This is a genomic window from Cellulosimicrobium marinum (assembly GCF_020551945.1).
In the GTDB taxonomy this organism is placed as follows: Bacteria; Actinomycetota; Actinomycetes; order Actinomycetales; family Cellulomonadaceae; genus Cellulosimicrobium; species Cellulosimicrobium marinum.
Window position 1 is genome coordinate 1 of the sequence record NZ_JAJBZH010000006.1, and the last position, 114925, is coordinate 114925.

At 74.9% G+C, this 114925-nt stretch carries 105 protein-coding genes (1 of these 105 cut by a window edge); 77 read left to right on the forward strand and 28 right to left on the reverse strand.

The window, feature by feature from the left end:
• Positions 1-60: 60 nt before the first annotated feature.
• Together valS and LGQ04_RS13890 are read right to left on the reverse strand one after the other, a co-directional pair.
• Positions 61-2856, reverse strand: a complete 2796-nt coding sequence (gene valS / locus LGQ04_RS13885; RefSeq protein ID WP_229244539.1) for a valine--tRNA ligase — start codon at positions 2854-2856, stop codon at positions 61-63.
• A gap of 64 nt (positions 2857-2920) precedes the next feature.
• Positions 2921-3886 carry a hypothetical protein gene (locus LGQ04_RS13890; protein ID WP_229244540.1) on the reverse strand — a complete coding sequence of 322 codons (966 nt, stop codon included), beginning with the start codon at positions 3884-3886 and terminating at the stop codon, positions 2921-2923.
• 55 nt (positions 3887-3941) lie between these two features.
• On the opposite strand from LGQ04_RS13890, the gene LGQ04_RS13895 reads away from it, so the two are divergent.
• The 3 genes from LGQ04_RS13895 to LGQ04_RS13905 are packed head-to-tail and all read left to right on the forward strand — an operon-like array spanning position 3942 to position 6276.
• On the forward strand, positions 3942-4940 hold the full coding sequence (locus tag LGQ04_RS13895; protein WP_229244541.1) for a TIGR03557 family F420-dependent LLM class oxidoreductase: 999 nt from the start codon (positions 3942-3944) through the stop codon (positions 4938-4940).
• Positions 4937-5839, forward strand: a complete 903-nt coding sequence (cofE, locus tag LGQ04_RS13900; protein ID WP_229244542.1) for a coenzyme F420-0:L-glutamate ligase — start codon at positions 4937-4939, stop codon at positions 5837-5839. The genes LGQ04_RS13895 and cofE overlap by 4 nt, the downstream gene beginning before the upstream one ends.
• A 50-nt stretch (positions 5840-5889) precedes the next feature.
• Entirely contained in the window at positions 5890-6276 is a 387-nt protein-coding gene (locus LGQ04_RS13905) for a hypothetical protein (protein ID WP_229244543.1), read from the forward strand.
• A gap of 13 nt (positions 6277-6289) precedes the next feature.
• Here LGQ04_RS13905 and LGQ04_RS13910 read toward each other — a convergent pair whose 3' ends face one another.
• The 5 genes from LGQ04_RS13910 to LGQ04_RS13930 are packed head-to-tail and all read right to left on the reverse strand — an operon-like array spanning position 6290 to position 10100.
• Positions 6290-6655: a VOC family protein gene (locus LGQ04_RS13910; protein WP_229244544.1), complete on the reverse strand. Its 366-nt coding sequence runs from the start codon at positions 6653-6655 to the stop codon at positions 6290-6292.
• A gap of 43 nt (positions 6656-6698) precedes the next feature.
• Positions 6699-7943, reverse strand: coding sequence for an AI-2E family transporter (locus LGQ04_RS13915; protein WP_229244545.1), 1245 nt, complete (start codon positions 7941-7943; stop codon positions 6699-6701).
• Between the two features lie 10 nt (positions 7944-7953).
• Positions 7954-9036 carry a glutathione S-transferase family protein gene (locus LGQ04_RS13920; protein ID WP_229244546.1) on the reverse strand — a complete coding sequence of 361 codons (1083 nt, stop codon included), beginning with the start codon at positions 9034-9036 and terminating at the stop codon, positions 7954-7956.
• A gap of 8 nt (positions 9037-9044) precedes the next feature.
• Positions 9045-9641 (reverse strand): HhH-GPD-type base excision DNA repair protein, encoded by a 597-nt coding sequence (locus tag LGQ04_RS13925; protein WP_229244547.1) that lies wholly within the window; start codon positions 9639-9641, stop codon positions 9045-9047.
• Between the two features lie 12 nt (positions 9642-9653).
• Positions 9654-10100 carry a PNPOx family protein gene (locus LGQ04_RS13930; protein WP_229244548.1) on the reverse strand — a complete coding sequence of 149 codons (447 nt, stop codon included), beginning with the start codon at positions 10098-10100 and terminating at the stop codon, positions 9654-9656.
• Positions 10101-10181: 81 nt separating this feature from the next.
• Between LGQ04_RS13930 and LGQ04_RS13935 the strand changes: the two genes are divergently transcribed.
• A complete protein-coding gene (locus tag LGQ04_RS13935) occupies positions 10182-10685 on the forward strand; it encodes a metallophosphoesterase family protein (RefSeq protein ID WP_229244549.1) in 504 nt (167 codons plus the stop codon).
• A 7-nt stretch (positions 10686-10692) separates the two neighbouring features.
• Here LGQ04_RS13935 and LGQ04_RS17815 read toward each other — a convergent pair whose 3' ends face one another.
• Positions 10693-11664: an AraC family transcriptional regulator gene (locus tag LGQ04_RS17815; protein ID WP_229244550.1), complete on the reverse strand. Its 972-nt coding sequence runs from the start codon at positions 11662-11664 to the stop codon at positions 10693-10695.
• Between the two features lie 132 nt (positions 11665-11796).
• Between LGQ04_RS17815 and LGQ04_RS13945 the strand changes: the two genes are divergently transcribed.
• The 4 genes from LGQ04_RS13945 (at position 11797) to LGQ04_RS13960 (ending at position 14105) form a co-directional block, all read left to right on the forward strand.
• Positions 11797-12705 (forward strand): Rossmann-fold NAD(P)-binding domain-containing protein, encoded by a 909-nt coding sequence (locus LGQ04_RS13945; protein ID WP_229244551.1) that lies wholly within the window; start codon positions 11797-11799, stop codon positions 12703-12705.
• Positions 12702-13160 (forward strand): anthrone oxygenase family protein, encoded by a 459-nt coding sequence (locus LGQ04_RS13950; protein ID WP_229244552.1) that lies wholly within the window; start codon positions 12702-12704, stop codon positions 13158-13160. Before LGQ04_RS13945 ends, LGQ04_RS13950 begins: the two co-directional genes overlap by 4 nt.
• A gap of 82 nt (positions 13161-13242) precedes the next feature.
• Complete coding sequence (locus LGQ04_RS13955) at positions 13243-13680, forward strand: CoA-binding protein (RefSeq protein WP_229244553.1); 438 nt, start codon at positions 13243-13245, stop codon at positions 13678-13680.
• Complete coding sequence (locus tag LGQ04_RS13960) at positions 13677-14105, forward strand: TIGR03667 family PPOX class F420-dependent oxidoreductase (RefSeq protein ID WP_229244554.1); 429 nt, start codon at positions 13677-13679, stop codon at positions 14103-14105. The genes LGQ04_RS13955 and LGQ04_RS13960 overlap by 4 nt, the downstream gene beginning before the upstream one ends.
• Before the next feature lie 50 nt (positions 14106-14155).
• On the opposite strand, the gene LGQ04_RS13965 is transcribed toward LGQ04_RS13960, so the two are convergent.
• From LGQ04_RS13965 to LGQ04_RS13980, 4 genes are all read right to left on the reverse strand, one after another.
• The gene (locus tag LGQ04_RS13965; protein WP_229244723.1) at positions 14156-15025 is read right to left on the reverse strand and encodes an ATP-binding cassette domain-containing protein; all 870 of its coding nucleotides are present in this window, start codon (positions 15023-15025) and stop codon (positions 14156-14158) included.
• 5 nt (positions 15026-15030) lie between these two features.
• On the reverse strand, positions 15031-16113 hold the full coding sequence (locus LGQ04_RS13970) for a putative F420-0 ABC transporter permease subunit (RefSeq protein ID WP_372470077.1): 1083 nt from the start codon (positions 16111-16113) through the stop codon (positions 15031-15033).
• Positions 16110-17165, reverse strand: coding sequence for a putative F420-0 ABC transporter substrate-binding protein (locus LGQ04_RS13975; RefSeq protein ID WP_229244555.1), 1056 nt, complete (start codon positions 17163-17165; stop codon positions 16110-16112). The genes LGQ04_RS13970 and LGQ04_RS13975 overlap by 4 nt, the downstream gene beginning before the upstream one ends.
• A gap of 170 nt (positions 17166-17335) precedes the next feature.
• Entirely contained in the window at positions 17336-18580 is a 1245-nt protein-coding gene (locus LGQ04_RS13980; protein WP_229244556.1) for a glycosyltransferase family 61 protein, read from the reverse strand.
• 216 nt (positions 18581-18796) lie between these two features.
• Between LGQ04_RS13980 and LGQ04_RS13985 the strand changes: the two genes are divergently transcribed.
• The 5 genes from LGQ04_RS13985 (at position 18797) to LGQ04_RS14005 (ending at position 25288) form a co-directional block, all read left to right on the forward strand.
• On the forward strand, positions 18797-21163 hold the full coding sequence (locus LGQ04_RS13985; RefSeq protein WP_229244557.1) for a glycosyltransferase family 29 protein: 2367 nt from the start codon (positions 18797-18799) through the stop codon (positions 21161-21163).
• Positions 21160-22245 (forward strand): polysaccharide pyruvyl transferase family protein, encoded by a 1086-nt coding sequence (locus LGQ04_RS13990; RefSeq protein WP_229244558.1) that lies wholly within the window; start codon positions 21160-21162, stop codon positions 22243-22245. Before LGQ04_RS13985 ends, LGQ04_RS13990 begins: the two co-directional genes overlap by 4 nt.
• A 43-nt stretch (positions 22246-22288) precedes the next feature.
• Complete coding sequence (locus LGQ04_RS13995; protein WP_229244559.1) at positions 22289-23137, forward strand: SDR family oxidoreductase; 849 nt, start codon at positions 22289-22291, stop codon at positions 23135-23137.
• Positions 23138-23210: 73 nt separating this feature from the next.
• On the forward strand, positions 23211-24794 hold the full coding sequence (locus LGQ04_RS14000) for a molybdopterin-dependent oxidoreductase (protein WP_229244560.1): 1584 nt from the start codon (positions 23211-23213) through the stop codon (positions 24792-24794).
• A 290-nt stretch (positions 24795-25084) separates the two neighbouring features.
• A complete protein-coding gene (locus LGQ04_RS14005) occupies positions 25085-25288 on the forward strand; it encodes a hypothetical protein (protein ID WP_229244561.1) in 204 nt (67 codons plus the stop codon).
• Here the strand turns inward: LGQ04_RS14005 and LGQ04_RS14010 are convergent.
• Together LGQ04_RS14010 and LGQ04_RS14015 are read right to left on the reverse strand one after the other, a co-directional pair.
• Positions 25275-25781 (reverse strand): hypothetical protein, encoded by a 507-nt coding sequence (locus LGQ04_RS14010; protein WP_229244562.1) that lies wholly within the window; start codon positions 25779-25781, stop codon positions 25275-25277. The genes LGQ04_RS14005 and LGQ04_RS14010 overlap by 14 nt on opposite strands.
• Positions 25778-28675 (reverse strand): hypothetical protein, encoded by a 2898-nt coding sequence (locus LGQ04_RS14015; RefSeq protein WP_229244563.1) that lies wholly within the window; start codon positions 28673-28675, stop codon positions 25778-25780. Before LGQ04_RS14015 ends, LGQ04_RS14010 begins: the two co-directional genes overlap by 4 nt.
• A 334-nt stretch (positions 28676-29009) precedes the next feature.
• Here LGQ04_RS14015 and ileS point away from each other — a divergent pair, with 334 nt between their 5' ends.
• From ileS to LGQ04_RS14160, 29 genes are all read left to right on the forward strand, one after another.
• Positions 29010-32483 (forward strand): isoleucine--tRNA ligase, encoded by a 3474-nt coding sequence (gene ileS, locus LGQ04_RS14020; protein ID WP_229244725.1) that lies wholly within the window; start codon positions 29010-29012, stop codon positions 32481-32483.
• A complete protein-coding gene (locus LGQ04_RS14025; protein WP_229244564.1) occupies positions 32480-33880 on the forward strand; it encodes a bifunctional folylpolyglutamate synthase/dihydrofolate synthase in 1401 nt (466 codons plus the stop codon). The genes ileS and LGQ04_RS14025 overlap by 4 nt, the downstream gene beginning before the upstream one ends.
• A gap of 112 nt (positions 33881-33992) precedes the next feature.
• Complete coding sequence (gene dhaK / locus LGQ04_RS14030; protein ID WP_229244726.1) at positions 33993-34988, forward strand: dihydroxyacetone kinase subunit DhaK; 996 nt, start codon at positions 33993-33995, stop codon at positions 34986-34988.
• An 82-nt stretch (positions 34989-35070) separates the two neighbouring features.
• A complete protein-coding gene (dhaL, locus tag LGQ04_RS14035; protein ID WP_229244565.1) occupies positions 35071-35706 on the forward strand; it encodes a dihydroxyacetone kinase subunit DhaL in 636 nt (211 codons plus the stop codon).
• Positions 35707-35713: 7 nt separating this feature from the next.
• The gene (gene dhaM / locus LGQ04_RS14040) at positions 35714-36478 is read left to right on the forward strand and encodes a dihydroxyacetone kinase phosphoryl donor subunit DhaM (protein WP_229244566.1); all 765 of its coding nucleotides are present in this window, start codon (positions 35714-35716) and stop codon (positions 36476-36478) included.
• A 66-nt stretch (positions 36479-36544) separates the two neighbouring features.
• Positions 36545-37198 (forward strand): TetR/AcrR family transcriptional regulator, encoded by a 654-nt coding sequence (locus LGQ04_RS14045; protein WP_229244567.1) that lies wholly within the window; start codon positions 36545-36547, stop codon positions 37196-37198.
• Positions 37199-37321: 123 nt separating this feature from the next.
• Entirely contained in the window at positions 37322-39061 is a 1740-nt protein-coding gene (locus LGQ04_RS14050) for an MDR family MFS transporter (protein ID WP_229244568.1), read from the forward strand.
• Between the two features lie 4 nt (positions 39062-39065).
• Positions 39066-39566 carry a DUF4233 domain-containing protein gene (locus LGQ04_RS14055; protein WP_308016409.1) on the forward strand — a complete coding sequence of 167 codons (501 nt, stop codon included), beginning with the start codon at positions 39066-39068 and terminating at the stop codon, positions 39564-39566.
• Positions 39567-39613: 47 nt separating this feature from the next.
• Entirely contained in the window at positions 39614-40066 is a 453-nt protein-coding gene (ndk, locus tag LGQ04_RS14060; protein WP_229244569.1) for a nucleoside-diphosphate kinase, read from the forward strand.
• Between the two features lie 182 nt (positions 40067-40248).
• The gene (gene smc / locus LGQ04_RS14065; RefSeq protein WP_229244570.1) at positions 40249-43827 is read left to right on the forward strand and encodes a chromosome segregation protein SMC; all 3579 of its coding nucleotides are present in this window, start codon (positions 40249-40251) and stop codon (positions 43825-43827) included.
• A 155-nt stretch (positions 43828-43982) separates the two neighbouring features.
• Positions 43983-44438 carry a hypothetical protein gene (locus tag LGQ04_RS14070; protein ID WP_229244571.1) on the forward strand — a complete coding sequence of 152 codons (456 nt, stop codon included), beginning with the start codon at positions 43983-43985 and terminating at the stop codon, positions 44436-44438.
• Between the two features lie 70 nt (positions 44439-44508).
• On the forward strand, positions 44509-45699 hold the full coding sequence (gene ftsY, locus LGQ04_RS14075) for a signal recognition particle-docking protein FtsY (protein WP_229244572.1): 1191 nt from the start codon (positions 44509-44511) through the stop codon (positions 45697-45699).
• Between the two features lie 239 nt (positions 45700-45938).
• Positions 45939-47252: an ammonium transporter gene (locus LGQ04_RS14080; RefSeq protein ID WP_229244573.1), complete on the forward strand. Its 1314-nt coding sequence runs from the start codon at positions 45939-45941 to the stop codon at positions 47250-47252.
• On the forward strand, positions 47249-47587 hold the full coding sequence (locus tag LGQ04_RS14085) for a P-II family nitrogen regulator (RefSeq protein WP_229244574.1): 339 nt from the start codon (positions 47249-47251) through the stop codon (positions 47585-47587). The genes LGQ04_RS14080 and LGQ04_RS14085 overlap by 4 nt, the downstream gene beginning before the upstream one ends.
• Before the next feature lie 16 nt (positions 47588-47603).
• Positions 47604-49451, forward strand: coding sequence for a [protein-PII] uridylyltransferase (locus LGQ04_RS14090; protein ID WP_229244575.1), 1848 nt, complete (start codon positions 47604-47606; stop codon positions 49449-49451).
• A 101-nt stretch (positions 49452-49552) separates the two neighbouring features.
• On the forward strand, positions 49553-51163 hold the full coding sequence (gene ffh, locus LGQ04_RS14095) for a signal recognition particle protein (RefSeq protein WP_229244576.1): 1611 nt from the start codon (positions 49553-49555) through the stop codon (positions 51161-51163).
• 117 nt (positions 51164-51280) lie between these two features.
• The gene (locus LGQ04_RS14100; protein WP_229244577.1) at positions 51281-52408 is read left to right on the forward strand and encodes an amidohydrolase family protein; all 1128 of its coding nucleotides are present in this window, start codon (positions 51281-51283) and stop codon (positions 52406-52408) included.
• 220 nt (positions 52409-52628) lie between these two features.
• On the forward strand, positions 52629-53057 hold the full coding sequence (gene rpsP / locus LGQ04_RS14105; protein WP_229244728.1) for a 30S ribosomal protein S16: 429 nt from the start codon (positions 52629-52631) through the stop codon (positions 53055-53057).
• Complete coding sequence (locus LGQ04_RS14110) at positions 53057-53296, forward strand: RNA-binding protein (RefSeq protein WP_229244578.1); 240 nt, start codon at positions 53057-53059, stop codon at positions 53294-53296. The genes rpsP and LGQ04_RS14110 overlap by 1 nt, the downstream gene beginning before the upstream one ends.
• A 140-nt stretch (positions 53297-53436) precedes the next feature.
• Complete coding sequence (gene rimM / locus LGQ04_RS14115) at positions 53437-53976, forward strand: ribosome maturation factor RimM (protein WP_229244579.1); 540 nt, start codon at positions 53437-53439, stop codon at positions 53974-53976.
• Position 53977: 1 nt separating this feature from the next.
• Positions 53978-54796: a tRNA (guanosine(37)-N1)-methyltransferase TrmD gene (trmD, locus tag LGQ04_RS14120; protein WP_229244580.1), complete on the forward strand. Its 819-nt coding sequence runs from the start codon at positions 53978-53980 to the stop codon at positions 54794-54796.
• A gap of 187 nt (positions 54797-54983) precedes the next feature.
• Positions 54984-55337: a 50S ribosomal protein L19 gene (gene rplS / locus LGQ04_RS14125; RefSeq protein ID WP_229244581.1), complete on the forward strand. Its 354-nt coding sequence runs from the start codon at positions 54984-54986 to the stop codon at positions 55335-55337.
• 120 nt (positions 55338-55457) lie between these two features.
• Complete coding sequence (lepB, locus tag LGQ04_RS14130; protein ID WP_372470078.1) at positions 55458-56291, forward strand: signal peptidase I; 834 nt, start codon at positions 55458-55460, stop codon at positions 56289-56291.
• On the forward strand, positions 56288-57115 hold the full coding sequence (rnhB, locus tag LGQ04_RS14135; RefSeq protein WP_372470079.1) for a ribonuclease HII: 828 nt from the start codon (positions 56288-56290) through the stop codon (positions 57113-57115). The genes lepB and rnhB overlap by 4 nt, the downstream gene beginning before the upstream one ends.
• A 44-nt stretch (positions 57116-57159) precedes the next feature.
• Positions 57160-57459, forward strand: coding sequence for a DUF2469 domain-containing protein (locus tag LGQ04_RS14140; protein WP_229244582.1), 300 nt, complete (start codon positions 57160-57162; stop codon positions 57457-57459).
• A gap of 124 nt (positions 57460-57583) precedes the next feature.
• Positions 57584-57943, forward strand: coding sequence for a YraN family protein (locus tag LGQ04_RS14145; protein WP_229244583.1), 360 nt, complete (start codon positions 57584-57586; stop codon positions 57941-57943).
• Positions 57943-59475 carry a YifB family Mg chelatase-like AAA ATPase gene (locus LGQ04_RS14150; RefSeq protein ID WP_229244584.1) on the forward strand — a complete coding sequence of 511 codons (1533 nt, stop codon included), beginning with the start codon at positions 57943-57945 and terminating at the stop codon, positions 59473-59475. The genes LGQ04_RS14145 and LGQ04_RS14150 overlap by 1 nt, the downstream gene beginning before the upstream one ends.
• A complete protein-coding gene (gene dprA / locus LGQ04_RS14155; RefSeq protein WP_229244585.1) occupies positions 59468-60700 on the forward strand; it encodes a DNA-processing protein DprA in 1233 nt (410 codons plus the stop codon). Before LGQ04_RS14150 ends, dprA begins: the two co-directional genes overlap by 8 nt.
• Before the next feature lie 92 nt (positions 60701-60792).
• Positions 60793-61803, forward strand: a complete 1011-nt coding sequence (locus tag LGQ04_RS14160) for a tyrosine-type recombinase/integrase (RefSeq protein WP_308016410.1) — start codon at positions 60793-60795, stop codon at positions 61801-61803.
• A gap of 80 nt (positions 61804-61883) precedes the next feature.
• Here LGQ04_RS14160 and LGQ04_RS14165 read toward each other — a convergent pair whose 3' ends face one another.
• Positions 61884-62498 carry a murein hydrolase activator EnvC family protein gene (locus LGQ04_RS14165; RefSeq protein ID WP_229244586.1) on the reverse strand — a complete coding sequence of 205 codons (615 nt, stop codon included), beginning with the start codon at positions 62496-62498 and terminating at the stop codon, positions 61884-61886.
• 376 nt (positions 62499-62874) lie between these two features.
• Between LGQ04_RS14165 and rpsB the strand changes: the two genes are divergently transcribed.
• From rpsB to LGQ04_RS14200, 7 genes are all read left to right on the forward strand, one after another.
• Positions 62875-63795 carry a 30S ribosomal protein S2 gene (gene rpsB / locus LGQ04_RS14170; RefSeq protein WP_229244587.1) on the forward strand — a complete coding sequence of 307 codons (921 nt, stop codon included), beginning with the start codon at positions 62875-62877 and terminating at the stop codon, positions 63793-63795.
• 122 nt (positions 63796-63917) lie between these two features.
• Positions 63918-64757, forward strand: coding sequence for a translation elongation factor Ts (gene tsf, locus LGQ04_RS14175; RefSeq protein ID WP_229244588.1), 840 nt, complete (start codon positions 63918-63920; stop codon positions 64755-64757).
• A gap of 166 nt (positions 64758-64923) precedes the next feature.
• Positions 64924-65670: a UMP kinase gene (gene pyrH, locus LGQ04_RS14180; protein WP_229244589.1), complete on the forward strand. Its 747-nt coding sequence runs from the start codon at positions 64924-64926 to the stop codon at positions 65668-65670.
• Positions 65671-65709: 39 nt separating this feature from the next.
• Complete coding sequence (gene frr / locus LGQ04_RS14185; RefSeq protein WP_229244590.1) at positions 65710-66267, forward strand: ribosome recycling factor; 558 nt, start codon at positions 65710-65712, stop codon at positions 66265-66267.
• A 28-nt stretch (positions 66268-66295) separates the two neighbouring features.
• Positions 66296-67186, forward strand: a complete 891-nt coding sequence (locus LGQ04_RS14190; protein ID WP_229244591.1) for a phosphatidate cytidylyltransferase — start codon at positions 66296-66298, stop codon at positions 67184-67186.
• 55 nt (positions 67187-67241) lie between these two features.
• Complete coding sequence (gene rlmN / locus LGQ04_RS14195; protein WP_229244592.1) at positions 67242-68399, forward strand: dual-specificity RNA methyltransferase RlmN; 1158 nt, start codon at positions 67242-67244, stop codon at positions 68397-68399.
• Positions 68396-68947, forward strand: coding sequence for a DivIVA domain-containing protein (locus LGQ04_RS14200; RefSeq protein WP_229244593.1), 552 nt, complete (start codon positions 68396-68398; stop codon positions 68945-68947). Before rlmN ends, LGQ04_RS14200 begins: the two co-directional genes overlap by 4 nt.
• Positions 68948-69068: 121 nt before the next feature.
• On the opposite strand, the gene LGQ04_RS14205 is transcribed toward LGQ04_RS14200, so the two are convergent.
• Positions 69069-69458 carry a MerR family transcriptional regulator gene (locus tag LGQ04_RS14205; RefSeq protein WP_229244594.1) on the reverse strand — a complete coding sequence of 130 codons (390 nt, stop codon included), beginning with the start codon at positions 69456-69458 and terminating at the stop codon, positions 69069-69071.
• Between the two features lie 72 nt (positions 69459-69530).
• On the opposite strand from LGQ04_RS14205, the gene LGQ04_RS14210 reads away from it, so the two are divergent.
• From LGQ04_RS14210 to LGQ04_RS14230, 5 genes are all read left to right on the forward strand, one after another.
• Positions 69531-70835 carry an MFS transporter gene (locus tag LGQ04_RS14210; RefSeq protein WP_229244595.1) on the forward strand — a complete coding sequence of 435 codons (1305 nt, stop codon included), beginning with the start codon at positions 69531-69533 and terminating at the stop codon, positions 70833-70835.
• Positions 70832-72010, forward strand: coding sequence for a 1-deoxy-D-xylulose-5-phosphate reductoisomerase (gene dxr, locus LGQ04_RS14215; RefSeq protein WP_229244596.1), 1179 nt, complete (start codon positions 70832-70834; stop codon positions 72008-72010). Before LGQ04_RS14210 ends, dxr begins: the two co-directional genes overlap by 4 nt.
• Positions 72011-72041: 31 nt before the next feature.
• Positions 72042-73352, forward strand: a complete 1311-nt coding sequence (locus tag LGQ04_RS14220; protein WP_229244597.1) for a M50 family metallopeptidase — start codon at positions 72042-72044, stop codon at positions 73350-73352.
• A 69-nt stretch (positions 73353-73421) separates the two neighbouring features.
• Positions 73422-74561: a flavodoxin-dependent (E)-4-hydroxy-3-methylbut-2-enyl-diphosphate synthase gene (gene ispG, locus LGQ04_RS14225; RefSeq protein WP_229244732.1), complete on the forward strand. Its 1140-nt coding sequence runs from the start codon at positions 73422-73424 to the stop codon at positions 74559-74561.
• A gap of 5 nt (positions 74562-74566) precedes the next feature.
• The gene (locus tag LGQ04_RS14230; RefSeq protein WP_229244598.1) at positions 74567-75496 is read left to right on the forward strand and encodes a GNAT family N-acetyltransferase; all 930 of its coding nucleotides are present in this window, start codon (positions 74567-74569) and stop codon (positions 75494-75496) included.
• 101 nt (positions 75497-75597) lie between these two features.
• On the opposite strand, the gene LGQ04_RS14235 is transcribed toward LGQ04_RS14230, so the two are convergent.
• Entirely contained in the window at positions 75598-76500 is a 903-nt protein-coding gene (locus LGQ04_RS14235) for an Fpg/Nei family DNA glycosylase (RefSeq protein WP_229244599.1), read from the reverse strand.
• A gap of 33 nt (positions 76501-76533) precedes the next feature.
• On the opposite strand from LGQ04_RS14235, the gene LGQ04_RS14240 reads away from it, so the two are divergent.
• Complete coding sequence (locus LGQ04_RS14240; RefSeq protein ID WP_229244600.1) at positions 76534-78393, forward strand: proline--tRNA ligase; 1860 nt, start codon at positions 76534-76536, stop codon at positions 78391-78393.
• A 43-nt stretch (positions 78394-78436) separates the two neighbouring features.
• Here the strand turns inward: LGQ04_RS14240 and LGQ04_RS14245 are convergent, their stop codons facing one another.
• Positions 78437-79600, reverse strand: a complete 1164-nt coding sequence (locus LGQ04_RS14245; protein ID WP_229244601.1) for a DUF4439 domain-containing protein — start codon at positions 79598-79600, stop codon at positions 78437-78439.
• Positions 79601-79725: 125 nt separating this feature from the next.
• On the opposite strand from LGQ04_RS14245, the gene rimP reads away from it, so the two are divergent.
• The 15 genes from rimP to LGQ04_RS14320 all read left to right on the forward strand — a co-directional run bounded on the left by rimP (position 79726) and on the right by LGQ04_RS14320 (position 97725).
• Entirely contained in the window at positions 79726-80346 is a 621-nt protein-coding gene (rimP, locus tag LGQ04_RS14250) for a ribosome maturation factor RimP (RefSeq protein WP_267494935.1), read from the forward strand.
• Between the two features lie 3 nt (positions 80347-80349).
• Positions 80350-81423 carry a transcription termination factor NusA gene (gene nusA / locus LGQ04_RS14255; RefSeq protein WP_229244603.1) on the forward strand — a complete coding sequence of 358 codons (1074 nt, stop codon included), beginning with the start codon at positions 80350-80352 and terminating at the stop codon, positions 81421-81423.
• Between the two features lie 50 nt (positions 81424-81473).
• Positions 81474-81827: a YlxR family protein gene (locus LGQ04_RS14260; RefSeq protein ID WP_308016411.1), complete on the forward strand. Its 354-nt coding sequence runs from the start codon at positions 81474-81476 to the stop codon at positions 81825-81827.
• A gap of 168 nt (positions 81828-81995) precedes the next feature.
• On the forward strand, positions 81996-84842 hold the full coding sequence (gene infB / locus LGQ04_RS14265) for a translation initiation factor IF-2 (protein ID WP_229244604.1): 2847 nt from the start codon (positions 81996-81998) through the stop codon (positions 84840-84842).
• A gap of 314 nt (positions 84843-85156) precedes the next feature.
• The gene (gene rbfA, locus LGQ04_RS14270) at positions 85157-85615 is read left to right on the forward strand and encodes a 30S ribosome-binding factor RbfA (protein WP_229244605.1); all 459 of its coding nucleotides are present in this window, start codon (positions 85157-85159) and stop codon (positions 85613-85615) included.
• Positions 85616-85619: 4 nt separating this feature from the next.
• Positions 85620-86606 (forward strand): tRNA pseudouridine(55) synthase TruB, encoded by a 987-nt coding sequence (truB, locus tag LGQ04_RS14275; RefSeq protein WP_372470080.1) that lies wholly within the window; start codon positions 85620-85622, stop codon positions 86604-86606.
• Positions 86607-86696: 90 nt separating this feature from the next.
• Entirely contained in the window at positions 86697-87707 is a 1011-nt protein-coding gene (locus LGQ04_RS14280) for a bifunctional riboflavin kinase/FAD synthetase (RefSeq protein WP_229244607.1), read from the forward strand.
• Between the two features lie 3 nt (positions 87708-87710).
• The gene (locus tag LGQ04_RS14285; RefSeq protein WP_229244608.1) at positions 87711-88388 is read left to right on the forward strand and encodes an ABC transporter ATP-binding protein; all 678 of its coding nucleotides are present in this window, start codon (positions 87711-87713) and stop codon (positions 88386-88388) included.
• Complete coding sequence (locus tag LGQ04_RS14290) at positions 88385-89956, forward strand: DUF6297 family protein (protein WP_229244609.1); 1572 nt, start codon at positions 88385-88387, stop codon at positions 89954-89956. The genes LGQ04_RS14285 and LGQ04_RS14290 overlap by 4 nt, the downstream gene beginning before the upstream one ends.
• A gap of 208 nt (positions 89957-90164) precedes the next feature.
• The gene (locus LGQ04_RS14295) at positions 90165-92108 is read left to right on the forward strand and encodes a peroxidase family protein (RefSeq protein WP_229244610.1); all 1944 of its coding nucleotides are present in this window, start codon (positions 90165-90167) and stop codon (positions 92106-92108) included.
• Between the two features lie 165 nt (positions 92109-92273).
• Complete coding sequence (gene rpsO, locus LGQ04_RS14300; protein WP_229244611.1) at positions 92274-92543, forward strand: 30S ribosomal protein S15; 270 nt, start codon at positions 92274-92276, stop codon at positions 92541-92543.
• 281 nt (positions 92544-92824) lie between these two features.
• Positions 92825-95053, forward strand: a complete 2229-nt coding sequence (locus LGQ04_RS14305) for a polyribonucleotide nucleotidyltransferase (RefSeq protein ID WP_229244612.1) — start codon at positions 92825-92827, stop codon at positions 95051-95053.
• A 1-nt stretch (position 95054) separates the two neighbouring features.
• Positions 95055-96386 (forward strand): M16 family metallopeptidase, encoded by a 1332-nt coding sequence (locus LGQ04_RS14310; protein ID WP_229244613.1) that lies wholly within the window; start codon positions 95055-95057, stop codon positions 96384-96386.
• A gap of 47 nt (positions 96387-96433) precedes the next feature.
• Positions 96434-97237 carry a 4-hydroxy-tetrahydrodipicolinate reductase gene (gene dapB, locus LGQ04_RS14315; RefSeq protein ID WP_308016412.1) on the forward strand — a complete coding sequence of 268 codons (804 nt, stop codon included), beginning with the start codon at positions 96434-96436 and terminating at the stop codon, positions 97235-97237.
• Complete coding sequence (locus LGQ04_RS14320; RefSeq protein ID WP_229244614.1) at positions 97234-97725, forward strand: tetratricopeptide repeat protein; 492 nt, start codon at positions 97234-97236, stop codon at positions 97723-97725. Before dapB ends, LGQ04_RS14320 begins: the two co-directional genes overlap by 4 nt.
• Before the next feature lie 13 nt (positions 97726-97738).
• On the opposite strand, the gene LGQ04_RS14325 is transcribed toward LGQ04_RS14320, so the two are convergent.
• From LGQ04_RS14325 to LGQ04_RS14345, 5 genes are all read right to left on the reverse strand, one after another.
• Positions 97739-98197, reverse strand: coding sequence for a hypothetical protein (locus LGQ04_RS14325; RefSeq protein WP_229244615.1), 459 nt, complete (start codon positions 98195-98197; stop codon positions 97739-97741).
• Between the two features lie 81 nt (positions 98198-98278).
• Positions 98279-98788, reverse strand: coding sequence for a GNAT family N-acetyltransferase (locus tag LGQ04_RS14330; RefSeq protein ID WP_229244616.1), 510 nt, complete (start codon positions 98786-98788; stop codon positions 98279-98281).
• 52 nt (positions 98789-98840) lie between these two features.
• The gene (locus tag LGQ04_RS14335) at positions 98841-99161 is read right to left on the reverse strand and encodes an AzlD domain-containing protein (RefSeq protein WP_229244735.1); all 321 of its coding nucleotides are present in this window, start codon (positions 99159-99161) and stop codon (positions 98841-98843) included.
• Positions 99161-99910, reverse strand: a complete 750-nt coding sequence (locus LGQ04_RS14340; RefSeq protein WP_229244617.1) for an AzlC family ABC transporter permease — start codon at positions 99908-99910, stop codon at positions 99161-99163. The genes LGQ04_RS14335 and LGQ04_RS14340 overlap by 1 nt, the downstream gene beginning before the upstream one ends.
• Complete coding sequence (locus LGQ04_RS14345) at positions 99907-101391, reverse strand: NAD-dependent succinate-semialdehyde dehydrogenase (RefSeq protein WP_229244618.1); 1485 nt, start codon at positions 101389-101391, stop codon at positions 99907-99909. Before LGQ04_RS14345 ends, LGQ04_RS14340 begins: the two co-directional genes overlap by 4 nt.
• A 103-nt stretch (positions 101392-101494) precedes the next feature.
• Between LGQ04_RS14345 and dapA the strand changes: the two genes are divergently transcribed.
• Positions 101495-102418, forward strand: a complete 924-nt coding sequence (gene dapA, locus LGQ04_RS14350; RefSeq protein WP_229244619.1) for a 4-hydroxy-tetrahydrodipicolinate synthase — start codon at positions 101495-101497, stop codon at positions 102416-102418.
• 49 nt (positions 102419-102467) lie between these two features.
• Positions 102468-104153 (forward strand): ribonuclease J, encoded by a 1686-nt coding sequence (locus tag LGQ04_RS14355; RefSeq protein WP_229244620.1) that lies wholly within the window; start codon positions 102468-102470, stop codon positions 104151-104153.
• Between the two features lie 89 nt (positions 104154-104242).
• On the opposite strand, the gene LGQ04_RS14360 is transcribed toward LGQ04_RS14355, so the two are convergent.
• Entirely contained in the window at positions 104243-104833 is a 591-nt protein-coding gene (locus LGQ04_RS14360) for a TetR/AcrR family transcriptional regulator (protein ID WP_229244621.1), read from the reverse strand.
• A gap of 18 nt (positions 104834-104851) precedes the next feature.
• Between LGQ04_RS14360 and LGQ04_RS14365 the strand changes: the two genes are divergently transcribed.
• Positions 104852-105376, forward strand: coding sequence for a hypothetical protein (locus LGQ04_RS14365; RefSeq protein ID WP_267494936.1), 525 nt, complete (start codon positions 104852-104854; stop codon positions 105374-105376).
• A gap of 10 nt (positions 105377-105386) precedes the next feature.
• On the opposite strand, the gene LGQ04_RS14370 is transcribed toward LGQ04_RS14365, so the two are convergent.
• On the reverse strand, positions 105387-106184 hold the full coding sequence (locus tag LGQ04_RS14370) for an MBL fold metallo-hydrolase (protein WP_229244622.1): 798 nt from the start codon (positions 106182-106184) through the stop codon (positions 105387-105389).
• Positions 106185-106273: 89 nt separating this feature from the next.
• Here LGQ04_RS14370 and LGQ04_RS14375 point away from each other — a divergent pair, with 89 nt between their 5' ends.
• Positions 106274-109105 carry an FtsK/SpoIIIE family DNA translocase gene (locus LGQ04_RS14375; protein WP_229244623.1) on the forward strand — a complete coding sequence of 944 codons (2832 nt, stop codon included), beginning with the start codon at positions 106274-106276 and terminating at the stop codon, positions 109103-109105.
• Positions 109106-109149: 44 nt separating this feature from the next.
• Here the strand turns inward: LGQ04_RS14375 and LGQ04_RS14380 are convergent, their stop codons facing one another.
• Positions 109150-110457 carry a CapA family protein gene (locus tag LGQ04_RS14380; RefSeq protein WP_229244624.1) on the reverse strand — a complete coding sequence of 436 codons (1308 nt, stop codon included), beginning with the start codon at positions 110455-110457 and terminating at the stop codon, positions 109150-109152.
• A 53-nt stretch (positions 110458-110510) separates the two neighbouring features.
• Here LGQ04_RS14380 and pgsA point away from each other — a divergent pair, with 53 nt between their 5' ends.
• The 3 genes from pgsA to LGQ04_RS14395 all read left to right on the forward strand — a co-directional run bounded on the left by pgsA (position 110511) and on the right by LGQ04_RS14395 (position 112323).
• Positions 110511-111131, forward strand: a complete 621-nt coding sequence (gene pgsA / locus LGQ04_RS14385; RefSeq protein WP_229244625.1) for a CDP-diacylglycerol--glycerol-3-phosphate 3-phosphatidyltransferase — start codon at positions 110511-110513, stop codon at positions 111129-111131.
• The gene (locus LGQ04_RS14390; RefSeq protein ID WP_229244626.1) at positions 111128-111607 is read left to right on the forward strand and encodes a CinA family protein; all 480 of its coding nucleotides are present in this window, start codon (positions 111128-111130) and stop codon (positions 111605-111607) included. The genes pgsA and LGQ04_RS14390 overlap by 4 nt, the downstream gene beginning before the upstream one ends.
• 374 nt (positions 111608-111981) lie before the next feature.
• Positions 111982-112323, forward strand: coding sequence for a helix-turn-helix domain-containing protein (locus LGQ04_RS14395; protein WP_229244627.1), 342 nt, complete (start codon positions 111982-111984; stop codon positions 112321-112323).
• Positions 112324-112327: 4 nt separating this feature from the next.
• Here LGQ04_RS14395 and LGQ04_RS14400 read toward each other — a convergent pair whose 3' ends face one another.
• Both LGQ04_RS14400 and LGQ04_RS14405 read right to left on the reverse strand, forming a co-directional pair.
• Complete coding sequence (locus LGQ04_RS14400) at positions 112328-113161, reverse strand: DNA-formamidopyrimidine glycosylase family protein (RefSeq protein WP_229244628.1); 834 nt, start codon at positions 113159-113161, stop codon at positions 112328-112330.
• A gap of 17 nt (positions 113162-113178) precedes the next feature.
• On the reverse strand, positions 113179-114925 hold the end of the coding sequence (locus tag LGQ04_RS14405; protein ID WP_229244629.1) for an Lhr family helicase. Its footprint extends 3191 nt past the window's final position; 1747 of the gene's 4938 nt are visible here — the last part of the coding sequence; its start codon lies off the right edge, out of view — the gene reads right to left on this strand; the stop codon is at positions 113179-113181.

Sequence of the window (114925 nt, forward strand, 5' to 3'; positions counted from 1 at the left end):
GCACGACGACGCCCTCCTCCCGATCGGCTCGGGGGAGGGCGTCGTCGTGCGGTCGGTGGGTCAGCCCTTGCGGCGCTGCTCCGGCTCGCCGAGCTCGGAGGAGACGACGACGATGCCGCCCTGGACGGCCGGGTCGCCCTGGCCGTCCGCCGCGGCGACGAGGTCGAGCGATCCGGTGACGCGGCCGCCGTTGCGGACGTCGACGACGGCGGCCTCGACCCCGGGCAGCGAGGCGGCCGGGACGGCGACCTGGGCGGCGAGGATGGGGGTGCGCATCGACACCTTGGCCTCGGACTTGATCTTGCGCAGCGCGGCGAGCGCGTGCCCGGCGGCCGTGAGGATCGTCGGGTCCGCGTCGCCCGCGGCCGACCGGGCGACGTCGGGCGTGGGCCACGGCGCGCGGTGGATCGACCCCTCGGACGCGCGCCACCAGGACCAGACCTCCTCGGTCGCGAACGGCACGAACGGCGCGAAGAGGCGCAGCAGGGTGTCGAGCGCGATCGCGAGAGCGACGCGCGCGGACCGGGTCTCGTCGGAGACCTCGGACGCGGCGGCACCCGCACCGTACGCGCGGTCCTTGACGAGCTCGAGGTAGTCGTCGCAGAACGTCCAGAAGAACGTCTCGGTGACCTCGAGGGCGCGCGTGTGGTCGTACGTCTCGAACGCGTCGGTCGCCTTCGCGACGACGTCGGCGAGCCCGGTGAGCATCGCGCGGTCGAGCGGCTGCGTGACCGCGGCCGGGTCGAGCACGACCTCCCCGGTGCCCGTCGCGGGGTCGACCCCGAACGAGAGGGCGAACTTGGACGCGTTGAGGATCTTGATGGCGAGGCGACGCCCGATCTTCATCTGGCCGACCTCGAACGCCGCGTCGGTGCCGAGGCGGGCGGAGGCTGCCCAGTAGCGGACGGCGTCGGACCCGTGCTCCTCCAGCAGCCCCATGGGCGTGACGACGTTGCCCTTGGACTTCGACATCTTCTTGCGGTCGGGGTCGAGGATCCAGCCGGAGATCCCGGCGTTCTTCCACGGCAGCGAGCCGTGCTCGAGGTGCGAGCGCACGACGGTCGAGAAGAGCCAGGTACGGATGATGTCCTGGCCCTGGGGGCGCAGATCCATCGGGAAGACGCGCTCGAAGAGGTCCGGGTCGGACTCCCAGCCGCCGGCGATCTGCGGGGTGAGCGACGACGTCGCCCACGTGTCCATGATGTCGTTCTCGCCGACGAAGCCGCCCGGCTCGCCGCGCTGGTCCTCGGTGTACCCGGCGGGCACGTCGGAGGACGGGTCGACGGGCAGGGTGTCCTCGGCGGGCACGATCGGGTGGTCGTGGTCGACGTTGCCGACGTCGTCGACGGCGTACCACAGCGGGATGGACACGCCGAAGAAGCGCTGGCGCGAGATGAGCCAGTCGCCGTTGAGGCCGCCGACCCAGTTCTCGTAGCGCACGCGCATGAAGTCGGGGTGGAAGTCGAGCTCCTTGCCGCGCTGCAGCAGCTCGCCGCGCAGGTCGCGGCGCGTGCCGTCCGCGGTGGTCCAGTCGCGGCCGCCGTTGCGGATGTACCACTGGCGGGACGTGACGATCTCGAGCGGCTTGTCGCCGCGCTCGTAGAAGTTCGCCATGCGCTGCGTGGGGACGGGCTCGCCGGCGAGGTCGCCGGAGTCGCGCAGCGCGTCGACGACGACCTGGCGGGCGGAGAACGTCGTCTTGCCCGCCATCTCGGCGAACAGGCCCTGACCGGTGCGGGAGGTGACCCACTCGGGCGTCTCGCGCACGATGCGGCCGTCGCGCTGGATGATCGAGCGCGTCGGGAGCTGCAGCTCGCGCCACCACTGCACGTCGGTGAGGTCGCCGAACGTGCAGCACATCGCGATGCCGGCGCCCTTGTCGGGCTCGGCGGCGGCGTGCGCGAGGACGGGGATCTCGACGTCGAACAGGGGGGAGCGCACGGTCGTGCCGAACAGGTGCTGGTACCGCTCGTCGTCCGGGTGCGCGACGAGGGCGACGCAGGCGGCGAGGAGCTCGGGGCGCGTGGTCTCGATGTGCACGACCTCGCCCGTGGGGGCGCCGTCCGCGGTGCGGTGGAAGGCGACCTTGTGGAAGTGGCCCGGGTACTCGCGCGCCTCGAGCTCGGCCTGCGCGACGGCGGTCTGGAACGTCACGTCCCACAGCCCGGGCGCCTGCGCCTGGTACGCCTCGCCGCGCGCGAGGTTGCGCAGGAAGGCGCGCTGGGCGGCGGTGCGGGAGCGGGCGTCGATGGTCTGGTACGTCTGCGCCCAGTCGACCGACAGCCCGAGGCGGCGCCAGACCGCCTCGAACTGCTTCTCGTCCTCGACCGTGAGGCGCTCGCACAGCTCGATGAAGTTGCGGCGGCTCACGGGCACGTCGGGGGCCTTCGACGACTTCCCCTGGTCGCCCTCGCGCGGCGGCTCGAAGCCCTCGACGTACGCGAGCGTGGGGTCGCAGCGCACGCCGTAGTAGTTCTGCACGCGGCGCTCGGTGGGCAGGCCGTTGTCGTCCCAGCCCATCGGGTAGAACACCTCGCGGCCGCGCATGCGCTGGTAGCGCGCGACGACGTCCGTGTGCGTGTAGGAGAAGACGTGACCCACGTGCAGCGAGCCGGACGCCGTGGGGGGCGGGGTGTCGATCGAGTAGACCTCCTCGCGCGTCCTCGTCCGGTCGAACGCGTAGGTGCCCTGCTCGGCCCAGCGGGCCCCGTGCACGTCCTCGAGACCGTCGATGGTCACGCGGTCCGGTACTCCCGCGACCACCGCGCGGACGACGCCTACCGTGCCGGTGGCGGGGGTCGTTGCTGCAGCGGGGTCTGCCGCGCCCGCGGGCGCGTTCGTCGGGAAGTCGCTCATGGTCGCCCATTCTCCCAGATGCGCGGGCCGTGCCCGACGGCGTCTCGCGCGCCGGTCGGGCCCGTCATCCCTCGGCGTCGTCCGCCTCGGGAAGAGTCGGCCCGTCGGCCCGGGACAGGCGCGCGGCCACGTGCTCGGTCGCGCCGAGGAGCCGGTCCCAGACGACGGGGTCGAGCAGGTCGAGCGGGCGCTCGGAGAAGAGGAACAGCCTGTCGCCGACGACCTCCGCGGCGAGCGGCACCCGGCCGCGGACGAGCAGCTCGACGTCGGGCCCGAGCACGTCCTGCGCGGTGCTCGCCGGGGACCGCGGCGGCCCGTAGGCGCGGTGGCGGTCCCCGAACGGCCCGTCGAGCGGCAGCTCCCACACACGCTGGACGCCGCGCGGTGCCCGCGCGCCGTACGTCCCCCGGGCGGGCAGCGTCTCGACGACGACGTGCGGCCACGACCGGTCGAGCGACGTCGTGGCGTAGGTCCAGGCGAACGGCTCGGCAGACCGGTACCCCGCGCTGTACCGGTAGGTCGCGACCTCGACGGGTCGGGGGCCGGGCGTGCGGACGACGTCGGTCGCGCGCCGCAGGATGCCGACGTCGAACGCCCTGCTCGGGTGCTGCGGGTCGTCGACGCGGGGCACGTGCTCGAACCCGTTCGCCGCGGCGAACCGGCTGAGCCGGTAGGCCTGCTCGTGCTGGTGCGCGGAGGACCGCCGGACCCCCACGACGACGAGGAGGACCACCACGGCGGTGCCGGCCGTGGTGAGCGCGGCGGCGAGGGGTGCGGCACGCAGTCCCAGCAGCAGGAGGGTGTAGACGGTGCCCAGGCAGACCGCCGCGACGGCGAGCAGGAGCGCGAGGAGGACCACGCGGAGCACGACCGCGAGCACGCGCGACCCGGCCGACGTCGTGCCGGGCGTCCGGGACTGTGTCGTCTCGCGCCGCCGCGCTCGACGGAAGGCGCGCACGGCCGCGGCGTCCACGGTGTCGACGAGCGCGCTCGTGTCCAGGGGCGGTCGGTCCGCAGGGGTGGCGCTCACGACGCGAGGGTAGCTGGCCTGCGACCCTGGCCGACCGGGTACTAGGGTCGGTCCCATGGGTCTGACGATCGGCTACGCCGCGATGCTCGAGCAGTTCCACCCGACCGAGGCCGTCGCGCTGTCCGCCTACGCCGAGGAGCACGGCTTCTCCGGGACGATGGCCGCCGACCACTTCCAGCCCTGGGTCCCGCAGCAGGGCGAGTCGTCGTTCGTGTGGAACGTCCTCACGGCGCTCGGCGAGCGGACGCGCGGTGACCTCGGGCCGGGTGTCACGGCGCCGACGTTCCGCTGGCACCCCGCGATGGTCGCGCAGGCGTCGGCGACGCTCGCCGCGATGTACCCCGGGCGCCACTGGCTCGGTCTCGGCTCGGGCGAGGCGCTCAACGAGCACGTCGTCGCCGGGTACTGGCCCGAGGCCCCCGAGCGCATCAACCGCATGTTCGAGGCGATCGACGTCATCAAGAAGCTGTTCCAGTCCGGCCTGGACAACAAGGACGTCAAGCACTCCGGGCAGTTCTACAAGCTGGAGTCCACGCGGCTGTGGACCATGCCGGAGGTCGCCCCCGAGATCCTCGTCGCGACCGCCGGCCCGGTGACCGCGAAGCGTGCGGGCCGGCACGCCGACGGCCTCATCACCGTGGGCGCCCCGCTCGAGAAGATCTCGATGCTCTTCGGCAAGTTCGACGACGGCGTCCGCGACTCGGGCCGTGACCCCGACGCGATGCCCAAGGTTCTCCAGCTCCACCTGTCGTGGGCGCCCACGGACGAGGAGGCGCTCACGAACGCGATGACCGAGTGGCCCAACGGCGGCATGAAGTTCCCCAAGGCCGACATCCGTTCCCCCCACGACTTCGAGCAGATGGCGAAGCTCGTGCGCCCCGAGGACTTCGAGGGGCGCATGGTGATCTCCTCCGACCCGGACGAGCACCGCGCGTACATCCAGAAGTTCGTCGACCTCGGCTTCGACCGCGTCTACCTGCACAACGTGGGGCGCAACCAGCGCGAGTGGATCGAGGTCTTCGGCCGCGACGTCCTGCCGAAGCTCTCGCGATGAGCGGACCGACGAGCGGGAAGCGCGAGCCCGACGACGCGCGCCTGGCCGTGTGGGCGCCGTCGGGCCTGGGCGAGGTGCGGCCCGGGGACGACCTCGCACGCCTCGTCGGCGACCTCCTCGCGCAGGGCGACCAGCTCGCCGAGGGTGACGTCGTCGTCGTGTCCAGCAAGGTCGTGTCGAAGGCCGAGGGGCGTGTGCTCGACGCCGACGACCGGGAGCAGGCCATCACCGACGAGACGGTCCGCGTCGTCGCGACGCGGGAGCGGCCGGGCCTGCCGCCGCTGCGGATCGTCGAGAACCGCCTCGGTCTGGTCATGGCCGCCGCGGGCGTCGACGCGTCCAACACGCCCGACGGGACCGTGCTGCTGCTGCCGCTCGACCCGGACGCCAGCGCCCGGGCGCTGCGTGCGGCGCTGCGGGCGAGGTTCGGGCTCGACCGGCTCGGCGTCGTCGTCACGGACACGGCGGGCCGCCCGTGGCGCGAGGGCCTCGTGGACGTCGCGATCGGCGCGGCGGGGATCAGGGTCGCGGACGACCTGCGCGGGGGTGTCGACGCCCACGGGCGCCCGATCTCCGTCACGGTGACGGCCGTCGCCGACGAGGTCGCGTCCGCGAGCGAGCTGGTCCGCGGCAAGACGGGCGGTCGACCGGTCGCCGTGGTGCGCGGGATGGGCGCCCACGTCACGGAGGACGACGGTCCGGGGGCCCGGTCGCTCGTGCGCGCGTCGGCCGACGACCTGTTCCGCGAAGGCAGCGCGGAGGCGTACGCGCGCGGCGTCGAGGACGGCCGCGGAGATGGTGCGGACGAAGGGTACGAGGACGGGTACCGCGAGGGGTTCAGCGACGGGTACCGGCAGGCGAGCCAGGACGCGGAGCCGGAGACCGTGCCCGACGAGTGACGGCGGCGCGGGCTCTGGTGCTGCGCGTCGCGCGCGGCTACGGTGCTCGGATGCTTCCCGAGTCCTGGATCGAGCACCGCCGCCCCGACGACCGCGAGCCGGTGGGATGGATCCGCCCCGAGGGTGACGACTGGGTCGCCGTGTCCCTCCTGGGCCGCGACCTCACCGGACCGGTCGACTGGCTCGCCGCGGAGGAGGCGCTCGAGGAGACGGGTCTGTCGTGGCTCGCGGACGCCTGGACGCTCGAGCAGGACGACGCCGGTCCGGTGCGGGTGCGGATCGTCGAGGTGACCCCCGACGGCGTCGTGGTCCAGACGGACGACTTCGGGGCGATCGACGCCCCGGTGACCCGGTACTCCCTGCCGTGGCCGGCGCCGGCGGCGTTGCGGCCGCGCCGTGCCACGGACCCGGACGGACGCGTGCTGGGCGTGCGCTGACGAACGGTGCGCGTCACCCGGCGTCGGTCGACCCCTCGTACAGCCCGACGACGTTGCCGTCGGGGTCGGTGAAGATCGCCCACCACGAGGTCGGGCTGATCTCGGAGCGTTCCATGACGACTGTCCCGCCGCTCTCGCGGACCTTCGCGAGCGTGTCGTCGATGGAGTCGACCTCGACGTAGCTGCGGGGCTGGGTGAAGCCCTCGGAGCGCGGGGCGAGGCCGCCGCCGCTGATCTTGTTGGGTGCCTGCCACATCGGGTACCCCTCGAACCCGGGCACCTCCGCGATCTGCCACCCGAAGAGCCCGCCGTAGAACTCCGCGGCGGCCTTGAGGTCCGTGACCGGGATGTCGATGTGCGTGATGTCGCCGTGCGGCATGGTTCCTCCCGTGTCGAGGTCGGGCAGGACCGCCCGCCACCCGTCAGACTAGGCCTGGCGCGTGCGCAGCACCACCGTTCGCGGTGGGCCCGTCCTCCGGCGCGTCCGCGGGGGCGCTCTCGGGGGCGTCCCGGGCCTCGCCCGCCGGGTCGTCGGCGCCGTCGCGGACGCCGGCGCGGTCGGCGGGGTCGTCCGCGCGGTCCCCGACGTCGCCCGGCCGGTCGTCGGCGGTCCGTGGCGGCGCCGCGACGTCGTCCCCCGAGAGCCAGCGCAGCCACCCGGAGCGCGGGTCGCCCTCCAGGAGGACGGCACGCACGAGGAGCGTGAGCGGGATGGCGAGGATGGCGCCGAGCGGGCCGATGACGAACGTCCAGAACACGACGGACACGAAGCTCAGGGTGAGGCTGAGGTTCACGGCGTCGGCCACGAACTTGGGCTGCACGAGCACCTGCAGGACGACGTTCACGACGCAGTACACGGCGACCACCGCGAGGGCGAGCGGCCAGCCGCCGACGACGAACGCCATGACGGCGGGCGGGACGAGGCCGAGGACGAAGCCGATGTTGGGCACGAAGTTCGTGACGAACGCGAGGATCGCCCACACGACGGGTGCGGGGACGCCGAGGAGCGCGAGGGCGATCCCGTCCACGACCGCGACGACGGCGCCGAAGGACGCGTTGACGACGAAGTACCGGCGGACGCCGCCGCTGAAGCGGGTGGCGCGCCCGATCTCGTCCGCCCGCCCGGCGCCGAAGACGCGCGACGCCGTGGAGTACCGCGCGGCGTCGGCGGCCATGAAGATCGCGTAGGCGAGGACGAAGAAGAACGCCGTGGCGATGCCGAGCACGGTCCCGCTGATCCCGCCCGCGAGGGACAGCACGCGCGACGGCTCGAGCCACGACGACACGGCGGCGGCGAGGTCGGTGTCGATCCCGAGCGCCGCGAGCCGGTCGACGGCGTCGAGCACGGACGCCTCGAGCTGGGGCAGGTACTCCCGCACGAGCGCCGCGAACTGGAACCCGGCGAACACGAGCATCGCGAGCAGGACCGCGAGGACGAGGTACGCCACGACGATCACCACCGTCGTCGCCCCCCAGCGCGGCCAGCCGCGGGCCTCGAGCCCGAACCGCACGGGGTGGCAGATGATGACGATGACGGCGGCGAGGAGGATCGGCGCGACGACCTCGCGCGCCGCGTGCAGGCCGGCGAGCACGACGATCCCGGCGGCGAGCGCGAGGAGCGTCCGGGTGGCCGGGGCGAGCGCTGCCGGCGTCTGGGGCGTGGTCACCCCGCAGACCCTACTGGGGTGCGTGGTCGGGCGGGACGCGCTCCGTGTCGCGGACGGGTCCGGGCGGCGTGCCGTCGCCGAAGGGCCGCCCGCCGAGGGCCTCGCGACCGTGCGGGTCGAGCCAGCCCGACAGGTCGGGTCCCTGCGGGACGATCCCGGACGGGTTGAGGTCGCGGTGCACGACGTAGTAGTGCTGCTTGATCTGCGTGAAGTCGACGGTGTCGCCGAAGCCGGGGGTCTGGAACAGGTCCCGCGCGTAGGCCCACAGCACGGGCATCTCGGCGAGCTTCTGCCGGTTCGCCTTGAAGTGCCCGTGGTAGACCGCGTCGAAGCGGACGAGCGTGGTGAAGAGGCGTACGTCGGCCTCGGTGATCGTGTCGCCGACGAGGTAGCGGCGGTCCGCGAGCCGTCCCTCCAGCCGGTCGAGCGCGGCCCACAGCCGGGTGTACGCGGCGTCATAGGCGCGCTGGGACCCGGCGAACCCGCACCGGTACACCCCGTTGTTGACCTCGGTGTAGACCTCCTGCATCACCGCGTCGAGCTCGTCGCGGTGCGCGGCGGGCAGCAGGTCGGGCGCGCCGTCGCGGTGGTAGGGACGCCACTGCGTCGACAGGTCGAGCGTGATCTGCGCGAAGTCGTTCGTCACGACGGCGCCCGTCGTGGTGTCGACCACGGCGGGGACCGTGATGCCCCGCGGGTAGTGCGGGTCCCGGCGGAAGTACGCCTCCTGGAGGCGCTCGATGCCGAGCACGGGGTCGCGCCCGTCCGGGTCGAGGTCGAACGTCCACGACCGCTCGTCGTGCACGGGCCCGGCGAGGCCCATCGACAGCGCGTCCTCCAGGCCGAGGAGCCGGCGCACGATGATCGCGCGGTTCGCCCACGGGCACGCGCGGGCCGCGATCAGCCGGTACCTGCCTGGCTCGACGGGGAAGCCGTCGCGGCCGTCCGCGGTGACGCGCGTCGTGATGTACCGGGTGTCGCGCCGGAAGTCCTTGCCCGGCACGGAGTACGTGCCACCGCGCGAGTGCTCCTCGCGCTCGCCCTGCTCGTCGGTCGGCTCGTCGGGCGTCGCGTCCGTCGGCTCCACGGTCATGGGCCCGCTCAGCCCTTCGCGGCGCGCGCGGCGGCCTTCGCCGCCTTCTTCGTCGCGCGCACGGCGTCGAGGGAGTCCTGGTCCGTGACGTCCGCGATGGACCGGCGCGACCCGTCCTCGCCGTAGTCGCCCGCGGCCTCGCGCCAGCCGGAGGGCTGTACGCCGTACTGCTTGCCGAGCAGCGCGAGGAAGATCCGCGCCTTCTGGTCGCCGAACCCCGGCAGGGCCTTGAGACGCTTGAGGACGAGCGCGCCGTCGGGGGCGTCGCCCGCCGGGCCGGGGTCGGTCCACAGGCGCGTCACGTCGCCGTCGTAGTCGTCGACGACGGCGCGCGCCACCGCCTGCACCCGGCCCGCCATCGAGCCGGGGTAGCGGTGGATCGAGGGCGGCGTGGACGCGAGCGCGGTGAACTGCTCGGGGTCGGCGTCGGCGATGCGGCGCACGTCCCAGCCGTCCATGCGCGACGCGATCTTCGCCGGCCCGGCGAACGCGGTCTCCATCTGCACCTGCTGGTCGAGCAGCATGCCGACGAGCAGCGCGAACGGGTCGCTGGACAGGAGCTGGTCGGCCTCCGGGTCGCCGGTGAGCCACAGGTCGCGTGCCATGGACCCATCCTCTCAGGGTGTGCCCGACGGCGCGGCGCGGGCCGCGTCGTCGGGCCGCCCGGGTGCGCGGCGCAGGCTGCCGGTGCGGAACTCGTCGACACCGGTGCGGCGCAGGACGGCGCTCGTCCACCCGGGCAGGAGCCGCAGCCCGGCCTCGCCGGTGACGCGCCGCACGTCGTCGACGACGAAGTCCTCACCGCGGCGCTCGAGCACGAACGACCCGGCCGCCTCGACGTTGCGCAGCCAGTCGACGTCGGGCCCGTAGGTGAGCGCGAGGACCGTGCGGACCTCGTCGCCCTCGCGGTACGCGAACGCGAACACCGGTGTGCGGTACGTGCGGCCGCTGCGCCGTCCCACGTGCCGCACGACCGCCATCGGCCCCACGCCGGTCGCGACGCGCAACATCACGGGGTTGAGCACGAGCTTGTTCGTCCGGGTGACCCAGTGCGGCATCGGCATCCGTCCATCGTGGCGCGCCCGCGTCGGGACGCAACGCGGGGACGCGCGGCCGGCCCGGGCAGCGCGGCCTATCGTGAGCCGGTGCCCACCCGACTGCTGCTGATCAGCGACACCCACGTCCCGGCGCGCGCCCGGGCCCTCCCGGACCAGGTGTGGCGCGCGGTCGACGCGGCGGACGTCGTCGTGCACGCGGGGGACTGGGTGACCGTCGACCTCCTCGACGCGCTCGAGGCGCGCGCCGCGCGGCTCGTCGGGGTGGCGGGCAACAACGACGGCCCGGACCTGCACGCCCGGCTGCCCGAGGTCGCGCGCGCGACGATCGACGGGCTTCGGGTCGCCGTCGTGCACGAGACCGGCGGCAAGGACGGGCGCGAGCGGCGCGCGGACGCCGCCTACCCGGTCACCGACCTGCTCGTGTTCGGGCACAGCCACATCCCGTGGGACACCGTCACCCCTGCCGGGATGCGGCTGCTCAACCCCGGCTCGCCGACGGACCGGCGCCGCCAGCCCGTCGGCACCTACCTCACCGCGACCGTGGACGACGGCGCGCTGCACGACGTCGAGCTCGTGCCCGTGGAGCGCTGACCCACCCTCAGGCCACGCCACCCGCCACCCTCGCGGCGCGCTCGCGGTGCGCGGACGGGCTCACGCCGCGCACGCGCGTGAACGCGGCGCTCAGGGCGAACGGCGTGCCGTACCCGACGGCGCGCGCCACGGAGGCGAGCGTCGCGCCGTCGGTCAGGAGGAGGTCGGCGGCGAGGTCGAGCCGCCACCCGGTGAGGTACGTCATGGGCGGCTCGCCGACGAGCGCGGTGAACCGTCGTGCGAACGCCGCGCGGGACAGCCCGACCTCACGCGCGAGGGAGTCGACGGTCCACGCGCGCGCCGGGTCGTGGTGGACGAGGCGCAGCGCCGCACCGACGACCGGGTCGGCGTCCGCGCGGTACCAGCCGGGGGCCTCGGGGCGCGAGAGCCACGTGCGCAGGCACGAGATGAGGAGCAGGTCGAGCAGGCGGTCGAGCACCGCCTCCTGTCCGGGCAGGTCCTGCACGACCTCGCGCGCGAGCATCTCGACGAGGCCGCCGTCGACCTCGTCGCGCCGCAGCACGACACGCTGCGGCAGGACGCGCAGGATGCGGCGACCGACCTCGCCGTCGAGCGGGTACGTGCCCGTGACGATGACGGTCTCGCCGTCGGGATCGTTGCCCCACGACCGCACGCCGAGCACGGTCATGGGGGAGGGCCCGCCGTCGACGGATCGGCACATGTCCGACGCCGGACCGACGACGACCTGCGGCGCCGTGCCGGGTGAGTCCGCGACGACGTAGTGGTCCGGGCCGCGGAGGAGCACGACGTCGCCCTCCTCGACGACGACGCCGGGGTCGTCGGTGCGGGCCGGCGCGTCGCCGACAGGACCGACCCAGCCCGAGCCGCGCAGCACCGGGACGATCGTCAGGGGCGCCTCGTCCTCGATCCGCATGGCCCACGGCGCGCGCAGGTGGCTGCGCAGGAGGAACGCGCCCCGCGCACGGGGTCCGTCGAGCAGCCCGGCGACGACGTCCACGCGGCCAGGCTAACCCTGTGACGCCGGGCAGGTCGAGACGGTCGCGCATGCGTGCGAGCGTCTCGGCCATGGATCGTCTCGTCGGGCGCGGAGTTGACTGATCTCGACACCCCCGTCAACCAGGAGACGACCATGACCGCGCACCTCCCGCACGACACCTCCCCGACCACCGACCCGGCCACCAATCCGGCCACCGCCCCGACCACCGCGCTCGGTCCCGTCCTCGTGCTCGGCGCGACGGGCAAGTCCGGACGACGCGTCGCCGACCGCCTCGACGGGCTCGACGTGCCCGTGCGTCGCGCCTCGCGCAGCGGCGCGCCCGGCACCGTGCCCTTCGCCTGGGACGACGAGTCCACGTGGCGGCCTGCGCTCGACGGCGCGCAGGCCGTCTACGTCGCGTACGCGCCCGACCTCGCGGTCCCCGGCGCGCCCGAGACCGTCACGCGCCTCGCGGCGCTCGCGCACGACGTCGGTGTGCGGCGTCTCGTGCTGCTGTCCGGGCGGGGCGAGGTCGAGGCGCAGCGCGCCGAGGCCGCCGTCGCCGCCGTCTTCCCCGGGCGCGTCGTGGTGCGCTGCGCGTTCTTCGCGCAGAACGTCAGCGAGAGCTTCCTCCTCGACGCCGTGCTGGACGGCACGATCGCCCTGCCCGTGGGCGACGTCGCGGAGCCGTTCGTCGACCTGGAGGACGTCGCCGAGGTCGCCGTCGCCGCCCTGACCGACGACGCGCACGCGGGCCAGGTCTACGAGCTCACCGGCCCGCGGCTGCTCACGTTCGCCGACCTCGCCGCCGAGATCACCGCCGCGAGCGGGCACGAGGTCGCCTTCGTCCCGATCGCCCTCGACGAGTTCACGGCCGGCCTCACCGCCGCCGGGCTACCGGGGGACACCGTCGACCTCCTGCGCTACCTGTTCACCGAGGTGCTCGACGGGCGCGGCGCCCACGTGTCCGACGGCGTGCACCGCGCGCTCGGCCGCGAACCACGGGACGTCGCCGAGTTCGCGCGCCGCGAGGCGGGCGCCTGGTCCCGGGTGCTGTCATGACCGCGTTCGCGTGGCTCGTCGTGCTCGCGGCCGTCGCGACGGGCCTCGCCGGGGGCGTCCTCTACGCCTTCTCGGCGTTCGTCATGGCCGGGCTGCGCCGCCTCGACCCGGCGGTCGGCGCCGCCGCGATGCGGTCCGTCAACGTCACCGCGCTGCGCCCGCCCCTCATGCTCCTGCTCGCGGCGTCGGTGCTGCTCCCCGCCGCGGCGGCCGTCGTCGGGCTCGTCGGCGACACACCCGGCGCCGGCTGGGCGCTCGCGGGCGCGGTCGTCGCGCTCGTCGGGATCCTCGGCGTCACGGGCGTCGGCAACGTCCCGCTGAACAACCGGCTCGACGCGAGCGCCGAACCCGCCGCCGAGTGGCTGCGGATCGTGCCCCGGTGGCTCGCGTGGAACCACGTCCGCACCGTCGCCGGCGCCGTCGCGACGGCGCTTCTCGTCGTCGCGGTCGCCTGAGGCCGCAGGACCGCCGGTCGGGCCAGGCACGAGTCGGTCGACCGGCCGGAATGCCCGCGACGGGGTGGCGGTTGTGGCCAGCATGACGAGCACAGAGCACGTGGACAGCGAGGCGACCGACGACACGATCCGCCGGGTCCTGCGGGACACGCAGACGTGGGCCGTCGTCGGTCTGTCGAACAACACCGCACGCGCGGCGTACGGCGTGGCGCGCGTGCTCCAGCAGGCGGGCAAGCGGGTCGTGCCCGTGCACCCGTCGGCCGAGACGGTGCACGGCGAGCAGGGGTACGCGACGCTCGCCGACATCCCGTTCCCCGTCGACGTCGTCGACGTGTTCGTCCGCTCCGAGCTCGCGGGCGAGGTCGCGGACCAGGCCGTCGCGATCGGCGCGAACGCCGTGTGGTTCCAGCTCGACGTGATCGACGAGGACGCCGCGCGGCGCGTGCGCGACGCCGGTCTCGACATGGTCATGGACCGCTGCCCCGCGATCGAGCTGCCGCGGCTCGGGAGCGCGGCATGAGCGCCGTCGTCGACACCGGGACCGACCTCGGCCGCCGCGCCGCCGAGCGCCTGGGTGACGAGCGCGTCGTGTGGCTCGTGACCGTCGACCCGCACGGCACGCCGCAGCCGACGCCGGTGTGGTTCCTCTGGAACGAGGCCGGGGAGGTCGTGCTGCAGAGCCAGCCGCGCACCGCGAAGCTGCGCAACCTGCGTGCGAACCCGCGCGGGGCCGTGCACCTCAACAGCACCCGGTCGGGCGGCGACGTCGCGGTGCTCACGGGCGCGGCGGCGATCGACGACGCCGGTCTGAGCGCGGCGGAGCGCGCGGCCTACGACGCGAAGTACGCCGACGACATCCGCGGGCTCGGCATGACGCCCGACGGGTTCCACGCCGACTACTCGGTCACCGTGCGGTTCCGCCCGGAACGCCTGCGCGGGTTCTGACGACGGCGTCCGGTCGCCCGGCGTCCGTGCGCGGTGCCTGTCGGACCTCGTCAGCCCGGTGGCGGGTCCGGCGGGGAGAACGTGAGGACCGGCCGCCCGGTGCGCGGGTGGGTGAGCACGTCGGTGCGCACGCCGTAGACCGGGTCCAGCACGTGCGGCACGAGGACGTCGCGCACGTCGCCCGCCGCGACGACCCGACCCTGGGAGAGCAGCACGACGTGGTCGCACGTCTGCGCGGCGAGCGTGAGGTCGTGCAGCGCGGCGAGCACGGTCACGCCGTCGTCGGCAAGACGGCGCAGGACGCGCATCGCGTCGAGCTGGGCGGCGATGTCGAGGTGGTTCGTCGGCTCGTCGAGCAGGATCAGCGCCGGTTCCTGCGCGAGGGCGCGCGCCATGTGCACGCGCTGGCGCTCGCCGCCGGACAGCGTCGCGACCTCGCGGTCGGCGAACGCCTCCATCCCGACCGTGCGCAGCGCGGCGCGCGCGACGTCGCGGTCGCGCGCGGAGTCCCCGGCGAGGAGCGAGCGGTGCGGGATGCGGCCCAGCAGGACGGCGTCGAGCACCGTCAGCGGCAGGTCCGTCGTCGCGTCCTGCTCCACGAGCGCGAGGACCCTCGCCCGACGGCGCCGTGGCAGCCCCAGCAGCTCGTCGCCGCCGAACCGCACGGTCGCGGGCTCCCGCGTCACGTCGTGCGGCACGGTCGGCGCCTGGACGCCGGCGAGGACGCGCAGCAGCGTCGACTTCCCGGAGCCGTTCGGCCCGAGCAGGCCGCTCACGGCGCCGGGTGGTGCAGTGGCGTCGACGCCGTCGAGGATCAGGCGCCCGTCGACGGCCCACGAGACCCGCGTGGCGTCGAGGCCCGCGTCATGGCCCGCGTCCGACGACGTGCGACCGGGCGCCGTCGGGCCGGTGGTGCGCAGGTCCGTCACGCGGTCCTCCTCCCGCGCCACAGCAGCAGCGCGAACACGGGCGCCCCGACGGCGGCGGTGACGATCCCCACGGGCAGCTCGCGCGGCGCGAACACCGTGCGGGCGAGCGTGTCGGCCCAGACGAGGAACGACGCGCCGAACAGCGCGGACAGCGGCAGGAGCAGGCGGTGGCGCGCGCCCGTGAGCAGGCGCACGGCGTGCGGGAGGATCAGCCCGACGAAGCCGATGGAGCCCGACTGCGACACGAGCGCGCCGGTGAGGAGCGCGACGCCGACGAGCAGGAGCCACCGCACGCGGGACACGTCCACGCCGAGCGCGGAGGCCGCCGTGTCGCCGAACGTGAACGCGTCGAGCACGGACCCGGTCGACGCGAGCACCGTCCCGAGGACGAGCGTCGCGATCCCGGCGACCGCGACCGACGTCCACGTCGCGCCCGCGACCGACCCCATGAGCCACGAGAGGATCTCGCGGTACGAGTCGCCGGTCGCCGACCAGAAGATGACGAAGCTCGTCGCCGCGGCGGCGAGCTGGCTCACGGCGAGCCCGGCGAGCACCGTGCGGCTCGGCGTGATGGTGCCGACGGCACCGGCGAGCGCGAGCGCCGCGACGAGCGCGAGCACCGCGCCGCCGAACGCCGCGACGGGCAGCAGCACGGTCCAGCCGACGACCAGCACGAGCACCGCCCCGAGCGACGCCCCGGACGACAGACCGAGCAGGTAGGGGTCGGCGAGCGGGTTGCGCGTGAGCGACTGCATCACCACCCCGCACACGGCGAGACCCGCGCCGACCGCGGCGGCGGTGAGGATGCGCGGCAGGCGCAGCTGCCACACCATCCCGTCCTGCAGCGCGCCGAGCGGTTCCACGCCGAGCACGCCACCGAGCCCGAGGTGCGAGGCGATCGACCGCCACACGTCGCCGACCGACAGCTCCGCCGGCCCGATCGTCACCGCGACGAGCACGCTGACGACGAGCGCGACCACCGCGACGGGCAGCCACCACGCGGCGCCGCGGCGCACGCCCGGTCGCCCGCCCGCGGACGGTGCGGGGGCGACGTCGGGCAGGCTGCGCAGGGCGGTCACAGGTCGAGCGCCTCCAGCTGGGCCGCGAGGTCGACGACGGCGTCGACGTTGCGCACGCCCGCCTCCGTCGCCGGGAACGGGATGCGCAGGTAGCGGCCCTCGCGCACCGCGGTCATCTCGGCGGTCGCGGCGTTCGACTCCAGGCGCTCGATCTTCGACTCGGCGGTGTTCCACGCGGCGTCGACGAGCACGAGCACGTCCGGGTCGGCCGCGACGGCCTCCTCCCACGCGAACGACGTCCAGGTGTCCTCGACGTCGCCCGCGACGTTCTCCAGGCCGACGGCGTCCATGATCATCTGCGGCGCCCCGATGCCGGCGCCGACGTACGGGATGTCGTCGCCCGAGGAGTACCAGAGCGCGGTGAGCCCGCGGTCGTCCGCCTCGACGCCGTCGAGCGTCGCGCGCTGGTCGGCCACGAGGTCGGCGGCGGCCTCCTGCACGTCGAAGATCTTGCCGACCTCGGTGATCTCGGCGAACACGTCGTCGAACGTCAGCGGGTTCGGCATGTACTCCGGTGCCTTGCACGCGGCCGGGGAGACGTACGTCGCGACGCCGAGCTGCGCGAGTGTCCCGCGGTCGCCCGCGCCCTCGGCCGTGAGGTTCGACTCCCAGCCCGCGTAGACGAGGTCGGGCTCCAGCGCGAGCACCGCCTCCGCGCCGGGCACCTGGTCCGCGATCGGCTCGGCCACGGCGGGCACCTCGGCCGCGGCGTCCGCGAGCGACTCCGGCACCGGGCCGTCGAGGAACGCGCTCGCCACGATCCGGTCGCCCAGCCCGAGCGCGAGGAGCATCTCGGTGGTGCTCGACTTGATCGTCACCACGCGCTCGGGGGCCGCGTCGAACGTCACCTCGACCCCGCAGTCGTCGAGCGTCAGGGGATAGGTGGTGGCGGTCGCGGCCCCCTCGGTGGTGCCCGACGGCGCGGGCTCGCCGCCCGCCGTCGGGCCACCGCCCGTGGAGGTGCCGGACGAGCACGCGGCGAGCAGCAGCACGAGCGGCGCCGTGGCGGCGACGGCGAGGGTCGGGACACGTCGAGGACGACGGACGGGCACGCGGGGCCTCCCAGGGTCGGGGCGAGCGCAGCCGACGACGCGTGCACACCGGGGCGTGCGACGGCGTCGCTGCGAGGACGGCGCGTCATCTCGCGCCCGTGGACCCCGCGACCCAGAGTCGAGGTCGCCCCGTCGGCCGAGAGGAGTGCGGCCCGTGGTCCGGGACCAGCCTAGCCGCTCGTCCCGAAGCGGTCGGTGAGCTTCGCCCGGGTCGCCGGGCGCAGCGGTGCCCCGACGACGGAGGTGCTGAGGCTCGCGACGAGGTCGGCGACCGTCCACGACGGGAAGCGCCAGAGGTCGCGGGCCGGCGTGCCCGCGACGACCTGCGTCCAGTGCCGGACGTAGTCGAGGAGGTGCTCGTCCGGCGGTGCGGCCGGGGCGACGGCGCCGAACTGCTCGGCGACGAAGCGCGACCACCCGGGAGTCGACGTGAAGTAGCGCACGCCTGCCGTGTGCGACGACGGGAGGAAGGACAGGGAGGCGTCCACGACGCTGCACCGCGCGCCGCGCAACGCGTTCATGGACCACTGCACGGGCAGCGGCTCGTGCGGGTCGCGCAGGACCACGGACAGCCGCACACCGTCCGGGCAGAACAGGACCTGGTGGGACAGCGTGCCGAGGGTGCAGGCGACCTCCCGCGCACCCGCCATGAGCGCGATCTGCTCGCCCAGGGGCAGGGTCTCCGGGGCGACGACCTCGTACCCCTGTGCGGCGAAGAAGTCCTCCAGCATCTCCTCGTTGACGTCGCGCACGCACGCCTTCGGCGTGAGGTGGCGGCGTGTCAGGTACACCTTGTCGACCCCCGCCGGAGGGACGCTCGCCCGGAGGGCGTCGTACGTGGAGCGGGAGTGGCCGAGGTGCATCTCGCCCGAGAGGTACAGCGCCTGGTCGGGCACGACCACCGCGTCGAAGCGGGTCGGCTCCTCGACGAACAGCAGGTCCTCGCGGCGCAGGCCGAGCCGGTGGAAGAGCTCGACGTTCGGGTGGTCGTGCCCGAGGCCGTTGTTGACGAAGGCCACCCTGAGGCCGAGCCCACGGTTCTCGACCCAGAACCACAGGCGGGTCAGGTTCTCCGTGAGGAAGTGGCCGAAGTGGCGCGCGTCGCGCCCGCCGCCCCAGATCACCACCTCGGGCCGGTGGACCACGTCCGCGGGCACCGGGTACGCGCCCACGACGTTGTTGCGCGAGGTGGCGTGCCGGTACCCGGTGCGGTGCCCGGCGACGAACTCGCCGTGCGCGTCGACGACGCCGCCCTCCCACCGGTGCCGTCCGTCGGTCGACGGCCGCAGCGGGAGGACGGTCGCGCCCTCGACCGTGCGGACCCGCAACGGTCCCGGCAGGGTCCGGTCGGTCGTGACGACGTCCTGCCAGTGCTCGTGGTGCTCGACGTACAGCGAGGTGGAGCGTGCCGGCATCCGTGTCCTCCGAGTCGTGACGGTACCTGCGGGCCCGTGGGCGGCCGCGGTGTCCGGTCATCGTGGCAGACGTCGGTGGCCGTCCCGTGGCGTCGGGACGACGGTCGTCACATCGCCACGCAGTGGCCGTGCCGCGTTCACCGGGGGTTCGCCGCGGCGTCGGATCCGCCCGCCTACCATCCGGGGTCCCAGTGCTCCGTGACGGATTCCGGTGAGATGACCACGAACCTCAAGAACACCCGGCTCGTGCGGGCCGCCGCGTGGCGGCTGCGCGTGCTCGACAAGAAGCTGTTCGGCCACGGCGCGCGCACCGGGGACGAGCGGGCGCGCGGCGGCAGGTCGGGCGCCGGCGACGACCTCGCGCTGTCCCGGGCGGAGTGGCGCGACCAGGGCGCGACGCCCGGTCTCGTCGCGCGGGCCAGGTCGCTCAGCCAGAACTCCGTGGCGTGGACCGTGATGCCGTCGCGGCTGTGGCTCGTCCACGCCGGGGCGCTGCTCGAGGCCGGTGACCGCGAGACGGCGGAGCGGGTCGTCCGCACGCTGCTCGCGAGGAAGGCCGACGGCGCGGACCTCCTCGCCACCTGCCTCCCCGTCGCGCGGTTCGCGCGCGAGCTGGGGGTGCCGTCGCGTGCCGTGGCACGGGCCGCCGAGGTCGCCGACGTCCTCGACGCGAACCTCGACCGGGACCTGTTCGGGCAGGTCGTCGCGGGCCGCACCGTCGCGGTCGTCGGCAACGGCCCGGGGCCGCTCGGTGCCGGGCGTGGCGAGGAGATCGACGCGCACGACGTCGTGGTGCGGTTCAACAACCACCCGGCCGGGTACGAGGCGGACTACGGCTCCCGCACCGACGTGTGGGTGCGCGGCGCGCACCGCGACGTGCGGGACCGCGCCGAGATCGAGGACCTCTCCCTCGTGCTGTGGGAGATGGACCTGTTCCGCAACGTCCTGGAGGTGCCGTCCCACGGCGACGCCCTGTACCGCGACGCCCAGCTCTTCCCCGAGAAGCTCGCACACGTCGACACGGCGACGAAGCTCGCCCTGCGCCGGGAGTCGGGCCTGCTCCTCCCGACGAGCGGAGCCCAGCTCCTGTGGATGCTGCATCGGGCCCACGGCTCCCTGCGCGACGTCGACGTGTACGGCTTCTCCACCCTCGACGGCAACGAGGAGACGGGGCACTACTTCGACGCTCTGGGAGACATGGGTGCCCGGCACGACGTCGCGGCCGAGGGGGCGTTCCTGCGCACCCTGCGCCCGGGCGGGGCCGTCGAGGACGCCCCCGCGGCGTCGGGTCCCGCCGACGGGCAGGCGGCCGGCGAGGTGATCGTCGTCGGCTGCGCGTACCGCCGGTACGACCCGGCGACGGGCAAGACGGGCGGGCCCGCCGGTGTGCTCGCGACGCAGCGGCTCGCGCTCGGTGACCGGTATCGGGGGCAGCGGCTCGAGTACCTGTTCGACGACGGCGAGAAGGACGCCCTGCGCGAGCGTGTCGCACCGATGGTGGCGGGGCTCAGCGGGAAGGTCGCCGACATCGTCCTCGGCGGCGAGCACGTCGCGTCCGACGCCCGCCTCCTCGCCGCCCGGGCCGAGGGCCGCACCCTGCTGCTCGTGTGCCACGACCTCGGCGCCGCCTACGGCGCCTACCTCCTCGGCGTCCCGTACGTCCTCGTCTACCACCAGCAGGGCAGCACGCTGCAGGAGATGCGCTCCCTCGGTCGCACCCCCACCGCGCACGAGGAGCACGTCGCGGGCCGGCTCGAGCGCCTCGTCCTGGAGAACGCACGGTCCGTGTACTTCCCCAGCCTGGGTGCGCGCGACGCGTACCGGACGACGTCGCGCATCGACGAGGCCGCGGACGTCCGGTTCGCCGACGAGGCGCTGTACAACACCGTGTCCGCCGCCGACCACGCACCGGACGCCGCGGACCGCACGGCGCTGCGCGAGGAGGTCGCGCGCGAGCTGCGGCTCCCCGGCGACGACACCGAGGTGTTCGTCAGCGTCGGCGACTTCAACCACGACAAGGGTCTCGACCGCGTCCCCGCCCTGCTCGACCGCTACGTCGCGCTGACGGGCCGCAAGGTCGTGTGGGTCGCGGTGGGTGCCGCGGGCGACGGGCGACGGCTGGAGACCCTGCGCGCCCGCCAGAAGGGTCGCCGGTACGAGACCCGTCTCGTGGGCACCCGCATGACCCACGACCGGCTCCTCGCGCTCCTCGACCTCGCCGACTGTTACGTCATGCTCCACCGCACCGCGATCTTCGACCTCGCCACCCTCGAGGCCATGCGGGCCGGCAAGCCCCTCGTGCTCTCCCCGGTGGGGGGCAACGTCGAGGTCGACCTCGACGGCAACGTGCTCTTCGTCACCGACGACACCCTCGACGACGCGTGCCGCGTCCTCGAGACGCGCGACCGGGCCGACTGGGGCGGACGCAACCGCCGCGTGTTCGAGGAGCACTTCTCCCTCGACCGGTTCGCCGCGCGCTACCGCGCGATGCTCGACGAGCACCTCGACGAGCTGGTCCCCCCCGTCCGCGCGCTGGAGGCGACGGACCGCGAGGCCGCCGCGGTCGCCGGGAGCGCGGCATGAAGCGCGCGCTGTGGATCACGTGCGGCCCGCGCGGCAACGCCGGGGACGCCCTGCTGTACGAGGTGACGAAGCAGCTCTTCGACGGACTGGTCGACCTCGACTTCCGGCACGTCAGCGACCCCGTCTACCTGCGCCGCGGCGACCGGCCCACGGACAACGTCGTCATCGGGCCCGGCGGCCTGTTCGTCCAGACCAACTCCTCGCGCCACCTCCACGCGAAGCTCGCCAAGCAGTGGGACCGCTTCGAGCCCAAGAAGTTCTTCCTGTGGTCCACCGGGGTCCTCGAGCAGCCCACGGAGACCGAGCTCGCCGCGGTGCGGCGCGTGACGTCCCGCGCGCCGCGCATCGTGGTGCGCGCGACCAAGGAGGCCGAGCTGCTGCGCCGCATCGGACCCGTGACGAGCCCCGAGTGGGCGCCGTGCGCGTCCCTGTTCACCGACCGGCTCCTCGACGTCCCCCGCACCACCCGGGACGTCGTCGTGGTCAACCTCGACGCGTTCCTCTTCACGGAGGAGAACGTCGCGGACCACCCCCTGCGCCGGTTCGTTGCCTACGCGAACGCCCTCGGTCTGGACGTGCGGTCCATGGTCAACGCCTCCGGCGACTCCAACCGGTACTCGCTCGGCCTGTTCCCCCTCGTCGAGATCGACGAGGCACCCTTCAAGGCCGCGCTCGACCCGGGCCTCCCGCAGAAGGAGTTCCACCGGACCTTCAACGAGGCGCTCGCGGCTCACCCGTCCTACGGGGCCCGCTACACCGACTGCCGGTTCGCCTTCGGCAAGCGCCTGCACGGGTGGCTCCCCTTCCTCGCGTTCGACCGGCCGGCGGCGTTCGTCGGGATGGCGGCGCGGCGCGGCATGCCGGCGGACTACTTCGGCGACGACACCTTCCTGTGCGCGGTGCCGCGACGGAACCCGATGAGCCGTGCCCAGCTCGACGCGATGGCGGACGGCATGATCGCGAAGCTCCAGGACTTCGTCGACCGGGAGGACGCGCTCTCCGCACGGGTCGCGGAGCGCCGCGAGGAGCTGTGGGTCGACCTGCGCCACCGCGCGGAGTCGTTCGCGGACGCGCTCGCCTGAGCATCGAACCTCGGGAACGTCCCGGTCGTGGCACAGTGCTCGGATGAGCACGCACGACGACGCCACCGCCCCCTCCGGCACACCGAGCACGCCCGGCGCGCCCGACCCCGCCGCACCCCTGCGCGCGGTGGTGACCGGCGCGTCGTCGGGCATCGGCGAGGCGTGCGTGCGGCACCTGCGGGCGCGGGGCTGGGACGTCGTGGCCTTCGCGCGGCGCGCGGACCGGCTGGCCGACGTGGCCGGACGCACGGGCGCGCACCCGGTGGTGGGGGACGTGACGTCGGACGACGACGTCGCCCGGCTCGTCGCCGAGGCCGGTGCACGCGGGCCGGTGCACGCGCTGCTCAACGTCGCGGGCTTCGGGCTGGGCGTCGACCACGTCGACGCGGCGAAGGTCGACGAGTGGCGCGCGATGTACGAGACGAACGTGCTGGGCACGGTGCGGGTCACGAAGGCGTTCCTGCCGCTGCTGCGCGCGTCGCGCCGCGGCGACATCGTGCTCATGACGTCGACCGCGGGGCACGACACGTACGTCGGCGGGTCGGGGTACGTCGCGTCGAAGCACGCGCTGCTCGGCGTCGCGAAGACGCTGCGCCTCGAGCTGGTCGGCGAGCCGATCCGCGTCATCGAGATCGCCCCCGGCCTCGTGCACACGCCCGAGTTCTCCCTCAACCGGTACCACGGCGACCAGTCCGGGGCCGACGCCGTGTACGAGGGGGTCGAGGACCCGCTCACCGCCGACGACGTCGCCGACGTGGTGACGTTCGCCGTGACGCGCCCGCACCACGTGAACATCGACTCGCTGATCCTGCGCCCGGTCGCCCAGGCGTCCACGTACAGCCTGTGGCGCGCGCCGCTCGTGCCCAAGGGGCTCGACGACACCGCCCCGTGACCGCGCACCCCGTCAGCCGACCGTCAGGGGCGGAGGCTGGCGCAGCCCGGCGCCCGGGGAGCAGGGTGGAGGCATGAGCAGCCCGTCGCGTCACCCCGGTCTCCTCGCGGCGCTCGCCGGCGTCGTCGCCGCGGCGGTGGGTTTCGCGGTCGCCGAGCTCGTGGCGGCGGTCGTCGCTCCTGGGTCGAGCCCGCTGTTCGCCGCGGGGGCCGGGGTGGTCGACGTCGTGCCCGCGCCGCTCAAGGACTGGGCGATCGCGACGTTCGGCAGCGCGGACAAGGTGGTGCTGCTCGCGACGATGGGCGTCGTGCTCGCCGCCGGCGCCGCGCTCGCGGGGTGGCTCGAGCTGCGCCGCCCGCCGACGGGCGCGGTCCTGCTCGCCGCGGTCGGTGTCGTCGCCGCGGTCGTGGCCGCCACGCGGCCCGGCGGGAGCGTCGCCTGGGCCCTGCCCAGCCTCGTCGGCGTCGGCGTCGCGGTCCTCCTCCTGCGCGCCGCGCTGTCGACGCTGCGCCCGCCGGCGCTCGCGGGACCGCCCGCGCACGACGGGGAGGCGGCCGGGCCCGACGGCGCGCGCGGCCTCGACCGGCGCCGGTTCCTCCTCGTCACGGGCCTCGCCGCCGCGGCAGGCGTGGTCGCGCTCGCGACGTCGCGCGCCGTCTCGGCGGGCAGCCGCGCCGTGACCGCGGCGCGCGACGCGCTGCGGCTGCCGCGCGCCGCCACCGCCGCGCCCGCCGTGCCCGCGGGCGCCGACCTCGGGGTGCCGGGCGTCGCCCCGTACGTCACGCCGAACGACGGGTTCTACCGCATCGACACCGCGCTGCGCGTCCCGCAGGTCGACCCGGACTCCTGGACGCTGCGGGTCACCGGCCTGGTCGACGAGCCCTTCGAGATCACGTTCGACGAGCTGCTCGACCTCCCGCTCGTCGAGCACCACGTGACGCTCACGTGCGTGTCGAACTCCGTCGGCGGCGACCTGGTCGGCAACGCCCTGTGGCTCGGCTACCCGGTGCGCGAGCTCCTCGCCCGGGCGGGCGTGCAGGACGGCGCCGACATGGTGCTGTCGACGAGCGCCGACGGGTGGACCGCGAGCACCCCCCTCGACGTGCTCACCGATCCCGAGCGCGCGTGCCTCCTCGCGGTCGGGATGAACGGCGAGCCCCTGCCCGAGCGGCACGGGTTCCCCGCCCGCCTCGTCGTCCCGGGCCTGTACGGCTACGTGTCCGCGACGAAGTGGGTCACCGAGATCAAGGTGACGACGTTCGCCGACGACGTCGCCTACTGGTCCACGCGCGGCTGGTCCGAGCGCGGCCCGATCAAGCTCGCGTCGCGTGTCGACACCCCGCGCGCCGGCACGAGCGTGGACGTGGGCGAGGTGACCGTCGCGGGGGTCGCGTGGGCGCAGCACACCGGCGTCGAGGCGGTCGAGGTGCGGGTCGACGACGGCCCCTGGCAGACCGCGACCCTCGCCGACACCGTGGGACCCGACACCTGGCGGCAGTGGTCCTGGGAGTGGGACGCCGCGGCGTCGGGGCCGGGGGAGCACCGCCTCACCGTGCGGGCCACCGACGCCGACGGGCAGGTCCAGACCTCCGAGGTCGCGGCGCCCGCGCCCGACGGCGCGAGCGGGTGGCACGGGGTGGACGTGCGCGTCGGCTGATGGCAGCATGACGCCGTGACCTCCGCGCGCCCGACGAGCAGCATGCTCGTCCTCGCGCGCCCGCAGGTCCCCTCCGCGTCGTCCTGTTGTTGACGGCTCGCGGCGCCACGCGCAGCCGACCAGGTGTCCGCGAGCAGGCATCCGCCCCTCCCTACCCGGTATCCCGACTCCCGTCGGGTCCGCGCGCAGGGGCGTGACGGTCGCCGGTCTTCCCGCGAGGGTCCTCGATGACTCCCGCACCCGAGGCCGGTCTGCACCCCTGACGCCCGTCACCGGAGGACCGAGAACCCATGTACCTGCCCGGCACCACCGCCCCGCCCCGTCGCACGACGACGCCCCGACCCGTCCCGACGGCCACGCCCACCGCCCCGCCGCTCACCCTCGAGTGGCTCGTGGCCCGCGACATCGACGCGTACAGCGCCCGTCGGCGCGGCCGCACCGCGGGCCGCTCCGGAGCGGCCGCGGCGTCGCCGGGACGGGTCAGGCCTGTGTGACGCCGTAGCTCGCGCCGACGCCCAGCTCGCCCGACGAGGTGAGCGCCACGACCTCCGTGATCGCGGCCTTCAGGGAGCCGGACAGCGACAGGCGCTGGCTGAGGTCGACCGACCGGAGGGACAGGGTGACGCCGCCGACGACGACCGTGGGCCGCAGGCGCGCGAGGACGGTGTCGACCAGGGTCGTGAGGTAGTCCTGGATCTTGCCCAGCAGGGCCTGGTGGACGTCCCGCGCGCGCTTGCCGGCGCCGTCCATGCACTCCTGGGCCGTGCGCACGGCGGTGTCGCGCAGCTCCTGCGCCCGCTCCAGGCCGTGCACGAAGGCCGTGCGCAGCGCCCGCTCGACGGCCTCCCAGGCGTCCGCCACCCGACCGAGGAAGCCGCCGTCGGCCGGCGCGGCCAGCCCGGGGTAGTCACCCGTGCTCCCGAACCGGCGGGCGTGGGCGAGCGAGGCCTCGAACCCCTGGCGGTCCAGCACTCCGACGGCGATCATGCGGTCTCCTCGGGGATCGGGCGGGCGTCGACGCCCGCGGTGGTGCGGTGGAACAACCGTGCGAGGATCCCGGGGTCGACGCCGGGGGTCTCCTCGAGCGGACCGTCGCGGCCGCTCGCGAGAAGGGCGGCGAGCACCGGACCGAGCCCGGTGGTGTCGTCGTCGGCGAGAGCGCCGAGACCGTCGGCCGTGACCGCGGCGACCTCGTCCGCGGTCCACCCGAGCCTGCCCAGCAGCGCGTGTCCCGCCCGTGCGACCAGCGCGGCCTCGTCGGGCTCCGCGACCTGCCGGGCCAGGGCGCGGACCCTGTCCCGCCACGCGCCCAGCGCCGGGAGCGACGACACGCTCGCGTCGATCGTGTCGAGCCACGCGAGGGCACGACGCGCGAGCGTCGGTGCGTCGTTGACCCGCAGGTCGAGCAGCGTGAGAGGGGACGGCACGAGCCGTGTCCGGACGGCGTCGACGACGGAGGCCGCCGGGGCGATGCCCGAGGCGAGACCGCCCGACATCACCTTGACGAAGCCTCCGTACCGCAGCGCGAGGTACTGGCCGCCCGTCAGGCCGTTCTCGCGCGACCCGGCACGGTCCGCGAACCGGTGCACCTCCATGCGGGCCCGGCGCCTCGTGTCCATCTCCGCGCGCAGCCGGGACTGCTCGTCGGCGTCGAGCGGGACGCCGTAGAGCGAGTAGCCGCCGGTGTCGCCGGGCGCCTCGTCGTGGTCGTCGCTCCCGAGGTCGCTCGTGACGCGCAGCTGGAGCAGCAGGGAGGCGCTCGTGCTCTCCGGGTCCGACCAGAGCCAGAACATCGCGTCGAACCGCCCGATCGGGACGAGCTGCATGCGGTGGGCGCGCGCGAGGGCGATCTCGGACAGGACCTCCAGGTCATGTGCCGGGACGCGTTCTGCGACGACGTCGAAGAGTCTCGTCAGCGCGGCACGTGATCCGGGTTCCAGGTCGGCCACCTCCGGGCTGCGGTCCGCGCGGGGCACGCCCGCGGCGCGGGCGAGGAGCGCGCAGTCGTCCGTCGACGGCGGCTGGGCGGGCCCGCCGGTCATGACGTCCCGCGGGGTCCGCGCCCGGTACGGGTCGAGCGCGTCGAGCGCGGGTCCGTCCGAGGCGGCCGCGCGCACGACCCACGTCGACATCAGCGCGAGCGAGCGCTCCGTGAACTCCTCGGGTGCGAGGGCCAGGTCGGGGACGGCGTGCCGCGTCGTCGACCGCGTGGCTCCGAGGAGGCACTGGTAGGCGTCCACACCGCCGAGCGGCCGGTGCGCGCGCCAGGCGGACAGCACGCCGCGCACGGCGAGGTACCCCGCGAGGTAGCGGCCGGGCGGTCGCCCCAGGTAGGCCCGCAGCCGGAACGGCCCCAGCTCGGCCAGGGCGTCGGCGTAGCCCGACTCGGCCTCCGCATGGCGTGCCGCCCACCACTCGCGCACCGGCGGGTCGGTCGCCGGGTCGTGATGGTGGTCCACGAGGTGGGCGAGCGGTCCGCCGAAGCTCGTCGTCCGTTCGTCGTCGGTCGTCGGGTCCGCCGCGAGCTCGCCGAACATCGCGAGCCCCTCCAGCCACGGCGTCCAGACCGCCCGCAGGACCTGGGCCTTGCGGACGAGCTCGAGCTGGCGCTCGACGAGGGGCAGCAGCACGCCGACGGGCTCCAGGGCGGCCAGGCGTCCGAGGGCGTCGGGCTCGGGGGACGCGCTGCCGAGGCCGCGGGTGTGGTGGGCGACCTCGTCGGCCGTCGCGGCGGTCCGCAGCGCGACGAACGAGGTCCCGAGCCAGCCGAACGTCGAGTCGATGTGGATCAGCTCGTGCCCGAGCACGAGGAGCATCTCGCGCCGCTCCGCCTCGCGCCGGAAGCCGGTCGAGAACGGGACTGCGTGACGGAAGGCGTGGTGGTCGACCGACCAGTCGTCGATGTCCGCCGTCGCGACCGCGTGTTCGGGCGGCGGGACGAGCGCGAGCCGTCGCTCGTCGAACACGGTGCTGACGCCGCGCAGGGCGTGAACACGCTCGCCGAGCTCCGCGACGCCGCACTCCCACACCGGCTCGGAGAACGCGCGCAGGGGCGCGAACGCCTCGGCCCGGTCCGGGTCGTGGTCGAAGGCGAGCGCGAACGTGCCGGAGAGGTCGCGCACCGCCGGTACCCGGTCGAGGACGGCGAGCAGCTCCTGCGCCGCGGCGAGGTGCGGGGTCGGTGCCTCCGGCCGGTAGCGGCACGCCGACTCGACGGCGTCCCACAGCGCGAGGTCGTCGCGTCGTGGCCCGGGCAGGCGGGACAGCCCGCCCGCCCGGTACGCGAGGGCCAGGCGCGCCAGGTCCTCGTCGTGACCGTTCGCCACGTCGAACAGGGTCGCGGCCGCGTCCACGGTGGGCGCGCCGTCGGCCACGAGGCTCGCGAGCATGATGGCGTCGAGCGCGCACGCGACGGCGGCCTCGCGGTCGGCCGCGACGAGGCCCCGGGCGAGGTGCCCGAGCGCCCCGGCCGCACGCACCTCGACGCCCGGCGTGCGGCGCGCCAGGAGAGCGACGTCGGCGCTCGCCCGGACCCAGCGGTCGAGCAGCTCGCGCGCGCCGGCGTCGCCCGCGGGTGCGCGGCCCCGGTCGTAGAGCGGCGCGAGGCACAGCCCGTCCGCACCGCCCTCGGACCAGGTCTCCAGGTGCACGGCGACGAGGGCGGCGACCACGTCGGTCGTGAAGTCCGTGCCCGTCCGGGCCGTGACGCCCGCGAGGTCCGCGTACCCGAGGCCGGGCTCGGCGGCGGCGAGCCGTTCGAGGTCGGGCAGCGCGCCCGCGACGTCGAACAGGGGTGCGACGCGGCGCAGGGACTCGACGCAGTCCGCGACGTAGCTGCCGACGGGGTCCTGGTCGTCGACGTCGAGGCGCGCGTAGCCCATGACAGGAGTGACCTGCGGCCCGACGGGGGGTGACGGGCGGACCGGGTGAAGTCGCGGGGAGCGGGTAGGATCGGGCCCATCGGCTTCGACCCGGCCATCACCGGTGAGCCTCCGGAAGAACCGGGCCCGCGCGCGGGCCCGCAGTAGACCCGGACGGGCAGGGCCCGTCACAGCCCCCGACGAGCGGTCGGCGACCCTCGACGTGAACCCGCGCCCCGGCGTCGGGCACGGGACGGACGCCGGCAAGCGAGGTGGTACCGCGGCGCACCCACGGGGCGTCGTCCTCGCGGCAGGGAACGACACGCGTACCACCACCCCGACGGAGCCGAAGATCATGGCCTACCCGCTGCACCGCTCGCCCGACCCCGCGCACCCCGGGGCGTCGTCCGGCGTCCCCGCGTCGCCGGACCTTCCCTCCCTGGAGCGCGAGATCCTCGCGTACTGGGAGGAGGACGACACGTTCCGGGCGTCGGTGGAGCGCAACCCGGCGGGCGAGAACGGCGCGAACGAGTTCGTCTTCTACGACGGCCCGCCGTTCGCGAACGGCCTGCCGCACTACGGCCACCTCCTCACCGGGTACGCCAAGGACGTCGTGCCCCGCTACCGGACGATGCGCGGCGAGCACGTCGAGCGCCGCTTCGGCTGGGACACGCACGGCCTGCCCGCGGAGCTCGAGGCGATGGACCAGCTGGGGATCAAGACCAAGGAAGAGATCCTCGAGCTCGGCATCGAGCGCTTCAACGACGCGTGCCGCGCCTCGGTGCTGAAGTACACGGGCGAGTGGCGCGAGTACGTGACTCGCCAGGCGCGCTGGGTGGACTTCGAGGACGACTACAAGACGCTCGACCCGACGTTCATGGAGTCGGTCCTGTGGGCGTTCAAGCAGCTCCACGACAAGGGCCTCGTGTACGAGGGCTTCCGCGTGCTGCCGTACTGCTGGAACGACCAGACCCCGCTGTCGAACCACGAGCTGCGCATGGACGACGACGTCTACCAGGTGCGCCAGGACCCGGCCGTGACGGTCGGCCTGCGCCTGGAGACCGGTGAGCTCGCGCTCGTGTGGACGACGACGCCGTGGACCCTGCCGTCGAACCTCGTCGTCATGGTCGGTCCCGACGTCGACTACGTCGTCGTCGAGTCGTCCGCGACGGGCGTGAAGGAGCGCTACGTGCTCGCCGAGGCGCGCCTGCAGGCGTACGCCCGCGAGCTCACGGACCCGGGTGCCGACGGCGCGGACGGCGACCTCGAGAGCCAGGTCGTCGAGCGGCTCAAGGGCTCCGACCTGCTCGGCCGCTCGTACACGCCGCCGTTCTCCTACTACGCGGGGCACACCAACGCGCACCGCGTCGTCGAGGCCGACTTCGTCACGACGACGGACGGCACCGGCCTCGTGCACGGAGCCGGCGCGTTCGGCGAGGACGACAAGGTCGTCTCGGACCGCGAGGGCATCGAGCCGGTGCTGCCCGTGGGCGCGGACGGGAAGTTCACCTTCCCCGTCGTCGACTACGAGTCCCTGCAGGTGTTCGACGCGAACGCCCTGATCATCGACCACCTCAAGGGCCGCACGCGCCGCGACGCGGCGGTGGCCCTGCACGGCCGGGACGGTGCGGAGGTCCCGGACCTCGCCGTCGGCGCGGTCACCGAGGGCACGGTGCTGCTGCGCCGCGAGTCCTACGCGCACTCCTACCCGCACTGCTGGCGGTGCCGGCAGCCGCTCATCTACATGGGCGTGTCGTCGTGGTTCGTCGCGGTCTCGCAGTTCAAGGACCGCATGGTCGAGCTGAACGAGCAGATCGCGTGGACGCCGGAGCACATCCAGCACGGCCAGTTCGGCAAGTGGCTGGAGAACGCCCGCGACTGGTCGATCACGCGCAACCGGTTCTGGGGCAGCCCCGTGCCGGTGTGGAAGTCCGACGACCCGCAGCACCCGCGCGTCGACGTGTACGGCTCGTTCGAGGAGATCGAGCGCGACTTCGGCCGCCTGCCGCGCGACGAGCACGGCAACCCGGACCTGCACCGCCCGTTCGTCGACCGCCTCACCCGTCCCAACCCCGACGACCCGACGGGCCGGTCCACCATGCGCCGCGTCGAGGACGTCCTCGACGTGTGGTTCGACTCCGGCTCGATGCCCTACGCCCAGGTCCACCACCCCTTCGAGAACGCGGAGTGGTTCGAGCACCACAACCCGGGCGACTTCATCGTCGAGTACATCGGCCAGACGCGCGGCTGGTTCTACACGCTGCACGTCCTCGCGACCGCGCTGTTCGACCGCCCGGCGTTCCGGTCCGCCGTCTCGCACGGCATCGTGCTCGGCTCGGACGGGCGCAAGATGAGCAAGTCGCTGCGCAACTACCCGGACGTCAACGAGGTTTTCGACCGCGACGGCTCCGACGCGATGCGCTGGTTCCTCATGAGCTCGCCCATCCTGCGCGGCGGCAACCTCGTCGTCACCGAGGACGGGATCCGCGACGCCGTGCGCCAGGTGCTCCTGCCCCTGTGGAGCACGTACTACTTCTTCACCCTGTACGCGAACAGCTCGAAGGCGCAGGCCCGCGAGGTCGCCGGGGGCGGCGTCCCCGGTGGTGTGCCCGACGGCGCGGGCTACGTCGCGCAGCGCGTGGCACCCGAGCGCGTGCCCGGCCTGCCGGCGCTCGACCGCTACCTGCTCGCGCGCACGCACGACCTCGTCGTGCGGGTGACGCAGCAGCTCGACGCGTACGACATCGCGGGCGCGTGCGAGTCGGTGCGCGAGCACCTCGACGTGCTGACGAACTGGTACGTGCGCACGCAGCGCGACCGGTTCTGGGCGGAGGACGCCGACGCGTTCGACACGCTGTACACCGCGCTGGAGACGCTCACGCGCGTCATGGCGCCGCTCGCGCCGCTCCTCACGGAGGAGGTCTGGCGCGGACTGACCGGCGGTCGCTCGGTGCACCTGGAGGACTGGCCCGCCACGACCCAGGAGGTCGGCGAGCGGTTCGAGGGCGAGGGCGGCGCGTACGCCGTGACCGTCCGCACCGTTCCCGAGGCAGGCCTCGTCGCCGACGACGCGCTCGTCGTCGCCATGGACGAGGTGCGTGCCGTGGCGTCGTCGGCGCTCGGCCTGCGCAAGGCCCACCAGCTGCGCGTGCGCCTGCCCCTCGCGCGCCTCACGGTCGTCGTCGACGACCCGGACGCGCTCGCGCCGTACACCGACCTGCTCGCGCGCGAGCTCAACGTCAAGGCCGTCGAGCTCGGGTCCACCGACTCGGACGCCGCCGAGCGGTTCGGCGTCACCCAGCGCCTCGCGGTCAACGCGCGCGCCGCCGGCCCGCGCCTGGGCCGGGGCGTGCAGGCCGTCATCCAGGCGTCGAAGGCCGGGGCGTGGCGCGTCGAGGACGGCGGCGAGGTCGTCGTGACGACCGCCGACGGTGACGTCGCGCTGCTGCCCGCCGAGTACGAGCTCACGACGGTCGTCGCGGCCCGCGAGGCGGGCGACGGCGTCGACGGCGGGCCGACGGTCGCCGCCGCCGTGCTGCCCGGCGGCGGGTTCGTCGTGCTCGACCTCGTGCTCGACGACGCGCTCCTCGCCGAGGGCTACGCGCGCGACGTGATCCGTGACGTGCAGGACGCGCGCAAGGCCGCCGGGCTCGACGTCGCCGACCGGATCCGGCTCGCGCTCGACGTCCCGGGGGAGTGGGTCGCGGCCGTCACCGAGCACCGCGCGCTCGTCGCGCGCGAGACCCTCGCGGTGGACGTCGTCGTCGAGACGTCACCGACCGACCAGCGCGCGGTGCGCGTCGAGAAGGCGGAGGTGGCGGGAGCATGAGCGAGCGCAAGCGCCCGGCGGGCGCCGTCGCGCGCGAGGCGGCCGAGGACGCCGCCGCGCAGGAGTCGCTGCGCGAGGTGTACGGCCACATCATGGCGCGGGCACCCGAGCACGACATCGACCCGACGCTCGACCGCGTGCGCCGCGTGCTCGAGCTGCTCGGCGACCCGCAGCACGCGTTCCGCGCGATCCACCTCACCGGGACGAACGGCAAGAGCTCGACGGCCCGCATGGTCGAGCGGCTCGTGCGCGAGCACGGCCTGCGCACCGGGCTGTTCACGAGCCCGCACCTGACGAGCGTCACCGAGCGCATCCAGGTCGACGGCGAGCCGATCAGCGCGCGCCGCTTCGTCGAGGTGTGGGAGGACGTCGCGCCGTACGTCGGCGTCGCGGACCGCGAGTCGCAGGAGGCCGGGGGACCGCGCCTCAGCTTCTTCGAGGTGCTCACCGTCATGGCGGTCGCCGCGTTCGCGGACGCGCCGGTCGACGTCGCCGTGGTCGAGGTCGGCCTCGGCGGCACGTGGGACTCGACGAACGTCGTCGACGGCGAGGTCGCGGTGATCACGCCCGTCGCGCACGACCACGAGCGCTGGCTCGGCTCCACCCTCGAGGACATCGCCGCGAACAAGGCGGGGATTGTCAAGGAGGGCGCGACCGCCGTCGTCGCCGAGCAGGAGCCCGAGGTGCTCGAGGTCGTGCTCGACCGCGCGCGCCAGGTCGGGGCCCGCGTGCTGCGCGAGGGCGTCGACCTCGAGGTCGCGGCACGGCACGTCGCGGTCGGCGGGCAGCTCGTCGACCTGCGCACGCCCGCCGCGCTCTACACCGAGGTCTTCGTCCCCCTGCACGGCGCGCACCAGGCGCACAACGCGCTGCTCGCGCTCGCGGCGGCCGAGACGATGCTCGGAGGCCGGTCGCTCGACGGCGCCCTCGTCGAGACGGCGTTCGCGGACGTGACCTCGCCGGGCCGGCTCGAGGTCGTCCGGTCCAGCCCGACCGTGCTCGTCGACGCCGCGCACAACGCCGCCGGGGCCGAGGCGCTCGTCGCCGCCCTCGACGAGGCGTTCGACCTGCGCCACCTCGTGGGCGTCGTCGCGATCATGGGGGACAAGGACGCCGAGGCGCTGCTCGCGGCCCTGGAGCCCGTGCTCGCGGAGGTCGTCGTCACGCGGAACAGCTCGGACCGCTCCGCCGACGTCGCCGAGCTCGCCGAGCTCGCCGCGGAGGTGTTCGGCGAGGACCGCGTGCGCAGCGCGGAGCAGCTCGACGAGGCGATCCAGGTCGCCGTCGACCTCGCCGAGGCCGCCGACCCCGTCGGCGTGGGCACCGGCACCGGTGTCCTCGTCACCGGGTCCGTCGTCACCGTCGCGGACGCGCGCCTCCTCCTCGGCCGCGGCTGACCTCCGGGAGCGCCGGCCGCCGTCCGGGTGTTTGATGGTCCCGGTGGCGCCGGTCCCGCGACGACGGGGAACGACCCCCGACCCACGGCCCACCGAGGACGGAGGGATGACGGTGAAGAAGCTGCTCAACGACCCGCAGGACGCGGTGACGGAGTCCCTCGAGGGGTTCGGCCTCGCGCACGGCGACCTCGTCGAGGTCCACCTCGACCCGCCGTTCGTCTCGCGCGCCGGCGGGAAGGTCTCGGGCAAGGTCGGGATCGTCTCGGGCGGCGGCTCGGGTCACGAACCCCTGCACGCCGGCTTCGTCGGCTCCGGCATGCTCGACGCCGCGGTCCCCGGCGCGGTCTTCACCTCGCCGACGCCGGACCAGGTGCTGCCCGCGATCCTCGCCGCGGACGCCGGGGCGGGCGTGCTCGCGATCGTGAAGAACTACACCGGCGACGTGCTCAACTTCGAGACGGCGGTCGAGCTGGCCGACGCCGAGGACGTCGACGTCGCGACGGTCGTGGTGAACGACGACGTCGCCGTCGAGGACTCGCTCTACACGGCGGGACGCCGCGGCGTCGCGGGCACCGTCGCGGTGGAGAAGATCGCCGGGGCGGCGGCGGAGCGCGGGGACGACCTCGCCGCCGTCGCCGACGTGGCCCGGCGCGTCGTCGCGAACGTGCGCTCGATGGGCGTCGCGCTCACGGCGTGCACGGTGCCGCACGTCGGCAAGCCGAGCTTCGACCTCGGGGACGACGAGGTGGAGATCGGCATCGGGATCCACGGGGAGCCGGGGCGCCGCCGCATCCCCCACGCGTCGGCCGACGAGATCACCGCGTTGCTCCTCGACCCGGTCGCGGACGACCTCGCGCTCGCGGACGGCGAGGACGTGTTGCTGTTCGTTAACGGAATGGGGGGCACCCCGTCGTCGGAGCTGTACGTCGTCTATCGTCGGGCCAGGAGGCTGCTCGAGGAGCGGGGCGTGCGGGTCACGCGGTCGCTCGTGGGCAACTACGTCACGTCGCTGGAGATGCAGGGGGCCTCGGTGACGGTGCTGCGCCTGGACGACGAGCTGACCGCGCTGTGGGACGCCCCGGTCCGGACGACGGCGCTGCACTGGTGACGCGCCGGGGCCGCGGGCCCCGGTCGCTCGTGCGGTCTCCGGACCGGCGGTCCGCCGGTCCACCGGCAAGGAGAGGTGGGGCATGACGCTGGACGTGGCCTGGGCCGACCGTTGGGCTCGGCTGAGCGCCGAGCGCATCGCGGGCGCGAAGGACGAGCTGACCGAGCTGGACCGTCAGATCGGTGACGGCGACCACGGGGAGAACCTCGACCGAGGGTTCCGCGCGGTGGTGGCGAAGCTGGACGGCACGCCGCCGCCCGGTCAGATCGGCGACGTGCTCAAGCTCGTGGCGACCACGCTCATGTCGTCGGTCGGCGGGGCGTCCGGCCCGCTCTACGGCACCGCCTACCTGCGCGCGGCCAAGGTGACCGGCCTGCCCGAGCTGGACGCCCACGGCGTCGTGGCGCTCCTCGAGGGCGCGCTGGAGGGCATCACCGCGCGGGGCAAGGCCGCGACGGGGGAGAAGACGATGGTCGACGCGTGGCAGCCCGCGGTGGACGCGGCCGAGGCGGCCGCCGAGAGCGGCGCGGCGCCCGTCGACGTGCTCGACGCCGCGGCGCGGGCCGCGCGGGAGGGCGCGGCGTCGACCGTCCCGCTCGTCGCGACGAAGGGCCGGGCGAGCTACCTGGGCGAGCGCAGCGCGGGCCACCAGGACCCGGGTGCGACGTCCACCGCGCTGCTGCTGGAGGCGGCGCGCGACGCCGCCGGGTCGCGGTGAGGCGCGGATGACCGTGCAGGACGGCCCGCACGACGTCCCGGTGGCGCGCGCCCGGACGGCCCTCGTCCTCGTCTCGCACTCCCGCGGGCTCGCGGAGGGTGCGGTGGAGCTCGCGGCGCAAATGGCCCCGGGCGTCGTGCTGCTGGCCGCCGGGGGGACGGACGACGGCGGCCTGGGCACGAGCTACGACCGCGTCCAGGCGGCGGTCGAGGAGTCGCTCGGTCTCGCGGAGGGGACCGTGGTCCTCGCCGACCTCGGCTCGGCCGTGATGACGGTCGAGACGGTGCTCGACATGGAGGACCTCGACGGGCGCGTCGTGCTGGCGGACGCACCCTTCGTCGAGGGGGCCGTGGCGGCCGCGGTCACGGCGCACGGCGGGGGGTCGCTCGCCGAGGTCGTCGCGTCCGCGGAGCACGCGGGCGGCACGTTCGCGGTCGGCCCGGGGTCCGCGGCGGCTCCGGAGGAGCCCGGGGGCACGGCCGGGGTTCCCGGACCGGGAGCGGCCGCGGACGACGGTCTCGCGAGCGCCCGGGTGACGCTCCGCAACCGGCTGGGCCTGCACGCGCGTCCGGCCGCGGTCCTGGCGCGGCTCGTCGCCGGGTACGACGCGAGCGTGACGGTCGACGGGGTGAACGGCGCGAGCGTGCTCGAGCTCATGAAGCTCGGCGCGGCGGGAGGCGCGGAGCTCGACGTGCGCGCGCAGGGCCCGCAGGCCCAGGAAGTGCTGGCCGCGGTCGTCGAGGCCGTCGAGGGCGGGTTCGGCGAGACCTGACGTCGTGACCGACGTCACGCAGAGTTGCAGTTGATGCAACTTTGCGTCGACTGCAATAATCCTCGGGTGCCAGCATCTGTCTCCGCCGACCCCGCGGTCGAGCGGCCCGCCCCGTCCGCGGACGACGGGCTGCGCGCGCGCAAGAAGCGGCGCCGCCACGGCGAGCTCGTCGACGCCGCGCAGCGCCTCGTCCTCGACCGCGGTCTCGACGCCGTGACCGTCGAGGAGATCTGCGAGACCGTCGGCGTCTCGCCGCGCACCTTCTTCAACTACTTCCCCTCGAAGGACGACGCGGTGCTCGGCCTCGAGCCGTTCCAGGTCGGGCCCGACGTCGCCGCCGACTTCGTCGCGGGCGGGCCCACCGGCGTCCTCCTCGACGACCTCGCCCGGGTCGTGGCCGACGTCCTGCAGCACCAGCAGGCCTCGCCCGACCGCATGCACCGCACCATGCAGCTCGTCACCCGCGAGACGCGGCTCCTCGCGCGCCACGTCGCCTGGGTCGAGGAGCACCGGGCGGAGATGGTGGGCCTGTTCACGGCCCGGCACGCCGTGCGACCGTCCCCGGCCGACCCCGAGCTGCTCGCGCTCGTCGTGATGAGCCTCCTCCGGGTCAGCCTCCTCGAGTGGGAGCGCCACGACGGAGAGGGCGGCCCCGCCGACCACCTCGACGCGGTCGTCGCCCAGCTCCGCGCGCTCCTCGAACCGCCGCCGACGACCTGAACCCGGCGGCGCGCGCCGCCGCTCGTCCTGCACGACCTCCGCACGCCCCCGCACGACCTCCCGACGACGGGCCCGCACCGCGCCCGTCGCGCCCGCGGGCCGTCCCGACCGAAGTGGAACCTCATGGCCAGCACCCGGACCGCGTCGCCCGCGGCGCCGACAGACAGCGGGAAGCCGCTCGTCGTCCTCACCCCCCGCACCGTGTGGGTGATCTTCGGCGCCCTCATGGCGTCGATGTTCCTGTCCTCCCTCGACCAGTCGATCGTCGGCACCGCGATGCCGACCATCGTCGGGGAGCTCCACGGCGTGGAGCACCAGGGCTGGGTCATCACCGCGTACATCCTCGCGATCGCGATCGTCATGCCGCTGTACGGCAAGTTCGGCGACCTGTGGGGGCGGCGCTGGCCGTTCCTGGTCGCGATCGGGCTGTTCACCGTCGCGTCCGCCGGTGCCGGGTTCGCCCAGTCGTTCGGCGAGCTCGTGGCCTGGCGCGGGATCCAGGGACTCGGCGGCGGCGGCCTCATCATCCTCTCCCAGGCCATCATCGCCGACATCGTCCCCGCCAAGGAGCGCGGGAAGTACATGGGCCCGATGGGCGCCCTGTTCGGCATCGCCGCCGTCGTGGGCCCGCTTCTCGGGGGCTGGTTCACCGAGGGGCCCGGCTGGCGTTGGGCCTTCTGGATCAACGTCCCCATCGGCGTCGCCGCGTTCGTCGTCGCCTGGGTCGCGCTCAAGCTCCCGTCGCACCGTGCGGGCCGCACGATCGACGTCGCCGGCATCTTCTTCATGGTCGTCGCCACGTCCGGCATCGTCCTCGTCACGAGCTGGGAGTCGCTCACGTCCTCCCGGGGCTACGACTGGTCCGACCCGTGGCTGCTCGGCCTCGTGGCTGCCGTCGTCGTGTCGGTCGTCGCGTTCGTCGTCGTCGAGAACCGGGCCGAGGAGCCCCTGCTCCCGCTCCACCTGTTCAAGAACCCGACCTTCACGATCGCGACGCTCATCGGCCTCGTCCTCGGCATGGGCATGTTCTCCGCCCTCGCGTTCCTCCCCACGTTCCTGCAGATGTCGACCGGGGCCGGTGTCACCGAGTCGGGCTTCCTCATGCTGCCCATGATGGTCGGCGTCATGCTCACCGCGATCGGCTCCGGCTTCGCCATCACGAAGACCGGCCGCTACAAGCTCTTCCCCGTCGCAGGCCTCGCCATCACCGCGCTCGGCATGGTCTGGCTCACCCGCATCACCGGCGACATGTCCATGGTCCTGTTCGGCGCCATGATCTTCGTCATGGGGGCGGGCATGGGGCTCGTCATGCAGACGATCGTGCTCGCGGTGCAGAACTCCGTGGACCCGCACGAGATCGGCACGGCGACCAGCGCCAACAACTTCTTCCGCGAGATCGGGGCCGCCGTCGGCACCGCGCTCTTCTCGACCATCTTCACGTCGCGCCTCACCGACAACCTCGAGGGCGTGCTCGCCGGCCTGCCCGTGGGAGCGGCGCCCGCGGGCGCCGACGGTGCGTCCCTCACCCCCGAGGTGGTCCAGCAGCTGCCGGAACCGATCCACACCGGCGTCGTCGACGCGTTCACGGACGCGCTCGCCCCCGCGTTCTGGTACCTCGTCCCGCTCGTCCTCGTCGGGTTCGTCCTCGCGCTGTTCCTCAAGGAGGTCCGCCTGTCCGACGTCGCGGGCATGGTCGCGCGCGGGGAAGCCGTCGCCGACCCGGCGCGGGCCGGGGCGACCGACGCCGACGCCCCCGTCGCCGTCGTCGGCAGCGAGCCCGCGACGGGTCCGGACGGCACCGCCGACGGCCGCGCCGTGGCGGGCGACGAGACCCGGGGGAACGCCGGGACGCCGGTATCCTGACGACGTGAGCAGCACCCCGCAGTCCCCGGCCCCCGCCCCGCAGCCGTCCCGCCACGGCCGCGCGGCGGGGCCGGTGCGCCCGTCGCCCGGCGACCGCATCAAGCCCAAGAAGTCGGCGCAGCAGCAGTTCGCGTCCACGACCCTCCTGCTCGAGGCCTTCCTCGTGGTGTTCGCCACGCTCGTCGCCTACGGGCTCCGCGACATCCCCTACTCCCGCGGCCCCCTCGAGCTCCCCACCGCGGCGTCGGTCTGGGTCGTCGGCGGGGTCCTCTTCGTCGTCCTCGTCGTCCTGTCGCGCATGGTGGGCACACCGGGCGGCTACGTCGGCGGCACCGTCGCCCAGGTCCCCGTCCTCGCGTTCGGCCTCGTCGTGCCCATGATGTTCGTCGTCGGCGGGATCTTCGTCGTCCTGTGGGTCGTGTCCCTCCGCCTCGGCGGGCGGATCGACCGCGAGCGCGCCGCGTACGACGCCGAGCACCCCGAGACCGCGCCCAACGTCGGCTGAGCGACCGCCGTCCGGGACGGGGTCGCACGCCCGGTAGGCTCGCCGCCATGACCGACGTCGCACCCGCAGTCACCGAAACGATCGAGCGGACCCTCGTCCTCGTCAAGCCCGACGGCGTGCGCCGCGGCCTCTCCGGAGAGGTCCTGCGCCGCATCGAGACGAAGGGCTACACGCTCGCCGGGGTCCGTCTCCTCGACGCCACGCCCGAGCTGCTCGCCGCGCACTACGCGGAGCACGAGGGCAAGCCGTTCTACCAGCCGCTCGTCGACTTCATGCTCTCCGGCCCGATCCTCGCGGTCGTCGCCGAGGGCCAGGGCGTCATCCCCGGGTTCCGCTCGCTCGCGGGCGCGACCAACCCCACCGACGCCGCGCCCGGCACGATCCGCGGCGACCTCGGCCGCGACTGGGGGCTGAAGGTCCAGCAGAACCTCGTGCACGGCTCCGACTCGCCCGAGTCCGCCGCCCGCGAGATCGCGCTCTGGTTCCCCGAGCTGGGCTGACCCTCCCGGCCGCCGTCCTCGTCGCTCCGCCTGCGCCGGTCGTCGAACCCCGGGTTGCTCGGCACGGCACGTCCGTTCTGCCGAACGACCCGAGGTTCGACGCACCCGGGTGTGGCGGTCCGGTCCTGGCCGCCCCGCCGAGGGTGCGCGGGATCGTGGGGAGGCCGGTCTAGGCTCGGGGCGTGCACCTCAAGACGCTGACGCTGCGGGGCTTCAAGTCGTTCGCCTCCGCGACGACGCTGAGCTTCGAGCCCGGGGTGACGTGCGTCGTCGGGCCGAACGGCTCGGGCAAGTCCAACGTCGTCGACGCGCTCGCCTGGGTGATGGGGGAGCAGGGCGCGAAGACGCTGCGCGGCGGCAAGATGGAGGACGTCATCTTCGCCGGGACGGCGGGGCGGCCGCCGCTGGGTCGCGCCGAGGTGGCGCTGACCATCGACAACACCGACGGTGCGCTGCCGATCGACTACACCGAGGTGACGATCTCGCGGACCCTGTTCCGCAGCGGCGGGTCCGAGTACGCGATCAACGGGTCCCCGTGCAGGCTGCTCGACATCCAGGACCTGCTCTCCGACTCCGGCCTGGGTCGTGAGATGCACGTCATCGTGGGGCAGGGCCAGCTCGACGCCGTGCTCCGCGCCACGCCGGAGGACCGCCGCGGGTTCGTCGAGGAGGCCGCGGGCGTCCTCAAGCACCGCAAGCGCAAGGAGAAGGCGCTGCGCAAGCTCGACGCGATGCAGGCCAACCTCACGCGTCTGGCCGACCTCACCGCGGAGGTGCGCCGCCAGCTCGGTCCGCTGGGTCGCCAGGCCGAGGTCGCCCGGAAGGCGGCGACGATCCAGGCCGACGTGCGCGACGCGCGGGCACGACTGCTCGCGGACGACCTCGCGCAGCTCACCGCGACGCTCGAGCAGGAGGCCGCCGACGAGGCGGCGCTGCGCGCGGAGCAGGGCCGGGTCGAGCAGGACCTCGCCGCCGCGCGGGAGCGGCTGGCCGGGAGCGAGCGCGCCGCCGCGGCGGCGGCCCCGGAGCTCGCGGCCGCGACCGACGTCTTCTACCGCCTGTCCTCGCTGCGCGACCGCCTGCGCGGGACGCGGACGCTCGCCGAGGAGCGCCTGCGGCTCCTCGGGCGGCCGGAGCCCTCGTCACGCGGGCAGGACCCGGACGACCTCGACCGGCAGGCCGAGCGTGTCCGCGCGACGGAGGCGGAGCTGGAGGCGGACGCGGATCGTGCGCGCGAGGCCCTCGCCGCGGCGGTCGCCGAGCGCGAGGAGGCGGAGGCGGGCGCGGCGGAGGCGGAGCGCGCCGTCGCGACGCTGCTGAGGGCCGCGGCGGACCGGCGCGAGGGCCTGGCACGCCTGGCGGGGCAGGTCGCCGCGCAGCGTTCCCGGGTGGAGGCCGCGGAGGCGGAGATCGGCCGGCTCCAGGAGTCGCTCGCGGAGGCGGAGCGGCGCGGGACGCAGGCGGGGACCGAGTTCGCGGTCCTCGAGACCCAGGTCGTCGGCGTCGAGGAGGGGGAGGAAGGTCTCGACGCCGAGCACGAGGCCGCGGCGGACGACGTCGAGCGCACCACCGCGCGGGTCGAGTCCCTGCAGGCGGAGGCCACCACGGCCGACCAGGAGCGCGCGACGTGGAGCGCGCGGATCGAGGCGCTCGAGCTGAGCCTCGACCGCAAGGACGGCGCGGGTGCGCTCCTCGCGTCGGACCAGGTGGGCGTGCTCGGCTCCCTGGCGGCGCTGCTCGGCATCGAGCCCGGCTACGAGGACGCGATCGCGGCGGCGCTCGGGTCCGCGGCGGACGCGGTCGCCGTCGAGTCCGTCGACGCGGCCGTCGACGCGCTGCGGCACCTGCGGACCCAGGACGCGGGGCGCGCCGGGCTCCTCGTCGCCGGGGCGGCCGTCACGGAGGGCGACCACGACGGCGGCGGTCTGCCCGACGGCGCGCGGTGGGCGGTCGACGTCGTCACCGCGAGCGGGGGCGTGGGTGCGGCGGTGCACGGCCTCCTCGCCGGGGTGGTCGTCGTCGACGACCTGTCCGCGGCGCGGGTCGTCGTCGCGGAGCGCGCGCTGGTCGCGGTCACCCGCGGCGGGGACCTGCTGGGACCGGACCGGGCGTGGGGCGGCTCCGCCTCGGCGCCGAGCGTCCTGCACCTGCAGTCCGCGCTCGACGAGGCCCGCACCGCGCACGGCGACGCGTCGGGCCGGGCGGAGCGAGCCCGCTTCGCCCTCGTCGGGGCCCGCGAGGAGCAGGTCGCTGCCCGGGCCCGGTACGACGACACGCTCGACCGGCTCAACGAGTCCGACGCGCGGCTCGCGGCGGTCGCCGAGCAGCTCGGCCACCTCGGCGCGACCGCGCGGTCCGCCGCCGCGGAGGCTGACCGCGTGCGCGCCACCCTCGCCCGCGCCTCCGAGGGCCTGGACGATGCCCGCGCGCAGCTCGTGGAGCTGACGGAACGGCTCGACGCCGCGCAGGAGACCCCCGAGCAGTCGGAGGAGGCCGCCGCGGACGCCGTCGCGGAGCGTGACCGACGCGCGGCCACGGCGACCGCGGCGCGGGCTCGCGAGACCGAGGCGCGGCTCGCGCTGCGGACGGGCGAGGAGCGCTCGCGTGCCGTCGCGGGGAGGGCTCAGGCGCTGGCGCGCGCAGCGGCGGCGGAGCGTGAGGCGCGCGAGCGTGCGGCCCGCCGGGAGGCGGCGCGCGTCCGCCAGGCGGAGCGGGCGGGCGCGGTGCGGGACGGTGCCGACCGGGCGCTCGTCGTCCTCGACCGCTCGTGGGCGCGCGCGGGGACCGAGCGCGACGCCGCGCAGGAGGCCCGTGCCGCGCGGGACGCGGAGGTCACCGCGGCGCGCGGTGCCGTGGACGTGCTCACGGGGCGGCTGCGCGAGCTGACCGACGTGGCGCACCGCGACGAGGTCGCGCGGGCGCAGCAGCAGCTGCGGGTCGAGCAGCTCCAGGCGCGCAGCGTCGAGGAGCTGGGTCTGGACCCGTCGGCGCTCGTGGAGGAGTTCGGGCCGCACGTGCCCGTCCCGGTGGCCGGCGCGGGGACCGGCACGGGGGACGACGCGCTGGACGACGACGCGGCCACCGTGCCGTACGACCGCGCGGCCCAGGAGAAGAGGCTGCGCGCGGCGGAGCGCGACCTGGCCCGGCTCGGCCGGGTCAACCCCCTCGCGCTGGAGGAGTTCGCCGCGCTGGAGGAGCGCCACCGCTTCCTCGCCGACCAGCTCGCCGACCTCAAGAAGTCCCGTGCCGACCTGCTCGAGATCGTCCGCGAGATCGACGAGCGCGTGGAGCGGGTCTTCGCCGACGCGTACCGGGACACCGCCGCGCAGTTCGAACGGGTCTTCGCGCGGATGTTCCCCGGTGGGGAGGGGCGTCTCGTCCTCACGGACCCGGACGACCTCCTCACGTCGGGCATCGAGGTGGAGGCGCGCCCCGCGGGCAAGAAGGTCAAGCGGCTGTCGCTGCTCTCGGGCGGCGAGCGGTCGCTCACGGCGGTAGCGCTGCTCGTCGCGATCTTCAAGGCGCGGCCGTCGCCGTTCTACGTCATGGACGAGGTCGAGGCGGCGCTCGACGACGTCAACCTGGGCCGCCTGCTCGAGATCTTCCGCGAGCTGCAGGAGGACTCCCAGCTCATCGTCATCACGCACCAGAAGCGGACCATGGAGATCGCGGACGCGCTCTACGGGGTGACGATGCGTGGGGACGGCGTGACGACCGTCATCAGCCAGCGGTTGCGCGACGTGGCGCAGCAGCCAGCCTGACGTCCGTTCTCCTCCGCTTCGCCGGGTTCGCCCCGCCGAGGCGGACGGGCGTCCAGGATCGTTGAAATCCTGCGGCTTGTGAAGATGTGGTGCGCGTCCGGCGACGCGCCGCGACTGGGCTCGCCCAGGGGCGTGCGCTCCGGATACTGGTCACCATGGTGTGGATGTTCGTGTGGCTGGGGATCACGCTCGGCGTCGCTGCGGTCGTGTTCCTCTTCGCGAGCGTCGTCGCCCGGGCCGAGTCCGTGCCGGGCGACGAGCAGGGCATGGCCGCGTTCTGGCGTGCCTTCCGTTCGGGCCTGCGGCCCGTGCGCCGGCGCCGGGTCGAGGGGCGGTACGTCGGCACGGTCCGCGCCCCGCGGGCGGTGGAGTCGAGCATGGACGAGTTCTTCACCGCGACACAGGTCAGCTCCAACGCCTACGTCGACGCCGAGGAGCTCACCGACGTCCTGCACCGCGCGCGCGAGCGGGCGACCCGGCCGCTCCACGGGTACGGCGAGCGCCTGCACCTGCACGGCGACCGCCGGACGGCCGGTTCGCCGGACGCCGCCGACCCGGACCCGGACCCGGAGAGCGCACCGTCGGCGTCCGACGCGAGCGCCACCGCCTGACGATCGTCGACCCGCCGACGCCCGCCTCCTTGGGCGGCGCTGTCGCGGCGTCGTCTGAGAGACTTCCGCCGTGAACGACTCCGCTCTCCTGCTCTGGATCCTCCTCGGCGCCCTGCTGCTCGTCGGGCTCGTCACCGGGGGCACCCTGGTCGTGCGGCGGCGCCGCGGACCGGGCGGGCTCCCCCCGGCCGGCACGGCGGAGGTGGACGACGTCGCGGGGGAGCCCGCGCCGTCGGAGGTCGCCCCGGTGGGGACGGAGGCCGGCGTCGAGGGCGAGGCCCCCCCGACCGTCGAGCCCGCGCCGGCGCTCGACCGCCCCGAGCCCGTCGGCGGACGCCTCGTCCGCCTGCGCGAGCGTCTGGCCCGCTCCGGGTCGCCCCTGGGGGCGCGCCTGCTGTCGGTTCTGTCGCGCGACCACCTGACCGAGGACGACTGGGACGAGCTGGAGGAGACCCTGCTGCTCGCCGACGTGGGGGCGGGGCCGGCCGGCGAGCTCATCGAGTCCCTGCGTACGCGGGTGCGGGTGCTCGGCGTCCGTGACGCGGAGAGCGTGCGTGCGCTGCTGCGCGAGGAGCTCGTGGCGCTCGTCGGCCCGGACCTCGACCGCTCGCTCGCCACCTCGCCGTCGGGCGCGGACGAGGGCGGTCCGGTCCCGGCCGTCGTCCTCGTGGTCGGCGTCAACGGGACGGGCAAGACGACGACGGTCGGCAAGCTGGCGCGCGTGCTCGTCGCCGAGGAGCGCAGCGTCGTCCTCGGTGCGGCCGACACGTTCCGCGCCGCGGCCGCGGACCAGCTCCAGACGTGGGGCTCGCGCGTCGGCGTGCCGACGGTCCGCGCGGACCGGGACGGCGCGGACCCGGCGGCCGTCGCGTTCGACGCGGTGCGGCGCGGTCGTGCCGAGCACGCGGACGTCGTCCTCGTGGACACCGCGGGGCGCCTGCAGAACAAGGCGGGGCTCATGGACGAGCTCGGCAAGATCCGGCGCGTCATCACGAAGGAGGCGCCGCTGTCGGAGGTGCTGCTCGTCCTCGACGCGACGACCGGGCAGAACGGGCTCAACCAGGCGCGCGTCTTCGGCGAGGTCGCGGGCGTGACCGGCATCGTCCTCACGAAGCTCGACGGCACGGCGCGCGGCGGCATCGTCGTCGCCGTGCAGCGCGAGCTCGGCGTGCCCGTGAAGCTCGTCGGCCTGGGGGAGGGGCCCGACGACCTCGCGCCGTTCGACCCCGAGCAGTTCGTCGACGGCCTCCTGGGCCCCTGACGGGTCACCGTTCCCGCGGTTCGCGCCCGGCGCCCGACGAGGTCACGGTCGTGTCACGACGCGATCACGGTCGTGTCGCGATGTGGACGCCGCGGGTGCCCGAGCCGGGCCCGAAACGGAACGTTTACCTCCGGTCGCCGCATGTCACACCCGCGTAACACGACGACAGCGCGGTCGAAACCCGGCCCCACCACCGTAGTCCCCGACCGGCCGCCCGGCTGGCGAGGGGAGATGATCCGATGGAGTGGGACACCGGGGCAACCGCGTGGATGCTGACCTCAGCATCCCTCGTGCTCCTGATGACGCCCGGACTGGCGTTCTTCTACGGCGGCATGGTCCGCGCCAAGTCCGTGCTGAACATGATGATGATGTCGTTCGGGGCCATGGCCGTGGTCGGCGTCGTGTACGTGCTGTGGGGCTGGTCGATGTCCTACGGCGAGGCCGGGAGCGGCGGGCTCTTCGCGAACCCGTTCGTCCAGTTCGGCCTCCAGGACGCGATCACGGACGCTGACGGCAACGCCGTCGTCAGCACGCTGGGCAACTATCCGAACGTCGTCGACATCGCCTTCCAGGTGACGTTCGCGATCATCACGGTCGCGCTCATCTCGGGTGCGATCGCCGACCGCGCCAAGTTCGGCACCTGGCTCGCGTTCACCGCGATCTGGGTCACGGTCACGTACTTCCCGCTCGCCCACATGGTCTGGGGCGGCGGCTTCCTCTCGGGCAACGAGAACGGCCTGGCGGCGATGGTGTTCGGGGTCACGGACGGCGCGGCCACCGTGGCGCCGATCGACTTCGCCGGCGGCACCGTGGTCCACATCAACGCCGGTGTCGCGGCCCTCGTGCTGGCGCTCCTCATCGGCAAGCGCAAGGGCTTCGGCAGCGAGCCGATGCGCCCGCACAACCTGCCGTTCGTCATGCTCGGCGCGGCGCTCCTGTGGTTCGGCTGGTTCGGTTTCAACGCGGGCTCCGCGTTCGGCGCGAACGAGACCGCCGGGCTCGCCTGGGTCAACACCACCTCCGCGACGGCCGCAGGCATCCTCGGCTGGCTCCTCACGGAGAAGATCCGTGACGGGCACGCCACGTCGCTCGGTGCCGCCTCGGGCGTCGTCGCCGGTCTGGTTGCGATCACCCCGGCCGCCGGCGCGCTCAACCCGGTCACGTCGATCGTGCTCGGCCTCGTCGCCGGTGCGCTGTCCGCCGTCGCGGTCGGCCTCAAGTACAAGCTCGGCTACGACGACTCGCTCGACGTCGTCGGGGTCCACCTCGTCTCCGGCCTGTGGGGTACGGTCGCGATCGGCTTCCTCGCCGCGGACACCGGCCTCTTCTTCGGCGGCGGTGCGCAGCAGCTCGTGATCCAGGTGCTCATCGCGCTCGTGGCGATCGTCTTCTCCGCGATCACCACGCTCGTCATCGGCCTCATCCTCAAGGTGACGATCGGCTGGCGGGTCAGCGAGGACGCGGAGGTCGGCGGCATCGACCTCGCGGTGCACGGCGAGACGGCGTACGAGACCATCCAGCAGGGCAGCGTCATCAGGGAGGTGCGGGCATGAAGCTCGTCACGGGAATCATCCAGCCGCACCGTCTCGACGACGTGAAGTCGGCCCTCGAGGCCGCGGGCGTCCGGGGCATGACGGTCAGCGAGGCCAGCGGCTACGGCCGGCAGAAGGGCCACACCGAGGTCTACCGCGGTGCCGAGTACACGGTCGACCTGGTCCCCAAGGTCCGCATCGAGGTGCTCGTGGACGACGCCGACGCCGCCACGGTCACGGAGGTCGTCGTGAAGGCGGCGCAGACCGGCAAGATCGGCGACGGCAAGGTCTGGACGGTCCCCGTCGAGGACGTGGCCCGGGTGCGCACGGGCGAGCACGGCCCCGGCGCCCTGTGAGGAGCCGGATCCACGGATGACCGACAACGCCGACACCCCGACCACGGGCGGGGTCGCAGGGGGATCGGCGGCGGAGCCCGGCCCGGTGGTCCCGCCCCCCGCCGGGGGGCGGGACCTCCGCGCTCGCACGCTCGAGCTCGCCCGGTCCAGGAGCGGTCGCGGCCGCAGCGGTGTCGCACGGCGCGCGGCCGTCGTCGACCTCGTGACCGCGTCCCTCGCCGCGCTGTGGAAGGACGCGACCGACGACGTCGCCCCGGACGGGATCGCGCTCGCCGCGGTCGGGAGCCTGGGGCGGGGGGACATGGGTCCCGCGAGCGACCTCGACCTCGTCCTCGTGCACGACGGGCGCAGCCACACGCCGGACGAGGTCGCCCGCGTCGCGGAGCGCCTCTGGTACCCGCTCTGGGACGCCGGTGTCGATCTCGACCACGCGGTGCGCTCCCTGTCGCAGTGCCGGCAGGTGGCGTCGAAGGACGTCCCGGCCGCCGTCGGCTGGCTCGACGTGCGTGCCGTCGCGGGCGACGCGCTGGTCGTGCACCGCGCGTCGTCCGCCGTCCTCACCGACTGGCGCTCGGCGTCGCGCCGGCGCCTGCCCGAGCTCCTGTCCTCGACGCGCGAGCGCGCGGAGCGGTCCGGCGAGCTCGCCTACCTCATCGAGCCCGACCTCAAGGAGGCGCGCGGCGGGATCCGCGACGCCGTCGTGCTGTCGGCCCTCGCCGCGACCTGGCTCACCGACCGGCCGCACGGCGCCGTGGACCGGGCGTACGCCCACCTGCTCGACGTGCGGGACACGCTGCAGGTCGTCACGGGCAGGCACACGAGCCGGCTCCTGCTCGCGGACCTCGACGAGGTCGCCGACCTGTCGGGGTTCGACGACCCGGACGAGCTCCTCGCCAGCCTCGCGGAGGCCGGGCGCGAGGTGTCGTACGCGCTCGACACCACGGTGCGCCGCGCGCGCCAGGCCCTGCAGCGCCCGTCGGTCTCGCGCCGGCCGGTCCTCATCCGGGGGCGCCGGGCGGCGCCGCGGCTGCGGTCCGTCGGCGACGGTCTCGTCGAGCACGACGGCGAGCTCGTCCTCGCGGTCGACGCCCACCCGGCGTCGGACCCCCTGCTGTCCCTCCGGGCGGCGGCCACGGCCGCGCGCACCGGGCTGGTCCTGTCGCCGGTGACGGTCGCGAGCCTCGCGCAGTGCCCGCCCCTGCCGGAGCCGTGGCCCCGCCCGGCGCGGGCTTCGTTCCTCGCCCTCCTCGGCTCGGGCCAGGCGCAGGTGGCGGTGTGGGAGGCGCTCGACCTCGCGGGCGTCGTCACCACGTGGATCCCCGAGTGGGCGGGGGTGCGCAACCGTCCTCAGCGTGCGGCGGTGCACCGGCACACCGTCGACCGGCACCTCGTCGAGGTGGTGGCGCGCGCGGCGCGGGACCGCAAGGAGGTCGAGCGCGGCGACCTGCTCGTCCTGGCCGCCGTCCTGCACGACATCGGCAAGCGCGCGGGCGCGGCCGACCACTCGACGGAGGGTGCGCGTCTCGTGCCGGTGATCCTCGGGCGGATGGGCTTCGAGCCGGACGTCGTGGCCGACGTCGCGCTGCTCGTGCGCCACCACCTCACCCTCTCCCGGCTCGCCGTCACCGAGGACCCGGACGACCCGGCGACGGTCGCGGAGCTGGTGGAGGCCGTCGACCACCGGGCGGACCTGCTCGAGGTGCTGCGCGCGCTGACGGAGGCCGACTCCGCGTCGCTCGGGCCGAGCGCGTGGACGGCGTGGCGGGCCCGGCTCGTCGACGATCTCGTGGGCGAGGCGCTGCGCGTGCTGCGCGGCGCGGCCACCGCGCCGGACGCGGACGGTCGGGCGGACGCCGCCGGGTAGGCTGGTCCCTCGCGGACGCGCGCCGTCGTGCCCCCGGGTCGGGTGGCACGAGGCGGTGGCGCGCTCGCCCGAGACGACCGGCGACTGATGAGGATGACGCGGTGTTCAACACGCTGTCGGACCGACTGACCTCGACCTTCAAGAACCTGCGTTCAAAGGGTCGGCTGTCGGAGGCGGACATCGACGCGACGATCCGGGAGATCCGTCGCGCCCTGCTCGACGCCGACGTCGCCGTGCCCGTGGTGCGGGAGTTCACGGGGACGGTCCGCGACCGCGCCCTGTCGGCGGAGGTCTCGGGGGCGCTCAACCCCGCGCAGCAGGTCGTCAAGATCGTCAACGAGGAGCTCGTGGCGATCCTCGGCGGCGAGAGCCGGGGGCTGCGGTTCGCGAAGACCGCCCCGACGGTCGTCATGCTCGCCGGTCTGCAGGGTGCGGGTAAGACCACGCTGGCGGGCAAGCTCGCGCTGCACCTGCGCGAGCAGGGCCACACGCCGCTGCTCGTCGCGGCCGACCTCCAGCGCCCGAACGCCGTCACCCAGCTCACCGTGGTCGCCGAGCGCGCGGGCGTGCCGGTGTTCGCGCCGCACCCGGGCAACCAGAGCGGTGCCGAGGTCGACGACGTCATCGGCGACCCGGTCGCCGTGGCGCGCGACGGCCTGGAGGCCGCGCGCCAGCGTCAGCACGACGTGCTGATCGTCGACACCGCGGGCCGCCTCGGCCTCGACGCGGTGCTCATGCAGCAGGCGGCGGACATCCGCGACGCGGTGGACCCGGACGAGATCCTCTTCGTCATCGACGCGATGATCGGCCAGGACGCGGTCGCGACGGCCAAGGCGTTCGAGGAGGGCGTCGACTTCACGGGCGTCGTGCTCACGAAGCTCGACGGCGACGCGCGCGGTGGTGCCGCGCTGTCGGTCGCCCGCGTCACGGGCCGCCCGATCCTCTTCGCCTCCACGGGCGAGAAGCTCACCGACTTCGAGGCGTTCCACCCCGACAGGATGGCGTCGCGCATCCTCGACATGGGCGACGTCCTCACCCTCATCGAGCAGGCCGAGAAGGCGTTCGACGCCGAGCAGGCCGCCCAGATGGCGGAGAAGGTCGCCTCCGGGCAGGACTTCACGCTCGCGGACTTCCTGGTGCAGATGCAGCAGATGAAGAACATGGGCTCGATGAAGAAGATGCTGGGCATGCTGCCGGGCATGGGGCAGATGCGCGAGGCCCTCGACAACTTCGACGAGCGCGAGGTCGACCGCATCGAGGCGATCATCCGGTCGATGACGCCCGCGGAGCGGGAGAACCCCAAGATCATCAACGGGTCGCGCCGCGCCCGCATCGCCCGAGGCTCCGGCCGCACGACCGCGGACGTCAACCAGCTCCTGGAGCGGTTCGCCGGCGCGCAGAAGATGATGCGTCAGATGGGCAAGGGCGGCGGCGTGCCGGGGATGCCCGGCATGGGGAACCTGCCGGGCATGGGCGGCAAGAAGTCCCGCGGCAAGCAGGCGCCGCAGCGCAAGGTGCGCGGCAAGTCGGGCAACCCGGCGAAGCGTGCGGCCCAGGAGCGCGAGGCCGCCGCGCGCGCCGCGGGGGAGCTGCCCCGCACCACCGCGCCCTCGGGCTCGTCCTTCGGCGTCGGTGGTGGTGCGCAGCAGCCGCCGACGGCGCCCGACGACCTCCAGCTCCCGCCGGGGTTCGAGAAGCTCCTCGGGCGCTGACCCGCGCTAGGTTATGTCCCGAGGTCCCCGCCCGGACCGCCGTCGCCGACGGAGCGGGCGGGCTCCGGACCCCGGTGCGACCTCCGTCCGTCCCGCCCGTCCTCACCCTGGAGCCGCATGTCCGCCCTGGAAGGCCCCTCGCTGCACGTCCGCGGTCACGTCGTCGTCGGCGACGACCGGGAGGTCGGCGACCTGTGGGTCAAGGACGGCCGCGTCAGCCTCACGCGACCCTCGGCCCAGGGCACGAACATGGTCGAGCTCGAGGGCTGGGTCCTGCCCGGACTCGTGGACGTGCACTGCCACGTCGGCCTCGGGGCCGACGGCGCCGTCGACACGCTGACCGCGCAGGAGCAGGCGGTCGCGGACCGGGACAGCGGCGTCCTGCTCGTGCGCGACGCGGGCTCGCCGGCGGACACCCGGTGGGTCCACGCGCGACGTGACCTGCCGCGGCTCGTGCGGTCCGGCCGGCACCTCGCGCGGCCCAAGCGGTACCTGCGCCACTACGGGCTCGAGCTCGAGGACGTGGCCGACCTGCCCGCGGCCGTGCGCCGGGAGGCCCGCGAGGGCGACGGGTGGGTCAAGCTCGTGGGCGACTGGATCGACCGGGACCTCGGGCCGGACGCCGACCTGCGCCCGCTGTGGCCGGACGACCTGCTGGCCGAGGCCGTCGCCGTCGCCCACGCGGAGGCCGCGCGCGTCACGGTGCACGCCTTCTCGGAGGAGGTCGTCCCGTCGCTGCTCGCCGCGGGCGTCGACGGCATCGAGCACGGCACCGGCATCGACCCCGACCTCATGTACGAGATCTCCGAGCGCGGCGTCACCGTCACCCCGACGCTCCTGCAGGTCGGACGCTTCGAGGAGATCGCGCGCCGCGCGGACGGGAAGTACCCGCGGTTCGCGGAGCGGATGCGCCGCCTGCACGCGCGCCGGTACGAGCAGGTGCGGGCGCTGCACGACGCCGGGGTGCAGCTCCTCGTGGGCACGGACGCGGGCGGGACGATCGGTCACGGCAGGCTCGCCGACGAGTGCGCCGAGCTGGTCGCCGCCGGTGTGCCGAGCTCGACCGTCGTCGCGGCGGCGAGCTGGCAGGGGCGCGAGTTCCTCGGCTTCACGTCGCTCGTCGAGGGCGCGTCGGCGGACTTCGTCGTCTACCCCGCGGACCCGCGCGAGGACGTCGAGGTGCTGCGTGCGCCCACGGCCGTCGTCCTGCGGGGCCAGCTCGTCGGACCGACCGCCGGCGACTGAGTCCTGCGCCTGCGACCCGCGCGGCCCTCGGCCCGCGGAGCGCCGGGTGGTCGTGCGGGGCGCGGGTTGGTCGTCGGCCCCCGCCTCTGGCACAATGGCCCGGTACTCGGTGCGCCCGGACCCTCTCGCCGCGCCCGCCGTGTCCTGAGCCCACACCCTGGTCCGGCCCCACCGGACGGGCACGGGCTCACCCACACCAGAACCAGGAGTGACCACCACTGTGGCCGTCAAGATTCGTCTGAAGCGTCTCGGCAAGATCCGTGCGCCGTACTACCGTGTCGTCGTCGCCGACTCGCGCACCAAGCGCGACGGTCGAGTGATCGAGGAGATCGGCAAGTACCACCCCACCGAGGAGCCCTCGTTCATCGAGATCACCTCGGACCGTGCGCAGTACTGGCTCGGCGTCGGCGCGCAGCCGACCGAGCAGGTCCTCGCGCTCCTCAAGGTCACCGGCGACTGGCAGAAGTTCAAGGGTCTGCCCGGCGCCGAGGGCACCCTCAAGGTCAAGGGCGAGAAGGTCGACCCGACCGCCGCCATCGAGGCCGCCGCCGCCGACGCGGAGAAGATCAAGGCCAAGGCCGCGGAGAAGAAGGCGGAGCCCGCCGCGGACGAGGCCGCCTCCGACGACGCCGCCGGCGACGAGGCCTGATGATCGCCGAGGCCCTCGAGCACCTCGTGCGGGGCATCGTCGACCACCCGGACGACGTCCGGGTGGGGGCGAAGACCCTGCGCCGCGGTGACCTGCTCGAGGTCCGGGTCCACCCCGACGACCTCGGCCGCGTCATCGGTCGAGGTGGCCGGACCGCCCGTGCGCTGCGCACGGTGGTCGGGGCCCTGGCGACCGACGGTCCGGTGCGCGTGGACGTCGTCGACGTCGACCGCCGCTGAGCCGTCACGAAGGACCGGTCCCGCGAGGGACGCGAAAGACCCGGCCGCCGCGAGGCGTGCCGGGTCTTTCCGCTCCCGGAGGCCCGGGAGCAGGGCGACCCGACCGCGGACGCCCACGACACGACCTGAGGAGCACGACCATGCAGCTGACCGTCGCCCGCGTCGGCAAGGCGCACGGGCTGCGAGGCGAGGTGTCGCTCGACCTGCGCACCGACGACCCGACCACCCGCCTCGCCGTCGGGACGGTGCTGCCCACCGAGCCGGTCTCGGCCGGCCCGCTGACCGTCGCTACCGTGCGCGTGCACCAGGGGCGCTGGCTCGTCCGGTTCGACGGCGTGGCCGACCGGACGGCCGCCGAGGCGCTGCGCGGCGTCGAGCTCGTCGTCGACGTCGAGGAGTCCGACGAGGAGGACGCCTGGTACGCGCACGAGCTCGCCGGTCTGCGCGCCGAGTCGGTCGACGGCGAACCGCTCGGTGAGGTCGAAGGGCTCCAGGAGGCCCCGGCGCACGACCTCCTCGTGCTGCGCGAGCCCGGCGGCACCCGCACTCTCGTGCCCTTCGTGCGGGCGATCGTGCCCGTGGTGGACGTGCCGGGGGGCCGCGTCGTCCTCGACCCGCCCGGCGGGCTCCTCGCGGCCGACGCCGCGCGCCTCGACGTCGCGCTCCCCGAGGAGGACTGACGTGCGGGTCGACGTCGTCACGATCTTCCCCGACTACCTCGCCGCGCTGGACCTGTCCCTCGTCGGCAAGGCTCGCACGGCGGGCATCCTCGACCTGCGCGTGCACGACCTGCGCGACTGGACGAGCGACCGCCACCGCACCGTCGACGACACGCCGTTCGGCGGCGGCGCCGGCATGGTGATGCGCCCCGACGTGTGGGGCCGCGCGATCGACGACGTCGCCCGCCCGGCGACGCCCGACGACGCCCCCGCGCCCGGTGCGCGGGCCCACCTCGTCGTCCCCACGCCGTCGGGCACGACGTTCACGCAGCGCACGGCCGAGGCGCTCGCGCGCGAGGACCACCTGGTCTTCGCGTGCGGGCGCTACGAGGGGATCGACTCCCGCGTCGCCGAGCACTACCGGGCGACCGGCGCGCCCGTGAGCGAGCTGTCGATCGGCGACTACGTGCTCAACGGGGGAGAGGTCGCCGCCCTCGTCATGGTCGAGGCGGTGGCGCGACTCCTGCCGGGCGTCGTCGGGAACCCCGAGTCGCTCGTCGAGGAGTCGCACGGCGCCGCCGGCCTGCTCGAGTACCCGGTGTACACGAAGCCGCCGGTCTGGGCGGACCGGGAGGTGCCCGAGGTCCTGCTCTCCGGCCACCACGCGCGCATCCACCGGTGGCGGCGCGACGAGGCGCTGCGGCGCACGGCCGCCCGGCGGCCCGACATGCTGCGCGCGCTCGACGTCACGACGCTCGACCGGCACGACCTCGCGGTGCTCGCCGAGGAGGGCTGGACGCCGCACGACGGCCACCTCGGCCCGTCGTCCGCCGCGGGCTGAGACCCTCGGGCGCCCGTGTGGCAGAATGGACCCTCGGTGCACGCCGACTCCCGGTCTCTGCCACAGGGGACGCCGGGGCGATCGAGCCGTCCGACGGCACGTCGAGCACCGTCCTGACGAGATCAGCCCGGAGACGGTCCGGGCCACGAGCACGCGTTCCGACCTGTGGCGGACGAGGAGAAGCACCATGCACACGCTGGACAGCGTCGACGCAGCATCCCTGCGCAGCGACGTCCCGGACTTCCGCCCGGGCGACACCCTCAAGGTCAACGTCAAGGTCGTCGAGGGCAACCGCTCCCGCGTCCAGGCCTTCCAGGGCGTCGTCATCGCCCGCCAGGGCCACGGAGTCCGCGAGACGTTCACGGTCCGCAAGATCAGCTTCGGCGTCGGCGTCGAGCGCACCTTCCCGGTGCACTCCCCGACGCTCGAGTCGGTCGAGGTCGTCACCCGCGGTGACGTGCGTCGCGCCAAGCTGTACTACCTGCGTCAGCTCCGCGGCAAGAAGGCGAAGATCAAGGAGAAGCGCGAGACCTCGCGCTGACCCTCGGCAGCCGGATACGGGCGGTCGCCCCCTCACGGGGGCGGCCGCCCGTCCGTCGTCGGGGCGTCCGACACACGGTCGGGTTTCCCGGATCACCCCCCGAGGTGGCAAGGTGAACGCGTGACCGACAGCGCCCCCTCACGCGGCCCCCGACCCGACGCCCGGACGGAGCGTGCGGACGGCGCGGACGGACCGGACCCCGCCACGGACGGTGCCGCCGCCGACCCGACCGTCGCCGGCGCGGACGAGGAGCCGGTGGCGGCGAGGGCCGAGGCGCCGCCGAAGCGGTCCTCGCTGCTGCGCGAGACCGCGATCATCGTGGTGAGCGCGCTCGTGCTGTCGCTGCTCATCAAGACCTTCCTCGTGCAGGCGTTCTTCATCCCCAGCGGCTCGATGGAGGACACGCTGGTCGAGGGCGACCGGATCATGGTCTCGCGCCTCGTCCCGGGGGCGTTCGACGTCCACCGGGGTGACGTCGTCGTGTTCAAGGACCCGGGGGGCTGGCTGCCGCCTCCCGTGGAGAAGGACGAGAGCCCGCTCGCCGAGGGGGCCCGCGCGGCACTCACCTTCATCGGGCTCCTGCCGCAGGACACGGGCGAGCACCTCATCAAGCGGGTGATCGGCACGCCCGGGGACCACGTCGTGTGCTGCGACGCGCAGGGGCGGGTGAGCGTCAACGGCGAGCCGATCGACGAGACGTACATCAAGCCGGGATCCGTCCCCAGCCAGGACCCGTTCGACACGACCGTGCCTGACGACATGCTCTTCGTCATGGGTGACAACCGGCAGAACTCCCAGGACTCGCGCTACAACACGGGGAACCCCGGGGGCGGGTTCGTCCCGATGGGCAACGTCGTGGGGACGGCGTTCGTCAAGGTCTGGCCGCTCTCGCACGTCGGCCTGCTGCGCAACCCCGGCGACGTGTTCGCCGACGTGCCCGAGGTCGAGCCGTGACGGTCGGCACCACCCGGGCCGAGCCGCGCACGACCGGGACGGCGGGGACCGCGCGGCGCGGACCCGCGGGGCGACGTCGCCCCGACCTGCGCCAGGAGCGTGCGCTGCTCCGCGACGGCGCGCGGCTCGTCGCGGGGATGGACGAGGTCGGCCGCGGGGCGCTCGCCGGACCGGTGTCCGTCGGGGTCACGGTCGTCGACCTCGCGACCCGGCCGTGCCCGCCCGGGCTCACGGACTCCAAGCTGCTCAGCCCCGCCGCCCGCGAGGCTCTCGTGCCGCTCGCACGGGCCTGGTCGCTCGCCTGGGCGGTGGGCCACGCCGGTCCCGCCGAGATCGACGCGCACGGCATCATCGGGGCGCTGCGGCTCGCCGGGCGCCGTGCGCTGGCCCAGGTCCGCCGGACGGTGGGCGACGTCGACGTCGTCCTCCTCGACGGGCGTCACGACTGGCTGAGCCGGCCCGCCGCCGTCGACCTGTTCGAGGCGTTCGAGCTCGACCCGCACGTCGAGGCGGGCGCCGAGCCCCGCGTGCGCACCCTCGTCAAGGCGGACCTGCAGTGCGCCTCCGTGGCGGCGGCGAGCGTCCTCGCCAAGACGGAGCGCGACGGTCTCATGACGAGCCTGGCGCACCAGTACCCGGCGTTCGGGTGGGACCAGAACAAGGGCTACTCCGCCGCGGCGCACGTCGAGGCGCTGCGCGAGCACGGCCCGACGCCGCAGCACCGCCGGAGCTGGCGGCTCCCCGAGCGTGGTGCGGACGACCTGGCGACGCTGCCGGTCGACGTCCTCGAGATCGACCCGGGCGCGGCGCTGCCCAGCAGCTGACGCGCCGGGCGGGCGGACCGGCCTCCATGGTCCATGATGGAGGCGTGAGCGCCGAAGACCTGGAGAACTACGAGACCGAGATGGAGCTCGCGCTCTACCGCGAGTACCGCGACGTCGTGGGTCTGTTCTCGTACGTGGTGGAGACCGAACGACGCTTCTACCTGGCGAACCAGGTGGACCTCCAGGTGCGGTCGGCGGCGGGCGAGGTGTACTTCGAGCTGAGGCTCGGCGACGCGTGGGTCTGGGACGTGTACCGCTCGGCCCGGTTCGTGAAGTCGGTGCGCGTCGTCACGTTCAAGGACGTCAACGTCGAAGAGCTCGCGAAGGCCGAGCTCCAGCTCTGACTCGTGGCCGTGCGCCGGTCCTGGCCGTGCACAGGCCCGGCGACGGAGGGCCCGTCCCCAGGCGGTGACCCGCCCCTTTCGCCGTCCCCGCTCCCTCGCGCACCGTGTGCGCGGAGGTGAGCTCATGGGAGCCAAGGACGCCGTCGGGCGGTACGGGGAGAAGGTGGCCGCGACCCACCTGGTCGAGGCTGGGTGGACGGTGCTCGAGCGGAACTGGCGCGGCACCGGCGGGGAGCTCGACGTGGTCGCGCTCGACGGCGACGTGCTCGTCGCCGTCGAGGTGAAGACGCGGCGCGGGACCGGGTACGGCCACCCGGCCGAGGCGGTGACCGCGCGCAAGCTCGCCCGGCTGCGCCGGCTCACGGGGGAGTGGCTCGCCACGCACGACGTGCGCGCCGCGTCGGTCCGCGTCGACGTGCTGGCGGTCGTCGTGCCGCGCGCCGGGGCCGCCCGCGTCGAGCACCTGCGCGGGGTGAGCGCCTGATGGGGCTCGGCACGACGCGGGCCGTCGCGCTCGTCGGTCTCACCGGCCACGTCGTCGAGGTCCAGGCGCACCTCGCCGCCTCCGTGCCGGGCTTCGTGCTCGTCGGGCTGCCCGACACCGCGCTGAGCGAGTCGCGCGACCGAGTGCGCGCCGCCGTCGGCTCGACCGGGCTGTCCTGGCCGCAGCGCAAGATCACGATCAACCTCTCCCCGGCGGCCCTGCCGAAGTCCGGCACGGGGTTCGACCTCGCGATCGCCGTGGCGATCCTCGCGGGCGCCGACGTCGTGCCGCGGTCCGCCGTCGAGAGGGTCGTGCACGTGGGCGAGCTCGCGCTCGACGGCCGGCTCCAGCCCGTGCGCGGCGTGCTGCCCGCGGTCGCCGCGGCCGTCGCCGCCGGGTACCCGGACGTCGTCGTCCCGGCAGCCGACGCCGCGGAGGCCCGGCTCGTCCCGGGCGCGCGGGTCACGGGCGCGGCGACGCTCGCGGACGTGGCGGCCCTGCACGGTGCCGACGTCGACGCCCCGCCGGTGGCACCGGTGGCGGCAGCGCGGACCACGTCGTCCGTACCGCGGACCGGGGACCTCCTGGACGTGCTCGGCCAGCAGGAGGCCCGGCACGCGCTCGAGGTCGCCGCCGCGGGCGGGCACCACCTCCTGCTCGTCGGGGCGCCCGGCGCGGGCAAGACGATGCTCGCCTCCCGCCTGCCCGGCATCCTGCCGGACCTCACGGAGGCGGAGGCGGTCGAGGTCACGTCGGTCCACAGCGTGGCCGGCGTGTTCGACCCGGGCGGCGGACTGGTCCGCCGCCCGCCCTACGAGGACCCGCACCACACGGCGACACCCGCGTCCATCGTCGGGGGCGGCAGCGGCCTGCCACGCCCGGGTGCCGCGTCCCGCGCGCACCGCGGGGTGCTCTTCCTCGACGAGGCCCCGGAGTTCGGCGCGCGGGTGCTGCAGACGCTGCGGCAGCCGCTCGAGCACGGCGAGGTCGTGCTCCACCGCGCGGGCGGGACCGCACGGTACCCCGCCCGGTTCCAGCTCGTCCTCGCCGCCAACCCCTGCCCCTGCGGGCGCGCGGTCGGCAAGGGGCTCGACTGCTCGTGCAGCCTGGTGGCGCAGCGCCGGTACTTCACGCGCCTGTCCGGCCCTCTCCTGGACCGGGTGGACGTGCAGGTCGAGGTACGGCCCGTCACGCGCGTCGAGCGCGCGACCGGCACGGCCCCGGAGTCGAGCGCGACCGTCGCCGAACGGGTCCGGGCGGCGCGCGCAGCGGCGGCCTCCCGGCTCGCGGGCACGGGATGGAGCACGAACGCCGAGGTGCCCGGCACCTGGTTGCGCGACCGTCTCGGTCCCGACCCGGGGCTGCTGCACGACGTCGACGCCGCGCTCGACCGGGGCACGCTGAGCCTGCGCGGTGCGGACCGTGTGCTCCGGCTCGCGTGGACCGTCGCCGACCTCGCGGGTCGTGCGGCACCGTCGCGGGCGGACGTCGGTCAGGGCCTCGCGCTGCGCACCCGGGGGCACCATGGCTGAGCGGACGACCCCGCACCCGCTGGTGTTCGACGTCGACGACCCGCGCCTGGCCCGTGCGGCATGGACCCGGCTCGCGGAACCGGGCGACGAGGTCGCCGGGGCCCTCGTCCGGGAGCTGGGCGCGCCCGCCGCTCTGCACTGGGTGGTCGAGGCAGCGCACGACCCGGCCCGTGCGCGGTCGGCGCTCGCGGCGGCGGCCCCGACGTCGGCGACCGGTGCGGCGCCCCGGCTCCTGCGGGCCCTGTCACGCTGGGCTCCACGGCTCGACGGTCTCGATCCGCGCCGGGAGCTGCGGGTGCTGGCGCGCGTCGGAGGAACCTTCGTCGTCCCGGGCGACCCGGGCTGGCCCGTGGCGGTCGACGACCTGGGCGTCGCGGCCCCGCTCGGGCTGTGGGTCCGGGGTCGCGCCGACCTCGCGGCGGCGTCGGCCCGGTCCGTCGCGGTGGTCGGGGCCCGGGCGTGCACGGACTACGGCCGGTACGTGACCGGGGAGATGGCGGCCGGGCTCGCCGACCGCGGGTTCGCGGTGGTGTCCGGCGGGGCGTACGGCGTCGACGCGGTCGCGCACCGCGGGGCGCTGGTCGGCGGCGGCGTCACCGTCGCCTTCCTGGCCGGAGGGGTGGACCGCCTCTACCCCGCGGGCAACGCAGAGCTTCTCGCGGGTGTCGTCGACGCGGGCGGCGCCGTGGTCTCGGAGGTGCCGCCCGGATCGGTGCCGAGCCGTGTGCGCTTCCTGCTGCGCAACCGGCTCATCGCCGCGTTCGCCCGTGCGACGGTCGTCGTCGAGGCGGCCTGGCGGTCCGGATCCCTGAGCACGGCGGCCCGCGCCGCAGAGCTCTCGCGTCCCGTCGGCGCGGTCCCCGGGCCTGTGACCTCGGCGGCCTCCTCCGGGTGCCACCGCCTGCTGCGGGACGGCGCCGCGGTGTGCGTGACCGATGCAGCCGAGGTGGCGGAGCTCGCGGGGGTGCACGGCACGGACGTCGTGCCCGCCGCCGCGCGGGCCCACGAGGAGCGGCCGGCGCTCCACGACGGCCTCGACGAGGTCGCGACCCGCGCCTGGGACGCCCTGCCGCTGCGCTCGGGGCGGCCCGTGGAGTCCGTGGCGCGTGCGGCGGGGCTCGCGGTGCCGGAGACGTTGGCGGCGCTCGGCGGGATGGAGGTGTCCGGGCTGGCCGAGCGCGTCGCCGGAGGGTGGCGTCGCGCGCGGGTGCCCGACGAGCGCTGACGCGCGCAGCCGGTCGGGGACGGTTGACCGCGCAGTGCCTGGCCTCGGGGAGCCTCCTGCCCGCGAGCCGGCTCGCGGGGCACACTGGCGTCGTGGACGACGACGCGAGGGCTGCCGAGGAGAGGGTCGCCGAGGCGCACGCCGCGCAGACGAGGGCCGACGACGCCGGGGACGCGGCGACCGGTGCGTCCGAGCTTCCTGCGGCCCTCCGCACGGCCCTCGACGCGTTCGCGGAGGCGCTGCGGGTCGAGCGGGGGACGTCGGAGCACACGGTCCGGGCGTACCGGGGCGACGTCGAGGGCCTGCTGCGGCACGCGGCGCGCGACGGCGCGCGGTCGCTCGACGACGTCGACCTCGCCGTCCTGCGCGCCTGGCTGACCGCGATGGCGGAGCGCGACCTCGCACGAGCCACTCTCGCGCGCCGCGGGGCGGCGGCCCGTGCCTTCTTCGCCTGGGCTCGCACGACCGGGCGTGTCGCCGCCGACCCGGCCGTGCGGCTCGCGAGCCCGCGGGTCCCCCGGACCCTGCCGACGGTCCTCGCCGCGGACGCGGCCGCGCTCCTGCTCGACGGCGCACGCACGGCCGCCGAGGAGGGCGGACCGGGGCCGCTGCGGGACTGGGCCGCCGCCGAGCTGATGTACGGGGCGGGGATCCGGGTCGGCGAGCTCGTCCGCGTCGACGTGGACGACGTGGACCTCGGGGACCGCACGCTCCGCGTGCTCGGCAAGGGCGACAAGGAGCGGGTCGTGCCGTTCGGCGTCCCCGCCGCGCGCGCCGTACGGGCCTGGCTGGACGGGGGACGGCCCGCGCTCGCCACCGACCGGTCCGGAGCGGCCCTCCTGCTCGGCGACCGGGGTGGGCGCTGGGGACAGCGCCAGGCCCGGGACGCCGTCCACCGGCTGGCGGCCGCCGCGGGCGTCGACGACGTCGCGCCCCACGACCTGCGCCACAGCGCCGCGACGCACCTGCTGGCCGGCGGGTCGGACCTGCGCAGCGTCCAGGAGATCCTCGGGCACTCCTCGCTCGCGACCACCCAGCGCTACACGCACGTGACGGCCGAGAGGCTGCGCAGCTCGTTCGAGCAGGCCTTCCCCCGCGCGTGAGGCCGTCCCACCACCGACACCTGAGGCCGTCCGTCATCAACACGTGAAGCCGTGCCGTCACGGGGCGCGGGACCCCGGCGTCACAGGGGGAGCAGGACGATCGGCGGGCGGTCGCCGAGCAGGCCGAGCGGGTCGAGGTAGCGCTCGCCCCGCCGGACTCCCCAGTGGACGCACACCCCAGCGCAGTGCCCGCCGTGCGCCGAGGACGTCGGGGTGCCCGGCGGGGCCTGGACCGTGCCCACGGGGGCGCCGCGGTCCACACGCGTGCCCGGTCGGACCGTCCCGGTGACGGGTTCCAGCGAGGTGCGCAGCCCGCCGTCGTGCAGCACGACGACGACGTCGCGCCCGGCGACCGGCCCGGCGAAGGTCACCACCCCCGCGGCGGGGGAGCGCACCCGTTCCCCCGGCGCGGCGGCGAGGTCCACGCCGCGGTGCCCCGGGAGCCAGTCCTGCGCGGGTGCGTCGAAGGGCGCGACGACGCCGAGCGCCCCGGCGGGCCGGTCCAGCGGGGGGAGCCATGCGCCGTCGGGCGCCGCGGACCGGACGGTGACGGGCGGCTCCTGACGGGCGTCCGCGGGGTACGGCGCGCCGACGAGCAGGAGCAGCGCGAGGGTGAGCACGGCGGCGGCCGGTCGGCGTCCGTCGGCGCGGCGGGCGACGGCCTCGGGGGGCGCGGTGGGGAGCGGGGTGGGCACCGCCCCAGCGTGCCGCGCACGGCGTGCGAGCGGGAGCCTCCGGGCGAATCTGTGGACGGCGCCGCGGGTGCGGGGCGTCGGGTAGACTTGTCGACGCGATCGGCACGACCGTGCGCCGCACCGGCTTCTCGCCGGGGCTGGCGCGGAACCGGCCGGTCGACTTCGCGCGTCATCCCCTGCCCGCCGGCCCTCCGACTCTCGGGCGGGCCGCACCCTCGTCGGTCCCTCTCGCCCCGCGCGAGCGGGCGTCGGTGCGGTGGCGCCAGGGGTGCGTACCGCCATGGTCCGCACCGACAACCGCACGCGGCCCCGCAGGGGCCGCTCAGAGCGCGCGCGCACCGGGTGGATCCCGGGCCGCGCGGTGAAAGGACGTGTCATGGCCGTCGTGACCATGCGCCAGCTCCTCGAGAGCGGTGTCCACTTCGGGCACCAGACCCGCCGCTGGAACCCGAAGATGAAGCGCTTCATCTTCACGGAGCGCAACGGCATCTACATCGTCGACCTCCAGCAGTCGCTGTCCTACATCGACCGCGCCTACGAGTTCGTCAAGGAGACCGTCGCGCACGGCGGCTCCATCCTCTTCGTCGGCACGAAGAAGCAGGCCCAGGAGCCCGTGGCCGAGCAGGCCGCGCGCGTCGGGATGCCCTACGTGAACCACCGCTGGCTCGGTGGCATGCTCACCAACTTCACGACGGTCCACAAGCGTCTCCAGCGCCTCAAGGAGCTCGAGGAGATCGACTTCGACGACGTCGCCGGCTCGGGGCTCACCAAGAAGGAGCTCCTCGTGCTGCGCCGCGAGAAGGACAAGCTCGCCCGCACGCTCGGCGGCATCCGCGACATGGCGAAGGTCCCCTCCGCCGTGTGGATCGTCGACACGAACAAGGAGCACCTCGCGGTCGACGAGGCGCGCAAGCTCGGCATCCCGATCGTCGCGATCCTCGACACCAACTGCGACCCGGACGTCGTGGACTACAAGATCCCGGGCAACGACGACGCGATCCGCTCCGTCACGCTGCTCACGCGCGTGATCGCCGACGCCGTGGCCGAGGGCCTCATGCAGCGTCACTCGGGCCGCTCGGGCGCCGAGGCCGGTGCCGACGCGGACGCAGAGCCGCTCGCCGAGTGGGAGCGCGAGCTCCTCCAGGGCGCCGAGCAGCAGCTCGAGAGCCAGGAGCAGTCGGCCGAGGCCGCGCCGACGCAGGGTGCCGCCGGCGCCGAGGAGGCCGTCGCGCCGGGTGCCGACGCCGCTCCTGCGGTCGAGGCCGCCCCGCAGCCGGAGACCGACGAGGCCAAGTGACGTCCCCGGGTGCGCGGCGGCCGACGTCGCCGCGCACCCGGTGACGCGCCGGGCCCTGCGCCCGGCGGACGTCCCGCGCACCACCCAGCACGTACCGTGACACCCCACGAGTGAGGATCACCATGGCGAACTACACCGCCGCTGACATCAAGGCGCTGCGCGAGCGCACCGGCGCCGGCATGCTCGACGTCAAGAAGGCGCTCGACGAGGCCGGCGGCGACGCCGACAAGGCGCTCGAGATCATCCGCGTCAAGGGCCTGAAGGGCGTCGCCAAGCGCGAGGGCCGCTCGACCTCCGAGGGCCTCGTGGCCGTCGACATCCGCGACGCGGAGGGCGGCCAGGTCGCGACCCTCATCGAGCTCAACTCCGAGACGGACTTCGTCGCGAAGAACGACACGTTCATCGGGCTGGCCGACCGCGTGCTCAAGGCCGCGGCGGACGCCGGTGCCCGTGACGCCGACGCCGCGCTCGCCGCGGACGCCGACGGCGAGACCGTCCAGCAGGTCATCGACAACCAGGCCGCGACGCTCGGCGAGAAGATCGTCCTGCGCCGCGTGACCCGCGTCGCGGGCGAGCGCGTCACCGCCTACCTGCACCGCACGGCCCGCGACCTGCCGCCGTCGATCGGCGTCGTCGTCGCCACGGACGCCGCGGGCGAGGCCGTCGCGAAGGACGTCGCGCAGCACGTCGCGGCGATGTCGCCGACGTACCTGTCGCGCGACGAGGTCCCGGCGGACACGGTCGAGAACGAGCGTCGCATCGCCGAGGAGACCTCGCGCAACGAGGGCAAGCCCGAGGCCGCGCTGCCGAAGATCGTCGAGGGCCGCCTGAACGGCTTCTTCAAGGACGTCGTCCTCGTCGACCAGCCGCTCGCGAAGGACCCCAAGAAGACGGTCGGCCAGGTCGTGACCGAGGCCGGCGGGACGATCACGGAGTTCGTCCGCTACCGCGTCGGCGCCTGACGCCCTGCCTGGCCCGGCCCTCCCGCGACGTGCGGGAGGGCCGGGCCACGGCGCACCCGGGCCCTGTGCCCGGCGGTCCCGCCCGGCGGGCCGCGCAGACCGTCCCGCGCACGCCGGGACGACCACCCAGCCCGACCGGGCGACGAGGAAGGACCAGGTGGGGACAGTGACGACGATCGACCAGACGCAGGACACCGCGGACCCGGTGGCGCGCCGCGTCCTCCTCAAGCTCTCCGGCGAGACCTTCGGCGGCGGCCAGATCGGTCTCGCGCCCGACGTCGTCCAGCGTGTGGCGCAGGAGATCGCCGACGCCGTGCGCCAAGGTGTCCAGGTCGCGATCGTGGTCGGGGGAGGGAACTTCTTCCGCGGCGCGGAGCTCAGCCAGCGTGGCCTCGACCGGGCCCGGGCCGACTACATGGGGATGCTCGGCACGGTGATGAACTGCCTCGCCCTGCAGGACTTCCTCGAGCAGGCGGGCGTGAAGACGCGCGTCCAGACCGCCATCACCATGGGTCAGGTCGCCGAGCCGTACATCCCGCTCCGCGCGATCCGCCACCTGGAGAAGGGCCGTGTCGTGATCTTCGGCGCCGGGGCGGGCATGCCCTACTTCTCCACCGACACCGTCTCCGTGCAGCGCGCCCTCGAGACGCACTGCCAGGAGGTGCTCATGGGCAAGAACGGCGTGGACGGCGTCTACACGGCGGACCCGCGCAAGGACCCGACGGCGGTCAAGCTCGACCACCTCACGTACACCGACGCCCTCGTCAACGACCTCGGCGTCATGGACGCGACGGCGCTGAGCCTGTGCCGGGACAACGACGTGCGCATGCGCGTCTTCGGGATGGGCGAGCCGGGGAACGTCACGCGGGCCCTGGTCGGCGAGAATATTGGCACACTGGTCACGACGGACTGACAAGCGGCTCGCACGACCGACCGAACAGAAGGAGCACTGGTGATCGACGAGACCCTCCTCGAGGCCGAGGAGAAGATGGACAAGGCGGTCGAGGTGGCCAAGGAGGACTTCGCCACCATCCGCACCGGCCGGGCCAACCCCGCGATGTTCAGCAAGATCACGGTCGACTACTACGGTGCCCCGACGCCGCTGCAGCAGCTCGCGTCCTTCCAGACGCCGGAGGCGCGCACGATCATCGTGTCGCCGTTCGACAAGAGCGCGATGGCGGCGATCGAGAAGTCCCTGCGGGACTCCGACCTCGGCGTCAACCCGTCGAACGACGGCAACATCATCCGCGTCGTGCTGCCCGCCCTCACCGAGGAGCGCCGCCGCGACTTCGTCAAGCTCGCGAAGTCGAAGGCGGAGGACTCGCGCGTCGCGATCCGCAACGTGCGCCGCCGCGCCAAGGAGGAGCTGGACCGCATCGTGCGCGACGGCGAGGCCGGCGAGGACGAGGTCGTGCGGGCGGAGAAGGAGCTGGAGGGTCTGACGAAGCAGCACGTCGACCAGGTCGACGCCCTGCTCGCCGGCAAGGAGAGCGAGCTGCTCGAGGTCTGAGCCCGCTCGGACCCGACCGCACCCGCCTATGTCAGACATCTTCCCCTCCGCCGACCCCGGCTCCGCGACCGGCCGGTCCGACGGCCCGGGAGCCGCCCCGACGGCGGGCCGGGGCTCGCGTGCCGGGCGCAACCTGCCCGTCGCCATCGCCGTGGGCCTCGCGCTCCTCGTCGCGGTGGCCGCGAGCCTCGCGTTCCGTCCGGAGCCGTTCGTCGGGCTCGCCGTGCTCGCGGTCGGCGCGGCCGTGTGGGAGCTCGGGAAGGCGCTCGAGCGGCGCGACCTGCACGTCCCGGTGCTGCCCCTCCTCGTGGGGACGGCGGGCATCCTCGTGTCCTCGTACTACTCGGGGCCCGAGGCGCTGCTCGTCTCGTTCATGCTCACCGTCGCGGGCGTCGTCGTCTGGCGGGTCATCGACGGGTCGGGGACCGCTGCCGTGCGGGACGCGGCCGCGGGCACGTTCGCGACGGCGTACCTGCCGTTCATGGCGGGCTTCGTCATGCTGCTGCTCGCGCAGGACGACGGGCGCGTGCGGGTCCTGCTGTTCATCCTCCTCGCGGTGGCGAACGACGTCGGCGGCTACGTCGCGGGCGTGCTGTTCGGGCGGCACCCGCTCGCGCCGTCGGTGAGCCCGAAGAAGTCGTGGGAGGGCCTGGCCGGCTCGTTCGTGCTCGCGACCGCGGTCGGGGTCGTGGGTGCGGTCGTGGGGCTCGGCGCGAGCCCGCTGGTGGGGGTCGCGCTCGGCGTCCTCACGCCCCTGACGGCGACGGTGGGGGACCTCGCGGAGTCCATGATCAAGCGGGACCTAGAATTGAAGGACATGGGCTCGCTCCTGCCCGGCCACGGAGGCATCCTGGACCGGTTGGACTCGATGCTCCTCACCGCGCCGTTCGTCTACGTGCTCCTCACGCTCGCGGTGTGACCGTGCCCCGGTCGCGCTCCCTGCCCGCCGGAACCTCCCACGCTTGGACCTCCTCATGACCGTCCGCCCGACCGAACGCTCCGTCCGCCCCTCGGCGGAGTCGAAGCCGCTCCCGCTCGTCATGTCCGCGCCGCGCCGCGGCAAGCCGCCGCGCCACTTCGCCGACCTCACGCCGGAGGAGGTGCGCGAGGCCGTCGTCGAGCTCGGTGAGAAGCCGTTCCGCGCCAAGCAGCTCGCGACGCACTACTACGCGCACCTCACCCGTGACCCGGAGTCGATGACGGACCTGCCGAAGGCGTCCCGCGACGCCCTCGCGGGCGCGCTCTTCCCGCCGCTGCTCGACGCGGCGCGGCGCATGGAGGCCGACGGCGGCACGACCGTCAAGACGCTGTGGCACCTGTTCGACGGCGCCAAGGTGGAGTCGGTCCTCATGCGCTACCCGCAGCGCAGCACGCTGTGCGTGTCGAGCCAGGCGGGCTGCGGCATGGCGTGCCCGTTCTGCGCGACGGGGCAGCTGGGCCTGACGCGCAACCTGTCGGTCGCGGAGATCGTGGAGCAGGTCCGCTCGGCGTCCCGGTCGCTCGTGGACGGCGAGATCCCGGGCGGCCCGACGCGCCTGAACAACCTCGTCTTCATGGGGATGGGCGAGCCGCTGGCGAACTACAAGGCGGTCATGGGGACGGTCCGGCGCCTCGTCGCCCCCGCCCCCGACGGGTTCGGGATGTCGGCGCGCAACGTCACGGTGTCGACCGTGGGACTGGTCCCGGCGATGCGCAAGCTCGCGGACGAGGGCGTCCCGGTCACCCTGGCGCTGTCGCTGCACGCCCCGGACGACGACCTGCGCAGCGAGCTCGTGCCGATCAACACGCGGTGGAGCGTCGACGAGACGCTGGACGCCGCGCGGCACTACTTCGAGGTGACGGGCCGGCGCGTGAGCATCGAGTACGCGCTGATCAAGGACATGAACGACCACGCGTGGCGGGCCGACCTGCTGGGCGAGAAGCTCAACGCACGCGGCCGCGGCTGGGTGCACGTGAACCCCATCCCGCTCAACCCGACGCCGGGGTCGATCTGGACAGCCAGCGACCCTGCCGTCGAGGCGGAGTTCGTGGCACGATTGCGCGGGCACGGGATCCCGACGACGATCCGTGACACCCGCGGCAGCGACATCGACGGCGCCTGCGGGCAGCTCGCTGCAGAGGAGGACGAGTGAGTTCGCTGTTCACCACGGTCGGCAAGACCCGGAACGGGTACGACCCGGAGGAGGTCGACGACTTCTTCGAGCACGCGCGCGACGTGTACGAGGGGCGGGCGACCGACCGGCTGACGAGCACGGAGATCCAGACCTCGGTCTTCGACCTCGTGCGCGGCGGGTACGACACGCACGAGGTGGACGCGGCGCTCGACCGGCTGGAGGGCGCGTTCATCGCGCGCCAGCGTGCGGAGTACGTCGCGGCGCACGGCCAGCAGGCGTGGATGAACGCGCTCGCCGAGCGGGCGCGCACGCTGTACGGGCGTCTGGGGCGTCCGGACGGCGAGAAGTTCGCGCCGGCGGAGCGGGGCAAGCCGGCGTACGACGTGGACGACGTCGACGAGCTGTGCGACCGGCTCGTGGCGTACTTCGACCGTCAGGTGCCGATCACGGCCGCGGAGATCCGGTCGGCGACGTTCGGGCGTGCGCGCGGCCGTGACGGGTACGCGGAGGGTCCTGTCGACGCGTTCTTCTCGCGGGCCATCGAGGTGCTGCTCGGCGTCGAGTGACGCCTGGCAGGCCACTCCCGGCAGGCCCTTTCGGCAGGTCCTGCGGTCGGCCGCGGTCCGGTCCCTCACTCGTGTCGGCTCGCCCGTGCCGGCTCTCCCTTACCGGCTCACCCGTGCTTGCTCACCCCTCGGCGGTCCGCCCCTCGGACACGAGCGCCGCGTGCTCGGTGCGGGTGAGGACGTCGCGGATCGTGTCGCGGCTGTGCGTGAGGCACGCGATCCGCTCCTCGATGCCGACGAGCTCGGTCGCGAGGAGCTCGGCGACGGTGCGCGGGCACGTGGGGTGCTCCTGGGCGCGCGCGTCCTCCATGTCGAGGAGCACCTTGACGAGGCGCGTCGGGATGCCGGACCGGACGAGACCGGCGACCCGGACGACGCGGTCGACGTGCGCGGTGTCGTAGTCGCGGTAGCCGTTGGTCGCGCGGGGCGCTGACAGCAGTCCCTGCTGCTCGTAGTAGCGCACGAGGCGCGGCGCGACCCCGGTCCGTGCGGACAGCTCGCCGATCTTCACAGGACCCTCCGCGGTGACGCCCCCCGGACAGGGGTTGACATTGACATCAGTGTCAAACTCTAGCGTCGCCGTATGGACACGACCAGGGCAGCCGCGACACGACCGACGACCGGCGGGACGTCCCGCGCAGGGCTGCCGTGGCCGGCCCTGGTCGCGCTCGGCGTTGCGACGTTCGTCATGGTGACGGCCGAGATGCTGCCGACGGCGGTGCTCGGGCCGATGAGCGCGGGGCTCGGCGTCCCCGAGGCGAGCACGGGGTTCCTCGTGTCCGTCTGGGCGGCGGTGGTCGTCGTCGCGAGCTTCCCGCTCGTGCGCCTCGCGCGGCGGTGGGACCGCCGTCGCGTGCTGGTCGTCGCTCTCGTCGGCCTCGCGCTGACCACGGCGGTGGTCGCCGCGGCGCCCGGGTACGGCGTCGCCGTCGCCGGACGGGTGGGCGGGGCGGCGGCCGTCGGTCTGCTCTGGGCGACCGCGAACGCGCACACCGCCGACCTCGTCCCCGACCGGCTGCTCGGCCGCGCCGTCTCGGTCGTCCTCGGTGGCGCGACGCTGGGCATGGTCGTGGGCACTCCGTTCGGCCGTCTCGTCGCCGACGTCGTGGGCTGGCGGGGGTCGTTCTGGGTGCTCGCGGGGCTCGCGCTGGCGGGGGCCGTCGTCGTGCGGGTGGTCGTCCCGCGCGGTGCGGCGGCCCGAGGATCGGCCGAGAGGGACCGCGTCTCGGCGGACGACGTCGCGGGGGAGCCGGGCGCGGTCCCGGCGCCCGGACCGAGGTCCGGGCGGTCGAGCGCACGGCCGATGGTCCTCGTCGCCGCACTCGTCGCCCTGCTGCTCGTGGGCCACTACGGCGCGTACACGTTCGTGACCCGCCTGCTCGACGACGCGGCGTCCGTCGCCCCGGGCGGCACGAGCGGCCTGCTGCTGCTGTTCGGGGTCGCGTCCGCGGCCGGCGTCGTCGTCGCGGGACGGCTGGGCGACTCGCGCCGGGACGTGCTCGCCGGCAGCGCCGCCGTCACCGGCGTCGCCCTGCTCGCGCTCGCCCTCGCCCCCGGACGGCCCGCGGTCGGCCTGCTCGTCCTCGTCGTGTGGGGCGTGGCGTCCGGGGCGCTCCCGCCGCTCGCGCAGACCGCGGTGCTCCGGCTCGCCGGCCCGGAGCGTCGTGACCTCGCCGGGGCGCTCGTCCCCGTGCTCTTCAACGGCGGCATCGCGGTCGGTGCCGCGCTGGCCGCGCTCGTGGTCGCGCAGGCGGGGCCGGGCGCCCTCCCCGTCCCCGCCGCGACGGTGGTCGCGCTCGCGACCGTCGGCCTCGTCGTCCTCCGCGCGTCGTCCGGCGGACGGGTCGGGTCGGCCGACCCCGCGGGCCCTGGGAGGATGGGCCCATGACCCGTTCCGTCACCCTGCTCGGCTCCACCGGTTCGATCGGCACCCAGGCGATCGACGTCGTCCGGTCCCACCCCGGCCGGTTCCGGGTGGAGGCGCTGTCGGCGGGCGGGGGCGACGTCGGGCTCCTCGCGCGCCAGGCCGCAGAGCTCGGGGTCGCGGCGGTCGCCGTCGCGGACGCGTCCCGGGCGGCGGCCCTGCGCGACGCCCTGGCCGACGCCTTCGCCGGTCGGGGCCCGCTGCCGGAGGTCCTGGCCGGTCCCGAGGCGGCGACCGAGCTCGCGGGGCGGGGGAGCGACGTCGTGCTCAACGGCGTCACCGGCTCCGTCGGTCTGGGGCCGACCCTCGCCGCGCTGCGCGGCGGGTCGACGCTCGCCCTCGCGAACAAGGAGTCGCTCGTGGCCGGGGGAGCGCTGGTCCGCGCGGCCCAGCAGCGCGCGGACCAGGTCGTCCCCGTCGACTCGGAGCACTCGGCGATCGCGCAATGCCTGCGCGGCGGTGCGCGGACCGAGGTGCGCCGCCTCGTGCTCACGGCGTCCGGAGGCCCGTTCCGCGGCTGGTCCGCGGACGCCGTGAAGGCCGCGACGGTCGACCAGGCACTCGCCCACCCGACGTGGGCCATGGGCCCGGTCGTCACCGTGAACTCGGCGAGCCTCATGAACAAGGGCCTCGAGCTCATCGAGGCGCACCTGCTGTTCGACGTCCCGGTCGACGACGTCGTCGTCGTCGTCCACCCGCAGTCCGTCGTGCACTCGATGGTCGAGTTCGTCGACGGGTCGACGATCGCGCAGGCGTCCCCGCCGGACATGCGCCTGCCGATCGCGCTGGGCCTGAGCTGGCCCGAGCGGCTCGACGTCGTCACGCCGCCGTGCGACTGGACGCGGGCGTCGTCGTGGACGTTCGAGCCGCTCGACGACGCGGCGTTCCCCGCCGTGGGTCTCGCGCGCGCCGCGGTGGCGGCGAGCGCGACCCATCCCGCGGTGTACAACGCGGCGAACGAGGAGGCCGTCGCGGCCTTCCTCAGCGGACGCGCAGGATTCGGTGAGATCGTCTCGACGGTCGAGCGCGTGCTCGCCGCGCACGAGGGAACCCCGGCCGGGCGCGTGACGTTGGACGACGTGGCCGAGGCCGAGCGGTGGGCCCGCGCGAGCGCGCACGAGCTGCTCGACCGACGATGAACCCGGGGCAGGAACGGACTGTGAGGAACGCATGGCTGTCGTGATCGGCGTCGCCGTCTTCGTGCTGGGGCTGCTCGTGTCCATCGCGCTGCACGAGGTCGGGCACATGGTGCCCGCGAAGCGGTTCGGCGTGCGCGTGAGCCAGTACATGGTCGGGTTCGGCCCGACGCTGTGGTCGCGGAAGAAGGGCGAGACGGAGTACGGGGTCAAGGCGATCCCGCTCGGCGGCTACGTGCGCATGGTCGGCATGTTCCCGCCGGCACCCGCCGGGGCGCGGCCGCGCGGCAACGGCTTCTTCGCGCAGGTCGTCGCGGACGCGCGCGACGCGAGCACGGAGGAGATCCGCGCCGGCGAGGAGCACCGCGCGTTCTACAACCTGTCCGCGCCGAAGAAGGTCGTCGTCATGCTCGGCGGCCCGTTCATGAACCTCCTCATCGCAGTGGTCCTCACCCTCATCGTCACCGTCGGCATCGGCGTCCCGACCATCACGACGACCGTCGGTCTCGTCGCCGAGTGCGCGCCCGCCACCGTGACGGCCCAGTCCAGCGAGTGCGCGGCGACCGATCCCGAATCCCCTGCAGCCACAGCCGGGCTCCAGGTCGGCGACACGATCGTCGAGCTCGACGGCGTACAGGTCGACACCTGGGAGCAGCTGTCCGGTGCACTTCAGGGTGGGGCTGGCGAGGCGCTCCCGGTGGTCGTCGAACGCGACGGGCAGCGCGTCGATCTCACACTAAGTCCTGTGGAGGTGGAGCGGCAGGTCGTCGCCGAGGACGGCACGCCCGTCGTCGACGATGCGGGCGAGCCCGTGACCAAGCCAGTCGGCTTCGCGGGGATCACCCCCACCCAGGAGCTACGGCCGACGAGCGTCGCGTCCGGTCTCGAACAGATGTGGCAGCAGGTGAGCGGGACGGCGGGCATCGTCCTGACGCTCCCGGTCAAGGTCGGCGAGGCGGTGACTGCGACGTTCACCGACGCAGAGCGTGACCCGAACGGTGTCGTGAGCATCTGGGGTGTCGGGCAGATCGCTGTCGCCATCGCGGACAGCGACAGCGAGGTCGTCTCCCAGATCGCGGGCTTTCTCTCGCTGCTCGCGGCGCTCAACGTCGCGCTGTTCGTCTTCAACCTCATCCCGCTCCTGCCGCTCGACGGCGGCCACGTCGTCAACGCGCTCTACGAGGGCGCCAAGCGGACGGTCGCACGCGTGCGCGGGCTCCCGCGACCGGGGCCGGCGGACGTCGCGCGCATGATGCCCGTCGCGTACGTGATGTTCGTCGTGCTCATCGGCGTCGGCGCGCTGCTCATCCTCGCGGACATCGTCGACCCGGTCCGCCTCACCTGAGGCCGCCGTGCGCCGTCGGGCACCGGGACGGGGGATACTGGACGGGTGAGCGTACCCATCAGCCTCGGAATGCCCGCCGCACCCCCGCCGGTCCTCGCGCCGCGCCGCACGACCCGCAAGATCAAGGTCGGCAAGGTCGAGGTCGGCGGCGACGCGCCGATCAGCGTCCAGTCGATGACCACGACCAAGACGACCGACATCAACGCCACCCTCCAGCAGATCGCCGAGCTCACGGCCTCCGGCTGCGACATCGTGCGCGTCGCGTGCCCCACGCAGGACGACGCCGACGCGCTCCCGGCCATCGCGAAGAAGTCGCAGATCCCCGTGATCGCCGACATCCACTTCCAGCCGAAGTACGTGTACGCCGCGATCGAGGCCGGCTGCGCCGCCGTGCGCGTCAACCCCGGCAACATCAAGAAGTTCGACGACCAGGTCAAGGAGATCGCCCAGGCGGCGAAGGACCACGGCACGTCGCTGCGCATCGGCGTCAACGCCGGCTCGCTCGACCCGCGCCTGCTCGCCAAGTACGGCAAGGCGACGCCCGAGGCGCTCGTCGAGTCGGCCGTGTGGGAGGCGTCGCTCTTCGAGGAGCACGACTTCCACGACTTCAAGATCTCGGTGAAGCACAACGACCCCGTCGTCATGGTGCGCGCCTACGAGCTGCTCTCCGAGGCGGGGGACTGGCCGCTGCACCTCGGCGTGACGGAGGCCGGCCCGGCGTTCCAGGGCACGATCAAGTCCGCGACGGCGTTCGGCGCGCTGCTCAGCCAGGGCATCGGCGACACCATCCGCGTCTCGCTCTCGGCCCCGCCGGTCGAGGAGGTCAAGGTCGGCAACCAGATCCTCCAGGCGCTCAACCTGCGCCCGCGCAAGCTCGAGATCGTCTCCTGCCCGTCGTGCGGGCGTGCCCAGGTCGACGTCTACACGCTCGCGGAGAAGGTCACCGCGGGCCTCGAGGGCATGGAGGTGCCGCTGCGCGTCGCCGTCATGGGCTGCGTCGTCAACGGCCCCGGCGAGGCGCGCGAGGCCGACCTCGGCGTCGCGTCCGGCAACGGCAAGGGCCAGATCTTCGTCAAGGGCGAGGTCGTCAAGACCGTGCCCGAGGCCCTCATCGTCGAGACCCTCATCGAGGAGGCGCTGCGCATCGCCGAGACGATGACGCCCGAGAACGACGCGCAGGCCGGCCCGCCGGTCGTCACCGTGAGCTGACCGCGGTGAGCCGCTGGCGCCCGTCGGTCCCGGCCCTGCGGCCGCGGGCCGGGGCCGACGCGCGCGAGCTGGGCGACACCGACCTGCCCGAGGCGGTCGCGGTGTGCGCCGCCGACCCCGTCGCTTCCACCCTCGCCGGGGCGCGCTTCGAGGCCGCGCTGCGCGCCGGTCTCCGTGCCGCCGGCGGGCAGGCCTGGGGCTTCCCCGCGCACGGTCCGCTCGCCGCGGTCTGCTGGGCCGGCGCCAACGTCGTCCCCGTGCTGCCGCCCGCGCTCGACCGCACGGACCGGGAGGCGGCGCTCGCAGGCTTCGCCGCGCTCGCGCGCCGTGCGGGGCGCCGCTCGTCGTCCGTCGTCGGGGAGCGCGACGCCGTCCTCGGGCTGTGGTCCCTCCTCGCGCCCGTATGGCCCGCGCCGCGCGAGGTCCGCGCGAACCAGCCGTCCCTCGCGATCGACCGCGCCCCCGACGTCGCCCCCGACCCCGCCGTGCGACGCTCCGTGGCCGCCGAGGTCCCCGTCGTCCTGCCCGCGTGCGTCCGGATGTTCACGGAGGAGGTCGGCTACTCGCCCGTCGAGGGCGGGGGCCGGGCCTACGAGGAGCGCGTGCGCTCGCTCGTCGCCGCCGGCCGGTCGTTCGTGCGGGTCGAGGGCACGGGGCCGGGCGCGCACGTCGCGTTCAAGGCCGAGCTCGGCGCCGTGACCCGCCACGTCGCGCAGGTGCAGGGCGTCTGGGTCGACCCGCGCTACCGCGGTCAGGGTCTCGCCGCACCGGGCACCGCCGCCGTCGTCGCGCTGGCCCGTGAGGCGGGCGCCCGCGCGACCGGTCGTGCGCCCGTGGTGTCGCTGTACGTCAACGACTACAACACGCGGGCCCTCGCGACGTACCGTCGCGTCGGGTTCGAGCAGGTCGGCACGTACGCGACGGTGCTGTTCTGACCTGCCCCGGCTCGGGTGGCGCCTACGCGTGAACCTCGCGCGGACCGCCGGGACGTCCCGACGGTCCGCGCGAGGTTCACGCGTAGGCGCGACGGGGCGCGTCAGCGCAGCAGGCGGGACATGCGCCGGTCGGCGAGGACCTGGCCGCCGGTCTGGCAGGTCGCGCAGTACTGCAGGCTGCGGTCGGCGAAGCTCACCTCGCGCACCGTGTCGCCGCACACCGGGCACGGCAGACCCGTACGCCCGTGCACGCGCATCCCCGCGCGCTTCGCGTCCTTGAGCTCCGCCGCCGGCTTGCCCGACGACGCCGCCACGGCCTGGGCGAGCACCTCGCCCACGGCGGCGTGCACCCGGGCGACCTCGTCGGGCGTGAACGACCGCGTGAGCTTGAACGGGCTCGTGCGGGCCGCGTGGAGGATGTCGTCGGAGTAGGCGTTGCCGATCCCGGCGACGGACGACTGGTCGCGCAGGAGGCCCTTGACCTGCTGGTTGCGTGCGGCCATGAGGCCGGCGAGGACGTCCGGGGTGAACGCGGGGTCCAGCGGCTCGACGCCGAGCGTCTCGATCGCGCGCACCTCCTCCGGGCGGCGCACCACGTGCACCGCGAGCCGCTTGCGCGTCCCGGCCTCGGTGAGGTCGAACCCGGAGCCGTCGTCGAACCGCACGCGCAGCGCGAGCGCGGCGACCTTCCCTCCGCCCCCGCCGCCGAGCCGCGGCCGCACGGGCGTCGTCGGCGCCTTCTCCGACCAGCGCAACCACCCGCCGCGGGCGAGGTGGAAGACCAGGTGGAGCTCGTCGTCGGGCGCCGCGGCAGCGAGGACGAGGTCGAGCCACTTGCCGTGCCGGCGCGCCCCCGTCACCGTCCGTCCCACGAGCGCCGTGACGGGCGGGTCGAAGGTCTTAAGCGCGGCGATCTGGGCGACGTCCGCGGCGACCACGGCACGCCCCGTGGCGCGGTCGTCGAGGAAGCGGACCAGGGCCTCGACCTCGGGCAGCTCGGGCATGGGGCCATCCTCCCCGCCGGTAGGGTGGGGCGCATGTCTTCCGTCACGTCCGACGAGGCGCGCGCGGCCCGTTCGCTCGCCCGTCCTGCCGACCTCCTGCGCCTGTCCACCCTCTTCGTCCGGACCCTGCGCGAGGACCCGGCCGACGCCGAGGTCGCCAGCCACCGGCTGCTCGTCCGGGCGGGCTACATCCGTCGTGCCGCGCCGGGCATCTACACGTGGCTCCCGCTCGGTCTGCGCGTCCTCGCGAAGGTCGAGGCGGTCGTGCGCGAGGAGATGGTCGCGGCCGGTGCGCAGGAGGTGCACTTCCCGGCGCTGCTGCCGCGCGAGCCCTACGAGGCGACGGGCCGCTGGACCGAGTACGGCCCCAACCTGTTCCGCCTCACCGACCGCAAGGACGGCGACTACCTCCTCGCCCCCACGCACGAGGAGATGTTCACGCTCCTCGTCAAGGACCTGTACTCGTCGTACAAGGACCTCCCGCTCACGCTGTTCCAGATCCAGACGAAGTACCGCGACGAGGCGCGCCCCCGCGCCGGCCTCATCCGCGGGCGCGAGTTCGTCATGAAGGACGCGTACTCGTTCGACACGACGGACGCCGGGCTGGACGCCTCGTACCAGGCCCAGCGTGCCGCGTACCAGCGGATCTTCGACCGCCTCGGCCTCGAGTACGTGGTCGTGGCCGCCACGTCGGGCGCGATGGGCGGGTCGCGCTCGGAGGAGTTCCTCACGCCGACGCCGATCGGCGAGGACACGTTCGTGCGCTCCGCGGGCGGGTACGCCGCGAACGTCGAGGCCGTGGTCACCCCGGTGCCCGAGGCCCTCGACCACGCCGACGCCCCCGCCGCGCACGTCGAGGACACGCCGGACACGCCGACGATCGCCTCCCTCGTCGACGTCGCGAACGCGCGGTACCCCCGCGCCGACCGTGCGTGGACCGCCGCGGACACCCTGAAGAACGTCGTGCTCGCGCTCACGCACCCGGACGGGCGGCGCGAGGTCGTCGTCGTCGGCGTGCCCGGCGACCGCGAGGTCGACCTCAAGCGCGTGGGTGCCGCGTTCGAGCCCGCCGAGGTGGAGCCCGCGACCGACGCCGACTTCGCCGCGCACCCCGAGCTCGTCAAGGGGTACATCGGCCCGCAGGTGCTCGGCCCGAACGTCACGCGCGAGACGGAGCCCGGCGAGGACGAGCCCGTGCGGCACTCGGTGCGCTACCTGCTCGACCCGCGCGTCGTGGCCGGCACCCGCTGGATCACGGGGGCCAACGAGGACGGGCGGCACGTGTTCGACCTCGTCGCCGAGCGCGACTTCTCCGCCGACGGCACGATCGAGGCCGCCGAGGTGCGCGCGGGCGACCCCGCGCCCGACGGGTCCGGTCCGCTCGAGCTCGCGCGCGGCATCGAGATCGGCCACATCTTCCAGCTCGGGCGCAAGTACGCCCAGGCGCTCGGCCTCACCGTCCTCGACGAGAACGGCAAGCAGGTCGTCGTGACGATGGGCTCCTACGGCATCGGCGTCACGCGCGTGCTCGCGGCGCTCGCGGAGGCCAACCACGACGACGCGGGGCTCGCGTGGCCCGCGCACGTCGCGCCCGCGCACGTGCACGTCGTCGCGACGGGCAAGGACGCGGCCGTGTTCGACGAGGCGGAGCGTCTCGCGACCGAGCTCGCCGCGCGCGGCGTCGAGGTCGTCTACGACGACCGCCCGAAGGTCTCGCCCGGCGTGAAGTTCAAGGACGCGGAGCTGCTCGGCGTCCCGCTGCTGCTCGTCGTGGGGCGTGGCCTCGCGGACGACGTGGTCGAGGTTCGGCCGCGGGCGGGGGAGGCCGTCCAGGTCCCCGTCGCCGAGGCGGTCGACCGGGCCGTGGCGGAGGTCCAGGCGCTGCTCGCCTGAGCTCCGTGCGGCGCCCGGCCGATCCCCGGCCGGGCGGCGTGCGTCAGGGCGCCTGCTCGGCCATCCCCGGGAAGGGCACCGGCTCTGCACCCCAGCCCAGCGCGGCGAGCCACGAGTCCGCGAGGAGCGCGAGCGGGTCCTCCCGCGACCCGGCCGCCGCGGTGGCGACGAGCGACGCGTAGGACTGCGCGAGCTCCGTCTCCAGGCGCTGGGCGAGCGCGGACGTCGCCTCCGCGTCGTCGTCCGGGACGGCGTACGCGGTGCGGCGCGGGTCCTGGTCGGTCCCGTCCGTCCCCGCGGCGAGCGCCCACCCCTGGGCACGGGCCCGGTGCACCTCCGCGCGTGCCAGCGCGTCGGAGCGCGCGTCGCCGTCGGACCGGGCGGCACGGACCTCGTACGCGTAGCCGGCGGCGTCCTCGGCCGCGACGAGCGTCGCCAGGTCGGCGGCCCCCACCCCCGTCGGCGCCTCGGCGACCGGGGCCGCGCCGACCGGCAGGTCCGCCGCAGCGTCGGACCCGGTGAGCGCGGCGAGGCGACGGGCCGAGACGAGCTCCGACGTCGCGACCGAGCCCAGCAGGCGGGCGAGGTCCGCGTCGCGCGTCGCGTCCGCGGACGCGCGCGTGCGCTGCGTCGCGCCGACGAGCGCGACCACCACGTCCTCCGCCGTGGGCGGCGCCTCCGCGGCGCCGTCCCCGCCGGCGCCCGCCTCGTCGTCGGTGTCGTCGATCGGCGCCTCCGAGGCGCCCGGCGAGACCGTGCCGGTCGTCGCGCCGGGGGCCGTCGTCGTCACCTCGACGGTCGGTGTCCCTGTGGCGTCCGTCGCACCCTCCGGGTCGGGCAGCCCGGAGTCGTACTCGCCGCCGAGGGCGTCCGCGTGCAGGCGCGCGAACGACGCCGCCTGGTCCAGTGCGGCGACCAGCGCCGCGTCGGTGCTCGACGGCGCGACCTCCTCGGCCAGCTCGGCGACGGCCAGGGCGTCGTCCACCGCGGTGCGGCGCGCGACCTCGCGCGCGTCCGGGCTCGGCTCCGTCGGCTCGGGCGTCTCGAGGCGGACCCCGCAGCCCGTGAGCAGGACGGCGGCCATGAGGCCGAGGGCGAGCGCTGCGCGGCCGCGGCGCCGCGACGTCACGGGGCGTGCGCGCCGGGTCGTGACGGTCGGCAGGGCGGCGGTGCCGGGGGCGGCGGCCGCGGTGGCGTCGGGAGTCATCGGGGGCGATGATGTCATGCTCCGGGTGCGTGAGTCGCTAGGCTTGACCCTGGCCGAGCAGGCCGCTGCACAACAACACACCGGTCGTCTCCGTGCCCGGCGTGGGAACGGACGGGAGCGAAGTGATGGTAGGGCAGGCTGACGGGCGGTCCGACGGGGGCGCCGGCGCGAGCGACACGGTGCGTGACGCGGTCCGGCGGGGGATCGAACCGGTGGTGCACGAGGCGGGCCTCGTCCTCGAGGACGTCACCGTCTCGCGGGCAGGTGCCCGCTCGGTCGTGCGGGTCGTGCTCGACCTCCCCGAGGACGCCGACGGCGAGCTCGACCTCGACACGGTCGCAGAGGTGACGCGGCCGGTCTCCACGGCGCTCGACGACCTGGACGCCCTGCCCGGCGCGTACACCCTCGAGGTGTCGACACCGGGGACGGACCGACCCCTCACCGAGCCCCGGCACTTCCGCCGTGCGCGCGGCCGCCTGGTGCGTCTCGTGCTCGCCGACGGCGGGACCGTCGAGGGGCGCCTGCTCGCCGTCGACGACGCGCTGCACCTGCGGGTCACGGGCCCGCGCGGACGGAGCGAGGAGCGCGCCGTGCCCCTGGCCGACGTCGTGCGCGGCCGGGTCGAGGTCGAGCTCAAGCGCGCCCTCGAGGCCGACCTGCCGGACCTGGACGACCCCGCCCCGGGGGACGAGGGCCGCGACGCAGCAGACCGGACCCCGCGCGGTCCGCACGACGAGGAGGACTGACCGATGGACATCGACATGAGCACGCTGCGCCTGCTGGAGCGCGAGAGGGACATCAGCCTCGACGTCCTCGTGGCCGCCATCGAGCAGGCCCTGCTGTCGGCGTACCACCGCACCCCCGACGCGTACGCCCGGGCCCGCGTCGAGCTCGACCGCAAGACGGGCCACGTCACGGTGTGGGCGCGCGAGGAGCTGCCCGCCCCGGAGCCGGAGGACGGTGACGACGACGCGCCCCGCGGGCCGGTCGAGCACGGCCCCGAGTTCGACGACACGCCCGCCGACTTCGGACGCATCGCCACGTCGACGGCGCGCCAGGTCATCGTGCAGCGCCTGCGCGACGCCGAGGACGACCAGATCCTCGGCACGTTCCGCGGCAAGGAGGGCGAGGTCCTGGCCGGCGTCATCCAGCAGGGCCGCGACCCGCGCGTCGTCCTCGTCGACGTCGGCGGCACCGAGGCGGTCCTGCCGCCGCACGAGCAGGTGCCGACGGAGGAGTACGTCCACGGCGAGCGGCTGCGGGCGTACGTGCTCGAGGTCGCGCGGGGAATGAAGGGCGCGCAGATCACGTTGAGCCGCACGCACCCGAACCTCGTGCGCAAGCTCTTCGAGCTGGAGGTCCCGGAGGTCGCCGACGGGTCCGTCGAGATCACGGCGATCGCCCGCGAGGCGGGTCACCGCACGAAGGTCGCGGTGCGCTCGCGCGTCGCGGGTCTGGGGGCGAAGGGCGCGTGCATCGGCCCGATGGGCTCCCGCGTCCGCGCGGTGATGGCCGAGCTGCACGGCGAGAAGATCGACATCGTGGACCACAGCGACGACCCGGCCCGGTTCGTGGCGAACGCGCTGTCCCCGGCGCGTGTGTCGTCCGTCACGGTGGTCGACGCGGACGCCCGGGCCGCCCGCGTGGTCGTCCCGGACTTCCAGCTCTCGCTCGCGATCGGCAAGGAGGGGCAGAACGCCCGTCTCGCCGCGAAGCTGACGGGGTGGCGCATCGACATCCGCTCCGACGAGGGCGGTGCGGGCGCCGCGCCGGCCGCCGTGGAGGACGCCGCCTCCGCAGGTCGCGAGCCCGCGGACCGGTAGCGGCCGTGGTGGGAGGGTCACGCCCGACGCCTCGGCGCGTTAGACTGTCCGTGACTGGGCCGCGGGCCCGCACCTCGACCATGCCCACGGACGCCGTCCCCACCCCCGTACGCACGGGGCCGGGGCCCGTCCGCACGTGCGTCGGGTGCAGGCAGCGCGACCTGAGGTCCGTCCTCCTCCGTCTGGTCGTCGACCTGACGGGCACCGACGGCCACGAGCCGAGGCTCGTGGTCGACGCCCGTCGGTCGCTCCCGGGTCGCGGCGCGTGGCTCCACGCGTCCACCGGGTGCCTCGAGGTGGCGGAACGCCGGCGGGCCGTCCCGCGGGCCCTGCGCATGCCGGGCACGCTCGACCTCACGGCGGTCCGCGCCGTGGTGGAGGCCGCCGCGGAAAGCGACGGATGACCGGTGCGTCACGACGACCCGGTCCCGGCGCGCGCCGGAGGAGCACTGCACGACACGTCGACAAGGAAGCGGGTTAGAAGCCGATGGGCACCCGATGAGTACCCAGCGATGAGCACCCAGCACTAACGACGGTCCTCCCTGTCCGGGGCGGGCCGAGACAGGAGAGTTGTGGCAAAGGTCCGCGTCTACGAGCTCGCGAAGGAGCTCGGGGTGGAGAGCAAGACCATCATGACCAAGCTGACGGAACTCGGTGAGTTCGTCCGCTCGGCATCCTCGACCATCGAGCCACCGGTGGTCCGCAAGCTGCGCGACGCGTTCCCCGCCGGGGGCGCCGCGCCGAGCCGTCCCGCGGCGGCCAAGCCCGCACCGTCGGGCGCGTCGTCGGCCCCCAAGCCGGCACCCGCGAAGCCGGCACCCGCGCCCGCGAAGCCGGCCCCCGCGCCGCAGGAGAGCGCGCCCGCGCCCGAGCAGCCCGCCCCCGCGGCGAAGGAGCCCGCTCCCGCGCCGCAGGAGCCCGCCGCCGAGCGCCCCGCTCCGGCCGCACCGCAGAAGCCGACCGCGTCGCCGAAGCCCGGCGGCGGGTCCAACACGCCCGCGCCGCGCCCCGGCGCACGCCCCGGCGCCCCGCGCCCCGGGAACAACCCGTTCGCGCCGAGCCAGGGCATGCCCCGGCAGGGTGGCGGGTCGCGTTCCGGCGGCCCCCGCCCGGGCGCCCCGCGCCCCGGGAACAACCCGTTCGCTCCCAGCCAGGGGATGCCGCGTCCCGGGTCGCGCCCCGAGCGCGCCGACGCCGGGTCCGCGCCCGGTGGCGGCGACCGTCCCGGCGGGCCCCGTCCCGGTGGCCCGCGCCCCGCGCCCCGTCCCGGTGGCCAGCGCCCCAACCCGGGCATGATGCCCGGGCGCACGTCCGTCGGTCGCCCCGGTGAGCGTCCCGCCCCCGGCGGTCGCCCCGGTGGCGGTGGCGGAGGTGGGCGCGGCGGCTTCGGCGGTCGCCCCGGCGGCGGTGGCGGCCCCGGCGGTGGTGGCGGCTTCGGCGGTCGCCCCGGCGGTGGCGGTCGTGGCGGTGCCGGTCGCGGCTCCACGCAGGGCGCGTTCGGTCGCGCCGGAGGACGTCCGGTCCGCGGGCGCAAGTCGAAGCGTGCGAAGCGCCAGGAGTTCGAGCAGATGCAGGCGCCGTCGCTCGGCGGCGTGCAGGTCCCTCGCGGGAACGGCAAGACCGTCGTGCGGCTGCGTCACGGCTCCTCGCTCAACGACTTCGCCGACAAGATCGACGCGAACCCCGCGAGCCTCGTCACCGTGCTGTTCCACCTCGGTGAGATGGCCACGGCGACGCAGTCGCTCGACGAGGACACGTTCGGCACCCTCGCGGCCGAGCTCGGCTACGTCATCGAGATGGTCTCGGCCGAGGAGGAGGACCGCGAGCTGCTCGGGTCCTTCGACATCGACCTCGACGCCGAGCTCGAGGCCGAGGGCGACGACGAGCTCATGGCCCGCCCGCCCGTCGTGACCGTCATGGGTCACGTCGACCACGGAAAGACCAAGCTCCTCGACGCCATCCGCTCCACGGACGTCGTCGCGGGCGAGGCCGGCGGCATCACGCAGCACATCGGTGCCTACCAGGTGCGCCACGAGCACGAGGGCAACGACCGCGCCATCACCTTCATCGACACCCCGGGTCACGAGGCGTTCACCGCCATGCGTGCCCGTGGTGCCCAGGTGACGGACATCGCGATCCTCGTCGTGGCCGCCGACGACGGCGTCATGCCGCAGACCATCGAGGCGCTCAACCACGCCCAGGCCGCGAACGTGCCGATCGTCGTCGCCGTCAACAAGGTGGACAAGGAGGGGGCCAACCCCGCCAAGATCCGCCAGCAGCTCACCGAGTACAACCTCGTGGCCGAGGAGTACGGCGGCGACACCATGTTCGTCGACGTCTCCGCGAAGCAGAACATGGGCATCGACGACCTCCTCGAGGCCGTCCTGCTCACCGCCGACGCCTCGCTCGACCTGCGCGCCAACCCCGACAAGGACGCGCGCGGCGTCGCCATCGAGGCCAACCTGGACAAGGGCCGCGGCGCCGTCGCGACCGTCCTCGTCCAGTCCGGCACGCTGCGCGTCGGTGACGCCATCGTCGCGGGCACGGCCCACGGCCGCGTCCGCGCCATGTTCGACGAGCACGGCACCGCCGTGACCGAGGCAGGCCCGGCCCGCCCGGTCCTCGTGCTCGGGCTCGCGTCCGTGCCGAGCGCCGGCGACACGTTCCTCGTGGCGCCGGACGAGCGCACGGCACGCCAGATCGCCGAGAAGCGCGAGGCCGCCGAGCGTGCAGCCCTCCTGGCCAAGCGCCGCAAGCGCATCAGCCTCGAGGACTTCACCCAGGCGCTCCAGCAGGGCAAGGTCGAGACCCTCAACCTCGTCCTCAAGGGCGACGTGTCCGGTGCCGTCGAGGCCCTCGAGGACGCGCTGCTCAAGATCGACGTCGGCGAGGAGGTCCAGCTGCGCGTCATCCACCGCGGTGTCGGTGCCATCACGCAGAACGACGTCAACCTCGCCACCGTCGACAACGCGATCATCATCGGCTTCAACGTGAAGTTCGGCGAGCGCGTCGAGGACCTGGCCGAGCGCGAGGGCGTCGACGTCCGCTTCTACTCGATCATCTACCAGGCGATCGAGGACGTGGAGGCCGCGCTCAAGGGCATGCTCAAGCCGGAGTACGAGGAGGCCCAGCTGGGCGCCGCGGAGATCCGCGAGATCTTCCGCTCCTCCAAGTTCGGCAACATCGCCGGGTCGATCGTCCGCTCCGGCGAGATCCGCCGCAACGCCAAGGCGCGCGTCCTGCGCGACGGCAAGATCGTCGGGGACAACCTCACGGTCGAGTCGCTCAAGCGGTTCAAGGACGACGCGACCGAGGTCCGCGAGGGCTACGAGTGCGGTATCGGCCTCGGGTCGTTCAACGACCTGCAGGTCGGCGACACGATCGAGACGTTCGAGATGCGGGAGAAGCCGCGTTCCTGACGTGATCGGTGACCGGGGGTGGGCGAGTTCGCCCGCCCCCGGTCGTCGTCTCCGCACCGGGTGGCACCGGGCATCCGGGCCGAGCCCGGTCCGGGTCGCAGCACGGCGGCGGCGGGTCTTCCCTCCGCCGCTCGTGCCTCGCGGCTCCCGCCAGACCCGCCACGACCCGCCGCCGCCGTGCTGCAACCCGAACCTCGTCGGTCTCGGCGGCATCTCGACGGCACGACGCTCGTCCTGGACGACCGGCCGCCCGTGCTGCGGGCGTACAGTCGTCAGGTTCTCCCGCCGGGCCCCCGGCACGAAAGGAAGAAGTCATGGTCGATCACCCTCGGGCGAGGAAGCTCGCCGACCGGATCAAGGTCGTCGTCGCGCAGATGCTCGACAGCCGGATCAAGGACCCGCGGCTCGGGTTCGTCACCGTCACGGACGTGCGCGTGACGGGTGACCTGCAGAACGCGTCCGTGTTCTACACGGTGTACGGCACGGACGAGGAGCGGGCCGGGACCGCGGCGGCGCTCGAGAGCGCCAAGGGGCTCATCCGCTCCGAGGTCGGCAAGCAGACGGGGATCCGGCTCACGCCGAGCATCGAGTTCCACCTCGACGCCGTCCCCGAGACCGCCGCGCACCTCGACGCCGCGCTCGTCGAGGCGCGCCGCCGCGACGCGGAGCTCGCCGCGCTGCGCGAGGGCAAGTCCTTCGCGGGCGAGGCGGACCCGTACCGGGCCGCGCACGACGACGACGCGGACGGCGCGACCGCCGACGAGCGGGACTGACCGCGTGACGGGGGAGCGCCCGCCGGCACGGCGTCCGCGCCCGGACCGGCGGCCCACGGCGCCCGACGGTCTCGTCGTGGTCGACAAGCCCTCCGGGTGGACGAGCCACGACGTCGTCGGGCGCACCCGGCACCTCGCCGGGACCCGCAAGGTCGGGCACGCCGGGACGCTCGACCCGATGGCCACCGGCGTGCTCGTGCTCGGCGTCGGGCGTGCGACGAAGCTCCTCACGTACGTCGTCGGCGCCGACAAGGACTACGACGCGACGATCCGCCTCGGCGCCGCCACCACGACCGACGACGCGGAGGGCGAGACCCTCGCGCGTGCCGACGCGTCCGCCGTCGGGCACGGGGACCTGGCGCGCGAGGTCGCCGCGCTCACGGGCGAGATCCTCCAGGTGCCGTCGACCGTCAGCGCCATCAAGGTCGACGGCCGCCGCGCCTACGCGCGCGCCCGGGCCGGCGAGGACGTCGAGCTCGCCGCACGCCCCGTCGTCGTCCCCCGCTTCGCCGTCCTCGGCACGCGCCCCGTCGCGCCGGGGACGGACGGGCTGCCCGACGACGCGCCCCCCGCGCTCGACGTCGACGTCGCCGTCACCGTGTCCTCCGGGACGTACGTGCGTGCGCTCGCCCGCGACCTCGGCGCGGCGCTCGGCGTCGGGGGCCACCTCACCGCCCTGCGGCGCACCCGGGTGGGCGGCTACGGGCTCGCGAGCGCGGCGACCCTGGAGGAGCTCGCCGCCCAGGCGGACCGCGACGGCGTGCTCGCCACGCTGCCGCTCGCCGACGCGGCGCGCGCGACCTTCCCGGTGCGCGAGCTCGACGCGACCGAGGCCACCGCGCTGTCCTACGGCCAGTGGGTCCCCGCGACCGGGGCACCCGGGACGACCGCGGCGATCTCCCCGGCCGGCGAGCTCGTCGCGCTCGTCGAGGACACGCGCCGCGGCGGCGTCGACCTCGCGCGGCCCGTGCTCGTCCTCGCCCCCGCCTGACCGCCGGTTCGGCACCGGGCGGCGCGCGTGGCAGGCTTGTGCAGCGCGGAACCGCCGCGACACCCGTCGACCATCCTGAGGAGTTCTCGCGTGCACCTGTGGACGGACCTGAGCCAGGTTCCCCCGGGGTTCGGCCCGTCGGTCGTGACGATCGGCAACTTCGACGGGGTCCACCGCGGCCACGCCCAGGTCCTCGGCCGGATCGTCGACCTCGCGCGCGAGCGGGACGCCCGCGCCGTCGCCGTGACGTTCCACCCGCACCCGTCGGCCGTGCACCGGCCCGCTGCCGCGCCCGAGCTCATCACCGGCATCGCCGACCGGACCACGCTGCTCGCGGCCACCGGGCTCGACGCCGTGCTGCTCGTCGAGTACACGCTCGAGTTCGCCCGCCAGACGCCCGAGGAGTTCGTCCGCGGCTACCTCGTCGAGGGGCTGCGGGCGGGCGCCGTCGTCGTCGGGCACGACGTGCGGTTCGGCCGGGACAACGCCGGCACCATGGCGACGATGGTCGAGCTCGGCGCGCGGTACGGGTTCGACGTCGTCGCGATCGACGACGTCGGCCAGCACCAGGGCGTGCCCGTCACGGAGGGCGACGTCGCGGGCGACCACCAGGCCCGCTGGTCCTCGACGGGGGTGCGCGCCCTCCTCGGCAGCGGGGACGTGCGCGAGGCCGCCCGCATCCTCGGCCGCTACCACCACGTGCGCGGCACGGTCGTCCACGGCGACGCCCGGGGACGCGACCTCGGCTTCCCCACGGCGAACCTCGGGGACATCACCGGCATGGTCCCCGCCGACGGCGTGTACGCGGGCTGGCTCTCCCGGCCCCAGCTCGCGTCCGCCGCACCGGGGCACGCCGACGTCCGTCTGCCCGCCGCGATCTCCATCGGCACCAACCCGACCTTCGACGGGCACGAGCGGCGCGTCGAGGCCTACGTGCTCGACCGCACCGACCTCGACCTGTACGACGAGGACGTCGTGCTGGAGCTCGTCGAGCGCCTGCGCCCGACGCTGCGGTTCGACGGGATCGAGCCGCTCGTCGCGCAGATGCACGACGACGTGGCGCGCGCCCGGTCTGTCCTCGCGCCCGGCGCGACGGGCTGACGGGTGGCGGTCGTCGCCCGCGGGCTGCAGGTCGGCTACGGCGAGGCGCCCGTGTGCGCGCCCGTGGACCTCGACGCGGGGGCGGGGGAGGTGCTCGCGGTCGTCGGGCCCAACGGGAGCGGGAAGTCGACCGTCCTGCGGACCCTCCTCGGCCGCCTCGCCCCGCTCGGGGGGACGGTCGAGGTCCTCGGCCGGCCGGTGGACGAGCGCGAGCGGGCGTTCCGGGCGCGGGTCGCGGGCGTCGGCGACGACGACGCGTACTTCCCCGGGCTCAGCGTGCGCGAGCACCTCGTCCTCCTCGCGCGCGGCCACGGCGTGAACGCGGCCGGCGAGGTCGTCGACGCGACGATCGAGCTCCTCGGCCTGCAGGGCCGTCAGGACGCGTCCCCGACGGAGCTGTCGTCCGGTCAGCGCCGCCGGCTCCTCCTCGCGACCGCGTTCGTCCGGCCGCGCGACGTGCTCGTGCTCGACGAGCCCGAGCAGCGCCTCGACCCCGGCACGCGGCGCATGGTCGCGGACCTCCTCGCCGCCGAGGCGGGGCGCGGCGTCGCGGTCGTCGTCGCGACGCACGACCCCGAGCTCGCCGAGCGGTCCGGCGCTCGCGGGCTTGTCGTCGGCGACGACGCGTGCACCCCCGTCGCGCGCGAGGACCTGCCGCGCGTGCTCGCGGACGTGCGGTGACGCACGCCGCGGTGCCGCCGGTGCGCACCGACCCGGACGAGCAGCTCACCGGCCGCGAGCTGCGGTGGCTCACCGCGCGCGCGACGGCCGCCCGCGCCGGTCGCGGGGTCGTCCAGGTGGTGACCGACGTCGCGAACGTCGTCGTGTCCGTCGTGCTCGCGGGAATCCTGGTGGTCGGCGTCGCGCGGGCGGTGGGCGAGGGGGTGGCTCTCGACGCCGCGTGGACCGCCGGCGGGGCGGCGGCGTGGACCGGCGGCGGGGAGGCGGTGCCGCCGGTCCTCCTGCACCTCCTGCTCGGCGTCGTCGTGCTCGCGCTCGCCGCGTCGGCGGCGGCCCGCACCGGGCCGGCGGGGATCGGGTCGGCGGGGGTGTCCTGGTGGGCACCGACCCCGGCCGACCGTCGCGGGCTCCTCGTGCCCTCCGTGCGCACGGGCGTGCTGTGGGGCGCGCTCGCCGGGGGAGCGGGTCTGGCCCTGGCAGGCCTGCTCGCGGGTGCCGGTACCGGGCCCGCTCTCCTGTCCGGTCTGCTCGGCGTCCCCGCCGGCGTCGCGGTCGTCGCCGGCGCAGGGTGTCTCCAGCCCCGCCCCGGCGGCCGTCGCGGGGTCGGGCTCGCGGGCGACCTCGTCGTCGCCCTCGTCCCGGTCGGGGGCGCTCTCGCCCTCGCGGCAGGTTCTGCGCCCGTCCCGCCGGACCCGGCCGTCGCGCTCGGGGCCACCGGGGCGCTCGCCGTGGTCGCGTGCGTGCTCGTGGCGCGCTGGGTCGCGCACGTCGACCACCTCGACCTCGCGGCGCTCGCCGCGCGCAGCGGCTCGATGGACCGGCTCGGGGCCGCGCTGCTGTCCGTCGACCCGCGGGACCTGGGCCGGGCGCTCGACGCGCAGACGACTCCTCGTCGACCGCGCCGCAGGCTCCGCTTCCGGGGCGTGCGCGGGCCGCGCACCGCGCTCGTCGCCGCCGACCTCGCGCTCCTCGGCCGCTCGCCGTGGACGTGGTCGCAGCTCGCCGGGCTCGTCGCGCTCCTCGTGCTCGCCCACCAGGTCCCCGTCCTGGCGGCTGGCCCGGGGCTCGCGGTCGTCGTGCTCGCCGCGGGCGTCCGGGCGGCGCGCCTCGGCGCGGCGGGCACCGGCGTCGCCGAGATGGTCCCGGCGCTCGACGCCGCCCTGCCGCTCTCCGCGCGCGCGACCCGTGCCACGCGCACCGTCGTCCCGGCCCTCGTGGCCGCCGCGGTCGTGGCCCTCGGGCTGGTCCCGCTCGCGCTCGCGACGGGGTCGGCGGCCTGGCCCGCGCTCGGCGTGCTCCTCGGCGTCGGCTGCGGCGCGGCGGCGGTGCGCGGGCAGCTGCGTCCACCGCCCGACTGGTCGGGGCCGCTCCTCGCGACGCCGATGGGTGCGGTGCCCGTCAACGCGGCCCGGGCGGCACGCCAGGGCCCGGACCTCGCGCTGCTCTCCGTGCTCCCGTTCGCGGTCGCCGCGGTCGTCGGCGTCGCCGGGCCGGGCGCCGTCGTCGCCCAGGGCGTCGTCGCCGCGATCGCGTGCGCGGTCGCGGCACACCCAGCGTCCCGCACCTGACGTCCCCCGGTCACGAACGCCCGTCCGGCACCTCCCTCCAGGAGCGAGGCACGCCACTCGTCGGCGTGCCGTCCCGGTCCTGCCCCGCGTCCCGAGGACGCCCGCGCGGACTTCGGCGTCCCGGCCGCAGGGCACAGGCCCTGCGGACCGCGGCGCGGCCCCCCGAGGGCACCGAGAGGAACACCCGCCTCACAGGAAGGGTCGAGCCATGGAGGCTCAGCAGAACCCGGCGGCGAGCGTCGCCGAGGACGTGGTGGACGACGTCGCCCCCGACGCCGTCGACCAGGCGTCCACCCCCGTCGGCAGGACCGTGCGCAGCATCGGGCACGGGTCGACCGTCGCACCCGTCGGCGACGCGACCGACGCGTCGCAGGACCCCGCGACGTCGAACGCGCCGCTCCTGCCCGCCGCGCAGGCCGCGGTCTACCGCGACCTGCGCGAGCACCGCTACGACTCGACGACCGCCTTCGACTACCTCTTCCCGGAGCTCGCCGCCTCGTTCCCGAACGCCCACCTCGCGGTCGGCAACGGCACGACGGCCACCGTGGTGGAGCACCTGAAGGCGCTCGGCACCGCGATGGTGAGCCCTCCTCCGGCGCCGCCGGGAGGCGGTCCGGCGGTGCGCAACTCGCACGTCCCGGCCGTGTACACGTACTGGGGCCAGTTCATCGACCACGACATCACGCTCAACACCAACGGTCCGGACGACGACGCGGGCTCGGGCGGCGACCTGGCGCTCGGGGACGTCGACCGGGTGCCCTTCCGGGTGTTCGACCCGAAGGTCGTCGTCCGCAGCCTGCGCAACGCCCGCCATCCCGCTCTCGACCTCGACTCCCTCTACGGCAGCGGCCCGAAGTTCGAGGACGAGCCCGACCACGGGACGACACGGAGCGAGGCGGCCTTCGTCGAGGGCTCGGCCAAGCTGCGGCTCGGGCGGATCCCCGTGGAGCCCTTCTCGGTCCCCGGTGGAGGGCCCACGTTCCTGCTCTGCCCACCGGAGCACGACCAGCAGCGCGACCTGCCGCGCGGCGACGACCGAGGACCCCTGATCCCGGACGGGCGCAACGACGAGAACCTCGTCGTGGCGCAGTTCCACGTGGCGATGATCCGGTTCCACAACGCGGTCGTCGACTGGGTGGCGGAGCTCGAGCCGTGGGTGCGTGCGTCGGGCGAGCGCGGTGTGTACCGGCGGGCGAACCAGCTGGTCCGGTGGCACTACCAGTGGCTCGTCGTCAACGACTACCTGCGGACGCTGACCAAGCCCGGTGTGCTCGACGCGGCGCTGCTCGGGGACTCCCCGTTCTTCCGTCCCCGGCACCCCATCGCCATGCCGCTCGAGTTCGCCGTCGCCGCGTTCCGGTTCGGGCACTCGATGGTGCGCGAGTCCTACGACTTCAACGTCAACTTCACGGCGGGCGGTCCGGCGGGTCTCGCGACGCTCGAGCAGCTCTTCCGGTTCACGGGCGGCGGCGGCCTGACGCAGGGCGGTCCGCCGAACCCCGTGCTCCCGTCGAACTGGCCGATCGACTGGACGAAGTTCGTGGACAAGGGAGACGCCAACCCGTTCCACGCTGCGGAGAAGATCGACACGTTCCTGGCACCGTCGCTCGGCACGATGGTCAAGGAGGGGAAGATCGACCTCGAGCCGGGGCAGACGCCCACGACCGCGCAGACGGTCGCGAGCGCGCTGCAGAAGCAGCTCGCCCAGCGCAACCTCCTGCGCGGGTACATGCTCGGGCTGCCCACGGGCGAGGCGGTGGCGCGGGCCTTCGGCCTCGAGCCCCTGTCGCCGCAGCGGCTCGTGGAGAACGCGCCGCAGGGGGTCGTCGACGCCATGGGGAAGGTGCGCGAGGTCGGTGGCGGCACCCCGCTGTGGTACTACGTGCTCAAGGAGGCCGAGCTCCAGGGGAACGGCAGCTTCCTCGGGGACGTGGGCAGCCGCATCCTGGCGGAGACGTTCGTCCACCTGCTGCGTCAGGACGACCGGTCGTACCTGCGTGCGACGCACCACTGGACGCCCGCGCAGGGCGTCCACTTCGAGGACGGCTCGCTCGTCCTCACGCTGCCGGACCTGCTGCGGTTCGCGGGCGTCCTGCCGGACGCGGCCGGCGCGTTCCGCGGCGGCGGGACGGCGGGGCACGACGGCGCGTAGGCCCGCCGCGAGCTCGCACCGACGCCTCTGGCTCGGCACGGCCCGGCACCGTCCGGGCCGGAGGTGTCCACCTGGTAAGATCGATGCGCCGTCTGAACGGCCGCGGACCCAGAGAGCTCAGGACGTCCTTCCTGACGCGCCGCGCAACGAACCCGAAGGAGAACCGTGCCGCTCGACACTGCCACGAAGCAGCGCATCATGACCGAGTACGCGACGAGCGAGGGCGACACCGGTTCGCCCGAGGTCCAGATCGCGCTCCTCTCGCAGCGCATCAAGGACCTCACCGAGCACCTGAAGGAGCACAAGCACGACCACCACAGCCGTCGTGGCCTGCTCCTCCTCGTCGGCCAGCGTCGCCGCCTCCTCGGCTACCTGCAGAAGGTCGACATCAACCGCTACCGCAGCCTCATCGAGCGCCTCGGCCTGCGTCGTTGACACACCACCGCCAGCCCGGTCCCCTGCGGGGACCGGGCTGGTCTGGTGAGATGTACCCGTAGAACCACCCACCGCGCCGCCGGCCTCTCGTTCGGTCCTCGGTAGTGGCCCACGGACCCCGAGCCTCCCGCCCCGCGGGACGACCGGGCACCGCCGTGGACCTCGATCGAAGACCGCCGAGCGTCGAGCGCGACCGGAGCCCTGCGCGCCTCGCGCGCGGGCACGGACCGGAAGCCTCGACAGGGCTGCCCGGGCGGCGCTTCGAGAAAGGGAGGGCACCCGTGGAGGGTCCCGAGATCCAGTTCGCCGAGGCCACGATCGACAACGGTCGCTTCGGCACCCGCACCGTCCGGTTCGAGACCGGGCGCCTCGCACGTCAGGCCGCCGGCTCCGTCGCCGCGTACCTCGACGACGAGACGATGCTCCTGTCGGCCACGTCGGCCGGCAAGCACCCCAAGGACCACTTCGACTTCTTCCCGCTGACGGTGGACGTCGAGGAGCGCATGTACGCCGCGGGCCGCATCCCCGGCTCGTTCTTCCGCCGCGAGGGCCGCCCCTCGACGGACGCGATCCTCGCGTGCCGCCTCATCGACCGCCCGCTGCGCCCCCTGTTCGTCAAGGGCCTGCGCAACGAGGTCCAGGTCGTCATCACCGTCCTCGCGATCCACCCGGACGACGCGTACGACACGCTCGCGATCAACGCGGCCTCCGCGTCGACGCAGATCTCCGGCCTGCCGTTCTCCGGCCCGGTCGGCGCCGTGCGCATCGCGCTCGTCGACGGCCAGTGGGTCGCGTTCCCGAAGTACTCCGACAAGGAGCGCGCGGTCTTCGACATGGTCGTGGCCGGCCGTGTCGTGGGCGACGACGTGGCGATCGCGATGATCGAGGCCGAGGCGACCGACAACGCGTGGGGCCTCGTCAAGGACGAGGGCGCCACCGCCCCGACCGAGGAGATCGTCGCCGAGGGCATCGAGGCGGCCAAGCCGTTCATCAAGGCCCTGTGCGACGCCCAGGCGGCGCTCGCCGCGCAGTCGGCGAAGCAGGTCCAGGAGTTCCCGCTCTTCCTCGACTACCAGGACGACGCGTTCGCCGCGGTCGAGGCCGAGGTGTCGGGCGACCTGCGCGAGGCGCTCGCCATCGCGGACAAGCAGGACCGCGAGAACCGCCTCGACGAGATCAAGAACGAGATGGTCGGCAAGCTCCAGCCGGGCTTCGACGGCCGCGAGAAGGAGCTCTCGGCGGCGTACCGCTCGCTGCAGAAGCAGCTCGTGCGCCAGCGCGTCCTCACGGACGGCGTGCGCATCGACGGTCGTGGGCTCGCGGACATCCGCACCCTGTCGGCCGAGGTCGAGGTCCTGCCGCGCGTGCACGGCTCCGCGCTGTTCGAGCGCGGCGAGACGCAGATCATGGGCGTCACGACGCTCAACATGCTCCGCATGGAGCAGCAGATCGACTCGCTCGGTCCGGAGACGCGCAAGCGGTACATGCACAACTACAACTTCCCGCCCTACTCGACCGGCGAGACCGGTCGCGTGGGCAGCCCGAAGCGCCGCGAGATCGGGCACGGCGCGCTCGCCGAGCGCGCGCTCGTGCCGGTGCTGCCGAGCCGCGAGGAGTTCCCCTACGCGATCCGCCAGGTGTCCGAGGCGCTCGGCTCCAACGGCTCGACGTCGATGGGCTCCGTCTGCGCCTCGACGCTCTCGCTGCTCAACGCGGGCGTGCCGCTGCGCGCCCCCGTCGCGGGCATCGCGATGGGCCTCATCTCCGACACCGTCGAGGGGGAGACGCGCTACGCCGCCCTCACCGACATCCTCGGGGCCGAGGACGCGTTCGGCGACATGGACTTCAAGGTCGCCGGCACGCGCGAGTTCGTCACGGCCATCCAGCTCGACACGAAGCTCGACGGCATCCCCGCCTCGGTGCTCGCCGGCGCGCTGACGCAGGCCCGCGACGCGCGCCTGACGATCCTCGACGTCATCGCCGAGGCCATCGACGTGCCCGACGAGATGTCCCCGAACGCCCCGCGCGTCATCACGGTGAAGGTGCCGGTCGACAAGATCGGCGAGGTCATCGGCCCCAAGGGCAAGATGATCAACCAGATCCAGGAGGAGACGGGCGCGGACATCTCCATCGAGGACGACGGCACCGTGTACATCGGCGCCACCGACGGCCCGTCGGCCGAGGCCGCCCGCGCGGCGATCAACGCGATCGCCAACCCGCACGTGCCGGAGGTCGGCGAGCGCTTCGTCGGCACCGTCGTCAAGACGACGTCGTTCGGCGCGTTCGTGTCGCTCTCCCCGGGCAAGGACGGTCTGCTGCACATCAGCCAGATCCGCAAGCTCGTGGGCGGCAAGCGCGTGGAGAACGTCGAGGACGTCCTCGGCGTGGGCCAGAAGGTCCAGGTCGAGATCGGCGAGATCGACCCGCGCGGCAAGCTCTCGCTGCACGCCGTGGTCGAGGAGGACGCGGAGGAGTCCGCCGCTCCTGCGACCGAGGGCGGCGACGCCTGACGTGCCGTGGGACCTTCCGCTCGTCCCGGCCGGTGAGGCCGGGGCGGAGCTGAGCGCCGGGCAGGACGGTGCGACGATCCGTCGCAGCGTCCTGCCCGGCGGGGTCCGCGTGCTCACCGAGTCGATGCCGGGCCTGCGCTCGGCGACGATGGGCGCGTGGGTCGGGGTCGGCTCGCGCGACGAGACCGACGGGCACTTCGGCTCCACGCACTTCCTCGAGCACCTGCTGTTCAAGGGCACGTCGCGCCGCACGGCGATGGACATCGCCGAGGCGTTCGACGCCGTCGGCGGCGAGGCCAACGCCGCGACCGGCAAGGAGCACACGTGCTACTACGCACGCGTGCTGGACACCGACCTGCCGATGGCGGTCGACGTCATCGCGGACATGGTCACGTCGGCGCGCCTCGACCCGGACGAGCTCGAGACCGAGCGCGGCGTGATCCTCGAAGAGCTCGCGATGAACGACGACGACCCGTCGGACGTCGTCCACGAGGAGTTCGCGGCGGCGGTGCTCGGCGGCCACGCGCTCGGCCGTCCGATCGGCGGCACGCCGGACACCATCACCGCGGTGCCGCGCGACGCCGTGTGGGAGCACTACCGCTGGCACTACCGTCCCGAGACCCTCGTGGTCGCGGCCGCGGGCGGCGTCGACCACGACGTGCTCGTCGAGCAGGTGGGGCGGGCGCTGTCCGACGGCGGGTGGTCGCTCGACGCGGCCGCCGCACCGCGCGCCCGGCGCGACCCGGCCGACCCGGCGCTCGCCGGGGTCGGTGCCGAGGGCGTCGAGCTGACGATCCGGCGCTCCGTGGAGCAGGCGAACGTCGTCATCGGGGGGACGGGCCTGGCCGCGACGGACGAGCGCCGTTTCGTGCTGTCGGTGCTCAGCGCCGCCCTCGGGGGCGGGATGAGCTCGCGGCTGTTCCAGGAGATCCGGGAGAAGCGCGGGCTCGCGTACTCGACGTACTCCTTCGCCTCCGGGCACGGAGGCATCGGCACGTTCGGCCTCTACGCGGGCTGCGCTCCGGGGAAGGTCGACGAGGTCACCGCGCTGCTGCACGGCGAGCTCGACCGGCTCGCCGCCGACGGGCTCACGCAGGCCGAACTGGACCGCAGCACCGGGCAGCTCGCGGGCGGGCTCGTCCTCGGGCTCGAGGACTCGGGCTCGCGCATGAGCCGCCTCGGCAAGTCGGAGCTCGTCTACGGGGAGCTGCTGAGCCTCGAGGAGTCGCTCGACGCGATCCGGTCGGTCACGCTCGACCAGGTCCGCGACCTCGCGGGCGAGCTCGCCTCCCGGCCCCGGTCCGTCGTGCGGGTCGGCCCGTTCGGCGACTGAGCCGCGCTCGCGACGGGCGGTGGGCCGGTGACGGATAGGGTGGCGCGGTGACCGCGAACGACGCAGCCCCGACCGCCCCCGCCCGTCCGACGCCCCTGAAGGTCGCCGTCCTCGGCGCCTCGGGCCGCATGGGCTCGACCACGTGCGTGGCCGTCGAGGCGGCCGCCGACCTCGAGCTCGTCGCGCGCCTCGACGCCGGGGACGAGCTCTCGGCGCAGACGCTCGCGGGCGCGCACGTCGCGGTCGACTTCACCGTCCCGTCGGCGACGGAGGCGAACGTCCACGCGCTGCTCGACGCGGGCGTGCACGCCGTCGTCGGAACCACCGGGTGGACCGACGAGAGCCGGGGACGCGTCGTCGAGCACCTGGAGCGTGCGGCGGGGGAGGGGCGTCCCGGCCTGGGGGTGCTCATCGCCCCCAACTTCGGCCTCTCCGCGGTCCTCGCGATGACGTTCGCGGCGAAGGCCGCCCGCTACTTCGAGTCGGCCGAGGTGGTCGAGCTGCACCACCCGGGCAAGGTCGACGCGCCGTCCGGCACGGCCCGGCACACCGCGGCGGCGATCGCGGCCGCGCGCGGCGACGCGGGACTGGCGACCCAGCCCGACGCGACGGAGACGGGCTGGGAGGCGCGCGGCGCCGACGTCGACGGGGTGCGCGTGCACGCGGTGCGCCTGCGCGGGCTGGTGGCGCACGAGGAGATCCTCTTCGGCAACGAGGGGGAGCAGCTCGTCATCCGCCAGGACTCGTTCGACCGGGTCTCGTTCATGCCGGGCGTGCTCCTCGCCGTCCGGGAGGTCGTCTCCCGACCGGGCCTGACGGTCGGGCTCGAGAACGTGCTGGACCTCGCGTGAGCGACGACGACGCCCCGGCGTCGGGGCGTCGGGGCCGCAGGCCCTGGAAGCCGTTCGTCGGCGCGCTCCTCGTCACGGCGCTCCTCGCCCTGTACGTGTGGCAGGTGGCGGGCCGCGCGCTCGCGCTCGTGCGCACGGGCGAGCCGGTCGCGATCGCGATCGGTGCCGCTGTCCTCATCCTCCCGCTGCTCGTCATCGGTCTCGTCGCCCGGGAGTTCCGTCTCGCGGCGACCGTCCAGCGCATGGCGGACGAGCTCGCGCGTGACGGCAGGCTCCCCGTCGACGACCTGCCGCGCTCGCCGGGCGGGCGCATCGACCGTGCCGCGGCCGACGCGGCGTTCGGCCCGTACCGGGAGGCGGTGGAGGCGGACCCGCAGAGCTGGGAGGCCTGGTACCACCTCGCCTTCGCCTACGACGCGTCGGGTGACCGGCGCCGTGCGCGCGAGGCGCTGCGCACCGCCGCCGCGCGCTACCGCGCGGGCCGCTGACCGCGTCCCGACCTCACAGGCTCGTCCAGCAGTACAGGCGCTCGCCGGTGTCGTCCGCCCGCACGCACAGCGAGGCGAGGGCGTGGAGCGTCGCCGCCAGGGCGCCGGGCTCGGCGCCCTCGACCTCCTCGGCGCCGGCCCACCGGCGCGCGACCCGGTCGAGCAGGCCGGGGGCGGCACCCGCGAGGGCGGACACCAGCTCCTCGGACACGCTGACCACCCACGGGCCCTCGTCGCCGACGCTCGCGACGAGCGTGCCGTGGCGCGGGTGGCGCACCACCTCCGCGTACGGGCGGTCGGTGAGCAGCGCGGTGAGCGTGCCGAGGGCGACGAACGGGTCGATGGACGCGACGCGGACGCTCACGAAGGGCCGTCGGACGGCGACCGGGTCGACCGCTTCCGGGCCGCCGACCGCGACGGTCGCCGCCCGCTCGTCGTCCGCGGCGGCGAAGTAGTCGGTGACGAGGCTCATGACCGTCGATCCTGGCAGCCGCGCGCGGCCCGTGGGTCACGGCGGTGTCACCGTCGTGTGACGGCCCGGGGTCGGGTCGTGTCAGAGCTGGGCGACCCACCGGTGCTCGGCGACGTCGCGCACGCCCGTCGCGAGCGTGCGGGTCCGTCCGTCGGGCCCGAGCCCGGCCCCGGCGAGGAAGCTCTCGCGGGCCGCGTCGCCGTCGAGCACCCAGGTGACGACCTCCTCGGCGCCGTCGCGGCGCAGCCGGTCCACGGCGGCCGAGAGCAGCCGCGACCCGTGCCCGCCGCGCTGGTGCCGCGGCTCCACCTCGAGCGCGAGGAGCTGTCCCGGCCCGACCGCGGCGAACCCGACGACGTCGGCCCCCGCGCACGCGACGAGCACCCCGAAGCCGGGGCCCGGGGGCGCGGAGATCGCGGCGGCCCACTGCTCGCGCATGCGGACCGTGTCGAGGGCCTCGATGACGTCGTCGCCCAGCACCTCACCGTGGTCGGCGCGCCACGCGCGGACCTGGATCGCGGTCATGGCGACGTCGTCGCCGACGATCGCGGGGCGCACGGACACGTCGGCGGTCTCGCGGAAGAGGCTCACGGCACCACCCTAAGCGCGGCGCGGCGCCCGACGGACGCCGTGCGGACCCGGGTCAGCCCCAGCCGAGCGCGCGCAGCCCGGCCGCGGTCGCCGCGGCGAGGACCACCACCACGACGAACGGGGCACGCAGGGCGAGCGCCACCGCCGCCACCCCGAGCGCCGGCAGGCGCGCGTCGACGACGAGCGCCTGCCCGGCACCGATCGTCTGCACGGCGACGAGCGCGCCCAGCAGCGCGGCCGTGACGAGCGCGGCCGTCCGGGCCACGCGCTCGTCGGCCAGCCAGTGCTCGGGCACGAGGTGGCCGGCGAGCTTGAGCGCGAAGCACAGCGTCGACGCCGCGAGGACCACAACCCAGACCGTGGCGGGCGACATCACGCCGCCTCCTTCCGCCGCGGGCCCGTGCCGACCTGGCCGAGGACGACGGCGGTCGCGGCGGCCGCGAGCACCGGGACGCCCGGCGGGGCGAGAGGCACCAGCAGGACGGCGACGGCGACCGCGGCCGCGACGACGAGCTGCACGGCGCGCGTCGCGAGGCGCGGCCACAGGAGCGCGAGGAACGCCGCGCCCGCAGCGGCGTCCAGCCCCCAGGTGCGCGGGTCGCCCAGCGCGTCGCCCGCGAGCGCCCCGACGAGGGTCATGAGGTTCCACAGCACGAAGATCCCGACGCCGGTCAGCCAGAAGCCGGCGCGGGCGGCGCGGCGCGAGCGCTGGGCGGTCGCGACGGCGGCCGACTCGTCGATCGTCACCTGCGCGGCGAGGACCTTCTGCCAGGCGCGCAGCGCGAGGAGGGGGCCGAGCTGGGCGCCGTACAGGCTGTTGCGCACGCCGAGGAGACCGGCGGTGGTGACGGCGGCGGCCGCGGTGCCGCCCGCGCCGACCACGCCGACGAGGGCGAACTGCGAGCCGCCGGAGAACATGAGGAGGCTGAGCGCCGCCGTCTGCGCGACGTCGAGCCCGGCGACGACGGACAGCGCGCCGAAGGACACGCCGTAGAGCCCGGTCGCGACGGAGACGGAGACGGCCTGGCGCGCGGCGGCGCGGACCTCGTCGTCGACGGCGTGCTCGGCGGCGGCCGCGACCTCGTCCGGGGTGCCGTCGGCCGCGTCGGGGCGCGGGGTCACAGCGCGACGTAGACGGTCTCGAGGTACTCCTCGAGCCCGGCCTCGCCGCCCTCGCGGCCGAGGCCCGACTGCTTGACGCCGCCGAACGGCGCGCTCGCGTCGGACACCATGCCGCGGTTGATCCCGATCATCCCGGCCTCGACCTCCTCCGCGACCCGCACGGCCCGGTCGAGGGAGGTGGTGTACGCGTAGGCGGCGAGGCCGTACTCGGTGGCGTTGGCGAGCTCGATCGCCTCGTCGTCGTCGCCGAACGCGACCACGGGCGCGACGGGACCGAAGATCTCCTCGGTGACGACCCGCGCGTCGGGGTCGACGCCCGACAGGACCGTGGGGGCGTAGAAGTGCCCGACGTCGCGGGGGCGCTCGGCACCGGTGAGGACCTGCGCCCCGCCGTCGACCGCGGCGTCGACGAGCTCCGCGACGGCGTCGACGGCCTTCGCCTCGACGAGCGGGCCCACCTGCACCCCGTCCTCGAACCCGGGGCCGACGCGCAGGTCCGCGAACGCGGCGGCGAGGCGCCGCGCGAACTCGCGGGCGACGGAGTCGTGCACGAGGAAGCGGTTCGCGGCGACGCAGCTCTGGCCGGCGTTGCGCAGCTTGGCGACGACCGCTCCCTCGACGGCGGCGTCGAGGTCCGCGTCGGCGAACACGACGAACGGCGCGTTGCCGCCGAGCTCCATGGACGTGCGCAGGACCTGCTGCGCGGCGCCCTCCAGCAACGTGCGGCCGACCGCGGTCGACCCGGTGAACGACAGCTTGCGCAGCCGGGGGTCGGCGAGGAGAGGCGCGCTGATCCCCGCGGCGTCCGACGACGGGACCACGTTGATCACCCCGGTCGGCAGGTCGCGGTCGGCGAGCTCGGACCGGACGACCTCGGCCACGAGCGCCGTCGTGAGCGGGGTAAGCCGCGCGGGCTTGACCACCACCGGGCAGCCCGCCGCCAGCGCGGGCCCGATCTTGCGGGTCGCCATCGCGATGGGGAAGTTCCACGGCGTGACGAGCAGCGCGGGCCCCACGGGACGACGGTGCACGAGCTGCCGGTTGCCGCCCGCCGGGGCGGTCCGCACGAGCCCGTCGGCGCGCACCGCCTGCTCGGCGTACCAGCGCAGGAAGTCGGCGCCGTACAGCACCTCGGCGCGCGCCTCCGCGAGCGGCTTGCCGCACTCGGCGGTGATGAGCGCGGCGACGTCGTCCGCCCGGGCGACGACCCGCTCGTAGACGGCCCGCAGCACCTCGCCGCGCTCGCGCGGCGGGGTGGTGCGCCACGCGGGAGCGGCGCGGTGCGCCGCGTCGAGGGCGCGCAGCGCGTCCTGCCCGGTGGCGTCGGCGACGTCGAACAGCGACTCCTCGGTCGCCGGGTCCTCGACCTCGAACGTCCTTCCGCCCTCCGCCGGCCCCCAGTGCCCGTCCACGAGCAGGCCCGTCGGCACGTGGGCGACGAGGGCGGGGGACAGCGCGGACGTGGCGGCGGGGCGGGACATGCTCCGAGTATCGCCCCGGACCGTTCACGGACGCACCCGCGCGGGCGCCCGTCCGGGCGGACGCGGGAGGTCCCGGCCGTGGCGGGCACGGTAGTTTGTGCTCATGACGCTTCCCCCGACGCCGCGCCGCCCGTTCGGCGCCGTCCTCACCGCGATGGTGACGCCGATGACGCCGGACGGCGTCGTGGACCTCGAGGCGGCGGCGCGCCTCGCGACGCGCCTGGTCGACGACGGCAACGACGGCCTCGTGCTCAGCGGCACCACGGGGGAGTCCCCGACCACCCACGCACCCGAGAAGGCCGACCTCGTGCGCGCCGTCGTCGAGGCCGTCGGCGACCGGGCCGCCGTCGTCGCCGGGGCGTGCTCGAACGACACGGACCACGCGATCCGCATGGCCGAGCAGGCCGCGGAGGTCGGGGCCGACGGACTGCTCGTCGTCTCCCCGTACTACTCGCGCCCGAACCAGGAAGGTCTGTACCGCCACTTCGCGGCGATCGCCGACTCGACCGACCTGCCCGTCATGCTCTACGACATCCCCGGGCGCGCCGGCGTGCGCCTGACCGCCGAGACGTACGAGCGCGTCGCCGCGCACCCGCTCATCGTCGCCACGAAGGACGCCACGGGCGACGTCTACGGCGCCGCCAAGCTCGCCGCCTCGACCGGGATCGCGTTCTACAGCGGCGACGACGGGCTCCTGCTCCCGTTCCTCGCGCACGGCGCCGCCGGGATCGTGTCCGTGTCCGCGCACGTCGTCGCCGGCCGGTTCGCCGAGGTGGTGCGCCGCTTCGACGCCGGCGACCACGCCGGGGCGCTCGAGACGTTCCTCACCACGACGCCCGTGATCGACGCGATCAACGGCGCCGGTTTCCAGGCCGTCATGGCCAAGGCCGCCGTCGAGCTCCTGGGCGTCACCGACAACCGGCACCTGCGCCTGCCCAACGTCGCCGCGACCGAGGAGGACGTCGCGCTCCTGCGTGCCGCGCTCGCGGCCGCCGACCTGCTCCCCGAGGGAGCCGCCGCGCACTGACGCGGACCCCAGACACCGTCCCACCGGCTCAGCCACGACAGGAGGCCCCGTGAGCCACCCCCATCCCGAACTGTCCCTGCCTCCCGAGCTCCCGGCCGGAGGGCTGCGCGTCGTGGCCCTCGGCGGCCTCGGCGAGGTCGGCCGCAACATGGCCGTCCTGGAGTACGACGGCCGCCTGCTCGTCATCGACTGCGGCGTGCTGTTCCCCGAGGACAACCAGCCCGGCGTCGACCTCATCCTCCCGGACTTCGACTACATCAAGGACCGGCTCGACGACATCGAGGCGATCGTCCTCACGCACGGCCACGAGGACCACATCGGTGCCGTGCCGTACCTGCTGCGACTGCGTCGCGACATCCCGCTCGTGGGCTCGCAGCTCACGCTCGCGTTCGTCGAGGCGAAGCTCAAGGAGCACCGCATCGCCCCCGTGACGCTCGCGGTCAAGGAGGGGCAGACCGAGAAGCTCGGCGTCTTCTCCTGCGAGTTCGTCGCGGTGAACCACTCCATCCCCGACGCGCTCGCCGTCGCCGTGACGACCGGCGCGGGCACCGTGCTGCACACGGGCGACTTCAAGATGGACCAGCTCCCGCTCGACGGCCGCATCACCGACCTGCGGGCCTTCGCCCGGCTCGGCGAGCAGGGCGTGGACCTGTTCATGGTCGACTCGACCAACGCCGAGGTCCCCGGCTTCGTCACGCCCGAGGTCGAGATCGGCCCGGTGCTCGACACCGTCTTCGCGCAGTCCGAGAAGCGCATCATCGTCGCGTCGTTCTCCTCGCACGTGCACCGCGTCCAGCAGGTGCTCAACGCCGCCCACCACCACGGCCGGCGCGTCGCGCTCGTCGGGCGGTCGATGGTGCGCAACATGACCATCGCGTCCGAGCTCGGGTACCTGAACGTCCCCGAGGGCGTGCTCATCGACCTCAAGAAGGTCGACTCCCTGCGCGACGACGAGACCGTCCTCATGTGCACCGGCTCGCAGGGCGAGCCCATGGCCGCCCTGTCCCGGATGGCGAACGGCGACCACAAGGTCTCCGTCGGCATGGGGGACACGGTCATCCTCGCGTCGTCGCTCATCCCCGGCAACGAGAACGCGGTCTTCCGCATCATCAACGGGCTCACGCGCCTCGGCGCGCGCGTCGTGCACGGCGGCAACGCGAAGGTGCACGTGTCCGGGCACGCGAGCGCCGGCGAGCTCCTCTACTGCTACAACGTCCTCAAGCCGAAGAACGTCATGCCCGTGCACGGCGAGGTGCGCCACCTCGTCGCCAACGGGGCGCTCGCGGTCCGCACCGGCGTCCCCGCCGACCGGGTCGTGCTCGCCGAGGACGGCGTGGTCGTCGACCTCGTCGACGGTCGCGCCTCGGTCGTCGGCGCCGTGCCGTGCGGGTACGTCTACGTCGACGGGTCGAGCGTCGGGGAGATCACCGACGCCGAGCTCAAGGACCGGCGCATCCTCGGCGAGGAGGGCTTCGTGTCCGTCTTCGCCGTCGTCGACTCCGCGACCGGCAAGGTGCTCGCCGGGCCGCAGATCCTCGCGCGCGGGTTCGCCGAGGACGACAAGGTCTTCGAGGACATCCACCCCGAGGTCGTCAAGGCCCTCGAGGACGCCATCGCGGGCGGTGCGACCGATACCCACCAGCTCCAGCAGGTCATGCGGCGCGTCATCGGCCGCTGGGTGTCGAACCGCCTGCGCCGCCGCCCCATGATCGTCCCGGTGGTCGTCGAGGCCTGACCAGGCCGCCCCGCCGCCCGGGCCGCCGTCCCACCTCGCGGACGGCGGCCCGGGCGTCGTGGTGCGGGCGGCCGGGCCCAATCGTGCCCTCAGCGCAGCGAGGTGACGAGCGCGCGCCCGACGGCGCCCGCGGCGCTCGCCCAGCGCGCGTCGCGCTCGGCCTCGTCGCCCGGGACGAGACCGGCGAGCTCGAGCGCGACGAGCCCGTGCACGAGCCCCCACAGCCCGAGCGCGGCGTCCGTGACCGCCGCGGGTGCGGCGTCGGGCGCCACGCGCGCGACGGCGTCGCGCAGGACGACGAACGTCGCCTGCTCCGTCGGGGCCGGGGCGTGCGTCCCGGGGCGGACCCCGCGCGCGAACATCACCGCGTAGTAGTGCGGGTCGGCGAGGGCGAAGCCGCGGTACGCGGCCCCGAGCGCCGCGAGGTCGGCGGCGGGGTCGGTGGTGCGGGCGACCGCGTCGAGGTGCGCCGCGAAGCGGCGGAAGCCCTCGGCGGACACGGCCGCGACGAGGTCGTCCCGGCTGCCGAAGAGGGCGTAGACCGCGGACGGGCTCGTGCCGGCGCCGCTCGCGACGCTGCGGACGGTCGCGGCGGCCTCGCCGTGCTCGGAGATCGTGCGCGACGCGACCTCGAGGAGGGTGTCGCGCAGCGCGGCGTCGTGCAGTCGGGGTCGGGCCACGTCGGCAGTCTAGAGATCTTGACCGAGCAACGCGAACGGTGTTCTATAACAACGTTCAGAAACGTCTGTCCGCAAGCATCTCTCGACATCCCGGCCGGCGTGCGCGCCGACCCTGGCTCCCGGAGGTCCGTCGTGCTCGAGCTCACCGACGCCGCCCGCATCACCGCGGGGGTCGTCCTCCTCACCGTCGTCGGCATCGAGTCGGGAGGCGCGTTCCTCGTCCGCGTCGTCACGGGCACGGTGCACGCGACCGGCTTCCAGACGTCGTTCTTCCGCGCCGGGCACGCGCACGCCGGCGTCCTCGTGATCCTGGGGCTCGTGTGCCTCGTGCTCGCGGAGGCGACGTCGCTCGACGGGTTCTGGCGCTGGCTCGCGGGCACGGGTGTCCTCGTCGCCGCGATCTTGCTGCCCGCGGGGTTCTTCCTCTCGGCCGTCGGGTCCGGGCGCGAGTCGCCGAACCGGGCCGTGGTGCTCCTCCCCGCCGGGGCAGCGGTCCTCGCGGCGGGGGTCGTGACCCTCGGGGTCGGGCTGCTCGTGGTCTGACCCGGGCCGCTCAGCCGCGAAGCGCGGCGAGCTGCTCCGCGTGCCAGTCGGCGACGTACCCGGACAGGCGGTGGTCCGCCACGTCCGGCCCGCCCGCCGCGGCGCGCTCCAGCGCGTCGAGGTACCGCCGGTCTGCCGCGAGGCGTCCCGCGATCGCGGGCTCGCCCACGGCCGGTGCGCCGTGGCCGGGGACGACGACGGCCACGTCCCGCGCGACCTCCGCGAGGAGGTCGAGCGCCGCGCGGTACGTGGCCACCGCGTCGGGCGCGTCGGGGTCGAGGAGAGGGACCTCGACGTCCGAGAGCATGTCCCCGGCGAGCAGGGCGCCCGCGACGACGAGCGCGGCGTGCCCCGGGGCGTGCGCGTCGTGCTCGACCACCCGCGCACCGCCGGACCAGGGGAGGCTCGTCGCGCCGTCGGGCAGCGGGTCGAGCGCACCCACGAGCGAGGGGTCGTGCCCGGGGGCCTCGGCCTCCGTCGCCGCGAGGGTCCGCGCCCGCCGACGACGCACGGTCGCCACGGCCCGCGCCGTCGCCCAGCGCGGCACGCGTCCGAACGACCCGTGCCACAGCACGTGGTCCCAGTGGGGGTGCGTGGAGAAGCCCGCGGTCACCCGCCACCCCCGGTCGGCGACCGTCCGGGCCAGCGCCGCGCACTCCGCCACGGACACCCCCGGGTCGACGAGCAGGACGTCGCCGCCGGGCCCGACCACCAGCGTCGACGTGGTGTCCCACAGCCGTGCCGTCGAGACGTGCACCCCGGGCACGACCTCGACGAGCGTGCGTCCGCCACCGTCGCTGCTGCCCATGCGCTCCTCGTCCTCCTCGACCTGCCGACGGGACACGCGTCGCCGGGGTCCGCGTCCGTGTCGTGCCCTGCGGGTAGGTTAGGACCACTATGGCGACCCGCACGTCCCCGCAGGCGCGTCGGACCGCGAGCAACCGCAGCACCACCGCCCGGACGGCGGCGCGCGGCGGATCCTCCGCGGCCCGCGGCACGTCGCGCGCCGGGAACGGGCGCCGGACCACCACGACTCGGCGTGCCCCGGCGCGCCGTCCCGCGTCGCGGTCACCCTGGCCCGTCCGGGCCGTGCGCGGGCTCTGGCTCGGTGCGGCCCACGGCATCGGGGCGGTCGTCCGCAAGATCGGCAAGGGAGCGAGAGAGCTGGACCCCGCACACCGGCGCGACGGCGTCGCGTTCTTCCTCATCGCCCTCGCGGTCGTCGTGGCCGCCCGGGAGTGGTGGGGCATCTCCGGCACCTTCGGCACCGTGGTGCACGCCGTCGTCGCGGGGACGTTCGGCCTCGCGGGCGTGGCGGTGCCCGTCCTGCTCCTGTGGCTGGCCGTGCGCATCATGCGCCACCCCGAGCGCGCGCAGGCGAACTCGCGCGTCGCGATCGGGCTCACCCTGCTCGTCGTGTCCGTGTGCTCCCTCGTGCACGTCGCCGAGGACCTCCCGGCACCGCGCGACGGGTTCGCCGCCGTGCAGGACGCCGGCGGGATCGTGGGCTACCTCGCCGCCACACCCGTCACGACGGGGCTCACCGAGTGGTTCGCCGTCCCGATCTTCCTGCTGCTCGGGTTCTTCGGGCTCCTCGTCGTGACCGCGACGCCCGTCCACCGCATCCCGGAACGCCTGCGCGGCCTCTACGACACCCTCACCGGCAACCACCGGGGGGACGACGCGACCGACGACGACCTCGCGCTCGCCGAGGGCGTGTCCCGGCACGACGGGAGCGAGGACGCCCCGCGCGCCCGCCGTCCCCGCAAGCCGCGCCGCACCAAGGCGCAGCGGGCCGCGGAGGCCGCGGAGATCGAGAAGCCCGAGGGCGGGTTCTCCGGCGACGAGGCCTTCGAGACCGCGGCGATGCTCGACCACGAGGACGGCGGCCGCCCCGCGGGCCGGAAGGGTGGCGTCGCGGCCCCCGATACCGCCGCCCCCGGCACGGCACCCACGCAGGCCGTGCCCGCCGTCGGCGGCGCCGCGCAGGACACCGCCGCGGCGGGCCTGGGCGCCGTGGCACCCGCACCGGGCGACGGCGCGGGCGGCGTCCCCGGCCCTCCGCCGCCCGGCGCCCCGGTGCCGCGCGGGGTCCAGCCGATGCTCGAGGGCGACACCGTCTACCTCCTGCCGAACGAGGACTCGCTCGTCAAGGGCGCCCCGCACAAGGTGCGGTCCGCGGCGAACGACCGCGTCGTCGAGGCGCTCACCCAGACGTTCGAGCAGTTCGAGGTCGACGCCCAGGTCACCGGCTTCACGCGCGGGCCGACGGTGACGCGCTACGAGGTCGAGGTCGGGCCGCGCACGAAGGTCGAGCGCATCACGTCCCTCGGCAACAACATCGCCTACGCGGTGGCGAGCGCGGACGTGCGGATCCTGTCACCCATCCCCGGCAAGTCCGCGATCGGCATCGAGATCCCCAACACCGACCGCGAGACGGTGGTCCTCGGCGACGTGCTCCGCTCGTCGGCGGCGCGACGCACCGAGCACCCGATGGTCATGGGCGTCGGCAAGGACGTCGAGGGCGGCTACGTCGTCGCGAACCTCGCGAAGATGCCCCACATCCTCGTCGCCGGCGCCACCGGCGCGGGCAAGTCCAGCTTCATCAACTCGATGATCACGTCGATCCTCATGCGCTCCACGCCGGAGCAGGTGCGCCTCGTCCTCGTCGACCCCAAGCGCGTCGAGCTGACGATCTACGAGGGCATCCCGCACCTCATCACGCCCATCATCACGAACCCCAAGAAGGCCGCCGAGGCGCTGGAGTGGGTCGTGCGGGAGATGGACGCGCGCTACGACGACCTCGCCGCGTTCGGGTACAAGCACATCGACGACTTCAACGCCGCCGTGCGCGCCGGCAAGGTCAAGCCGCTGCCCGGGTCGGAGCGCCGGATCGCGACCTACCCGTACCTGCTCGTCGTGGTCGACGAGCTCGCCGACCTCATGATGGTCGCCCCGCGCGACGTCGAGGCGTCGATCCAGCGGATCACGCAGCTCGCCCGTGCCGCGGGCATCCACCTCGTCCTCGCGACCCAGCGCCCGTCGGTCGACGTCGTCACGGGCCTGATCAAGGCGAACGTGCCGTCGCGGCTCGCGTTCGCCACGTCCTCCCTCGCCGACTCGCGCGTCGTGCTCGACCAGCCGGGGGCCGAGAAGCTCATCGGCCAGGGTGACGCGCTCTTCCTGCCCATGGGTGCCGCGAAGCCCATGCGCGTCCAGGGCGCATGGGTCTCGGAGTCGGAGGTCCACGCGGTCGTCGAGCACGTCAAGGGCCAGCTCAAGCCCGTGTACCGCGAGGACGTCACGCAGGCCGCGGCGAAGAAGCAGATCGACGAGGACATCGGCGACGACCTCGACCTGCTGCTGCAGGCGGCCGAGCTCGTCGTCACGTCGCAGTTCGGGTCCACGTCGATGCTGCAGCGCAAGCTGCGGGTCGGCTTCGCCAAGGCGGGCCGCCTCATGGACCTGCTGGAGTCCCGCGAGATCGTCGGCCCGTCCGAGGGGTCGAAGGCGCGCGAGGTCCTCGTCACGCCGGAGGAGCTGCCCGGTGCCCTCGCCCTCATCCGGGGCGAGCCGCAGGAGGTGTTCGACGGTCAGGCCGAGACGTCGTCTCCGGCGGGGGACGGGCACGGCGGCGGGCACGCGTACGCGGACGGCACCGACGGGCACATGCCACCCGTGGCCACGGACTACCACGACGGCGCGGACACGGAGCCCGGCCTGCGCTGAGCGCTCCCGGGGACCGGTCTCGTGACCGATGAGGTCGGACCGCGTCAGCCGGCGGCCGGGACCGACGCCCGCCGCGGCACGACGACCGGGGCGGGGCCGGTCGGAGTCGACGGCTCGGACACCTCCGGCGCCTCGTCGCCGACCGCGGCCCGCACCCGCGCGACGCGCTCGCCCAGCGCCTCGACGGACAGCGAGCCGGTCTCGGGCGCGTCGACCGCGTCCACGAGGGCGCGGACCAGGTGCCCGGCGCGACGGTCCACCGTCGTCGGTGTCCAGGCCACCCCCGTGACCCGGGCCGGGCCCTCGGTCGGCTGCGTGACCGTCGCGGTGAGGAACAGCCCCGAGTCGGTGCGCGGGTCGCAGCAGTCGCCGTCCTGGTTGGAGACGAGGTTGCCGAGCCCGTACGCCACCCACGTGCCCGTGCCGTCGGGGCCGCCGTCGAGGCGCGTGACCGGCTGCGGCACGTGGGCGTGGTGCCCGATGACGAGGTCGACCTGCCCGGACGCGGCGAGCCGCTCCGCGACGTCGACCTGCTGTGCGTTCGGCACCGACGTGTACTCCACCCCGGCGTGGACGCTCACCACGACGAGGTCGGCCCCCGCGGCGCGTGCCGCGGCGGCCTGCGCCACGAGCGCGTCGGCGTCGAGAAGCGTGACCGACCACGGCGCGTCGGCGGGAACAGGCAGGCCGTTCGTCCCGTACGTGGCGGACAGGTGCGCGACCCGCACCTCTCGGCCCTCACGGGCCAGCGTGTAGACCTGCGGGGCGACGGCCTCCTCGGCGGTGCGCGCCGTGCCGACGTGGCCCAGCCCGGCGGCGTCGAGCGCGTCCAGGGTGGTCACGACGCGCGGCATCGCCCGGTCGACCGAGTGGTTGGACGCCGTCGAGCACCCGTCCCAGCCCTGCTCGGCGAGGTCGCGGACCAGCTCAGCGGGTGCCCCGTAGACCGGGTAGCCCGTGGGTGCGACGCCGGCGGGCGCCAGGGGCACCTCGAGGTGGCACAGCGCGAGGTCGACGCCCTGCACCCACCGGTCCAGCGGCGTGAGCAGCGGTGTGAAGTCGTAGCCCTCGTCGGTGCGGGCCGAGTACGTGACGGGCATGTGGGTCAGGATGTCGCCGGTCGCGCCGATGGTGAAGACGACGTCCTGCGCCGGCGGCGCTGCGGGCTCGGCGGTGACGACCGCGGGGGCGAGGGCGTCGGCCGCGCTCGCGCCGGGGGACGCGTCCGTGCCGAGGACGTCGCGGACGACCGGCGGGGCGAGCACGCCGACCCCCACGGCGAGGACGGCCACGGCCGTGCCGACGAGGACGCCGCGACCGCGCAGGGGTGCGGGTCGTCCGTGGCGTGGCACGGGCGGGATCGTACCCGACGCAGGCGTCCTGTCCGAGCGCCTAGGCTGGACCCGTGGTCACCGCCGTCCCGTCCCCGTGGAACTCCGCGAACGTCGTCACCATGGTGCGGATCCTCCTGGTCCCCTTCTTCGCGTGGGCGCTCGTCGTCGACGACGGGGAGTCCGTGACGTGGCGTCTGGTCGCGACGGGCGTCTTCGTGCTCGCCGCGGCCTCGGACCGCCTCGACGGCTACCTCGCGCGCCGCTACGACCTGGTGACCGACCTGGGCAAGCTGCTCGACCCGATCGCGGACAAGCTGCTCGTCGGGACGGCGCTCGTCCTGCTCGCATGGCCCCTCGGCGAGCTGCCGTGGTGGGTGCCGGTCGTGATCCTCGTGCGCGAGCTCGGGATCACCCTCATGCGCCTCGCGGTCCTGCGCTACGCGGTGATGCCGGCGTCCCGCGGGGGCAAGCTCAAGACGGTGCTGCAGGCGGTCGGGATCACGCTCTTCCTGCTGCCCCTCGCGCACCTGCCCGGCTGGGTGGAGGTCGTCGCGTGGGTCGTGCTCGGCGCCGCGATCGTCGTCACCGTCGTCACGGGTGTCGAGTACGCGGTCCAGGGGTGGCGCCTGCGCCGCGACGCCCTGCGCGCGCTGCGGGTCGAGGAGCGGTCCGGCGGGAACGCGGCGGGGTGAGCGGCGGCGCCGTCGACCTCGTCGCCGCGCTGGCCTCGCGCGGCTGGACCCTCGCCGTGGCCGAGTCGCTGACCGGTGGCCTCCTGGCGGCGACGGTGGTAGACGTCCCGGGGGCGTCGCGGGTGCTGCGCGGCGGGGTCGTGGCCTACGCGACGGACGTCAAGGCGTCGGTGCTCGGCGTCGACGCAGGCCTGCTCGCCCGCGAGGGGGCGGTCCACCCGCTCGTCGCGCAGCAGATGGCCGATGGCGTGCGGCGCGCCCTCGCCGCGGACGTCGGCGTGGCGACGACCGGGGTGGCCGGCCCCGAGCCGCAGGACAGCCGGCCGCCGGGCCTCGTCCACGTTGCGGTGCGCACGCCGGAGCGGTCCGCGGTGCGGGACCTCGACGTCGCGGGGGACCGGGGTGCGGTCCGGCGGGCCGCCGTCGACGCCGCGCTGCACCTCGTCCTCGCGCTCGTGGACCAGGGCCGGCCCTGAGCGGGGACCGCGAGGCCACGGGTGAAATCCGGGCCCGGCGGGCACGGCGCGCGGTGCGTGGCCGCGTCGGGCCTGTGGAGGCGTCGTGAACACGCTGCGGGGGCCGCGGCACGGCTCGCGCCCCGGGGAACAACGGCCCGGGGCGGTGCGTTGGACTGCACGTGATCGCGAACAGGACCGCTCCGCGCCCGGGCGCACGCCCGGGCACCTCCGCACCCGGCCGCCCCGGCGCTCGTGCCGGTGGCGTGGGCGGACCGGCGGCGGGGTACGGTAGGACGACCCCCGCACACGGGGCACGTACGAAGGATTCGCGCACCCAGGTGGGAGCCCGACCGGCTCCCGGGGGCGCAGGGGACACGGAAGGGGGTCGCCAGATGATTGTGCTTCGACGGGAGATCGGGGACGTGCTGCGAGACGCTCGCCAGCGTCAGGGGCGCACCCTGCGAGAGGTGTCCTCCGCGGCTCGGGTCTCGTTGGGTTACCTCAGCGAGGTCGAGCGCGGACAGAAGGAAGCGTCGTCGGAGCTGCTCGGCTCCATCTGCGAGGCGCTCGACGTCCCGCTGTCGCTGGTGCTGCGCGAGGTCAGCGACCGGGTGGCGGTCGCCGAGGGCCTGCTCATCCCGGACACGATCCCCGCGGACTTCGCGACGGCCGTGCTCGGGCGTCAGCACCCCGAGGGGACGACGCGACGCGAGGACCTCCAGCCGGTCGGCTGAGTCCTCACCCCGGCGGCGGCTGGCAGCCGGGACACCAGAAGATCGGACGGTCGTAGGGCGGCTCGTTGGCCGTCCCGACCGCGACGGGCGTGCCGCACGTGTGGCACGCCCGTCCTGCACGTCCGTGGACGTGCCGCACGTACCCGTCGCGCGGGTCGAAGCCGTGCCGGACGGTGCGTGCCATGAGCTCGCGGGCGGTGACCAGGACGCTCTCGAGGTCGGGCACGTCGCGCACGGGCGTCCACGGCCACACGCGTCGCGCGTGCAGGGACTCGGCGGTCCAGATCGTGCCGAGGCCGGCGACCGTGTGCTGGTCGAGCAGCGCCTCGGCGACGGGGACGCCCGTACCTGCCCGCTCCGGCCGGTGGCGAGGACCGAGGCCCCCCGCGGCGTCGTCCGCGAGGAGGCGCTGCACGGCCGTGCCGAGCCCGGCGTCGAGGAAGTCGTCGGCGAGGACGTCGGGCCCGAGGCCGCCGACGACGCGGTGCTCGTCGCTCGTGCGCAGCACGTGCAGCATGCCGATGCGCACCCCGATCGTCGTCCACCACGCGTTCGCGAGGACGACCCGGACCGTCGGGCCCCCGCCGCGCGCCGCACCGGTGCCGGTGCGGGCGACGTGCCACTCGCCCTCCATGCGCAGGTGGGTGTGCAGGGTCCAGCCGTCGTCGAACCGTGTCAGCAGGTGCTTGCCGTACGGGACGACGTCGACGACGGTGCGGCCCACGAGGTCGTGCTCGGCGGCGCTCGGCCACCGCAGCTCCGCGCGCACGAGCGCGCGCCCGGTGAGCGCCTCGCCCAGCCGGGTGGCGGTGATCCGCACGACGTCACCCTCGGGCACGCGTCACCTCCCGCACCTCACGCCGCACGCAGGCCCCGGGGGGTCGCGCGGAACCCCGCGTCGAGCATGGCGCGTGCGGCCTCGTCCGCGGGCGTGCTCGACGTCCCGGCGCCGGCGAGGGCGTCCACGCCGTCGATCCGCTGCACCACGACCTTGCCGAGCCGTCCGTCACGGACCGCGGCGACGAGCGCCGCGCACGCGTCGGCGAGCCGCGGCCCGTCGACGAACGACAGGACCGAGCGGCCGCCGCGCTCCACGTAGAGCGCGAGGTCGCCCTCGCTGAGGACGACGACCGCCCCGGCCTTGCGGCCCGGCCGGTGCCCCCGGGCCGCGCCCTCCGGCGCGTCGTCCTGCGACGCGGGCCGCACGGGCCAGGCGAGGGCCGCACCGTAGGGGTTGGCGGGGTCGGTCGCGGCGAGCAGGACCGGCCCCGGCGGGGGCCCGTCGGCCCGCGGGCCGACGCCGGCGTCGAGCGCGCGCTCGCGGTCCAGCCCGTCCGTGCGGAGCTGGTCGACGGCGCCCGGCAGCGCGAACTGCGACCCGCCGAGGTGCTCGACGAAGTAGCCGCGGCGTGCCGCGCCGGTGGTCTCGAGCTCGGTGAGGACGCGGTAGACGTTGCGGAACGCCCCGGCGACCCCCTCCGCGGGGGCCACGGCCCGGGTGAGGACCCCGTGCCGGTCGAGGAGCACGCGCGCGAGCGCGTGCGCGCGCCGCGTGGGGTCGGGCTCGCGCTCGGGCAGCGCGGACCAGCGCCCGCCGCCGCCGCGCAGGGTGGTGTCGGGCGCGCCGGGCGGGCGCAGGCCGGCGAACCGGGCCCGTGCCATCGGGCGGGCGCGGGCCGGTGCGCGCGGGGCCCGGTGCGTCCCGCCCGCGGCACCGAGGCGCGACCGGAGGGCGCCGTACCCGTCGTTGGTCACGTGCCCGGACCACACGAGCTCCCACAGGGCGTCGAGCGTGGGGCCCACCTGCGTCCCGGCCCGCTCGGCGAGGACGGGGAGGAAGAAGCCGCCCGATCCGCGCAGGAGGTCGAGCAGGGACCGTGCGAGCGGGTCGTCCGGGTCGGGGGCCTCGTCGGGCAGGGTGAGGGGCGCCCACTCGGCGAGGTGCAGGCTCACGAGCCCGTCGCCCCCGCCGGAGCCGGGCAGGGCGGCGTGCCCGCACCAGACGACCTCGCCCGCGGTGGTCAGCTCGTCGAGCATCCCGGGCACGTAGTCCCGCACGCGGGCGGGGAGCACGAGCGTCTCGAGCGCCGACGCGGGGACGGCGGCGCCGGAGAGCTGCTCGACGACGCGCAGCACCCCGTCCGTCCCGCGCAGCTGGCCGACCCCCTGCCAGCGCGGCAGGAACACGCCGAGCGTCTCGGACGGGACGGGCTCGACCTCGGCGCGCAGCGCGGCGAGCGAGCGTCGCCGCAGCACGCGCAGCACCTCGGCGTCGCACCAGTCGTCCCCGGTCCCGCCGAGCGACTCCGGGCGCAGCCGCCCGCGCACGACGAGCCGGGCGGCCTCGAGCCGTTCGAGCGCGTGCAGCACGACGGCCACGCCGAGGCCGAGCCGCGCCGCGAGGGCGTGCGCGGAGAACGGTCCGCGGGTGCGGGCGTGGCGCCGCACGAGGTCCCCGAGGGGGTCGGGGACGGGCTCGGTGAAGACCTCGGGGATGCCGACGGGCAGGGCGACGCCCAGCGCGTCGCGCAGGCGCCCGGCGTCCTCGACGACGGCCCACTGCCGCGCGCGTTCGTCCGGCACCCCGGCGAGGCGGACGGCG

Bases quoted from the DNA above. Each gene is read 5' to 3' on its own strand.
- valS (WP_229244539.1), bottom strand. From the start codon at position 2,856: ATGAGCGACTTCCCGACGAACGCGCCCGCGGGCGCGGCAGACCCCGCT.
- LGQ04_RS13895 (WP_229244541.1), top strand. From the start codon at position 3,942: ATGGGTCTGACGATCGGCTACGCCGCGATGCTCGAGCAGTTCCACCCG.
- cofE (WP_229244542.1), top strand. From the start codon at position 4,937: ATGAGCGGACCGACGAGCGGGAAGCGCGAGCCCGACGACGCGCGCCTG.
- LGQ04_RS13905 (WP_229244543.1), top strand. From the start codon at position 5,890: ATGCTTCCCGAGTCCTGGATCGAGCACCGCCGCCCCGACGACCGCGAG.
- LGQ04_RS13910 (WP_229244544.1), bottom strand. From the start codon at position 6,655: ATGCCGCACGGCGACATCACGCACATCGACATCCCGGTCACGGACCTC.
- LGQ04_RS13920 (WP_229244546.1), bottom strand. From the start codon at position 9,036: ATGACCGTGGAGCCGACGGACGCGACGCCCGACGAGCCGACCGACGAG.
- LGQ04_RS13925 (WP_229244547.1), bottom strand. From the start codon at position 9,641: ATGGCACGCGACCTGTGGCTCACCGGCGACCCGGAGGCCGACCAGCTC.
- LGQ04_RS13930 (WP_229244548.1), bottom strand. From the start codon at position 10,100: ATGCCGATGCCGCACTGGGTCACCCGGACGAACAAGCTCGTGCTCAAC.
- LGQ04_RS13945 (WP_229244551.1), top strand. From the start codon at position 11,797: ATGACCGCGCACCTCCCGCACGACACCTCCCCGACCACCGACCCGGCC.
- LGQ04_RS13950 (WP_229244552.1), top strand. From the start codon at position 12,702: ATGACCGCGTTCGCGTGGCTCGTCGTGCTCGCGGCCGTCGCGACGGGC.
- LGQ04_RS13955 (WP_229244553.1), top strand. From the start codon at position 13,243: ATGACGAGCACAGAGCACGTGGACAGCGAGGCGACCGACGACACGATC.
- LGQ04_RS13960 (WP_229244554.1), top strand. From the start codon at position 13,677: ATGAGCGCCGTCGTCGACACCGGGACCGACCTCGGCCGCCGCGCCGCC.
- LGQ04_RS13980 (WP_229244556.1), bottom strand. From the start codon at position 18,580: ATGCCGGCACGCTCCACCTCGCTGTACGTCGAGCACCACGAGCACTGG.
- LGQ04_RS13985 (WP_229244557.1), top strand. From the start codon at position 18,797: ATGACCACGAACCTCAAGAACACCCGGCTCGTGCGGGCCGCCGCGTGG.
- LGQ04_RS13990 (WP_229244558.1), top strand. From the start codon at position 21,160: ATGAAGCGCGCGCTGTGGATCACGTGCGGCCCGCGCGGCAACGCCGGG.
- LGQ04_RS13995 (WP_229244559.1), top strand. From the start codon at position 22,289: ATGAGCACGCACGACGACGCCACCGCCCCCTCCGGCACACCGAGCACG.
- LGQ04_RS14000 (WP_229244560.1), top strand. From the start codon at position 23,211: ATGAGCAGCCCGTCGCGTCACCCCGGTCTCCTCGCGGCGCTCGCCGGC.
- LGQ04_RS14005 (WP_229244561.1), top strand. From the start codon at position 25,085: ATGTACCTGCCCGGCACCACCGCCCCGCCCCGTCGCACGACGACGCCC.
- LGQ04_RS14010 (WP_229244562.1), bottom strand. From the start codon at position 25,781: ATGATCGCCGTCGGAGTGCTGGACCGCCAGGGGTTCGAGGCCTCGCTC.
- LGQ04_RS14015 (WP_229244563.1), bottom strand. From the start codon at position 28,675: ATGGGCTACGCGCGCCTCGACGTCGACGACCAGGACCCCGTCGGCAGC.
- ileS (WP_229244725.1), top strand. From the start codon at position 29,010: ATGGCCTACCCGCTGCACCGCTCGCCCGACCCCGCGCACCCCGGGGCG.
- LGQ04_RS14025 (WP_229244564.1), top strand. From the start codon at position 32,480: ATGAGCGAGCGCAAGCGCCCGGCGGGCGCCGTCGCGCGCGAGGCGGCC.
- dhaL (WP_229244565.1), top strand. From the start codon at position 35,071: ATGACGCTGGACGTGGCCTGGGCCGACCGTTGGGCTCGGCTGAGCGCC.
- dhaM (WP_229244566.1), top strand. From the start codon at position 35,714: ATGACCGTGCAGGACGGCCCGCACGACGTCCCGGTGGCGCGCGCCCGG.
- LGQ04_RS14050 (WP_229244568.1), top strand. From the start codon at position 37,322: ATGGCCAGCACCCGGACCGCGTCGCCCGCGGCGCCGACAGACAGCGGG.
- ndk (WP_229244569.1), top strand. From the start codon at position 39,614: ATGACCGACGTCGCACCCGCAGTCACCGAAACGATCGAGCGGACCCTC.
- LGQ04_RS14070 (WP_229244571.1), top strand. From the start codon at position 43,983: ATGGTGTGGATGTTCGTGTGGCTGGGGATCACGCTCGGCGTCGCTGCG.
- LGQ04_RS14080 (WP_229244573.1), top strand. From the start codon at position 45,939: ATGGAGTGGGACACCGGGGCAACCGCGTGGATGCTGACCTCAGCATCC.
- LGQ04_RS14085 (WP_229244574.1), top strand. From the start codon at position 47,249: ATGAAGCTCGTCACGGGAATCATCCAGCCGCACCGTCTCGACGACGTG.
- LGQ04_RS14090 (WP_229244575.1), top strand. From the start codon at position 47,604: ATGACCGACAACGCCGACACCCCGACCACGGGCGGGGTCGCAGGGGGA.
- LGQ04_RS14100 (WP_229244577.1), top strand. From the start codon at position 51,281: ATGTCCGCCCTGGAAGGCCCCTCGCTGCACGTCCGCGGTCACGTCGTC.
- LGQ04_RS14110 (WP_229244578.1), top strand. From the start codon at position 53,057: ATGATCGCCGAGGCCCTCGAGCACCTCGTGCGGGGCATCGTCGACCAC.
- rimM (WP_229244579.1), top strand. From the start codon at position 53,437: ATGCAGCTGACCGTCGCCCGCGTCGGCAAGGCGCACGGGCTGCGAGGC.
- rplS (WP_229244581.1), top strand. From the start codon at position 54,984: ATGCACACGCTGGACAGCGTCGACGCAGCATCCCTGCGCAGCGACGTC.
- LGQ04_RS14145 (WP_229244583.1), top strand. From the start codon at position 57,584: ATGGGAGCCAAGGACGCCGTCGGGCGGTACGGGGAGAAGGTGGCCGCG.
- LGQ04_RS14150 (WP_229244584.1), top strand. From the start codon at position 57,943: ATGGGGCTCGGCACGACGCGGGCCGTCGCGCTCGTCGGTCTCACCGGC.
- dprA (WP_229244585.1), top strand. From the start codon at position 59,468: ATGGCTGAGCGGACGACCCCGCACCCGCTGGTGTTCGACGTCGACGAC.
- rpsB (WP_229244587.1), top strand. From the start codon at position 62,875: ATGGCCGTCGTGACCATGCGCCAGCTCCTCGAGAGCGGTGTCCACTTC.
- tsf (WP_229244588.1), top strand. From the start codon at position 63,918: ATGGCGAACTACACCGCCGCTGACATCAAGGCGCTGCGCGAGCGCACC.
- LGQ04_RS14190 (WP_229244591.1), top strand. From the start codon at position 66,296: ATGTCAGACATCTTCCCCTCCGCCGACCCCGGCTCCGCGACCGGCCGG.
- rlmN (WP_229244592.1), top strand. From the start codon at position 67,242: ATGACCGTCCGCCCGACCGAACGCTCCGTCCGCCCCTCGGCGGAGTCG.
- LGQ04_RS14210 (WP_229244595.1), top strand. From the start codon at position 69,531: ATGGACACGACCAGGGCAGCCGCGACACGACCGACGACCGGCGGGACG.
- dxr (WP_229244596.1), top strand. From the start codon at position 70,832: ATGACCCGTTCCGTCACCCTGCTCGGCTCCACCGGTTCGATCGGCACC.
- LGQ04_RS14220 (WP_229244597.1), top strand. From the start codon at position 72,042: ATGGCTGTCGTGATCGGCGTCGCCGTCTTCGTGCTGGGGCTGCTCGTG.
- ispG (WP_229244732.1), top strand. From the start codon at position 73,422: ATGCCCGCCGCACCCCCGCCGGTCCTCGCGCCGCGCCGCACGACCCGC.
- LGQ04_RS14235 (WP_229244599.1), bottom strand. From the start codon at position 76,500: ATGCCCGAGCTGCCCGAGGTCGAGGCCCTGGTCCGCTTCCTCGACGAC.
- LGQ04_RS14240 (WP_229244600.1), top strand. From the start codon at position 76,534: ATGTCTTCCGTCACGTCCGACGAGGCGCGCGCGGCCCGTTCGCTCGCC.
- LGQ04_RS14245 (WP_229244601.1), bottom strand. From the start codon at position 79,600: ATGACTCCCGACGCCACCGCGGCCGCCGCCCCCGGCACCGCCGCCCTG.
- rimP (WP_267494935.1), top strand. From the start codon at position 79,726: ATGGTAGGGCAGGCTGACGGGCGGTCCGACGGGGGCGCCGGCGCGAGC.
- nusA (WP_229244603.1), top strand. From the start codon at position 80,350: ATGGACATCGACATGAGCACGCTGCGCCTGCTGGAGCGCGAGAGGGAC.
- rbfA (WP_229244605.1), top strand. From the start codon at position 85,157: ATGGTCGATCACCCTCGGGCGAGGAAGCTCGCCGACCGGATCAAGGTC.
- LGQ04_RS14295 (WP_229244610.1), top strand. From the start codon at position 90,165: ATGGAGGCTCAGCAGAACCCGGCGGCGAGCGTCGCCGAGGACGTGGTG.
- LGQ04_RS14325 (WP_229244615.1), bottom strand. From the start codon at position 98,197: ATGAGCCTCGTCACCGACTACTTCGCCGCCGCGGACGACGAGCGGGCG.
- LGQ04_RS14335 (WP_229244735.1), bottom strand. From the start codon at position 99,161: ATGTCGCCCGCCACGGTCTGGGTTGTGGTCCTCGCGGCGTCGACGCTG.
- LGQ04_RS14345 (WP_229244618.1), bottom strand. From the start codon at position 101,391: ATGTCCCGCCCCGCCGCCACGTCCGCGCTGTCCCCCGCCCTCGTCGCC.
- dapA (WP_229244619.1), top strand. From the start codon at position 101,495: ATGACGCTTCCCCCGACGCCGCGCCGCCCGTTCGGCGCCGTCCTCACC.
- LGQ04_RS14370 (WP_229244622.1), bottom strand. From the start codon at position 106,184: ATGGGCAGCAGCGACGGTGGCGGACGCACGCTCGTCGAGGTCGTGCCC.
- LGQ04_RS14375 (WP_229244623.1), top strand. From the start codon at position 106,274: ATGGCGACCCGCACGTCCCCGCAGGCGCGTCGGACCGCGAGCAACCGC.
- LGQ04_RS14395 (WP_229244627.1), top strand. From the start codon at position 111,982: ATGATTGTGCTTCGACGGGAGATCGGGGACGTGCTGCGAGACGCTCGC.